This is a genomic window from Ruegeria sp. CDSC085, assembly GCF_059610465.1.
In genome coordinates, this window is the sequence record NZ_JBXWNR010000001.1 from 337,169 (window position 1) to 449,343 (window position 112,175).

At 56.6% G+C, this 112,175-nt stretch carries 114 protein-coding genes, 1 tRNA gene and 3 pseudogenes (1 of these 118 cut by a window edge); 40 read left to right on the forward strand and 78 right to left on the reverse strand.

The window, feature by feature from the left end:
• Positions 1–205: 205 nt before the first annotated feature.
• The 4 genes from AC2FJB_RS01705 to AC2FJB_RS01720 all read left to right on the forward strand — a co-directional run bounded on the left by AC2FJB_RS01705 (position 206) and on the right by AC2FJB_RS01720 (position 2,711).
• Positions 206–508, forward strand: a complete 303-nt coding sequence (locus AC2FJB_RS01705; protein WP_117868525.1) for a BufA1 family periplasmic bufferin-type metallophore — start codon at positions 206–208, stop codon at positions 506–508.
• Positions 509–580: 72 nt separating this feature from the next.
• Positions 581–1,438 (forward strand): MNIO family bufferin maturase, encoded by an 858-nt coding sequence (bufB, locus tag AC2FJB_RS01710; protein ID WP_496718648.1) that lies wholly within the window; start codon positions 581–583, stop codon positions 1,436–1,438.
• On the forward strand, positions 1,435–2,196 hold the full coding sequence (locus AC2FJB_RS01715) for an HvfC/BufC N-terminal domain-containing protein (protein ID WP_117868523.1): 762 nt from the start codon (positions 1,435–1,437) through the stop codon (positions 2,194–2,196). The genes bufB and AC2FJB_RS01715 overlap by 4 nt, the downstream gene beginning before the upstream one ends.
• Positions 2,193–2,711, forward strand: coding sequence for a DoxX family protein (locus AC2FJB_RS01720; RefSeq protein ID WP_299636866.1), 519 nt, complete (start codon positions 2,193–2,195; stop codon positions 2,709–2,711). The genes AC2FJB_RS01715 and AC2FJB_RS01720 overlap by 4 nt, the downstream gene beginning before the upstream one ends.
• Position 2,712: 1 nt before the next feature.
• Here AC2FJB_RS01720 and AC2FJB_RS01725 read toward each other — a convergent pair whose 3' ends face one another.
• Both AC2FJB_RS01725 and AC2FJB_RS01730 read right to left on the reverse strand, forming a co-directional pair.
• Positions 2,713–3,081, reverse strand: a complete 369-nt coding sequence (locus tag AC2FJB_RS01725) for a hypothetical protein (RefSeq protein ID WP_117868521.1) — start codon at positions 3,079–3,081, stop codon at positions 2,713–2,715.
• Positions 3,082–3,121: 40 nt separating this feature from the next.
• Positions 3,122–3,439 (reverse strand): ArsC/Spx/MgsR family protein, encoded by a 318-nt coding sequence (locus AC2FJB_RS01730; RefSeq protein ID WP_496718650.1) that lies wholly within the window; start codon positions 3,437–3,439, stop codon positions 3,122–3,124.
• Positions 3,440–3,654: 215 nt separating this feature from the next.
• Between AC2FJB_RS01730 and AC2FJB_RS01735 the strand changes: the two genes are divergently transcribed.
• Complete coding sequence (locus AC2FJB_RS01735) at positions 3,655–3,861, forward strand: cold-shock protein (protein ID WP_010439113.1); 207 nt, start codon at positions 3,655–3,657, stop codon at positions 3,859–3,861.
• Positions 3,862–4,315: 454 nt separating this feature from the next.
• Here AC2FJB_RS01735 and thyX read toward each other — a convergent pair whose 3' ends face one another.
• Positions 4,316–5,224 (reverse strand): FAD-dependent thymidylate synthase, encoded by a 909-nt coding sequence (gene thyX / locus AC2FJB_RS01740; protein ID WP_299636863.1) that lies wholly within the window; start codon positions 5,222–5,224, stop codon positions 4,316–4,318.
• Between the two features lie 174 nt (positions 5,225–5,398).
• On the opposite strand from thyX, the gene AC2FJB_RS01745 reads away from it, so the two are divergent.
• Entirely contained in the window at positions 5,399–5,827 is a 429-nt protein-coding gene (locus tag AC2FJB_RS01745; RefSeq protein WP_496718652.1) for a VOC family protein, read from the forward strand.
• Positions 5,824–6,525 carry a DUF1194 domain-containing protein gene (locus AC2FJB_RS01750; RefSeq protein WP_299894399.1) on the forward strand — a complete coding sequence of 234 codons (702 nt, stop codon included), beginning with the start codon at positions 5,824–5,826 and terminating at the stop codon, positions 6,523–6,525. The genes AC2FJB_RS01745 and AC2FJB_RS01750 overlap by 4 nt, the downstream gene beginning before the upstream one ends.
• A 117-nt stretch (positions 6,526–6,642) precedes the next feature.
• Here AC2FJB_RS01750 and AC2FJB_RS01755 read toward each other — a convergent pair whose 3' ends face one another.
• The 3 genes from AC2FJB_RS01755 to AC2FJB_RS01765 form a co-directional block, all read right to left on the reverse strand.
• Positions 6,643–7,140, reverse strand: a complete 498-nt coding sequence (locus tag AC2FJB_RS01755) for a MarR family winged helix-turn-helix transcriptional regulator (RefSeq protein WP_496718654.1) — start codon at positions 7,138–7,140, stop codon at positions 6,643–6,645.
• 77 nt (positions 7,141–7,217) lie between these two features.
• Positions 7,218–7,475, reverse strand: coding sequence for a succinate dehydrogenase assembly factor 2 (locus AC2FJB_RS01760; protein ID WP_496718656.1), 258 nt, complete (start codon positions 7,473–7,475; stop codon positions 7,218–7,220).
• Positions 7,472–7,864 carry a helix-turn-helix domain-containing protein gene (locus AC2FJB_RS01765; protein ID WP_117872654.1) on the reverse strand — a complete coding sequence of 131 codons (393 nt, stop codon included), beginning with the start codon at positions 7,862–7,864 and terminating at the stop codon, positions 7,472–7,474. The genes AC2FJB_RS01760 and AC2FJB_RS01765 overlap by 4 nt, the downstream gene beginning before the upstream one ends.
• Positions 7,865–7,956: 92 nt before the next feature.
• Here AC2FJB_RS01765 and AC2FJB_RS01770 point away from each other — a divergent pair, with 92 nt between their 5' ends.
• Both AC2FJB_RS01770 and AC2FJB_RS01775 read left to right on the forward strand, forming a co-directional pair.
• Complete coding sequence (locus tag AC2FJB_RS01770; protein WP_496718658.1) at positions 7,957–9,159, forward strand: pyridoxal phosphate-dependent aminotransferase; 1,203 nt, start codon at positions 7,957–7,959, stop codon at positions 9,157–9,159.
• Between the two features lie 2 nt (positions 9,160–9,161).
• Positions 9,162–9,563 (forward strand): hypothetical protein, encoded by a 402-nt coding sequence (locus AC2FJB_RS01775; protein ID WP_117868515.1) that lies wholly within the window; start codon positions 9,162–9,164, stop codon positions 9,561–9,563.
• Here AC2FJB_RS01775 and AC2FJB_RS01780 read toward each other — a convergent pair.
• The 5 genes from AC2FJB_RS01780 to AC2FJB_RS01800 form a co-directional block, all read right to left on the reverse strand.
• Positions 9,560–10,930 (reverse strand): MATE family efflux transporter, encoded by a 1,371-nt coding sequence (locus AC2FJB_RS01780; protein WP_496671654.1) that lies wholly within the window; start codon positions 10,928–10,930, stop codon positions 9,560–9,562. The two genes, AC2FJB_RS01775 and AC2FJB_RS01780, sit on opposite strands and share 4 nt — an antisense overlap.
• 107 nt (positions 10,931–11,037) lie before the next feature.
• Entirely contained in the window at positions 11,038–11,961 is a 924-nt protein-coding gene (ppk2, locus tag AC2FJB_RS01785) for a polyphosphate kinase 2 (protein WP_117868514.1), read from the reverse strand.
• Between the two features lie 356 nt (positions 11,962–12,317).
• On the reverse strand, positions 12,318–12,926 hold the full coding sequence (locus AC2FJB_RS01790) for a carboxymuconolactone decarboxylase family protein (RefSeq protein WP_496718660.1): 609 nt from the start codon (positions 12,924–12,926) through the stop codon (positions 12,318–12,320).
• 547 nt (positions 12,927–13,473) lie between these two features.
• Positions 13,474–14,445, reverse strand: a complete 972-nt coding sequence (locus AC2FJB_RS01795; RefSeq protein ID WP_299636856.1) for a LysR family transcriptional regulator — start codon at positions 14,443–14,445, stop codon at positions 13,474–13,476.
• A 90-nt stretch (positions 14,446–14,535) separates the two neighbouring features.
• On the reverse strand, positions 14,536–16,971 hold the full coding sequence (locus AC2FJB_RS01800) for a GcvT family protein (RefSeq protein ID WP_496718662.1): 2,436 nt from the start codon (positions 16,969–16,971) through the stop codon (positions 14,536–14,538).
• 181 nt (positions 16,972–17,152) lie between these two features.
• On the opposite strand from AC2FJB_RS01800, the gene AC2FJB_RS01805 reads away from it, so the two are divergent.
• Both AC2FJB_RS01805 and AC2FJB_RS01810 read left to right on the forward strand, forming a co-directional pair.
• On the forward strand, positions 17,153–18,673 hold the full coding sequence (locus AC2FJB_RS01805; protein ID WP_496718664.1) for a trimethylamine methyltransferase family protein: 1,521 nt from the start codon (positions 17,153–17,155) through the stop codon (positions 18,671–18,673).
• Positions 18,674–18,746: 73 nt separating this feature from the next.
• Positions 18,747–19,715, forward strand: a complete 969-nt coding sequence (locus AC2FJB_RS01810; RefSeq protein WP_496718665.1) for an agmatinase — start codon at positions 18,747–18,749, stop codon at positions 19,713–19,715.
• Here the strand turns inward: AC2FJB_RS01810 and AC2FJB_RS01815 are convergent.
• The 4 genes from AC2FJB_RS01815 to AC2FJB_RS01830 all read right to left on the reverse strand — a co-directional run bounded on the left by AC2FJB_RS01815 (position 19,712) and on the right by AC2FJB_RS01830 (position 24,395).
• On the reverse strand, positions 19,712–20,692 hold the full coding sequence (locus AC2FJB_RS01815; RefSeq protein WP_299894427.1) for an arginase family protein: 981 nt from the start codon (positions 20,690–20,692) through the stop codon (positions 19,712–19,714). The two genes, AC2FJB_RS01810 and AC2FJB_RS01815, sit on opposite strands and share 4 nt — an antisense overlap.
• Positions 20,693–20,746: 54 nt before the next feature.
• Positions 20,747–22,336 (reverse strand): ABC transporter permease, encoded by a 1,590-nt coding sequence (locus AC2FJB_RS01820; protein WP_117868508.1) that lies wholly within the window; start codon positions 22,334–22,336, stop codon positions 20,747–20,749.
• On the reverse strand, positions 22,329–23,366 hold the full coding sequence (locus AC2FJB_RS01825; protein ID WP_171362600.1) for a quaternary amine ABC transporter ATP-binding protein: 1,038 nt from the start codon (positions 23,364–23,366) through the stop codon (positions 22,329–22,331). The genes AC2FJB_RS01820 and AC2FJB_RS01825 overlap by 8 nt, the downstream gene beginning before the upstream one ends.
• Before the next feature lie 78 nt (positions 23,367–23,444).
• The gene (locus AC2FJB_RS01830; RefSeq protein ID WP_299636850.1) at positions 23,445–24,395 is read right to left on the reverse strand and encodes an ABC transporter substrate-binding protein; all 951 of its coding nucleotides are present in this window, start codon (positions 24,393–24,395) and stop codon (positions 23,445–23,447) included.
• Between the two features lie 601 nt (positions 24,396–24,996).
• On the opposite strand from AC2FJB_RS01830, the gene AC2FJB_RS01835 reads away from it, so the two are divergent.
• From AC2FJB_RS01835 to AC2FJB_RS01845, 3 genes are all read left to right on the forward strand, one after another.
• Positions 24,997–25,665 (forward strand): cupin domain-containing protein, encoded by a 669-nt coding sequence (locus AC2FJB_RS01835; protein WP_299636849.1) that lies wholly within the window; start codon positions 24,997–24,999, stop codon positions 25,663–25,665.
• A 93-nt stretch (positions 25,666–25,758) separates the two neighbouring features.
• The gene (locus tag AC2FJB_RS01840) at positions 25,759–26,835 is read left to right on the forward strand and encodes a flavin monoamine oxidase family protein (protein ID WP_496718666.1); all 1,077 of its coding nucleotides are present in this window, start codon (positions 25,759–25,761) and stop codon (positions 26,833–26,835) included.
• Entirely contained in the window at positions 26,826–27,392 is a 567-nt protein-coding gene (locus tag AC2FJB_RS01845; protein WP_496718667.1) for a TetR/AcrR family transcriptional regulator, read from the forward strand. Before AC2FJB_RS01840 ends, AC2FJB_RS01845 begins: the two co-directional genes overlap by 10 nt.
• Positions 27,393–27,514: 122 nt before the next feature.
• Here the strand turns inward: AC2FJB_RS01845 and AC2FJB_RS01850 are convergent, their stop codons facing one another.
• The 10 genes from AC2FJB_RS01850 to AC2FJB_RS01895 form a co-directional block, all read right to left on the reverse strand.
• A complete protein-coding gene (locus AC2FJB_RS01850; RefSeq protein WP_496718668.1) occupies positions 27,515–28,669 on the reverse strand; it encodes a Gfo/Idh/MocA family protein in 1,155 nt (384 codons plus the stop codon).
• Positions 28,669–29,724 carry a sugar phosphate isomerase/epimerase family protein gene (locus AC2FJB_RS01855; protein ID WP_496718669.1) on the reverse strand — a complete coding sequence of 352 codons (1,056 nt, stop codon included), beginning with the start codon at positions 29,722–29,724 and terminating at the stop codon, positions 28,669–28,671. Before AC2FJB_RS01855 ends, AC2FJB_RS01850 begins: the two co-directional genes overlap by 1 nt.
• Positions 29,725–29,752: 28 nt before the next feature.
• Positions 29,753–30,781: a LacI family DNA-binding transcriptional regulator gene (locus tag AC2FJB_RS01860; protein ID WP_496718670.1), complete on the reverse strand. Its 1,029-nt coding sequence runs from the start codon at positions 30,779–30,781 to the stop codon at positions 29,753–29,755.
• Positions 30,782–30,818: 37 nt separating this feature from the next.
• The gene (locus AC2FJB_RS01865) at positions 30,819–32,441 is read right to left on the reverse strand and encodes a dihydroxyacetone kinase subunit DhaK (RefSeq protein ID WP_496718671.1); all 1,623 of its coding nucleotides are present in this window, start codon (positions 32,439–32,441) and stop codon (positions 30,819–30,821) included.
• An 11-nt stretch (positions 32,442–32,452) separates the two neighbouring features.
• Complete coding sequence (locus AC2FJB_RS01870) at positions 32,453–33,445, reverse strand: ABC transporter ATP-binding protein (RefSeq protein WP_299636842.1); 993 nt, start codon at positions 33,443–33,445, stop codon at positions 32,453–32,455.
• Positions 33,438–34,535: an ABC transporter ATP-binding protein gene (locus AC2FJB_RS01875; RefSeq protein ID WP_117868498.1), complete on the reverse strand. Its 1,098-nt coding sequence runs from the start codon at positions 34,533–34,535 to the stop codon at positions 33,438–33,440. Before AC2FJB_RS01875 ends, AC2FJB_RS01870 begins: the two co-directional genes overlap by 8 nt.
• A 2-nt stretch (positions 34,536–34,537) precedes the next feature.
• Positions 34,538–34,726 (reverse strand): hypothetical protein, encoded by a 189-nt coding sequence (locus AC2FJB_RS01880; RefSeq protein WP_299636841.1) that lies wholly within the window; start codon positions 34,724–34,726, stop codon positions 34,538–34,540.
• A complete protein-coding gene (locus AC2FJB_RS01885) occupies positions 34,723–35,661 on the reverse strand; it encodes a carbohydrate ABC transporter permease (RefSeq protein ID WP_299636840.1) in 939 nt (312 codons plus the stop codon). Before AC2FJB_RS01885 ends, AC2FJB_RS01880 begins: the two co-directional genes overlap by 4 nt.
• A complete protein-coding gene (locus AC2FJB_RS01890) occupies positions 35,658–36,605 on the reverse strand; it encodes a carbohydrate ABC transporter permease (protein WP_117868495.1) in 948 nt (315 codons plus the stop codon). Before AC2FJB_RS01890 ends, AC2FJB_RS01885 begins: the two co-directional genes overlap by 4 nt.
• A gap of 80 nt (positions 36,606–36,685) precedes the next feature.
• A complete protein-coding gene (locus AC2FJB_RS01895; RefSeq protein ID WP_496817699.1) occupies positions 36,686–38,005 on the reverse strand; it encodes an ABC transporter substrate-binding protein in 1,320 nt (439 codons plus the stop codon).
• A gap of 399 nt (positions 38,006–38,404) precedes the next feature.
• Here AC2FJB_RS01895 and AC2FJB_RS01900 point away from each other — a divergent pair, with 399 nt between their 5' ends.
• Positions 38,405–39,187, forward strand: coding sequence for an MOSC domain-containing protein (locus AC2FJB_RS01900; RefSeq protein WP_496681203.1), 783 nt, complete (start codon positions 38,405–38,407; stop codon positions 39,185–39,187).
• A 216-nt stretch (positions 39,188–39,403) separates the two neighbouring features.
• On the opposite strand, the pseudogene AC2FJB_RS01905 reads toward AC2FJB_RS01900, so the two are convergent.
• Positions 39,404–40,111 (reverse strand): annotated as a pseudogene (locus AC2FJB_RS01905) (IS6 family transposase).
• Positions 40,112–40,628: 517 nt separating this feature from the next.
• On the opposite strand from AC2FJB_RS01905, the gene AC2FJB_RS01910 reads away from it, so the two are divergent.
• Both AC2FJB_RS01910 and AC2FJB_RS01915 read left to right on the forward strand, forming a co-directional pair.
• Positions 40,629–41,687, forward strand: a complete 1,059-nt coding sequence (locus AC2FJB_RS01910; protein ID WP_496817701.1) for a metallophosphoesterase family protein — start codon at positions 40,629–40,631, stop codon at positions 41,685–41,687.
• 78 nt (positions 41,688–41,765) lie between these two features.
• Positions 41,766–41,879: pseudogene (locus AC2FJB_RS01915) on the forward strand (IS5/IS1182 family transposase); the annotation flags it as partial.
• 85 nt (positions 41,880–41,964) lie between these two features.
• On the opposite strand, the pseudogene AC2FJB_RS01920 reads toward AC2FJB_RS01915, so the two are convergent.
• The 3 genes and pseudogenes from AC2FJB_RS01920 to AC2FJB_RS01930 all read right to left on the reverse strand — a co-directional run bounded on the left by AC2FJB_RS01920 (position 41,965) and on the right by AC2FJB_RS01930 (position 43,657).
• Positions 41,965–42,670 (reverse strand): annotated as a pseudogene (locus AC2FJB_RS01920) (IS6 family transposase).
• A gap of 72 nt (positions 42,671–42,742) precedes the next feature.
• A complete protein-coding gene (locus AC2FJB_RS01925; RefSeq protein ID WP_496719173.1) occupies positions 42,743–43,150 on the reverse strand; it encodes a universal stress protein in 408 nt (135 codons plus the stop codon).
• A gap of 57 nt (positions 43,151–43,207) precedes the next feature.
• Positions 43,208–43,657, reverse strand: a complete 450-nt coding sequence (locus AC2FJB_RS01930; protein ID WP_496719174.1) for a phasin family protein — start codon at positions 43,655–43,657, stop codon at positions 43,208–43,210.
• A gap of 197 nt (positions 43,658–43,854) precedes the next feature.
• On the opposite strand from AC2FJB_RS01930, the gene AC2FJB_RS01935 reads away from it, so the two are divergent.
• On the forward strand, positions 43,855–45,012 hold the full coding sequence (locus AC2FJB_RS01935) for a cation:proton antiporter (RefSeq protein ID WP_496719175.1): 1,158 nt from the start codon (positions 43,855–43,857) through the stop codon (positions 45,010–45,012).
• 15 nt (positions 45,013–45,027) lie between these two features.
• On the opposite strand, the gene AC2FJB_RS01940 is transcribed toward AC2FJB_RS01935, so the two are convergent.
• Positions 45,028–45,435: a c-type cytochrome gene (locus AC2FJB_RS01940; protein WP_299894463.1), complete on the reverse strand. Its 408-nt coding sequence runs from the start codon at positions 45,433–45,435 to the stop codon at positions 45,028–45,030.
• A 758-nt stretch (positions 45,436–46,193) separates the two neighbouring features.
• On the opposite strand from AC2FJB_RS01940, the gene AC2FJB_RS01945 reads away from it, so the two are divergent.
• Positions 46,194–47,414, forward strand: coding sequence for an APC family permease (locus AC2FJB_RS01945; RefSeq protein ID WP_496719176.1), 1,221 nt, complete (start codon positions 46,194–46,196; stop codon positions 47,412–47,414).
• Positions 47,415–47,457: 43 nt separating this feature from the next.
• The gene (locus AC2FJB_RS01950) at positions 47,458–49,074 is read left to right on the forward strand and encodes an MFS transporter (RefSeq protein ID WP_496719177.1); all 1,617 of its coding nucleotides are present in this window, start codon (positions 47,458–47,460) and stop codon (positions 49,072–49,074) included.
• On the opposite strand, the gene AC2FJB_RS01955 is transcribed toward AC2FJB_RS01950, so the two are convergent.
• The 4 genes from AC2FJB_RS01955 to AC2FJB_RS01970 form a co-directional block, all read right to left on the reverse strand.
• On the reverse strand, positions 49,075–50,667 hold the full coding sequence (locus AC2FJB_RS01955; protein WP_496719178.1) for a trypsin-like peptidase domain-containing protein: 1,593 nt from the start codon (positions 50,665–50,667) through the stop codon (positions 49,075–49,077). It abuts the gene before it with no gap.
• A 290-nt stretch (positions 50,668–50,957) separates the two neighbouring features.
• The gene (locus AC2FJB_RS01960; RefSeq protein WP_496719179.1) at positions 50,958–51,803 is read right to left on the reverse strand and encodes a universal stress protein; all 846 of its coding nucleotides are present in this window, start codon (positions 51,801–51,803) and stop codon (positions 50,958–50,960) included.
• Positions 51,804–51,891: 88 nt separating this feature from the next.
• On the reverse strand, positions 51,892–52,269 hold the full coding sequence (locus AC2FJB_RS01965) for a SnoaL-like domain-containing protein (protein ID WP_496681225.1): 378 nt from the start codon (positions 52,267–52,269) through the stop codon (positions 51,892–51,894).
• 400 nt (positions 52,270–52,669) lie between these two features.
• On the reverse strand, positions 52,670–53,995 hold the full coding sequence (locus AC2FJB_RS01970) for a tetratricopeptide repeat protein (protein WP_496682332.1): 1,326 nt from the start codon (positions 53,993–53,995) through the stop codon (positions 52,670–52,672).
• A gap of 337 nt (positions 53,996–54,332) precedes the next feature.
• On the opposite strand from AC2FJB_RS01970, the gene gntH reads away from it, so the two are divergent.
• From gntH to AC2FJB_RS02010, 8 genes are all read left to right on the forward strand, one after another.
• Positions 54,333–55,907, forward strand: coding sequence for a guanitoxin biosynthesis MBL fold metallo-hydrolase GntH (gene gntH, locus AC2FJB_RS01975; RefSeq protein WP_496719180.1), 1,575 nt, complete (start codon positions 54,333–54,335; stop codon positions 55,905–55,907).
• A 121-nt stretch (positions 55,908–56,028) separates the two neighbouring features.
• Entirely contained in the window at positions 56,029–57,099 is a 1,071-nt protein-coding gene (locus AC2FJB_RS01980; RefSeq protein ID WP_496719181.1) for an HlyD family secretion protein, read from the forward strand.
• A 29-nt stretch (positions 57,100–57,128) separates the two neighbouring features.
• Positions 57,129–57,815, forward strand: a complete 687-nt coding sequence (locus AC2FJB_RS01985) for an ABC transporter ATP-binding protein (RefSeq protein WP_496817707.1) — start codon at positions 57,129–57,131, stop codon at positions 57,813–57,815.
• Positions 57,815–59,305 (forward strand): ABC transporter permease, encoded by a 1,491-nt coding sequence (locus tag AC2FJB_RS01990; protein ID WP_496817709.1) that lies wholly within the window; start codon positions 57,815–57,817, stop codon positions 59,303–59,305. Before AC2FJB_RS01985 ends, AC2FJB_RS01990 begins: the two co-directional genes overlap by 1 nt.
• An 18-nt stretch (positions 59,306–59,323) precedes the next feature.
• Positions 59,324–59,977, forward strand: a complete 654-nt coding sequence (locus tag AC2FJB_RS01995; protein WP_496719183.1) for a DUF3299 domain-containing protein — start codon at positions 59,324–59,326, stop codon at positions 59,975–59,977.
• 342 nt (positions 59,978–60,319) lie between these two features.
• Positions 60,320–60,478 carry a DUF3489 domain-containing protein gene (locus tag AC2FJB_RS02000; RefSeq protein WP_496719184.1) on the forward strand — a complete coding sequence of 53 codons (159 nt, stop codon included), beginning with the start codon at positions 60,320–60,322 and terminating at the stop codon, positions 60,476–60,478.
• Positions 60,475–60,891, forward strand: a complete 417-nt coding sequence (locus AC2FJB_RS02005) for a DUF2924 domain-containing protein (RefSeq protein WP_496719185.1) — start codon at positions 60,475–60,477, stop codon at positions 60,889–60,891. The genes AC2FJB_RS02000 and AC2FJB_RS02005 overlap by 4 nt, the downstream gene beginning before the upstream one ends.
• Positions 60,888–62,567 carry a recombinase family protein gene (locus AC2FJB_RS02010; RefSeq protein ID WP_496719186.1) on the forward strand — a complete coding sequence of 560 codons (1,680 nt, stop codon included), beginning with the start codon at positions 60,888–60,890 and terminating at the stop codon, positions 62,565–62,567. The genes AC2FJB_RS02005 and AC2FJB_RS02010 overlap by 4 nt, the downstream gene beginning before the upstream one ends.
• Positions 62,568–62,942: 375 nt before the next feature.
• On the opposite strand, the gene AC2FJB_RS02015 is transcribed toward AC2FJB_RS02010, so the two are convergent.
• Positions 62,943–63,032, reverse strand: a tRNA-Ser gene (locus AC2FJB_RS02015).
• A gap of 202 nt (positions 63,033–63,234) precedes the next feature.
• Here AC2FJB_RS02015 and AC2FJB_RS02020 point away from each other — a divergent pair.
• The 8 genes from AC2FJB_RS02020 to AC2FJB_RS02055 all read left to right on the forward strand — a co-directional run bounded on the left by AC2FJB_RS02020 (position 63,235) and on the right by AC2FJB_RS02055 (position 70,799).
• Positions 63,235–64,524 carry an SPOR domain-containing protein gene (locus AC2FJB_RS02020; RefSeq protein ID WP_496719187.1) on the forward strand — a complete coding sequence of 430 codons (1,290 nt, stop codon included), beginning with the start codon at positions 63,235–63,237 and terminating at the stop codon, positions 64,522–64,524.
• 16 nt (positions 64,525–64,540) lie between these two features.
• Positions 64,541–65,707 carry a D-alanyl-D-alanine carboxypeptidase family protein gene (locus AC2FJB_RS02025; RefSeq protein ID WP_496719188.1) on the forward strand — a complete coding sequence of 389 codons (1,167 nt, stop codon included), beginning with the start codon at positions 64,541–64,543 and terminating at the stop codon, positions 65,705–65,707.
• A complete protein-coding gene (tmk, locus tag AC2FJB_RS02030) occupies positions 65,704–66,330 on the forward strand; it encodes a dTMP kinase (protein WP_496719189.1) in 627 nt (208 codons plus the stop codon). The genes AC2FJB_RS02025 and tmk overlap by 4 nt, the downstream gene beginning before the upstream one ends.
• A 3-nt stretch (positions 66,331–66,333) precedes the next feature.
• Positions 66,334–67,455 (forward strand): DNA polymerase III subunit delta', encoded by a 1,122-nt coding sequence (locus AC2FJB_RS02035; RefSeq protein ID WP_496719190.1) that lies wholly within the window; start codon positions 66,334–66,336, stop codon positions 67,453–67,455.
• A complete protein-coding gene (locus tag AC2FJB_RS02040; RefSeq protein ID WP_496719191.1) occupies positions 67,452–68,258 on the forward strand; it encodes a TatD family hydrolase in 807 nt (268 codons plus the stop codon). Before AC2FJB_RS02035 ends, AC2FJB_RS02040 begins: the two co-directional genes overlap by 4 nt.
• A complete protein-coding gene (locus AC2FJB_RS02045) occupies positions 68,255–69,052 on the forward strand; it encodes an MBL fold metallo-hydrolase (RefSeq protein WP_496719192.1) in 798 nt (265 codons plus the stop codon). Before AC2FJB_RS02040 ends, AC2FJB_RS02045 begins: the two co-directional genes overlap by 4 nt.
• A 54-nt stretch (positions 69,053–69,106) precedes the next feature.
• The gene (locus tag AC2FJB_RS02050) at positions 69,107–70,039 is read left to right on the forward strand and encodes an AEC family transporter (protein ID WP_117868427.1); all 933 of its coding nucleotides are present in this window, start codon (positions 69,107–69,109) and stop codon (positions 70,037–70,039) included.
• Between the two features lie 61 nt (positions 70,040–70,100).
• A complete protein-coding gene (locus AC2FJB_RS02055) occupies positions 70,101–70,799 on the forward strand; it encodes a CbiX/SirB N-terminal domain-containing protein (RefSeq protein WP_496719193.1) in 699 nt (232 codons plus the stop codon).
• Positions 70,800–70,837: 38 nt separating this feature from the next.
• Here the strand turns inward: AC2FJB_RS02055 and AC2FJB_RS02060 are convergent, their stop codons facing one another.
• The 5 genes from AC2FJB_RS02060 to AC2FJB_RS02080 form a co-directional block, all read right to left on the reverse strand.
• The gene (locus tag AC2FJB_RS02060) at positions 70,838–71,830 is read right to left on the reverse strand and encodes a GGDEF domain-containing protein (protein ID WP_496719194.1); all 993 of its coding nucleotides are present in this window, start codon (positions 71,828–71,830) and stop codon (positions 70,838–70,840) included.
• Positions 71,827–72,414, reverse strand: a complete 588-nt coding sequence (locus AC2FJB_RS02065) for a heme NO-binding domain-containing protein (RefSeq protein WP_299894522.1) — start codon at positions 72,412–72,414, stop codon at positions 71,827–71,829. The genes AC2FJB_RS02060 and AC2FJB_RS02065 overlap by 4 nt, the downstream gene beginning before the upstream one ends.
• A gap of 118 nt (positions 72,415–72,532) precedes the next feature.
• Positions 72,533–74,092 (reverse strand): trimethylamine methyltransferase family protein, encoded by a 1,560-nt coding sequence (locus AC2FJB_RS02070; RefSeq protein WP_496719195.1) that lies wholly within the window; start codon positions 74,090–74,092, stop codon positions 72,533–72,535.
• 118 nt (positions 74,093–74,210) lie between these two features.
• Entirely contained in the window at positions 74,211–74,903 is a 693-nt protein-coding gene (locus AC2FJB_RS02075; RefSeq protein ID WP_496681255.1) for an HAD family hydrolase, read from the reverse strand.
• A gap of 25 nt (positions 74,904–74,928) precedes the next feature.
• A complete protein-coding gene (locus tag AC2FJB_RS02080; protein ID WP_117868421.1) occupies positions 74,929–75,213 on the reverse strand; it encodes a DUF3572 domain-containing protein in 285 nt (94 codons plus the stop codon).
• An 88-nt stretch (positions 75,214–75,301) separates the two neighbouring features.
• Between AC2FJB_RS02080 and AC2FJB_RS02085 the strand changes: the two genes are divergently transcribed.
• Positions 75,302–76,702: a diguanylate cyclase gene (locus tag AC2FJB_RS02085; RefSeq protein WP_496719196.1), complete on the forward strand. Its 1,401-nt coding sequence runs from the start codon at positions 75,302–75,304 to the stop codon at positions 76,700–76,702.
• A gap of 5 nt (positions 76,703–76,707) precedes the next feature.
• Here the strand turns inward: AC2FJB_RS02085 and AC2FJB_RS02090 are convergent, their stop codons facing one another.
• The 4 genes from AC2FJB_RS02090 to AC2FJB_RS02105 are packed head-to-tail and all read right to left on the reverse strand — an operon-like array spanning position 76,708 to position 78,615.
• Positions 76,708–77,181, reverse strand: a complete 474-nt coding sequence (locus AC2FJB_RS02090) for a periplasmic heavy metal sensor (RefSeq protein ID WP_117868419.1) — start codon at positions 77,179–77,181, stop codon at positions 76,708–76,710.
• Entirely contained in the window at positions 77,178–77,531 is a 354-nt protein-coding gene (locus AC2FJB_RS02095; RefSeq protein WP_496681262.1) for a hypothetical protein, read from the reverse strand. The genes AC2FJB_RS02090 and AC2FJB_RS02095 overlap by 4 nt, the downstream gene beginning before the upstream one ends.
• Positions 77,521–78,138 carry an RNA polymerase sigma factor gene (locus AC2FJB_RS02100; RefSeq protein WP_117868418.1) on the reverse strand — a complete coding sequence of 206 codons (618 nt, stop codon included), beginning with the start codon at positions 78,136–78,138 and terminating at the stop codon, positions 77,521–77,523. Before AC2FJB_RS02100 ends, AC2FJB_RS02095 begins: the two co-directional genes overlap by 11 nt.
• Positions 78,139–78,144: 6 nt before the next feature.
• Positions 78,145–78,615 (reverse strand): EF-hand domain-containing protein, encoded by a 471-nt coding sequence (locus tag AC2FJB_RS02105; protein ID WP_496719197.1) that lies wholly within the window; start codon positions 78,613–78,615, stop codon positions 78,145–78,147.
• 220 nt (positions 78,616–78,835) lie between these two features.
• Between AC2FJB_RS02105 and AC2FJB_RS02110 the strand changes: the two genes are divergently transcribed.
• Complete coding sequence (locus tag AC2FJB_RS02110) at positions 78,836–79,234, forward strand: DUF983 domain-containing protein (RefSeq protein WP_299894547.1); 399 nt, start codon at positions 78,836–78,838, stop codon at positions 79,232–79,234.
• A 25-nt stretch (positions 79,235–79,259) separates the two neighbouring features.
• Positions 79,260–79,961 carry an NUDIX hydrolase gene (locus AC2FJB_RS02115; protein ID WP_496719198.1) on the forward strand — a complete coding sequence of 234 codons (702 nt, stop codon included), beginning with the start codon at positions 79,260–79,262 and terminating at the stop codon, positions 79,959–79,961.
• 10 nt (positions 79,962–79,971) lie between these two features.
• Here AC2FJB_RS02115 and AC2FJB_RS02120 read toward each other — a convergent pair whose 3' ends face one another.
• The 31 genes from AC2FJB_RS02120 to AC2FJB_RS02270 form a co-directional block, all read right to left on the reverse strand.
• Positions 79,972–81,639 (reverse strand): ribonuclease J, encoded by a 1,668-nt coding sequence (locus tag AC2FJB_RS02120; protein ID WP_496719199.1) that lies wholly within the window; start codon positions 81,637–81,639, stop codon positions 79,972–79,974.
• A complete protein-coding gene (locus AC2FJB_RS02125; protein WP_117868414.1) occupies positions 81,636–82,415 on the reverse strand; it encodes a type III pantothenate kinase in 780 nt (259 codons plus the stop codon). The genes AC2FJB_RS02120 and AC2FJB_RS02125 overlap by 4 nt, the downstream gene beginning before the upstream one ends.
• A gap of 11 nt (positions 82,416–82,426) precedes the next feature.
• Entirely contained in the window at positions 82,427–83,176 is a 750-nt protein-coding gene (locus tag AC2FJB_RS02130) for a biotin--[acetyl-CoA-carboxylase] ligase (RefSeq protein ID WP_496719200.1), read from the reverse strand.
• 54 nt (positions 83,177–83,230) lie between these two features.
• On the reverse strand, positions 83,231–84,673 hold the full coding sequence (gene nuoN / locus AC2FJB_RS02135; RefSeq protein ID WP_117868412.1) for an NADH-quinone oxidoreductase subunit NuoN: 1,443 nt from the start codon (positions 84,671–84,673) through the stop codon (positions 83,231–83,233).
• A 15-nt stretch (positions 84,674–84,688) separates the two neighbouring features.
• Positions 84,689–86,233: an NADH-quinone oxidoreductase subunit M gene (locus AC2FJB_RS02140; protein WP_117868411.1), complete on the reverse strand. Its 1,545-nt coding sequence runs from the start codon at positions 86,231–86,233 to the stop codon at positions 84,689–84,691.
• Complete coding sequence (gene nuoL / locus AC2FJB_RS02145) at positions 86,233–88,386, reverse strand: NADH-quinone oxidoreductase subunit L (protein ID WP_496719201.1); 2,154 nt, start codon at positions 88,384–88,386, stop codon at positions 86,233–86,235. Before nuoL ends, AC2FJB_RS02140 begins: the two co-directional genes overlap by 1 nt.
• A gap of 7 nt (positions 88,387–88,393) precedes the next feature.
• Positions 88,394–88,699, reverse strand: coding sequence for an NADH-quinone oxidoreductase subunit NuoK (nuoK, locus tag AC2FJB_RS02150; protein ID WP_005984024.1), 306 nt, complete (start codon positions 88,697–88,699; stop codon positions 88,394–88,396).
• A 4-nt stretch (positions 88,700–88,703) separates the two neighbouring features.
• Positions 88,704–89,306, reverse strand: a complete 603-nt coding sequence (locus AC2FJB_RS02155) for an NADH-quinone oxidoreductase subunit J (RefSeq protein ID WP_085821135.1) — start codon at positions 89,304–89,306, stop codon at positions 88,704–88,706.
• Positions 89,303–89,713, reverse strand: a complete 411-nt coding sequence (locus AC2FJB_RS02160; protein ID WP_496719202.1) for a carboxymuconolactone decarboxylase family protein — start codon at positions 89,711–89,713, stop codon at positions 89,303–89,305. Before AC2FJB_RS02160 ends, AC2FJB_RS02155 begins: the two co-directional genes overlap by 4 nt.
• Complete coding sequence (gene nuoI / locus AC2FJB_RS02165) at positions 89,710–90,204, reverse strand: NADH-quinone oxidoreductase subunit NuoI (RefSeq protein ID WP_170558477.1); 495 nt, start codon at positions 90,202–90,204, stop codon at positions 89,710–89,712. The genes AC2FJB_RS02160 and nuoI overlap by 4 nt, the downstream gene beginning before the upstream one ends.
• A 1-nt stretch (position 90,205) precedes the next feature.
• Positions 90,206–91,243, reverse strand: a complete 1,038-nt coding sequence (gene nuoH, locus AC2FJB_RS02170) for an NADH-quinone oxidoreductase subunit NuoH (RefSeq protein ID WP_152458581.1) — start codon at positions 91,241–91,243, stop codon at positions 90,206–90,208.
• A 204-nt stretch (positions 91,244–91,447) separates the two neighbouring features.
• Positions 91,448–93,469, reverse strand: a complete 2,022-nt coding sequence (gene nuoG, locus AC2FJB_RS02175; protein ID WP_496719203.1) for an NADH-quinone oxidoreductase subunit NuoG — start codon at positions 93,467–93,469, stop codon at positions 91,448–91,450.
• A 5-nt stretch (positions 93,470–93,474) separates the two neighbouring features.
• Positions 93,475–93,879 (reverse strand): DUF5333 domain-containing protein, encoded by a 405-nt coding sequence (locus AC2FJB_RS02180; protein ID WP_496719204.1) that lies wholly within the window; start codon positions 93,877–93,879, stop codon positions 93,475–93,477.
• 98 nt (positions 93,880–93,977) lie between these two features.
• The gene (locus tag AC2FJB_RS02185) at positions 93,978–94,328 is read right to left on the reverse strand and encodes a hypothetical protein (RefSeq protein ID WP_117868403.1); all 351 of its coding nucleotides are present in this window, start codon (positions 94,326–94,328) and stop codon (positions 93,978–93,980) included.
• A 37-nt stretch (positions 94,329–94,365) separates the two neighbouring features.
• The gene (locus AC2FJB_RS02190) at positions 94,366–94,782 is read right to left on the reverse strand and encodes an MAPEG family protein (protein WP_117868402.1); all 417 of its coding nucleotides are present in this window, start codon (positions 94,780–94,782) and stop codon (positions 94,366–94,368) included.
• A gap of 5 nt (positions 94,783–94,787) precedes the next feature.
• Positions 94,788–96,086: an NADH-quinone oxidoreductase subunit NuoF gene (gene nuoF, locus AC2FJB_RS02195; RefSeq protein ID WP_299894579.1), complete on the reverse strand. Its 1,299-nt coding sequence runs from the start codon at positions 96,084–96,086 to the stop codon at positions 94,788–94,790.
• Between the two features lie 12 nt (positions 96,087–96,098).
• On the reverse strand, positions 96,099–96,320 hold the full coding sequence (locus tag AC2FJB_RS02200; protein WP_117868400.1) for a DUF5337 domain-containing protein: 222 nt from the start codon (positions 96,318–96,320) through the stop codon (positions 96,099–96,101).
• Between the two features lie 30 nt (positions 96,321–96,350).
• Positions 96,351–97,490: an NADH-quinone oxidoreductase subunit E gene (locus AC2FJB_RS02205; RefSeq protein WP_299894583.1), complete on the reverse strand. Its 1,140-nt coding sequence runs from the start codon at positions 97,488–97,490 to the stop codon at positions 96,351–96,353.
• The gene (locus tag AC2FJB_RS02210; protein ID WP_496719205.1) at positions 97,490–98,713 is read right to left on the reverse strand and encodes an NADH-quinone oxidoreductase subunit D; all 1,224 of its coding nucleotides are present in this window, start codon (positions 98,711–98,713) and stop codon (positions 97,490–97,492) included. The genes AC2FJB_RS02205 and AC2FJB_RS02210 overlap by 1 nt, the downstream gene beginning before the upstream one ends.
• Complete coding sequence (locus AC2FJB_RS02215) at positions 98,713–98,835, reverse strand: hypothetical protein (protein ID WP_256367742.1); 123 nt, start codon at positions 98,833–98,835, stop codon at positions 98,713–98,715. Before AC2FJB_RS02215 ends, AC2FJB_RS02210 begins: the two co-directional genes overlap by 1 nt.
• A 1-nt stretch (position 98,836) precedes the next feature.
• Positions 98,837–99,010: a hypothetical protein gene (locus AC2FJB_RS02220; protein ID WP_010442775.1), complete on the reverse strand. Its 174-nt coding sequence runs from the start codon at positions 99,008–99,010 to the stop codon at positions 98,837–98,839.
• Positions 99,010–99,615, reverse strand: a complete 606-nt coding sequence (locus tag AC2FJB_RS02225) for an NADH-quinone oxidoreductase subunit C (protein WP_496719206.1) — start codon at positions 99,613–99,615, stop codon at positions 99,010–99,012. The genes AC2FJB_RS02220 and AC2FJB_RS02225 overlap by 1 nt, the downstream gene beginning before the upstream one ends.
• A gap of 11 nt (positions 99,616–99,626) precedes the next feature.
• On the reverse strand, positions 99,627–100,160 hold the full coding sequence (locus AC2FJB_RS02230) for a NuoB/complex I 20 kDa subunit family protein (protein ID WP_010442777.1): 534 nt from the start codon (positions 100,158–100,160) through the stop codon (positions 99,627–99,629).
• Positions 100,151–100,516: an NADH-quinone oxidoreductase subunit A gene (locus AC2FJB_RS02235; RefSeq protein WP_050602775.1), complete on the reverse strand. Its 366-nt coding sequence runs from the start codon at positions 100,514–100,516 to the stop codon at positions 100,151–100,153. Before AC2FJB_RS02235 ends, AC2FJB_RS02230 begins: the two co-directional genes overlap by 10 nt.
• A gap of 194 nt (positions 100,517–100,710) precedes the next feature.
• Positions 100,711–101,493, reverse strand: coding sequence for a crotonase/enoyl-CoA hydratase family protein (locus tag AC2FJB_RS02240; RefSeq protein ID WP_496719207.1), 783 nt, complete (start codon positions 101,491–101,493; stop codon positions 100,711–100,713).
• A gap of 1 nt (position 101,494) precedes the next feature.
• Positions 101,495–102,346: a hydroxymethylglutaryl-CoA lyase gene (locus tag AC2FJB_RS02245; RefSeq protein ID WP_496719208.1), complete on the reverse strand. Its 852-nt coding sequence runs from the start codon at positions 102,344–102,346 to the stop codon at positions 101,495–101,497.
• Positions 102,347–102,424: 78 nt separating this feature from the next.
• Complete coding sequence (locus AC2FJB_RS02250; RefSeq protein ID WP_496719209.1) at positions 102,425–104,359, reverse strand: acetyl/propionyl/methylcrotonyl-CoA carboxylase subunit alpha; 1,935 nt, start codon at positions 104,357–104,359, stop codon at positions 102,425–102,427.
• A gap of 5 nt (positions 104,360–104,364) precedes the next feature.
• Positions 104,365–104,790 carry an ASCH domain-containing protein gene (locus AC2FJB_RS02255; RefSeq protein WP_496719210.1) on the reverse strand — a complete coding sequence of 142 codons (426 nt, stop codon included), beginning with the start codon at positions 104,788–104,790 and terminating at the stop codon, positions 104,365–104,367.
• A 1-nt stretch (position 104,791) separates the two neighbouring features.
• Complete coding sequence (locus AC2FJB_RS02260; RefSeq protein ID WP_496719211.1) at positions 104,792–106,396, reverse strand: carboxyl transferase domain-containing protein; 1,605 nt, start codon at positions 106,394–106,396, stop codon at positions 104,792–104,794.
• Complete coding sequence (locus AC2FJB_RS02265) at positions 106,393–106,869, reverse strand: hypothetical protein (protein WP_496719212.1); 477 nt, start codon at positions 106,867–106,869, stop codon at positions 106,393–106,395. The genes AC2FJB_RS02260 and AC2FJB_RS02265 overlap by 4 nt, the downstream gene beginning before the upstream one ends.
• The gene (locus AC2FJB_RS02270; protein ID WP_496719213.1) at positions 106,866–108,392 is read right to left on the reverse strand and encodes an AMP-binding protein; all 1,527 of its coding nucleotides are present in this window, start codon (positions 108,390–108,392) and stop codon (positions 106,866–106,868) included. The genes AC2FJB_RS02265 and AC2FJB_RS02270 overlap by 4 nt, the downstream gene beginning before the upstream one ends.
• 136 nt (positions 108,393–108,528) lie before the next feature.
• Between AC2FJB_RS02270 and AC2FJB_RS02275 the strand changes: the two genes are divergently transcribed.
• A complete protein-coding gene (locus AC2FJB_RS02275) occupies positions 108,529–109,131 on the forward strand; it encodes an OmpW/AlkL family protein (protein WP_496719214.1) in 603 nt (200 codons plus the stop codon).
• A gap of 53 nt (positions 109,132–109,184) precedes the next feature.
• Here AC2FJB_RS02275 and AC2FJB_RS02280 read toward each other — a convergent pair whose 3' ends face one another.
• The 3 genes from AC2FJB_RS02280 to AC2FJB_RS02290 form a co-directional block, all read right to left on the reverse strand.
• Entirely contained in the window at positions 109,185–110,348 is a 1,164-nt protein-coding gene (locus AC2FJB_RS02280; RefSeq protein ID WP_496719215.1) for an isovaleryl-CoA dehydrogenase, read from the reverse strand.
• 163 nt (positions 110,349–110,511) lie between these two features.
• Entirely contained in the window at positions 110,512–111,702 is a 1,191-nt protein-coding gene (locus tag AC2FJB_RS02285; protein WP_496719216.1) for a DegT/DnrJ/EryC1/StrS family aminotransferase, read from the reverse strand.
• 39 nt (positions 111,703–111,741) lie between these two features.
• Positions 111,742–112,175, reverse strand: the 3' portion of a protein-coding gene (locus tag AC2FJB_RS02290; protein ID WP_496719217.1) for an HAD-IA family hydrolase. Its footprint extends 238 nt past the window's final position; only the last 434 of its 672 coding nucleotides appear in the window; its start codon lies off the right edge, out of view; it ends in the stop codon at positions 111,742–111,744.

Here is a 112,175-nt window from a genome sequence, read left to right on the forward strand (position 1 = left end):
GCAAGAAATCTGGCCCCCGATTTGGGGCCGGATTGAAACATTTCCCCCTTTATTCATCAAAAACAATGCATTACGCTGCAAGAGGGCACGCCGCCCCTTGACGTGCTTGTGAGACACGGGCTCGTGAATTCAACTCTGTCTACCAAGCTACTACCTTTGTCATTGTCACAAGCAGACATACCCAGTCATCAAGAGGATTACCGAGATGTCGAACACAGCTAAGTCCCTGGTTATCGCAACCGCAGTCGCAGCCGCCGTATCGGGCGCCGCAACCACTGCATCCGCTCAGGCAAAAGAAAAATGCTATGGCGTATCACTGGCCGGTCAGAACGACTGCGCCGCTGGCCCCGGCACCACTTGCGCGGGCACCTCGACCGTTGATTATCAGGGCAACGCATGGACCCTGGTCGATGCAGGCACCTGCGCGGATATCGAACTGCCCGCACAGGCCGACGGCGCACCGCGCAAAGGCTCGCTGGAAGCTCAGGATCGCGACCTGCCGGCATAAGAAGCGCCTGACGAATTCAGGGGGCGGGCACCATCGCCCGCCCCTTCCCTTTCGTGATCAAGGAACTGGCCCATGTTGGATGATGCCCACAGGTCGAACCGCCTGCCCGCAGCTCCGGGCGTAGGTTACAAGCCGCAACACTTCGCTCAGATACTTGAACACGCGCAGCCCGTCGCATGGCTGGAAATTCATGCGGAGAACTATATGGGCGATGGCGGGCGACCTCTGGCGCAGCTGCGCCATCTTTCCGAACAATTCCCGATCTCGGTCCATGGTGTTGGCCTGTCCATTGGCGGCGAAGGCGCACTGGACCCTGATCATCTGGCCCGGCTGAAACAACTGGTGGGTTGGCTGAACCCTGCCAGCTTTTCCGAACACCTGGCCTGGTCCACCCATGACACCCATTTCTACAACGACCTGCTGCCCTTGCCCTATACCGACGCAACTCTGACACGTGTTTGCGATCATATCGATCAGGTGCAGGATACTGTCGGGCGGCAGATGCTGTTGGAAAACCCCTCAAGCTATTTGGCTTTTGAAGAAAGCGCCTGGTCAGAGCCCGACTTTCTGCGCGAAATTGCACGTCGTACCGGATGTGGCTTGTTGCTGGATGTCAATAACGTCTTTGTCTCTGCCACCAATCTGGATTTCTCTCCTCAGGGTTACATCGATGCCTATCCACTGGAAAAAGTGGGGGAAATTCACCTTGGCGGTCATGACGAGGATGAAGACGATCACGGCCACCCGCTGCTGATCGACAGCCACGGGCGTGAAGTCGTCGATCCGGTCTGGGCGTTGTTGGATTATGTGCTGGAACGGACGGGGCCGAAGCCCGTCCTGGTCGAGTGGGACACCGACGTACCGGACTGGCCCGTTTTGCGAGAAGAGGCCGTTCGCGCGCAGACCGCCCTGGAACGGATCCCGGCATGAGCGTTTCGCAATCCGAATTTCGCGCAGCCATGATGGATGCGTCAGCCCCTGTCCCCGAAGGTTTGCTGGACGCCCAGGCGCAGCCAGCCGGTCGTCGGTTCAGCGTCTATCGCAACAATATCGCCGTGTCCTTGACCGAGGCGATGCATCAGGCGTTTCCAGTCATCACCAAGTTGCTGGGCTCTGGGAATATGGATGGGCTGGCCGGGATATTTCTGCGCCAGCACCCGCCATCTTCACCGCTGATGATGTTCTACGGTGAAGCCTTTCCCGAATTTCTCGCTGGAATGCAGCAGCTATCGCATCTTGGTTACTTGCCGGATGTGGCGCGGATGGAACTTGCCTTGCGCAAGTCGTACCACGCCGCCGACAGCCAACCTGCCCCGGCAGAAGCTCTGGCCGTAGACCCCGAACAGGTCATGCGGGCCCGGTTGCGATTTGCCCCTGCCATGCGGGTGATACGTTCAGACTGGCCTATTCACGCGATCTGGCGCTTCAACACCGACGCCGACGCACCGAAACCGGTTGCACGAGCGGAGGATGTGTTGATCACCCGCCCGGAATTCGACCCGGTTGCCCAGCTGCTGCCCGCTGGCGGAGCAGACTGGATAACCCACATACAAGGTGGCGACATGATCGGCGAAGCGTTTGAGAAAACCGCGGCGACGCAACCTGAATTTGACCTTGGAACCACTCTGGCACTGCTTCTACAGGGCGGTGCACTAACTTCTGTGACTATCGAAAGGCTGGAGACATGACTGCCCTGATCTCACTTCACAACAACGTTCTGGGAAAGGTGGACCTTGCGTCCAACTGGCTTACACCAACGCTGGCGCGGCTGGTCTTTGTCGCTGTCCTTCTGGTCTATTACTGGAACTCGGCAATGCTGAAGATCGACGGTTCGATCTTTTCACCTTCGGCAGGTGCCTTCGGTCAGATTTTCCCCAAAGCAGCCGAAGCCGTCCTTTATGACGTATCCCAAATGACATTCTTCCAACGTATCGTCATTTTCTTTGGCACGGTTGCAGAATTCGTCCTTCCTGCGCTGCTGCTTGTCGGTCTGTTCACCCGCCTGGCCGCCTTGGGTATGATCGGTTTCATCTGGGTGCAGACTCTGGTCGACGTTACAGGCCATGGCGTGAAACTGGGCAGCCTGTTCGACGCAGCGCCATCCATTATGGATCAGCGCACGATGTGGACGTTCCTGATGCTGGTGATCGTGATCAACGGTGCGGGCCCCATTTCACTTGATCGGATCCTGCGTCTGAAATGACCTAGAAATGCGCTTTGGGCTGGTCCGGTTTACCCGCTGCCAGCCCAAGCACCCCGGCAACCCCGGCAAATGCAATCGGGAACATGGTGAAGACACCAAATCCGAATGCATAATACATCGCTCCCGCTGAAATGAGCAGCAAGATTCCGGCAAAAAGAGCACGCGCAGGCGCCATCGCCCCCCCGACAATGGCCAACAAAGGCGCAATGATCGACACGGCCTGAATCAGATCAGGGTTGTCTGCCTGCCTCAGAACTCCTTCTATCTCGCCGACGTGATCGATCACGACCACCTTCGCATATCCGAAAAACCCGACGATCATACCGATCAATCCGGCGATAACGCCCAAAATCATGGCGGCATTACGCATTGAACATCCTCACTTTTACATGCAGGCACATAAGCATTCCTTAAGAAATACCAAGCTGCGTTCGTGTTTCGGCTGTCCAGCCCAGAAACAGATCTCCATCTTTCTCGATCAACGGTCGCTTCATCAGGGTGGGATGCTCTTTCAACAGTTCCAAAGGTGTTTTCGCGCGTTGGCTGTCATCCAAACCACGCCATGTTGTGGACCTTGTGTTGAGCAAAGCGTCGCCGAAGGCGGCAAGCGCTTGCGACAACACAGAGTCCGGCACGCCATCGCCGCGGACATCTACAAACTCTGCATTTGGAAACGTTTTCAATGCCTTGCGACAGCTGTCACAAGTCTTCAGTCCATAAAGGCGCATGTATTTTACTGTTCCTGCATTTGATTGCATTTTGGGCAAACTAGCCAGTTTCAGGCAGTTATTCTTGATTTTTTACATCACCGTGCAATGTTGAAAAAGGCGAAACATGTGAATTGGACTGTTCAGAAATAGCGATCCAGTCGGGTTTACGATGTCGCTCACCACAGCCCCCACCAATTTGTGGGACAATGCGTAAGTAGAAGGAGACACGGGACATGCCTACCGGCACCGTGAAATGGTTCAATACCACCAAAGGATATGGTTTTATTGCCCCTGATGAAGGGGGCAAAGATGTGTTTGTACATATCTCGGCCGTAGAACGGTCCGGCCTTACCGGACTCGCTGACAATCAGAAAGTCTCTTACGAGTTGGAGGACGGACGCGACGGTCGGCAAATGGCTTCTGATTTGAAGCCGTTGTAACGACATCCTTGCTGATTGCAGGGTGAATCAATTAAGGATGGCGGCCAATTTTCCGGCCGTCAGCCACCCCTCACCGGTCTCGTTCCATTGTTCTCACGCTGACTTCGCATCGGCGTGGCAGTATTGGTCTGTGTCCTTTTTCGCGGTGCTGGAAACCCCGTTCGCGTATGTCACGACCGCGGTCGAGCCCCCAAGCCGGATAGTCCAGACTTACGCAAACTGCCTGGGCCCTCGCACGTACGTTGCCACGCCTTCCGCTCAGAATTGCCGTTCTAGTTTCTGGAGCAAACGTGCGACAGTCCTCACCAAATCCAAGCAATGAGCCGTCAGCCTGCACATGCAATGCAAGCCCGGACACACGTGAAATATTCGCAAGCTTGAGTAAAAGAGCCATGGAACCAGCGTTCCGATCCCATGACAATCCGGATAAACTACCGCTGTGCGAATTCAAGTTCTATTTGCGAATGATCTCTTCGAACTCGCGCCATTCTCGAGCCGTCATACCCGAGCTTTCCTGTGTGACGTCCTCGCCCGCCAGCATGCGCCGCAGGCTTTCGACCATCTGAGCGGACAGGTTGACGGCACCAAGGCGGTAGTCTTCGAAGGCCTTGTAGGCAAATGGTACCCAGTCGGCGACGATCTTGCACATCGCATCAGCGTAGACGCGGATTTCGTACTGAGCATGAGGGTCAGCGCGCAATCGCAGGAAGTGGAACAGGTTGTGAAGGTCGACCTTCCAGTACCACTGCGTATAGATGTTTGCGGGTAGGTTCATCCGCGCCAGTTCACGTGCCAGACCCTGCTGCCCGTCCTGACTGATCATCGCCTCGTAATTGTCGTAACACCGGGCACTGTCTGCCTTCAGGATGTCCAGGACACGTGCAGCCTCTTCCCCTTCCAGAGCCGAGCCACGGCCCTGATTGTTCACTTCTGATTGGGCGGCGACATGTTCGGGTGCGGGAATATAGAACTCACGATCCAGAATCGAATACCGCGCCGAATACTCATTTACATTGGCCGTGCGGTGCCGAATCCACTGCCGCGCCACGAAGACCGGCAGCTTCACATGCAGTTTGACCTCGCACATTTCGAATGGGGTCGAATGCCAGTGCCGCATCAGATACCGGATCAGACCTTCGTCATTCTGAACTGATTTGGTTCCTTTGCCGTAAGACACACGTGCAGCCTGACAGATAGCGGCGTCATCGCCCATGTAGTCAATGACGCGAACAAAACCGTGATCCAGAACCTGATGCGCGGTATACAGGTGATCTTCCATTCCCGCTGAAACGACGCGACGAGTGGGATGCGATTGCGCACGTTGCGCTTCGATCTCGGCCTGTTGGTCAGCGGACAGCGGCATCAAATTTTCCTTTCTGGCAATGAGTCGCCCCCTACTATATCTCGTCAATCGCAACACCGGAACCGCGATATATGCCGCAACCCGCGCAATTTTCAATTCACCATACCCAGCGCTCTCGACACACTAGGTTGGCGCGCTAAGCTGTTTGCAAACTGAGTCGAAAAGGATGGCCAAATGGCGCTGACATATCTTCACACCATGGTCCGCGTGAAGGATCTGGAAAAATCCATGGCGTTTTATGAACTTCTGGGCCTGAAGGAGACACGCCGCTATGACAGTGAAGCCGGGCGCTTTTCACTGGTTTTCATGGCCCCTCCGGGACAAGAAGACGCTCCGATTGAACTGACCTACAATTGGGACGGTGATGACGACCTGCCCAGCGACAGCCGCCACTTCGGCCACCTCGCTTACGGCGTCGACAACGTCTACGAGGTTTGCCGGCACCTTCAGGACAATGGTGTTACGATCAATCGACCTCCGCGTGACGGTCGTATGGCCTTTGTACGATCGCCCGACAATATCTCGATCGAGCTTCTGCAAAACGGCGATGCTCTGGAGCCCAAGGAACCTTGGACTAGCATGGAAAGCATCGGCCACTGGTGATCCGGTGGGTCATAACACTTGGGTTGGCCGTCCTGGCCAGCCCGATCAAGGCTGAACAATGTCGTCTGGCCCTTGCACTGGCGATGGACATTTCGGTTTCGGTCGATGAGGCCGAGGACATGCTGCAACGGCAGGGACTGGCCGCCGCGCTGATCGCACCCGACGTGCAAGAGGCCTTTTTCTCTTCTCCCATGCCGGTTGCCTTAGCTGTTTACGAATGGAGCGGACGTTCCACGCAGCATGTCATTTTGAATTGGTTGCTGATCGAAGATATTTCTGACCTGCTTTTCGCATCCGGTCAGATAAGTGATTCAGTACGATCGGATACCGGATCCGCGACCGCCATGGGCTATGCCCTTGCCTTCGGGTCCACCTTGATGAATCAAGCACCCGAGTGCTTGTTTCAAACAATTGATCTGTCCGGGGATGGCTCCAACAACGATGGCTACGGGCCGCAGATAGCCTATCGGCACTTCCCCTTTCAGGACGTTGTGGTGAATGGCCTCGTGATCAACGCGGCTGATTTTGAAGGCGAACTCTATCTGATTCCCTTCTTTGAAAACAATGTCTTGCATGGTCCTGGCGCCTTTTTGGAAGTCGCTCAGGGGTTCGAGGATTTTGAACGGGCCATGCGAAAGAAGCTGAAACGGGAGTTGAGCGGTTTGCAGATTGGTGCGCTCGATGAAGACTCACAATAACTCCGCGTCTGTTTGCCGCTGTCACGGGTCCGTTCCCTGGACCGGCATTTGAGCAAGGCCGCCAAGCCTGTGCATCAGTGCAGGACGGTTTTGATTCCGTCCGATGCACAGCCCCGGTCAGTAGATGTATCTGATCTGGTCCGTCCAATACCGCTCCACGCGGCGCAGCGACGTGGTGATGTCTTCGATACCTTCCAACTCCAACACTCCTCTGCTTTGCAATCCTTCGGCGTGACGCGCAAACAGGTCGGATACTATGTTGCGGATTTCCCTGCCTGTTGGCGTCAGACGAACGCGAACAGAGCGGCGATCTATCTCGCATCTCTGGTGGTGCATATACCCCATCTCAACCAGTTTCTTGAGGTTGTAGCTGACATTGCTGCCCTGATAGTAGCCGCAGCTCTTCAGCTCACCCGCCGTCACTTCATGATCACCAATATTGAACAGCAGCAACGCCTGAACCGCGTTGATTTCCAGCACGCCAACGCGCTCGAATTCATCCTTGATGACGTCCAGCAGCAACCGGTGCAGCCGTTCCACCAGGGCCAGCGCCTCAAGATAGCTGGTCATGAACCCCTTGGCTCCCAGCCCAGAGACCTGCATTTCCATACTCATCCGACCCTCCGATTCAGTCGTGCTGTTTGAGGCACGATGACCTGAAAGTCCGAAAAATCGGTTAAGCTGGTATTTTCTTATTTCTGAAAGGTCTGCGCGATGCTTGAAACCAAACTGGCAAACTGCGCCGGTGGCCGCACCTGACCAGTGACCCATTGGTAGAGGTCCTGATCGTTTTCGTGCAGCAGCGCATCAAAAACATCCAGCCCGGCCGCATCCATATCAGCCAGATTGCGATCTGCATAAGCGGACAGGATAATGTCCATTTCTTTAATCCCGCGCCGCATGGATCGCATTTTCATTCGCTTGATGCGTACGTCCCGGGTTTCACTCAATTCTTCTGCTCCAGCATCAGGCGCATTTTCTTTTCCAGCCGCGCCGCACGTTCGGCACAAACCCGCATCTCGCCCCGAATGGCGCGCAGTTCAGCCACGGCGGTTGACAGTTCCATACCGCCTTCGCCCTCTCCCACCGGGGCATCCATGCCTTCCCCCTCGCCGGTCAGCAGCCACATGATCGAGACGTTGACCAGACCCGCCATCATCGACAATCGGTTCGCGCGTGGCTCGGACAGATCGTTTTCCCAATCGGCAATCGTCGTCTTCTTGACACCAAGTCGACGCGCCAACTCGGCCTGGGTCATTCCGGCCGCTTCGCGAGCGCCAGCCAAACGGTCCCCGAATGTCGCAGAGTCCGGTCCATACCAGTCTTTTTCTTCATTCACTCGGGTCTCCAATTCACATTATCCATACGGCTTGATCGTCATTCCGACGCACCCTATGACAGTCGGGTTAAACATACAAACCGAGGCCATCCATGAGTTTCCTGTCTGCGACACTGTCACGCGTCAAACCCTCGCCCACAATCGCTATGACGGCCAAGGCCGCCGAGTTGAAAGCCGCCGGGCGCGACGTTATTGGCCTGAGCGCGGGTGAGCCGGATTTCGACACACCTCAGAACATCAAAGACGCTGCTGTTGCAGCGATTGCAGCGGGAAAAACCAAATATACTGCTCCAGACGGCATTCCTGAACTGAAGCAGGCGGTTTGCGCCAAGATGAAGCGCGATCACGGGCTTGAGTACACGCCCGCGCAGATCTCGGTTGGAACGGGCGGCAAGCAAACGCTGTACAACGCCTTGATGGCAACAATGAATGACGGTGACAGGGTTATTATCCCCGCGCCTTATTGGGTAAGCTACCCCGACATGGTTTTGCTGGCAGGTGGAACGCCGGTTGTTGTTGAAACGACGCTGGCCAACAACTTCAAACTGACGGCAGAACAACTGGAAGCCGCAATCACCCCCAGGACGAAATGGTTCATCTTCAACTCGCCTTCCAACCCGACAGGCGCAGGGTACAGCCGGGACGAGCTCAAGGCCCTCACCGATGTTCTGATGCGCCATCCGCATATCTGGATCATGTCGGACGACATGTACGAACACCTGGCCTATGACGGCTTTGAATTCTGCACGCCTGCCGAGGTCGAGCCCGGCCTGTATGACAGGACGCTCACCTGCAACGGTGTTTCGAAAGCCTATGCCATGACAGGCTGGCGCATCGGTTATGCGGCCGGTCCGGTCGAACTCATCTCTGCGATGCGCAAGATCCAGTCGCAATCCACCTCGAACCCCTGCTCGATCAGCCAGTGGGCGGCGGTGGAAGCGCTGAACGGAACACAGGATTTTCTGGCCCCGAACAATGAAACGTTCAAACGCCGCCGTGATCTGGTGGTGCGCATGTTGGACGAGATTGACGGAATAACCTGCCCGAAACCCGAGGGTGCGTTTTATGTCTACCCCTCAATCACTGGGCTGATTGGCAAAACAACACCCGCGGGAACCGTCATCGAAAACGATGAAGCCTTTGCCACTGCCCTGTTGGAAGAGGCGGATGTCGCCGTCGTGTTTGGCGCGGCCTTTGGCCTGTCACCCAACTTCCGGGTCAGCTATGCTACGTCCGATGCAGCCCTGACCGAAGCCTGCGGTCGTATACAGCGCTTTTGTGCATCTCTGAGGTGAACATGTCTGCAGACCTTCCCGAATACTACTTTCGCATCCGTGAGAACGGGGCCGTCGTGTTTCGGATCGATACAGAAAACCGCCAACGCCGGATTGAGATGGATCAGATAGCCGTCGTCAACATCCGCAACGGCGAGGTCAAGCCGCACGGGCAACGGGCTTTGTCCGAACGGGATCAGGCAGAGATCGCCCAATGGATGGAAGAGCGCCGGGTTGTACTGGCCCAGCGCGACATTGACGATATTCACCGCGCTGTCGACTATCTGAATCTGACCACGCAATGGGCGCAGTCCAAGGCAAGCGATGAACAGCTTGAGGATGTGACCGACAGGTTGCTGATGGCGATGCACGATCTGCGCACGGTTCTGGTTCGGAAAAAGGCCGACCGCTTGAGCAAAGATTAAGCAGGCTCTGCCGGCGCCTGCATCTGCCGCACCGAATGCAACCAGAACCGGGCCATCAGCAGTACCGCCGCGAAGGCCAGACCAAGCACCAATCCCAGCCAGACACCGATGCCGTCCATCTGACGGACGAAGCCGAAATAATATGACGCCGGAATTCCCACTACCCAATAGCTGAGCGCCGCCATAACCATGGGAATCTTGGCATCCTGCAACCCGCGCAGCAGACCCAGCGCAATTACCTGAGCCCCGTCGACCAGTTGAAACAGTGCAGCCATGGCCAGTAATCCGGTCCCGATAGCCAGAATTTGTCCGCGCTGCGGATCATCGGCCTCCATGAACAGAGAAATCAGCGGCTCGGCGTATGTCAGGAACAGGATGACGGTCACAACGGACATGACCAGCGACATGCCCGTCACAGCAATTGCACCTTTTTCCAGATGCGCCTTGTCCCGGCGGCCCAACGCGTTGCCGGCCCGGATGGTGGCCGCATTGGACAGCCCCAGATGTACCATGAAGGTGGCCGACGCCAGATTCAGGGCAATCCCGTGCGCGGCCAGAGGGACCTGACCCAGCCAGCCCATCATTACGGCTGATGTTGCAAACAGCGACACCTCGGCCAGGGTGGTCAGACCAATGGGCACGCCCAGTTTCCATACGCTGATGAACATTTCCCAATCCGGCCGCCAGAAGCGTTGGAACAGGCTGTGTTCCGGCAGGGTCCGGACCACATAGAAAACAACCGCGACCAGTGAAACGACCTGCGTCGCGATCGACGCGATCGCTGCGCCCATCACGCCCAGTTCCGGGGCGCCCCAGTTGCCAAAGATCAGCGCATAGTTGGTAAACCCGTTCACAACCGCCGCCGCAACCGTGATCCACAGAACAATCTGCGTTCGCTCCAGAGCCGCAAGGTAGGATTTCAGCACCATCACGATAAGCGCCGGAAACAACCCCCAACCGGCAATGCGCAGATATTCTGACGCGGTTTCAGCAATATGCGGCTCTTGCTTCATGGCGATCAGGATCGGATAGGACCACCACAACAAAGGCATTACCACCGCAGCGTACAGCAGCGACAACCACAGCCCCATACGGGTCGAGCGGCGAATGCTGGTTTCGTCCCCTTCTGCCGCCGCGGTGGCGACCATTGGCATAACAGCCCAACCGAACCCCGCGCCAAACAAAAACAAAACGAAATAATAGCTGCTGGCCAAGGTAACGGCTGCCAGCGCCTCGACCCCGTACCAGCCCAGCATAATAGTGTCGGTCAGGCCGATGGCAAACTGCGCCAGATGGCCACCGACCAACGGCAGGCCAAGCACGGCAATCGCCCGAAAGTGGGCCGGATAGGTCATCACTTTTGTCATTGCACCAGCCATATGCGCGGGCTTGGCGCGGGACAAGAGAAGATCACCAAAATTTCAATATGAGACTCCGGTGCCTACTCACACGGCAAGAGCAGGCACCGTGGCGGTTAACGGGCGTCCGGGTGCAATGCTGTACCCAAAATATGCTCGGACCGGTGGATGACGTGATGCGCCTGCCCCACGATCAACGGATCGGGTTCACCCACAGTGTCGTGATCCTTACCCGGGTAGTCCAGCGTCGACAGGAAATGCCGCATACAATTCAGGCGCGCGCGCTTCTTGTCATTCGACTTGATGATCGTCCACGGCGCATCAGCCGTATCGGTGTAAAAGAACATTGCCTCTTTCGCCTCGGTATAGTCATCCCACTTGCTGAGGCTCGCCTTGTCAATCGGCGACAGCTTCCACTGTTTCAGGGGATCAATCTCTCGACTTTTGAAGCGGCGCTGCTGTTCTTCCTGAGTGACCGAGAACCAGTATTTGTAGAGCTGGATTCCCGACCGCACCAGCATCCGTTCCAACTCCGGCGTCTGCCGCATGAACTCCAGATATTCGTTGGGAGAGCAAAAACCCATCACCCGCTCGACACCCGCGCGGTTGTACCAGGACCGGTCATAGAACACCATTTCACCAACTGTTGGCAGTTCCTGAACATAGCGCTGATAATACCATTGCCCCTTTTCTTCCCAAGTGGGTTTATTCAAGGCAACGACCCGAGCCTGACGCGGATTTAGATGCTCCATGAACCGTTTTATCGTACCGCCCTTGCCAGCAGCATCGCGCCCTTCGAACAGCAGAACGAAGCGCTGCCCGGTTTCCTGAGCCCACAGCTGAACCTTCAGCAACTCTGCCTGCAATTTGGCCTTCTGTTCTTCGTACACCGACCGCGCCATCTTGCGACCATAGGGGTACTTGCCGCTTTCAAACGCCTGCCGGATCTTTTCCGGGCTGGGTTCTGCGACCTCTGCAACCGGGGTCGGCCCAGTCTTGGTCTGAGTTGAATCTACTTTGACCCGAGCAATGGCATCCATGAAATCTTTCCTTTTCTGTTGTCCCGAAAGGGAGCTAGCAGAAAGGCCAAGGATGCGCTTTGATTGGGGTCAAATTGATGCCTCAAAAACCCATGAATTCGACACCGGATCAGAGGTTCCGATACGAACACCGTATTTCAAGCTGCGACGCCAGTCGATTTGTTTCCGAACCGGCGCAAGCCTGATGCGCCAAAGCAGTTGACGTTGCAAGAATTCGCCGAGTTTAGAGGTGCACGAGCGCACCTTGCCTGAATCCTCAATAACATATTTTTAAGCCGGCCTCGGCCGACGTGGCCATGGCCAAAGCTGGCGCCCGTAAAGCGCACCGGATCTGCCGATACCCCTTGCTTCAGGCTTTATCGGTGCCCCCAATCGTCAGGGTTGTCCGAGTTATTGGGCGACAAACCCAGCATGTCCCCCTCCGTTGAACATCCCAGCCCCAGAACTGTCCGGTTCGCATAGGAAAAGTAGGAACAGACCTGATTGATCTCAAGGATTTCACCATCGTCCCACCCCGCGTCACGCAGAGCGGTCACATCCGCTTCGACCAGATCGCCCGGAGCCTCAGTCAACTTGCGTGCATAGGTCATCGCCGCCACTTGCGCTGCGTCCAACGGGGCGGCTGCCGGATCGCGCGCCTCAATCGCCGCCCGGATCGCATTTCCTCGCTCTTCATCGCCCAGCAAACGCTGCAAACCCGCGAAATGGTGTTCGACGCAATATCCACATCGGTTCAGAGAACTGACCCACACGCCCAGCATCTCGAGGAACCACTTCGGTATCTTGTTGCCCGAGTGATGCAGCACTGCCTTGTAGATCGCCATGTGGCCTTCCATCGAATGCGGCCGCAACGAATGCGCCATCATAATATTGTCCACATTGTTGTCCGGACCCATGACGCGGTCGTAGAGTTTCTTCAGCCTGCCTGTGGCCTGCTCGAATGGGATTGTTCTGATCCAGCTCATTTGGCTTCCTGTTGACGTGATTGCCTGTTGTTCAGAGACTAGAAGCGCTTTGAGCCGGAGGCGAGACGAATTCGACAGTCTTTCGAAAAGAGCCCACCAACGGAGACTGCATTTCGAACGTCTGTCCGGTTTGCGAACCACCAACACTGCATACCCAATCAAAGCCGAGCAAGCATCAACACCGTTGAGACCATCGAGACATTGCTGAATAGTATCAATGCCAGAAGGTGCAAAACGCCTGCCACAGCGAATGCGGTCCGGTATTTCCCGGATGCTTTCACGCAATAGATCAGGTTCAAGGCGGCCAACACTGCTGCCCCCGCAACCGCCATGATCAAACGGGCTGCGCAAGGCCATCAAACCAAACCCAAGGATACTCCGTGAGTGTGGTAGAACCTTGGGATTCAGGTCAACTCTCGTCCTGGCGATGCTTAAAGCAGGCAGAAGAAACCGGTGGAAGGATTACAAATCCCGCAGGCGGATATCGCAAGCGACTGTTTTCAAGTGTCCTCAGCCGCCATCTGTTTGGCGGCCAGGTCAAATCGGGTTACACACCCTCAATCTCCATGGTACGGAATTCATTTTTCAGCCAATTGTGCCGGGCACACATCGGTCTTGTGAAATGCTGACGTATCAATTTGCTCATGGCCTTCTGGATCAGCACCGATGTCGTTGCCGGGTATACTTCAGTTGTAAACAGCGACACTGTGCGAACGAAGTTGCTACCGGGAAATGGCATAGCCTTTACGCTGTTGTGAAACCTCTGCGTTCGGTGAAAACACGCGGCGGTCGTGATTGCCCACCCGCTGCCCTGCGCAACCAAGCCGATGATGGATTGATTACACTCCAGCTCAAACCGGTTGGGCAGGCTGTATTTGCTCCGGGCCAACTGCGTTTCGATCTGCTTGCCGATCACATAGTCACGCGAATACCTCAACAAAGGCAGGTTGGCATCTGGATTAAACAGCTCTTCAGGAGACCCTTCAAACTTGTTGGGAACCACGACGATGAAGGGGTCTCTCATCAAAGGGTATTCGATCAGCCCCTCAGTACGACCCAGTGGTCGAGTGGCGACGCCTACGTCAAGCTTGTGTTCCTGAAGTTTGGCAAGAATTTCGTGGCTGGGGCGTGTGAAATGGCGGAAATTGCAACGCGGCAGAGCCTGCGCCAGAAAACGAACAAGATCGGGCGCGATCTGATTGTCAAAATCATCGATCAAAGCCAGTCGCAGGTCCGTCGCGTGCTGCCAGTTTCCCGTTCGAATTTCGGCCTCACCGCGCTTCAGCACAGTCAGACCCTCCCGCACATAGCGAGCGAATACCTCGCCTGCCGGTGTCAGGCCCATGGGGCGGCGTCCGTGGTCAACCAATTCAATGCCCAACGCGCTTTCAAGGCTGCGCAGGTGGTTCGAAACTGTGCTGATCGACAAATCTGTTTCTGATGCGACTTGCTGAATCGATCCGGATTTGGCGATCAGCTGAAAAACTTCCAGCCATCGAAGACTCAGAGATTTGGACACGGCAACCGACCATTGTTTCGATTTGTTCGAAACTAGCGAAGCAAAGAATTGCCCCTTCGGCAATGGTGAAGTTGATCGAAAGGCTCGTTTCTAGGCTTTCATACGTGCAAAATCCGGATCGTATGGGCTTGGATTGATAACCGTCGCACCTATTCGTTTCCCGCAACTATCCAATTCCATTTCGCGGCCAACCTCCGCCAGAGACGGATGAACGAAGGCATGCGCCAGGTTCATTTCCGTGCGATGCCCCCATTCGCCCGACGTGACAGTACCAACGACAATATCATCCTGCATCAGAGAAGCCCCAGGATGCGCCGGACCGAGAGTTGACTCAATACGTAGAGGGACCAGCTTGCGCCGTGGTCCTTCTGACTTTCGTTTCAACAAGGCATCACGCCCCACGAAAGCGCCCTTGTCCAACCGGACGAACCGATCCAGACCGGTTTCAAAGGGATCAAATTCCGTGATCAGATCGGCTTTCCAATGCAAAAAACTCTTCTCCATGCGCATGGACTCGACAGCCCTGGCACCAAACAGTTTCAGCCCGTGCGTTTCGCCCGCCTCGCGCAAGGCAAGATAGGCCGCATAGAGCGAGGCGTTGGGAACATGGATTTCATAGGCCAGCTCGCCCGAGAAACTGAGGTTCATAACCGTTGCAGAAGCAATACCAACAAAGCACTCGCGCACACTGAGCCAAGGGAACGCATCTGCCGACCAATCTCCTCTGGCGCAGGCTGACAAGACAGAACGCGACTTCGGGCCGGCCAGAACCAGAATGGTCTGATCCTTCGTCAGGCTGCGCAACTGAACGTCTTCATTGCTGCGCAGATGCTGCCGCAACCAATCCATGTCGTGAAATTCGCTCGCTGCGGCAGAGCCATACCAAACGCGGGCCGGTCCCCGGTCGCTGGCGGGCAGATTGGCAATCGTCGCTTCTGCCTTGATCATACCGTGGTCGTTCAACAGGTATCCCAACCCGACACGCCCGTCACGCCGAGAGACAAATCCACAAAACAACCGGTCCAGGAATGCGTGCCTGTCGGATCCTGTGATCTCGATGCGGTTGAACCCGTTGACCTCTGCAAGCCCGACGCCGGTTCGAATGCTTTCGACTTCGGCAGCTACCAAGTCGAAGGTTTCGTCAAAATCGAAACCAAGCTTCGGCGAAAATCCGGGATCGGGTTTGATAAAATCCACCCTCTCCCACCCGTTGACCACAGTGAACTCGGCTCCTTCGGATGCCAGAACAGGCGTCAGAGGGGTCGTCTTGGCGGGTCGGCCCGCAGGGCGATGTTCATGCGGAAAGTGGAACCTGAATTCGTTCTGATAATCTTCAATCGCCTTTAGTGCCGTGAGTTCCACATTTGCATGTCCGGCGAACCTTCGGGGATCGAGGCACCACGTGTCATAACATGCCTCGCCATGCACGATCTGCTGTGCCAGCAACCATCCGTGACCGCCACCTTCACCCAGCCCGGCCCGCAGGCCAATGATACAAAACGCGTTGCGTTTTCCCGGGATCGGACCGACCAGAGGCGCCCCGTCAATTGTGTAGGTGATTGGCCCGTTGACCACGGTGTGAATACCAACCTCCATCAAGGCAGGCATGCGCGCGAAGGCCCCTTCCAGCACATCGGTCACACGGTCCAGATCATCCGGGCACAAAGCGTTCACGAAGTTCGGGTCAATACCGTCCATACCCCAGGTCTTGCATCCCTGCTCGTAGAACCCGAGTAGCAGCCCGTTCTTTTCCTGTCGGCAATAATAGTCGCTGATCGGGCAGCGCAGCAGCGGCATCCGATGACCGGCATCCCGGATAGCCTCGATTTCTTCGGTCAGGAAATACTGATGTTCCATGGACGACACAGGATGATGTACACCCATCATGGCGCCGACTTCGTTGACCCTGTAGCCGCAGGCGTTGACGACGACATCACAGTCGATATCCCCGTGCTCGGTATGCACGGTCCAGGTGTCATCGCTGTGCTGTGTCAGCGCGGTCACCGGCGTATTTCGATACACCTCGGCACCCGCCTTGCGTGCCCGGCGCGCAAGGGCCTGGCACAATTGCGCTGGATCGATGTCGCCGTCCAGCGGATCCCAAAGCCCGCCGATGAGATTATCGGTCGAAATCAACGGGTGTCGCCGGGCACATTCATCCGCGTCGATCACTTCGAAATGCACGTCCATCCCCCGCGCCATCGACGCGAAGTGACGATAGCCTTGCATCTGTCCTTCAGTATTCGCCAGACGTATCCCACCGTCGGCGTGGTGATAGTTGATAGGGTAATCCGGATCGTCGGCCAGTTCCTTGTACAGATGAATCGAATGAGATTTCAGACCGACCATCGTCTGGTTCATGCCAAAATTTGTTACCTGCGCGGCCGAATGCCATGTCGTGCCCGAGGTCAGTTCATTCCGTTCGACCAAAACCACATCTGTCCACCCTTCCTGGGTCAGGTGGTAGAGCGTCGAACACCCGGCGATCCCGCCCCCTATCACAACGGCTCTGGTACGCGACTTCATGGCACTGCTCCTTCATTTTCGGCACCAGTCTTGCTGAATAACGGGATGGGCAGACAACAGGGCAATTGCGGGTGCCGGAAAATCGAAACCGCGATTTCGGATTCTGAAAACGGCACTTCTTCTTTGATACCGGGACAAGTTGGGTCCTACGGTGCAGGAAAACGCAAGGTAACGTAAACGAATGCCATCGGAGAGCGTCAAAAGAAGCGGTCGAAAGGCACGGCACGCACAGCGTGCGGCCAAGCCCGTTTTTGATCCTTGCCCGCCCGGTCAGAAAGGCGGGACATTCAGGCCCTTAAGCATTTCGGAAATTGAGAAAATTTACGACACCGCGCTGCGTCTGCTGGAAGAGTTGGGGATGGGAGATGTTCCGGAAAGGCTGGCCATCGACCTCAGGGAAGCGGGGGCTCAGGACCGGGAACAGAACCGGCTGGTTTTTCCCCGTTCCATGGTCAAACAGGCCATCACCTCGGCCGCGAAGACGTTCACCTTCCACGGCCGGAATGAAAACCGGTCCATCGAGGTGGGTGGCGACCGCGTGTATTTTGGCACCGGCGGTGCTGCGGTTCAGACACTTGATATCAACAGTGGGCTTTATCGCCCGTCCACCCTGGCCGATCTGCATGATTTCACCCGGCTACAGGACACGCTGGCCAATGTCAGTTGGTTTACCCGGTGCTGCGTGGCAACCGACGTCCCCGATGTGTTCGATCTGGACGTCAACACCGTTTACGCTTTGGTACGCAACACAACCAAGCCAATAGCAACGTCTTTCACGTTGGCGGAACATGTCGGCCCGATCGTCGAGATGCTGGACATCGTCGCCGGGGGGACGGGGGAATTCGCCAAACGCCCCTTCCTGAAAGCTCATATAAGCCCGATCATTTCGCCAATGCGATATGGCCAGGATGCCGTGGATGTTGTCTATGAATGCGTCACCCATAACATACCGATGTCATGCATCACGGCCGCGCAGGCGGGCGCAACCGCCCCGGCAACTCTAGCCGGATTTCTGGCGCAATCACTGGCCGAAACGCTGGCCAGTCTCGTGATGGTCAACACGATCAAACCCGGCTTTCCAATGATCTTTTCCAACTGGCCCTTTGTCGTGGATCTCAGGACCGGCTCTTTCGCAGGGGGCAGCGGAGAGACTGCGATCCTGAATGCGGCGTCAGCGCAAATCACGAACTGGCTGGGCTTGCCATCAGGTGTGGCCGCTTCGATGGCCGATGCCAAGGCCATCGACGCCCAACATGGCGCTGAAAAAGGCATCACATCGCTGGCGGCAGCGCTGGCAGGAGGCAATCTGATTTATGAAAGCTCGGGGATGACGGCATCTCTGCTCGGGGTCAGCTTCGAGGCCTTTGTTCTGGACAACGAAATGCACTCGCACACATATCGCGTCTTGCGCGGGATCGAGGTCACTGAAGCGAACCTTGGCTTTGACGCCATATGCCATTCGGTTCTGGGCGAGGGGCACTTTCTGGGCAGCGAGCAAACCTATGAAGCCATGGAACGAGATTACTTCTATCCGAAGCTCGCCGATCGTCAGGAGCCCCGCACGTGGCAAACAGACGGTGCACTGGATGCGTGGTCATCCGCGCGGCAAGTCGCTCAAGAGGTGTTAAGCACGCATTACCCTGAGTATCTCACCTCAGAGCAAGACGCCGAAATACGCCGACGTTTTCGTATCCTGCCCTGAATGATGGCGGGCATTCCCAGCACGATGCCGAACCGTTAGGGTCACTGAAGAAACTTACAGAGGATGGGGAATCATGGCCGATTCATTTTTTCAACCGGTATCAGCCATGGAACTCGCCCGATTTGCCGGCATCCCCGCGTTCATGCGCCTGCCTATTCTGCACATGGAACACGATCGGATCACGGACGTCGAACTGGGCATAGTAGGTATTCCCTGGGACGGCGGAACCACAAATCGGCCCGGCGCACGACATGGCCCACGGCAACTGAGGGACTATTCCACGATGATCAGGGCGATGAACCCGGTTACGGGTGTAGCACCATTTTCAATGGTGAACTGCGCGGATCTTGGAGACGTTGCCCCCAATCCTGTCGACATAGAAGACACGCTGGATCGGGTTACGCGTTTCTACACTGATCTTCGAACCCGCAACATCACACCATTGACGGCCGGAGGGGATCACCTGACCACCCTGCCTGTCCTGCGGGCTCTGGCCGCTTCTGGTCCGGTTGGCCTGATCCAGTTCGACAGTCACACGGACTTGTTCGACACCTATTTCGGAGGTCACAAGTTCACCCACGGCACCCCGTTCCGCCGCGCTGTCGAGGAAGGGTTGGTGGACCCCAAGCGTTTTGTACAAATCGGAATCCGTGGCACGGCCTACAACACTGAAGATATCGAATGGGGAGAGGCACAGGGCATACGCATCATCCGTATCGAAGAACTGTTCGACCGGGGCATAGACGACGTCATGAACGAAGTGCGCGAGATCGTTGGCATGCAGCCGACCTACTGCACCTATGACATCGACTTTGTTGATCCAACTTACGCCCCCGGTACAGGAACACCTGAAATCGGCGGGCCCAACAGCTTTCAGGCCCAGCAGGTCATTCGCAAGATGTCCGGTCTGAACCTTGTCGGCGCCGATCTTGTCGAAGTGTCACCGCCATTCGACCCCGACGGTGGAACGGCGTGGCTTGGCATCTCGCTGATGTTCGAGTTGCTTTGCGTTCTGGCACAGGCGATCGACGCGCGGCGCTAGACCCGCGCGACATTCTCGGCGATCATCGAAATCATCTCGAACATCACCGCTGCGGCTGTCAGCGCGGTGATGTTGTTGGGGCTGTCCTTGGTCGGCATCATGCAGACCACGTCGCCGCCGACGATGTTCAAACCGCGCGCCGCGCGCAGGATGCCGACCGCCTCATCGATGTCAAAGCCCTTCTCACCAGGTTCCAGATTAGACACGGCCGGCGCGACGGTTGGGTCAAGACAGTCCAGATCGAAGGTGATGTAAACCGGGCGGTCGCCCAAAACCTCTTTGGTCTGCGCTACGACGTCCTGTAATCCGCGCTGTCGGAACTCGCGCATGGTGACGATGTTGTAGCCGTAATCGTACGACGGCTGCAGCCAGTCCAGACTGCGTGGATGGCCGCGCAACCCTATCTGCATAGAACGGGTTGGATCCACCTGCCCCTGATCGGCCAGATAGGCCCCCCAGTGGGCCGCAGATTTCTTTGCCCCCAGAAAGTGATCAACCTTGGTGAAGACATCCGTATGCGCGTCCAGATGAAGAAAGCTGACCGGCTGTCCGCCAGCAAGTTTGCCGCCACCCAGGGCCTGCACAATTCCACCGGTGATGGAATGGTCGCCTCCGATGGAAACGGGGCGCGCTCCGGCGGTGTCTATGTTCTTGTAGAATTCAGTGATGCGTTCGATGCAATCTTCATTGTCGTTGGCCTTTGGAAACGGCACATCACCAACATCGGCGATCCGCGCGCTCTGCCAGGGATCAATTTCAAAAACCGAATGCACCCTGCGTTGCACGGCCGAGACATGCCGCAACGCACGAGGCCCCAAGTGCTGGTCCCTTTCGGTCGTGCCGTTGCCAGTTGAGTGCGGCACACCTGCCAGCGCGATATCCTGCCCTTCTGGCCCGACATTGGGACAACGGAACAATGTAGGCACGCCCCACCAATACAGGTTGTCCATCATCGACTGTTCATACGGATCTGTCATGGTTTCCCCGGATCAAAGAAAAGCGCCCCCGATCGGAACCGGGGGCGTCTGCGTTCAGAGTTTTTCGTCTTCTCGCCGGAACGCGCCCTGCACGATCCGGTCCATGACCATGGCAAGGAACAGGATCGCAAAGCCACCCAGCAGGCCCGGCCCCTTGGCGGCGTATTGCAGCGCCTCAAGGATTTCCTTGCCCAGGCCGCCCCCGCCGATCAGCGAGATGATCACGACCATGGACAGGCACATCAGGATTGTCTGGTTTACACCCGTCATGATCGATGGCAGCGCCAGAGGGATTTCAACATCCTTCAACAGTTGCCATTTCGACGCGCCAAAGGCGACGGCAGCCTCTTTGATGCTTTCCGGAACCCCTTGCATGCCCAGTGCCGTCAGTCGGATGACCGGCGGCATACCGAAGATGATGGTGGCCAGAATTCCCGGCGGATTGCCGGTGCCAAAGAAGGCGATGATCGGGATAAGGTAAACAAAGGCGGGAAGCGTCTGCATCAAATCCAGAACCGGTTCCGCCGCGCGATATGCGCGCTGCGACTTGCCGAACCAGATACCCAGCGGAATGCCGAAAACCACGCAAAGTAGCACCGCCGCACCGACCAGAGCAACCGTTTCCATCGCCACGTCCCAATACCCCAGCAACGCGATATAGGCCAAGGAAGATGCGGTGAAGATGGCAACCCTTGGTCCCGCCGCACGCCAGGCTGTCACACAGATGACCAACATGACCACCGGCCAGGGTGACCCGATCAGTGCAATTGTCAGCGCATCAAGCACCGACCGGACACCCGCCACGATCCCGTCGAATACGTCGCCACCCGCTGCTGCTGCTGCATCAATCCTGGCCTCCATCCAGCTCGCCAGGGTCGAGAACAGTGTGCCGTTCCCTTCACCCAGTATGATCGCGGACACTTGCTGTTCGGGGAATGCGTCCAACAATGGAAGGGATGCGTTCACGGTGAACTTGTAAACAATCAAAGGTCCGATTGCAGCGACCAGGATCGCACCCATGACGATGTTACGGGTCGAACGCCCGCTTTCCGTGCTGTCCGGATCGATGCGCCAGTTAGAATACTGTTTTTCGTAAACGCGGTCGGCGTAGAACCCTTGAACCACCTTGAAGACAAGCAACATCAACAACCCGGTAATCAGGATGCCTGCTGCCTCGGACTGGGCGGCGGTAGCCCTCTCCAGACTTGTGGCCGCTGCTTTTTGTATGTTCTCGGCCAGCTTGGTGAAACGGTCGATATCGGCCTGTTCCGTGGCATCCGCTGCGCGCGCCAACAGCTCGGCCGCGCGTTCCTGCTGACGCGCGGCGCGCTCGGCGAAATCCGCGCCGGGATTGCCCCACGCGCCCCTGCCGATTTGGACCCACGCGATGATCTCAAGGATCAGAAAGGTCCAGAACATGCCCCAAACGGCGCGTGAAGCTGACCAGAATGGCCCCAGAACGGCGGCCCACTTATTGAACGTGTTGGGAATTGCGCTGGTCGCATCATGAATTTTGTGGAACACGTTGACGTAGTAGTCTCCGTTCGGACCAGCGAACTCCTTGATGGAAAGATCCAGGGCCTCGCGATCGACCTCGATATCAGAGGCGGCCGTTACTTTCATCTCTGTTGCAGCATCAGTCATTTTTGCCCCCCTGGATACCACGCAACAAGCGTGGCTTGGTCACGACGCCCACATCAACGCCCGCATCCGTGATGACGACCGGCAAATCAGAATTCACGGCCAGGTCGATCAGTTGATCCAGATCCGCGCCCTCGTCCGCTCGGGGCGCACCGTCGAGTGGCCCTGAATAACTGTCCAACGGCTCCATGATGGAATGCGCTTTGACCAATTTAAGTTTTGAGATGCCCTGAACGAATTCCCGCACGTAATCGTCGGACGGGTTCATGACGATGTCTTCGGGTGTTCCGATCTGCACGATAACGCCGTCCTTCATGATCGCAATCCGGTGGCCAATTCGAATGGCTTCATCCAGATCGTGGGTGATGAACAATGTGGTCTTCTTCAACTGTGCCACAAGTGCTTTGAACTGGTCCTGCAATTGCAGGCGGATCAGCGGATCAAGGGCAGAGAAAGGTTCATCCATCAAAAGGATTTCCGGGTCCGAAGCCAGCGCCCGCGCGATCCCCACGCGTTGCTGCATCCCGCCCGAAAGCTCCTTGGGTAGTCGATCCTCATAACCTGTCAGATTTACCAGGCTCAATGCGTGATCCGAGACAGCCCAGCGTTTGGACTTGGAAACCTTTCGGATTTCCAAAGGATAGGCCACGTTATCACGCACTGAACGATGCGGCATCAGCGCCATGTGCTGAAAGACCATACCAATTTGCTGGGCGCGAATGCGGCGCAACTCGGATTCCGACAGCTTCGATACATCGTGACCCAGAATTTCGATCCGACCTGCCGTAGGTTCGATCAACCGGTTCACGTGTCGCACCAATGTGGACTTGCCCGAGCCGGACAGCCCCATGATACAGAAAATCTCACCCCTCGGCACTTCGAACGTGGCGCCCTGAACGCCGACAACACAGTTGAACCGCTCCAGAACTTCCGGCTTGCCTATGCCTTCGTTTCTGACCGCTTCCATTGCCTCTTCAGCACGCGAGCCAAAGATCTTCCAAACGTTTTCTAATTTTACGACAGGTTCGTCCATTTTTCCCCCACAGGGCGATGCCCTGCCCGACAGAAAAAGGCCGCCACGGTTTTGCGCGACGGCCCAATGAGTGGTGATTTAGTTGGTCAGCCAGCCGATGACGGTGTCCTCATTCGCAGCCACCCATTCCTTGGCGAACTCAGCGGCTTCGACGTTATCGACCGCCAGCGCCTTACCCATCGCGCTCAGATCGTCTCCTGTCATCTGGTAGTTGCTGAACAGGGCAGCCACTTCGGGATAGGTTTCTTCCAGTTCCTTGGCGTAGTGCAAGTGAAGCGTTGCCCCGTTCCAAGCCGAGGACGCCTCGGACTTGGACAGCCAATCCGGATCATCCGTGGGCTGAACGATTGTCCAAGTGGCCGGATCGTGGGGCGGTTCTTCCAGAACCGTCAGGTCCTGTGTCACGAAGATATAGTGGGGGCTGTAACAAAACCCGATCCACGGGTCGCCCGCCTTTGTCGCGTTCGCCAAATTGGCATAGGCAATGGTTTCCTCGTATTCCGTCAGATCGAAGATCTGGTCATAGCCATAGGACTTGGCCCGGATCTTCTCGACAACGGTCGAAGCCCAACCCGGCGCACCGATCCAAACCTCAGGTGTTCCGTTACCATCAGTATCAAAGATCGCAACCTTGTCGGGGTCGCTCAGATCATCGATCGATTTGATGTCATATTGTTCCGCGATGTAGGTCGGCACGCACATACCCTGCTCGGCCTGAACCGGGTTTTGGTTCATGACAACGGTGCCGTTTTCCTTGACATAGGTATCATGCAGGTTCTGCTGGTTGGGCATCCACACTTCCGGGTGGACTTGCATTGAACCGCTGTCCATTGCTTCAAATACAATCGGGTTGGTGCCGTTTTGCAATTCCACATCCAGGCCGAGGTTTTCTTCGATCACGACTTCAAGAATATGTGCCGTCGCGTTCACCGAGGCCCAGTTGGGCACACCGATTACAATATCCGCGGCCATGACCGGCCCGGCAATCGCAAAGGACGCGCCTCCTAGTAGCGTTGCTGTTTTTTTCATCTGATATCTCCGTGTTGAATAGTTTCCGCGCTTGTTTTTCTCGCCCATACGGGCAGTAATGCGCTCTGGTTCAGGTCTGGAAAGGCCGTGCCTTTCGGGTTTTTGGGGCCAGCAAAATCACAGGCTTACATGGCTCCAAAAGTGAAGCATGTGGATGCGTTGCCCTTCAAGAGATACGTTTTTTTACCTTTTGAATGCGGAATTATCGCAAGTTAGTTTCGACTTAATGCGATTCAGTGAGGTGCGTCCGACATCTCCGAAACCGGAAGTGCCCACAGGTATAATGAGCGCTAAAATCGCTCGGGCAGACAGCGCAACCAGTCTCAACACGGGCGGGCAGCTTGCCCTTTTGGTACGCAAAGCCCCCTTTCGGCAAACACTGATTGCGTCTGGCTCTTTGAGTTGCGCGCGCTCTTTCCGTAAAGGCGGCGTGGAACCTCCTCGCATTTTTTGTCCACCCACCCACTTCAACGAAGTCCTTCTGACCAGACTCAGTTCAACTCTCTGTGAAAAGTGGTGCCTAACCAAACTTTGAAGCTGGCTTTCATCTACCTACTAGTAGATAGTTTTCATGTCGTAACCATCAAAGAGAACTGACCCAATGGAAATCAATTCGGACTTCTCTGACCGCGTCGTCGTTCACTCAGACCAGCTTGCGTGGCAGGCCTCTCCCATGAAGGGGGTGGATCGCAGGATGCTGGATCGGATCGGAGGCGAGGTCGCCCGGGCCACCACTATCGTGCGTTATGCGCCAGGCAGTCATTTCTCTGCACACACCCATACTGGCGGTGAGGAATTCATTGTCCTTGACGGTGTATTTCAGGATGAACATGGCGATTATCCTGCGGGGACTTATGTCCGCAATCCGCCCACCACGCAACACACTCCGGGTTCGGAACCGGGCTGCACGATCTTCGTCAAGCTCTGGCAGTTCGACATGGACGATCGCAACCAGTTTCGCAAAAGCATGGTGGATGAGCTGGGCGCGCCCATAGACGGTGTCGCCACCGCAGTTTTGCATATGGATGAGCGCGAGGTCGTGAGCTACAGCCATCTTGACGCGGGTGCGTTCCTGAGATCGGACGCATCTGGCGGGATCGAGCTGCTGATCATCGACGGGTCAATCACCGAAGGCGGGGATGAACTGGTCAAAAACGATTGGCTGCGCCTGCCTGACGGTAAAAGCCTGACGGCAGTTGCGGGGCCGGACGGGGCCAGGATCTGGATGAAGACAGGCCACCTGCCTTTTGCGCGACCGCCGGCGGCGTAACCGATGGTTGAACTAACATCCCTGGCGCAACAACCCCGGTCGGGCCGACCCCAAAAGCTGGACCTGCGCCCTTCAAGTGAGGGGTTCTGAACCATGCGCACGGATACGCTCATCATCGGCGGGGGTCTTTCAGGGCTCAGCCTTGCGACACAGCTTGTGGATCAAGGTCAGGAGGTGCTGGTCGTTGAGGCGCGCAACCGTCTGGGCGGGCGCATTCTGACTGAGGCTCGGGGCGACGGCCGTTTCGACATGGGTCCGGCCTGGTTCTGGCCCGGCCAGCCACGGATTGCCGCGCTGATCGAACGACTGGGCCTGCACAGGTTTGACCAATTCAGTTCCGGCACGCTGAGTTTCGAAGATGAACAGGGCCGTGTTAAGCGCGGCCGCGGCTTTTCATCTATGGAAGGGTCCTATCGTCTGATGGGGGGGCTCGCTGCCTTGACAGACGCGCTTTCGGCACGGTTACCGGATGGGGTAATCCAACTGTCCACGCAGATCACCGCATTAGTGCAATCTGAAGGTGAGGTTCGGGTCACCACTCAATCGGGTCGGCATATTTCGGCGAGGCATGTTGTGCTTGCCATACCCCCACGTATCGCGGCTGAGTTGATCTTTGAGCCCGCCTTGCCCGATGGCACGTTATCTGCAATGCGGGAAATCGCGACTTGGATGGCAGGTCAGGCCAAGGCGCTTGCGGTCTATGACACTCCGTTCTGGCGTGACGACGGACTGTCTGGCGATGCCATGAGCCGAAGCGGTCCCATGGTGGAAATCCACGACGCGTCACCTGCCAGCGGTGGTCCCTTCGCGCTGTTCGGTTTCATCGGCATTCCCCCACATACTCGCCGGGATGAAGGGGTGTTGCGGCAGCAGGTTCTGGCGCAGTTGGGGCGATTGTTCGGGCACAAGGCGACCAGACCCAGCACGCTTTTCCTGAAAGACTGGGCGTTCGACCGCTTCACAGCGACCGATCTGGACCTTCAGCCGCTATATACCCATCCGCAATACGGCTTGTCGAAGGCCATGACACGAATCTGGGAAGACAGGATCATTTTCAGTGGCACTGAAACAGCCGCGCAATTTGGGGGATACCTTGAAGGTGCATTGGAAGCAGCAGAGACGACCGCGGCATTGTTGAGCGCAAAAAGGATGAACGCGGCATGGAAATAGACACAAAGACCGCTCTGCTGAATTCTGCCGAGTTTGCCGTGCGCAGCAGAGGCTTCGACGGGTTCAGCTATGCCGACCTCGCCGAAGAGGTGGGCATCCGCAAGGCATCGATCCACTATCACTTCCCAACCAAAGCCGCGCTGTCAGCAGCTTTGATGGACCGTTACCATACCGAGCTTACCGGGCGCTGCGCCGAGATTGAGGAAACTCATGACACGGCGGGCAAGCGAATGCGTGCGCTGATCGCGCTGTATCGCGCGGCTATGAACGACGGACAAACTCTGTGCTTGTGTGTCTCGCTGATCATCAGCCGGGAAAGCTTGTCTAAAGAAGCCACCGACAAGATTCGCGCGTTCCGGCGTATGATGACCCGGTGGATCGAGGAAGTGTTTACACTTGGTAAAGCAGATCTTTCGATCGTGGGCGTTGGGGATCCGAAAGCAGAAGCACGCGCCACATTGGCCTTGCTGGAGGGTGCTCATCTGACTGCACGGGCCGAGAGTAGTGTACAAACCTTTGATGAAGCGGCGGAAATATTGAAGGCGCGGTGCTTGTGACACGGACCTTGTCTTGCTCGTGCGGTTCGCCGGCACCAGTTGTTGAGGTGCCCGCCCGCTCGCCCGCCTCACCTCGGGTTTTTCATACGGAACCGGCAACTCAACCCTAATTGCCGAATGCCTCACTCCAGCTTAACCCAAGCCGAATTTCTTGAAGAGCTTTGCACACATGCGGTCACGAATTTGACGCCTTCAAGCCCATCGTGAACCGTCGGATAAACGACGGATGCGTCAGGCGAATTCTGGTTTCTGAACGCCAGAATGGCTTCCGCTGCTTCACCATAGATATTCGCGAACCCTTCCAGGTAGCCCTCGGGGTGTCCCGGCGGCACCCTGCTGAGCCGATTGGCCGCGTCCCCTGCCCCGGCCCCATTTCGGGTGATCAGGCGCTTGGGCTCTCCGTAAGGAGTAAACCAAAGATAGTTCGGGTCTTCCTGAGCCCACTCGATGCCTCCCTTTTCACCGTACACACGCAATCGCAGCGCGTTTTCATTGCCGGGCGCAACCTGCGATGACCACAGCATGCCACGGGCTCCACCTTCGAACCTCAGCATTACATGCGCGTTGTCATCGACCTGACGACCCGGCACAAAAGCCTGCAAATCCGCCGCGAGGCTTTCTGCCTTAAGCCCGGTTACAAAGCAGACAATGTTATACGCATGAGTTCCAATATCACCGGTTGATCCTCCGGCACCTGAGCGTTCCGGATCAGTCCTCCACTCAGCTTGCTTGAAATCCTGTGGCTCAGTCAGCCAGTCTTGCGGATATTCGACCTGAACCACGCGGATCTTGCCGATATCCCCGTTGGCAACCATCTCACGAGCTTGCCGAACCATGGGATAGCCCGTGTAGTTATGGGTAAGGATGAACAGCGCGTTTGAATTTCCGGCTGCTTTGACCAGCTTCTTTGCATCGCTCAGGGTTGATGTAAGCGGCTTATCGCAAATCACGTGGATACCGCGTTTTAGGAACTCACGTGCGGCGGCATAGTGAACGTGATTGGGCGTCACGATTGAAACCGCTTCGATCCCGGATTTCAAACGCGCTTCCCGCATCGCCATCTGCTTGAAGTCATCATAAACCCGTTCAAGGCCCAGCGCCTCGCCGCTTTCCCGGGATTTTTCCGGCGTCGAGGACAACGCGCCTGCAACCAGATCGAACTTGTCATCCAGCCGCGCGGCTATGCGGTGGACACCGCCGATGAAAGCTTCGTTTCCACCGCCGACCATACCAAGGCGAATGCGCCCCGCTCTTTCCTCACTGCGTCCTGTTACCATCAGCCTATCCCCAGCATTTTTCGATTGGCCGCTTCGTCGGTGCCGCCGCCGGCAAAGTCGTCAAAGGCCTTCTCGGTCACGCGAATAATGTGATCGGAAACGAACTGAGCACCTTCACGTGCGCCATCCTCGGGGTGTTTCAGGCAGCATTCCCATTCGACCACGGCCCAGCCGTCAAAATCATTTGCCGCCATTTTAGAAAAAACAGCGCTGAAATCCACCTGCCCGTCGCCAAGTGACCTGAACCGCCCGGCTCGGTCGACCCAGCCTTGATAGCCGGAATAGACACCCTGCCTGCCGGTCGGATTGAACTCGGCATCCTTTACGTGGAACATCCGAATGCGGTCTTTGTAAATGTCGATATTGTCCAGATAATCGAGGCATTGCAGAACGTAATGTGACGGGTCGTACAGCATGCAAGCCCGCGCATGATTGCCTGTGCGTTCAAGGAACATTTCGTATGTCACCCCGTCATGAAGATCCTCGCCGGGGTGGATTTCATAGCAGACATCAACGCCACAGTCTTCTGCATGGTCCAAGATCGGCACCCACCGGCGGGCAAGCTCATCAAATGCCGTTTCGATCAGCCCGGCGGGACGTTGGGGCCACGGATACACGTAAGGCCAGGCCAGCGCGCCAGAGAATGTTGCATGAGCAGAGATACCCAAATTCCGTGAAGCTGAAAGCGCCTTCTTGACCTGATCAACCGCCCATTCCTGTCGGGCTTTGGGATCTCCCCTGACGTTTTCGGCTGCGAAACCATCAAAGGCTGTATCATAGGCCGGGTGAACGGCGACAAGCTGGCCTTGCAGATGCGTTGACAATTCAGTGACTTCAACGCCGTTCTCTTGGGCCTTGCCTTTGAATTCATCGCAATAGCCTGTGCTTGTCGCGGCCGTTTCAAGGTCGAACAACCGCCCGTCCCAACTGGGCACCTGCACACCCTTGTATCCGCAATCCGCCGCCCATTTGGTAATGGCGTCCCATGAATTGAACGGCGCTTCGTCTCCGGCAAATTGTGCAAGAAACAAAGCTGGCCCTTTGATCGTCTTCATTTAGCTTCCTCCCCAAAAAACTGTGCCTCTATGGCGGCAAATTTTCCTTCAGATAGATGTCGATACGGATTCGTTCCTGAGATTTGTTGAAAGGAACTTTGTCCGAGGTCGCACGCAAAAGGCGAACAGCGGACCGGACAAGGTGCCCAGAGTCTTGCGAGATCAGCGCGTCAAATGTGCCACGGTTCAGCGCGTCTCGACTGAGTGGCGTGAGTTCGTGCGCGATAATGACCAGATCCTTGCTGATCCTGCTCTCTGACAGAAATTGAACCAGGCCCGCGTTGCCCGCAGCGGAAGAGTATATGCCGACAAGATCCGGGTAGGTTTCAAAAATCCCCGGCATCATCTTGTAGATCAGCTCTGGGTCATCCCGGCCTTCGACGGACGCCACGACTTCGATATGAGGAAACTCGTCCGCGACAACAAGATCGAAACCCTGACGCCGCTCCAGATGATCACGTGCCAAACGTGAGCCTGTCAGGACCAGAACCTTACCCGGACGATGCACAAAGCGCCCCATCAGCTGAGCTGCCGTTCGCCCTGCTGAAACGTTATCGATTCCGACAAAATGATCTCTGTCTGAACTTGGCAAGTCCGACACCAACGCAACCACCGGAACGCCTTTGTCCCTGACCCTCTTCACAGCGTCGCGGACCGAAGGCGTTTCCGGCCCGAAAACGGCCACACCGTCGACGTCCAGGCTGTCGACGCCATCCAGAATATTGACGATGTCCTGAGGCTCGAACGGAGCGACCTTATTTATCGTGACCCGTGTTCGCTCGATGAACTGATCGCGCGATTGTTCAGCGATCTGATCGCATATCGCCTCGACAAATTCATTGCCGGCATCCGGCAGAATAAAAAGGAAATTGTAGACACGGTTTCGCGCGAGGTTGGCAGCAGCGGTATCGCGCACATAGCCCAGCTCATCGATTGCCTTTTGAACCTTCTGAACGGTCACGGCCCGCACGCCGGGGCGCCTGTTCAAGACCCGGTCAACAGTCGCCAAGCTGACACCTGCGACGCGCGCGATGTCATTAACGGTTGGTTTTTTCACCAATTCTAATTTTTGTTTTTGGTCTTCCACGTTTCTTTCAGCCCTCAATCTCCCGTGCCAAGCCCTCGAACAACAACGCAACAGCTTCTGCACCCGGGTCGTTATGTCCGATCAGGTTTTCTTCGGGAACATAGGCTGCGCGGCCTGCCTTGGCACGGTGAATATTTGCGGTTTTATCAGCACCCTCGCGTGCGGCCTTTGCAGCTTGAACCAGCCCGGAAGGCAGCGCCGCAAGCGCAGGTGCCAGAGCATCAATCATTGTCCGGTCACCAACTTTGGCACCACCCACCTGGCTGACCCGGTTCAGACCTTCAACCAAAGACTTTGCTATGGACGCGCCACTGGCACAGGCGTCGCCTGCCGCATTGAAGAAGATTGCAAGGATCACACCGGACGAGCCCCCCATGGTCTGGCTCAGTTCATTGCCCAGCGCGGGAAACAACTGCGTCAGGTCCGCAAGCGGCATCCGATCCAGGCTGCCTTGCAGAGATCTGGCCGCTGTCGCCAATGTACTGCCCGTATCTCCATCACCGGACTTGGCGTCCAACTCGTTCAGGTCTTTCTCGGCGCGGATCAGCAGTTCTGCCAAACGCGTGATCGTTTCCTTGGTCGCCGGATTGTTCGAAGGAATCGGATCAATCGGCGTCAATCCATCAGGCAAAGGCGCAACTTGGACGGGCTTTATTGCTTTGACCCCAGGCCAAGCCACCAGTTCGACCGGCTCTTCCAGCACTGACAAATCACCCGGATCAACCGGCAGGATCGACACAGAAAATCCGTGCATATCCAGCGAAGTCATCATCGGTGCCGGACCGACAATATGTCCCGCGATACCGGTTTCGGACAAGGCGTGCGTCAGAACAGACATCTCAAGAGGCGTCGTAGACCCCAAGTTGTTCACCAGCGCCACGCGGTCACCCGCCCCCACTCGCTGTTGCAGTTTTTCCACGACGGTGGACATTGCGGTCATGGCATTTGCGAACTCCACCTGCTCAACACCCGGCTCGCCATGAATACCCAACCCAAGCTCTGCTTTGCCGGGCGCAATCCTGTCTTCTTTCGGAGAGCCTGGAACGGTACATGTGTCCAGACTCATGCCGATACTGACCACTTTCTCGACAACGCTTTTTGCGGCCCTGGTTACAGAATCCAGATCAGCCCCGCGTTCTGCCAATGCGCCGGCAATTTTGTGCACGAAAAGGGTTCCCGCCACGCCGCGCGGTTGCGGTAGGTCAGGAAGGGCGATGTCATCATCGACCACCACCATTTCCACTTTGCGCCCTAATGCGCGGGCGCGCTCGGCCGCCAGACCAAAATTCAGCCGGTCGCCAGTATAATTCTTGACAATCAGCAAACACCCCGCTTCACCGGTCACTGCCAGAATGCCCGCCAGAACAGCTTCGACCGAGGGGGACGCGAAAACCTCTCCGCATACGGCCGCAGTCAACATACCTGCGCCCACAAACCCTGCATGGGCAGGTTCGTGGCCAGACCCTCCGCCCGAAACAAGGGCGACTTTCGATTTGTCCCAATCCGATCTGTAGACAACCTTGATATGGGGGTAGCCATCCAACCTGGTCAGTGCCCCGCCGGATGATGCAAGAAGACCATCTATAGCCTCGGTTACGAGGGTTTCTTTTTTGTTGAGGAACTGGGCCATGCTTTTGCTCCTTAATTCACACGCGTTCCGGACGCGTCAAAATACAACGGGTTTTGAGGACGGATTTTGATAGTCTTACCTGCAGGGTAATCCTGATGGACATCGATCAACGTCACGACCGGATGGCCATTCAAGTCCAGATGCAACCGGGTCTGGTCGCCCAAGTGTTCCGCACGTATCACACGCGCCTCACTGCCTTCGCCTTCTACGATGTTTTCCGGGCGAAGACCGATCTGCGGGCCTTTGTGATCCCCACCGAACAACTCTGACGGCAGGATATTTATCCGTGGCAAACCCAACCGACTGGCAACATAAACACTGCACGGGTTTTCATAGATGTCCCTGGGCGTGCCGTACTGAACCAATTTGCCCTCTTCCAGCACTCCGATATGTGTGGCCATCGTCATGGCCTCAATCTGATCATGGGTCACATACAAAAGCGTGGACCCAAGGTCCGCCTGAATTCTCTTGAGTTCGACGCGTAAATCCGCCCGCAACTTTGCATCCAGGGAACTGAGGGGCTCGTCCATCAGGAAAATCTGGGGATCACGCACCAATGCTCGTCCAATCGAAACACGCTGCATCTCTCCGCCGGACAATTCAGTGGCTTTGTTGTCCAGCTTGTGCGGGATTTGCAGTATTTCCGCGACTTCGTTCACTTTCTGCGTGATCTCATCCTCAGGCGTCTTGAGGATCGGCGACCGAAGTGGGAACGACAGATTCTCGCGCACCGTCATATGCGGGTACAGCGAATATTGCTGGAAAACCATCGCCACATCGCGTTGGGCAGGCGTTTCCAGTCCAACGTCTCGCCCGGCAATGCGTACTGATCCCGTATCCATCTTCTCAAGGCCGGAAATCAGCCGAAGCGTCGTTGTTTTCCCCGCACCTGTCGGACCCAGGAGCACGACAAAAGCGCCATCGGGGATGGTCATCGAGATATCGTCGACAGCCTGAACAGTTCCGAATGCCTTCGAGATGTTCTCCAAAACAACTTCAGCCATCGGTCAGCACCTCATCGTTCAAGGCAGATCTCAGCGCCCGGCCCGTGGACCGCTCAAAAAGGGTCACAGTTGTCGAACGGAACTCTAATCCTACGGTTTCACCCGGCGCGACTGTTTCACCTGCGCCAATGCGGGCCTTCAATTCGCCGTTCGGGCTTTGCAATGTCACGATCTGGGTTGTTCCCAAGTATTCTGCCGCCAGGACCTTGGCCCGATAATCGCTGTCGTCGGACAACAAAACATGTTCCGGGCGGACTCCAAAGACCAGCTCCCCTTCCGCGCCCTCCATCAGTTTCGGGACCGCCTCGTCATGACCGTTCAGCCTGACCATTTCCGAACCGGGTGCCACTTTTCCCTGAAACGGCAGGAAGTTCATCGACGGGGATCCTATGAAATCCGCCACAAACATGGTCGCAGGTTTGTCGTAGATTTCTTGCGGCGTTCCGAATTGTTCAATCACCGCGTTGTTCATGACGACGATCTTGTCACCCATCTGCATGGCTTCAAGCTGATCGTGCGTAACGTAAACCGTTGTCGCTCCCATGCGATCGTGCAGCGCGCGCAATTCTTCAGCCATATGTTCACGAAACTCGGCGTCCAAAGCACCAAGAGGTTCGTCCATCATGAACGCCTTGGGCTCTCGTACGATCGCACGCCCAAGTGCCACGCGCTGCCTGTCGCCACCTGAAAGCCCACCCACCGGGTTATCGAGAATGTCAGTTATCCCCAGAATTCCGGCGACTTCTTCGACTTTGGCAGTAACGGCGGCACGTGACATGCCTTGTGATATCAGTGGATAGCTGATGTTCTTGCGAACGTTCATGTGCGGATACAGCGCGAACATCTGGAAAACGAATGCAATGTCACGCTGTGAGGGCGGCTTTTGGCTGATTTCCTCGCCATCGAGGTAGATTTCGCCGGATGTAGGAAGTTCCAGGCCCGCAATCATCCTGAGCGTTGTCGTCTTTCCACACCCCGACGGTCCAAGCAGCATGAAGAACTCACCGTCCTCAATCGTGAAAGAGCTTTCACGGACAGCCGTGAACTCGCCAAACATCTTCTTTACGTTTTTGACAATAATCTGGGCCATTTCTACTCCGGAAAATGGCTGACGATGATGAACATGACGGTTCCGATCAGCGTGACGATGAAGGAATAGGTGAACGCCCACAGGACAAAGGGCTGCATGAGCATGAAGACACCAACTGCAATCAGGATGGTCGCGACCATCTCCCACGGACCTCGGCGAAGTCGCATCAGTCCTGTCAGAAACTCGCTCATTTGCGTACAGCTCCGAATGTAATCCCGCGCAGCAGGTGTTTGCGCATCAGGATGGTGAAAATCATGACGGGTAACAGGAAGATCGTGGCACCAGCCGCGACCGCGGGCCAATCCAGGCCGCCAATACCGATGATGGTCGGGATGAAGGGGGGCGCTGTCTGCGCATTGGCCGATGTAAGCAGAACGGCGAACGCATATTCATTCCATGCGAAAATCAGGCAGAAGATTGCTGTCGACGCGATACCCGTCGCGGCCTGCGGCAGCACCACTTTGTAGAACGCTTGAAAGCGTGTGTAGCCGTCGATCAGCGCTGCTTCTTCGTACTCTCTGGGGATTTCATCTATGAATCCCTTCAGCAACCACACCGCCAGTGAGATATTCACACCTGTATAAAGCAGGATCATCCCCAGATGCGTGTCACTAAGTCCAAGATTCCGGAACATCAGGAAGATCGGAATAGCCACAGCAACTGGCGGCATCATCCGCGTACTGAGAATAAAGAACAGAAGATCATCCTTGAGCGGCACCTTGAACCGACTGAACGCATAGGCGGCCAAGGTGCCAAGAAAGATGCTCAGAAACGTGGACCCAAACCCGATTATCACCGAGTTCATGAAGCGTTCGCCAAACTTGGAAGGCCCGACGATCACCATGTCATACTGGCGCACGATATCGTCCGCCCAGTTCTGCGGCGGGTTTGCCTCCAGAAAGTCCTGAGTTTGCCGCGTCCGCGTTGTGAACAGGTTGACGTATCCTTCCAGCGTCGGGTCGAATACGACCTTGGGCGGGTAGCTGATGGCATCTGCGGGCGACTTGAAACCGGTCAGCAAAATCCACACCAGCGGGATCATGGTAATCAGTGCATAAGTGATGACGAGAAAACCGGCGATCCACTTGGACCGGTTGGAAGGTTCAGTGACGGAAAAACTGCTCATCTCTGTTTCACCTTGTTCAGGGCCTTGACGTAGATCGACGCAAGGCCAAACACGGTGACGAAAAGGATGATCGCATATGCCGAGGCATAACCTGTTCGCCACTTCTCAAACGCTTCCCGTTTGAGATTGATCGAAGTGAGTTCCGTAACAGACCCCGGCCCACCGCCGGTCAGTTGAACCACCAGGTCAAACATTTTGAAGTTCTCGATTCCCCGAAACAGCACCGCCAGCATCAGGAACGGCAGCACCATCGGGATCGTAATCGTAAAGAACTGCCGCAGCTTGCTGGCCCGGTCGATCTCGGCAGCCTCGTAAATATAGTCGGGAATACTGCGCAGCCCGGCCAGGCAAATCAGCATCACAAACGGCGTCCACATCCATGTGTCGACGATCACGATGGCCCAGGGTGCCAACGTCACCGAACCCAGCATCTCAAAGCTCGACGGTTCCTTGCCGGTGAACCAGGACACGATGTAGTTGAACAGGCCGATTTGCGGCTGATACAGGAATTTCCAAAAGTTGCCGACTACAGCCGGGGACAGCATCATCGGCAACACGATGATCGTGGTCCACAGGTCGTTTCCCTTGAACTTCTTGTTGATCAACCATGCCAAGGTGAACCCGATCAGAACCTGGAAAAAGATCGTCCAGAACAGAAAATGCGCAGTTGCCTGCATATTCAGCCAGGTATCGGAATCCGTCAGGATACGCTCGTAGTTCCTGAACCCGACATCCTTGACCTCGCGCCCGATCCGGTTCGCCTTGTAGTTCGTAAAGCTAAGCTGGATCGTCCAGATCAACGGAAAGATGTTGATTGCAAGCAGCAGGAAGATCGTTGGTGAAATGAATATCCAGGCGATCGCTCGATCGGATAGCCCCCTGATTTTGCGCGCAACTCGCGTGGGCGTTGCCTGCGCAACGCGATCTATGGTCCTGTCAGACATTTCTTTGCCAGTTCTTGTCGGTTTCGGACGCACGGGTCATGGTGGAACGGGCCGAAACCCGCTCCTGCCCTGTTTCCGGATTAAAGCTTGCCTTCGTCTTCGAAGACTTCGGTCCAATCCTCGATCAAAAGATCAAGCGCTTCCTGCGCGGTGCCCTGGTCGGCGACCACGTAGTCATGGATGCGTTTCTGCATTGCCAACAGCAGTTCCGCATAGGCAGGCTCCTGCCAGAAGTCCTGCACGCCTGCCATGGCTTCCAGGAAGTCACCGGCGAAGGGCTGGCTGTCCACGAAACCGGGGTCTTCCAGAACCGAATTATGCGCTGAATAGCCGCCCAGCTCCCACCACTTGGCCTGAACTTCAGGTTGCGCGAACCACTTGATGTATTCAAGCGCGGCATCCTGTTTGTCAGAGTAACTGACAACAGAGATCCCCTGCCCGCCCAGCGTCGAACCCGCCTGATTTTGCGGCGGGTTCACAAAGAAGTCGATCTTGTCGCCACCGGTGTTCGGATCGGCATAAAGACCCGGGAAGAACGCAAACCAGTTCATGGCCATGGCGACCTGACCTGACTTAAAGGCGTCCAGGCTTTCACCCATGTAAGAGTTGGTATAACCCGGAGGTGTCGCCGTCTTGTAGAACTCTTTGTAGAATTCCAGAGCTTCGACAGCTTTAGGAGAGTTTACCGCACCTTCCATGTCATAGGAGCCTGGCGTGTTTTCATACTTGAATCCCCACGGGTAAAGAGCGCTCGTCACGCCCATCGTTATCCCTTCCGAGCCGCGCTCGGTAAAGATCGCAGCGCCGTACACGGTTTTTCCGTCGATCTCGCGCCCCTGGAAAAACTGCGCAATCTGCAACAGCTCGTTCTGGGATTCCGGTTCGCGCAAATCTTGACCGGTTGCCTCTTTGTAAGCGGCTTGGATATTGGGGTCTTCGAACCAGTCCTTGCGATAGAACCAACCGTTTGCATCACCCATGGCAGGCAGCGCATAGTAATTTGGCGTGCCCTTTGGCCACGTCGAATAAGCGTACACAGTTGCCGGCGCGAAATCATCCATACTGATACCTTCGGCATCGAAGAAGTCATTCAGCTTTACATAGTGACCGTTCTCAGCTCCGCCGCCGATCCATTGGCTGTCGCCGATCAGCAGGTCGCAAAGCTTCCCGCCGGAGTTCAGCTCATTCAGCATCCGGTCCGCAAAGTTCGGCCAGGGTACGAACTCGAAATTCATTGCATGGCCAGACTCGGCCTCGAATTCCTTGGAAAGCTCAACCAGCGCGTTGGCCGGGTCCCACGCCGCCCAACACAGTGTCAGGTCTTCAGCATTTGCCTTGGTAGAAAGAGTAGTAGCGGCAAGGACTATTGCGCTGGCAGACGCCAGTTTTGAGTAAGTCATCCATTCCTCCCTTTTTAACGCCGTCAATCGAGGATGTGCGAATCGCGGCATACTCCAAAGGCTATTTGAGGTACGCACCTCAAGTCTAGATAATTTTGAGGTTCGTACCTCAAACCACCCTAAATCACTTTAATTAATCCTATTATTTATTTGTTTTTAATCACTTTATAAATAAACATCTCCCTTTGCACACTTTCCGACAATCCACGGAAAAAACCGGTAGTCTAAAAGCAATTCTTTGAAACTGACCTGCTGGAAGCTTTGGGTCGCCAGATCTCACAGGCCCCGCATTGCATAATATCCGGCTTGCCGCTTCCGCCCGGGCGCCTGAAAATCGAGGGTCCAAAAGATGCAAGACAAGCCATATTCGGCTGTTCACGACGGACCGGAAACCAACGCATGAACGGACTCACCATTGTCAGAATAAGTCGTTACCCCATCAAGGGTCTGAGTCCGGAACCGCTGAACACAGTACTTTTGAGCGCTGGCGAGGGTATTCCTGGTGACCGCCTCTTCGGCTTTGCTCGCTACAATTCCGGCTTTGATCCAACTGCCCCCAAGCCACTTCCCAAAGACCGCTTTGTTGTGTTGCTGAAAGAAGCCGGACTAGCCGGCCTCAAGTCACGTTTCGACGCCGCAACTCGGCAGTTGGAAATTGATGTGGACGGCAGCACCCACTACTTCAACATGAGTGAACCCCAGGGGGAAACAGACGCCGCCAGACTCCTTTACGATACGCTGGGCCTACAGGATCCTGAACCGCCAAGATTCGTGTCTTCGCACCCACATCGTTTCACTGATGTTTCAGTCGTTTCACCGAAGATGATGAATGCGATATCGGTTCTCAATTTAAGCTCTGTTGATGCGTTAAGCAGAAAGCTGGGCACAGACATCCACCCGGCCAGATTTCGGGCGAATATTGAAATTGATGGATTACCTCCGTTTTCTGAGCTGGACGCTGTCGGTTCCACCTTTGTTTTCGGCAATGTCAGGCTGCGAATACTTTCGCGGACGAAGAGATGCGCCGCTACCGAAGTGAATCCTGAGACGGCCCAACGAGACTTGAAAATCCCGTTCATACTTCGAAAGCACCTGGGCCATATGGATATGGGTGTTTACGTTGAGGTGCTGGATGGCGGCACCCTTTCTGTGGGCCAAAATGGGAAACGCTTGCAGGAATGAGCGGCCCAATTGATCAGACACTCACAAGGGACCAGGGCTTTAACAGTATTCACTGAGCGCGATCAGAATAATCTCTGCACGAGAATAGGCCGCGTAACCGGCTGGAATTACGTCATGAATCCGGATCAGGAAACGGAAGAAACGTGAGATGGGTATGAGTGACGGTGCTGTCAGACGAATTCGAACCAGTCTCTATTAGGCCAGTGACGCTGTCCTTTATCCAGCGCCAAGTTCGCGCCACTCGGCAAGAGCGGCGCTGCGTTTCAACTTGAAGGTGTCTCGGCTGATCAGCGATCTTTCCTGGTTGAAGTGGTTGTAGACGGAGGAGTGGACGGAGGCGAATTTCTGTAGACTTCGCATACGCCTAAATCATTGCATCGCGCGTTCGCGTCGTCGAAACGGCAGGTGCGAGTTCTCGACGCGGTTGTTGAGTCACCTTCCCGTCTTTTGTGTTTCGAGCGCGCCCAGCTCTCTGAGCGCGGCTCTGTATGAGGCGAAGCGATCCGTGACGACGTTTTCCGCTTTACTATGTCCTTTCATCAATTTCCTGAGGAATTTCAACGCGACCTGCTTTTTTCGGCCTTTGGTGACGACTGCTTCCAGTACTTCGCCCTCATGATCTACAGCCCGCCAGAGGTAGTGCCTCTTGCCATTCACCTTCACGAAAACCTCGTCCACGTGCCACTTCCATTTGGAGAACGCGCGCAGCCGCTGAACACGCTTCCGTCTGATCTCAGCAGCAAACATCGGGCCAAACCTGTTCCACCAATATCGGACAGTTTCGTGGCTCACGTCGATGCCTCACTCGTGCAGCAGATCTTCGACATTCCGAAGCGAGAGCGGGAAACGGATGTTCAGCATCACCGCAAGCCGGATGATCTCGGGGCTGGTTTTGAAGTATTTGAAAGAGGCAGGTCTGGTCATGGGCAAAAGCTACGCAACCACCCTGACCCACTCAAGCAAAGTTCTTCTGACAAGACCATAGCGGGAACCGGACATACATCATAACTGCCAGGCGGATGATCTCAGAGCTGGTCTTAAAGTAGCGAAATGGATTGGGTTTTGTCATCCCACGAAACTACTGAACCATCCTACCCGCCTCAAGCCGGTTTCCTCTGACACTGCCGCTGAAGCTAATACGCGCCGCTGCCGATATTCTGAACTGAGTTCCTCTTGCGTCAGCAGGATTTGATATTCACTGGACTTACGGCGCCTCACCCCTAAGCTTGTAGCATTTTCCGAAAGAGGGGCCGGCATGTTGAGCAGAACCGCTTCACACGTTTTCGTGGCATGGGTTTGGCTGTGTTTCACAGTTTTGTCTTCCAAAGCTGACGTGTTGCATCATTGGGTCCAACTCGGACCCGACGACGAAATCATTGTAAGAGCAATCTCTGCCTCGCCTGACTGCCCCCTGTTGCAAATCGATGGTCAGGCTGTTGCGATGAAAAAGCGAGCGATGCCACAGGACCAGTTTCCTCATCTGGTTTGCGAATACCGCGCGCCAAAACTGGCTCAGAAGATAATGCTTGAAGGAAATCCGCTGCCAACGCTCAATCCAAGCGTGCAACGGATTGCCGTGATCGGGGATACCGGGTGCCGAATTCGCGGCACCAGAGTACAGAACTGCAATGATCCAACCGCTTGGCCGTTGCATTCCATCTTGGAGGAAATCGCATCCAGATCGCCGGATCTGGTTATCCATGTTGGTGACTACGTGTATCGGGCATCGGAATGCCCGGACGCAGAAAAATGCGGCGGATCTCCTTTTGGTGACACCTTCAACTCCTGGTCCGCAGATTGGCTGGACCCGACGGACAGTCTGTTCAGGCGCGTCCCTTTTGTCTTCCTGAGGGGCAATCACGAAAACTGTGGACGCGGCGACAAAGGGTGGTTCCGATATTTCGAAGCCGGGCCTTTTCCCAGGAGTTGTCCCGCTGTAACCCTGCCGTGGATTGCTTCCGTGGATGGCCTTGATCTGATTTCGTTTGATTCCTCAGCTGGCCCGGCACCGCAAAGCAGCCCCGACCTGTCAAATGTCTACGCACGAATGGCCAGAGACGTATTTGCAAAAACCAGCGGCGAAGCTTGGTTTCTCACGCACCGTCCACTTTGGGTGAACATGCACGCATTCGGAGAACTGATTGATGGTGACGACACACAGCGGACGGCGTTCAGCAGGTTCATTCCAGAAACAGTCAACCTTGTTTTGTCAGGTCATATCCACGCCTTTCAGGCGATCGATTTACTGGACGGGCCAGTGCAGGGGATAAGCGGCAATGGAGGAACGCAGCTTGATCCTATGCCTACCGATATTGCTTCCACCCTTGAAGTTGCTGGCAGCCTAGCAAGTATCATAGTCAGCAATAGCGATTTCGGCTTCTTGATGTTGACCTTGGAAACAGATGGTGGCTGGTCGATGGACGCAATAGATGCAGAAGGAAAATCCCGGAATCGATGCCGTCTTATCGGCCGTACGCTTTCTTGCGAGTACGCAGAGTGACCTAGGTTCTGGACCTATTAATTTGGTTGTCGTCATCCCGCCTGCGTGATTCATGCCCGTGAGTTACAGGGGTATCACATGAGCAATCTATTCTGGTTGACTGACGAGCAGATGGCGCGGCTTCAGCCTTACTTTCCGAAGAGCCATGGCAAGCCCAGAGTTGATAGCCGGCGCGTGCTGAGCGGGATTATCTGTCCGTCGTCAGAGTTTTTGGAACCAAGAGCGGTGCTGTCAGACTAATTCGAACTAGTCTCAGATTGCCTCGGAAACCGCGAACCTATCCGGAACAAAGTTGACGCCACTCGCTAAGAGCGCGGCGCGGGGCAGCTTGAAGGTTTCTCTGGTTGCGAGCGATCTTTCCTGGTTGAAGTGGTTGTTGACGGAGGAGTGGACGGAAGCGAATTTCTGTTAACTTCGCATGCGCTTGAACCGTTGCATCGCGCGTTCGCGTCGTCGAAACGGCAGGTGCGAGTTCTCGACGCGGTTGTTGAGCCACCTTCCCGTCTGTTGTGTTTCGAGCGCGCCCAGCTCTCTGAGCGCGGCTCTGTATGAGGCGAAGCGATCCGTGACGGCGTTTTCCGATTTACCATGTCGTTTCATCAATTTTCTGAGGAATTTCAACGCGGTCTGATTGTTTCGGCGTTTGGTGACTACGGCTTCCAGCACCTCACCTTCGTGATCAACAGCCCGCCAAAGATAATGCCGCTTACCATTCACCTTCACGAAAACCTCGTCCACGTGCCACTGCCATTTGGAGAACGCGCGCAGCTGCTGAACACGCTTCCGTCTGATCTCAGCAGAAACATCGGGCCAAACCTGTTTCACCAATATCGTACAGTTTCGTGGCTCACGTCGATGCCTCGCTCGTGCAACAGATCTTCGACATTCCGAAGCGAGAGCGGGAAACGGATGTACAGCATCACCGCAAGGCGGATGACCTCGGGACTGGTTTTGAAGTATTTGAAAGAGGCGGGTTTGGTCATCCCTAAACGCTACGCAACCGCCCTGCCCCGCTCAAGCAAAGTTCTTCTGACAAGACCATCGCCATCTCTGGATCACCGAATTACGTGAACCGAACACCTGGCATGATGCACGACTCTGTTCGCAGTGGAACCAAGAAATATATCCTCGAATCCCGGCTTGTGCGAAGCCAAGACGATGCAATCAACGTCGATCTGATTTGCGAAGTCGACAATAGCCCTACCCGCATGCCCGGAGATGAGCTGTACCTTCGCGCCGGAAATTTCAGAGGCAGTCTGATGCAGGTTTTCCAATATCTCATGCCGCGTATGTGCAAGCACTTCGCTTGGAATCTGAGACCCTACATATGCCGGAATGGGCTCTTGGACGTGTACAACGGTGAAAACAGCGTCAGTATCAGCCAATTGGCGCGCGGCCTCAAACGACGCTTGTGTGTCGTGTTCTTGGTCCAGAGCAACCGGGATCAGGATATTCTTGTACATTTGACTTCCTATCTACTGCTCCGATGATTTAATTTTGGTTTTTCGGCAGCAGGAACCCTACACAGGCTCAGACTTTGAATATTTCCCCGCGCTCTTTGTAGAGGCTGCAACATCACCAACTGTTTTCTCAACAGCTTCAGCTTTGGTTTCAGCGACATAAGATGCACAACGGGACACGGTTTCGAACCATTCCTGCGCGTCAGCAACCAACCGCTCAGCCGAATGGCGCTGCCATTCCGCCATGCTCTGAAGGGCTTTCAATGGATCGGACGGGTTCGCGGAAGACATATTGCGTGCAGCTTGTAGAGCCGTCCGGACTGCCTCATGACGCCGTTCGAACCAATGCTGCGCAAAGGCCTCTGTTTCTTCGAGCAGTTTTTCTTGTGCGTCCCAAAATTGTTCGATCTGGGCACCGAAGGCCGGATTGCCGGACATGGGCGGCTGCATTTGCTTAAAAACATCCAACAGTGAGGTCGGGCTGATTGTGTTAGATTTCATTGTCGGCATCGAAAGCTCTTCCTCATTTCCGAATGAGTTATTGTGCCAAGTGCGGCGCGCTTTCGCCTTAATACAGATCAATATCACTTTTTAGGTATCTTTGGCCTAAGCTGCGACGGGACACTCGCATTCTCTCCGTCATCGGTTCCTAGCAGGCAGGGTTGGGGTTAGAGTAGTCTAGACAAGAACTTAACGCTTGGTTTTCTATGCACATTGCCGGCTTTCTGATTACCCTTGGTGTCCTCTTCCTTGCCGGATTGGCGGCCGACCAACTTGGCCGGGCCACGCATCTTCCTCGTGTTACAACCTTACTCTTCCTCGGTCTGATCGCAGGGAACGCTGGAATGGGGTTAATCCCGATCGACTTTGCAATGTGGTTCGACGAGATATCCATTGTGGCCTTGACGATGGTCGCGTTCCTTCTTGGAGGATCTTTGACCCGCGAGAACCTGGTTCGGCATGGTCGAGCCATTCTGACGATTTCGATTTCAATTGTGGTTGCAACCCTTGTTATTGTGTCTGCTGGACTGGCCGCGATTGGCGTACCGTTCGGGTTGGCGTTGGTGCTGGCGGCAATTGCCACGGCTACAGCTCCGGCCGCTATGACAGACGTGATCAAACAATCCGGGGTGTCCAGCAGCTTCACTGAGACATTAAAAGGCGTAGTCGCAATAGATGACGCTTGGGGTCTGATCGTTTTCAGCATCGCCTTGGTTCTGGCCGGTCATTCGGACGGTTGGGCCACCGTCACGACCACAGCGATGTGGGACTTCGGAGGGGCGATACTGTTGGGTTTCGCTCTAGGCACGCCATCCGCTTACCTGACCGGCCGCTTAAACCCGGGAGAGCCAATGCAGGCAGAAGCAGTGGGCATAGTCTTTCTTACAGCGGGCCTCGCGCTTTGGCTGGAGGTTTCATTCTTGGTAGCAGGCATGGTTGCGGGCGCAGTTATCGGGAATCTTGCCCGCCATCACAACCGTGCTTTTCATGAGATCGAGCACATTCAGTGGCCATTCATGATCCTGTTCTTCCTGTTGGCTGGCGCCACATTGGATATCGAAGCCTTCGGCTTGATGGGCTGGGCTGGTGCTCTTTTCCTGATCTTGCGCGCCGTTGCCCGCCTTGTCGGGGGTTATTGCGGAGCGAGACTGGGCGGCCTGCCTCGCCGTCAGACCCACTGGTACGGTCCCGCTTTGTTGCCACAAGCTGGTGTCGCGGTAGGAATGGCACTCGTTGCCGGAGAGCAATTTCCGAATTGGGCCGCGTCCATCATGGCCTTTACTCTAGCCAGCACTGTGGCCTTCGAAGTGTTGGGGCCGCCAATGACTCTCATGTCAATCAGACGCACGGCTGATACGGATTAGTAAATCGGCCTGTGACTAGTCAGTCTGGATCGATTCCAAAAAGGCGAGCAAATTCGCCAACGGCAGGCCTACCATTATCCGTTGCCCATTGGGCAAAGCCACCGCGATTTGTTGGTCTGTCTCAAACACCGCGCCAAAGATTGGCATTTCGCCACCATGGGCGAGCAATTGTGAACGACCATCAATCTGTTCAGCTATGCGATCTATTGGATACACACCGTCGTTTTGGCCCGCCAACTTGGTGAGGTCGGACGTTCGAATAGCCAGCATTTCCGCCATTGGCCCGTCTCCGGTCGCTTCGAAACCGTGACATTGCCAGCAATACGTCCGGTACAAATCACGTCCGTCATCGACGCTGACGTCCTGCGCCAGAACGGGTCCCGTGACGAACAGTGCAAGTAAAATCCCGCTAACAATCTGCATATGCTCCTCCAATTTACTGCCCCGGATGCAGATCATTTAAACCGCATCCTTAAGAAACTTCTTTGACCTTGCTCATGTTGCACGCTTCAGCACGAAGATTGGTTTTTCGGTCGAATGGCGCTTGAGCGCGCGCCAAGTCCAATCTAGGAGGCCTCCAACTACGCCACGTCGTCATTGACCTCACCCCCCTTGCGCCCTGGCGGCAGTCCTTCCAGCGCGTTCAAATGCCAACGAATTCGCCAGAGGTGATGCGACACGCGATGCTACCATCTGAGAGCATCCAGTCGAGCCCAAGGTTGGTAACAGGTTCCAGAGCATTCAGAATAGCATTCTACCCTAAATCTCAAACCGCCTCACATGTTTGCTTTGCCTTTAAGTCCGAAGGCAAACGACAGTTGGTTGGGATTCAGCCTCGCAGACCGGCGGCCGCGAGTTGATTGACATAGATCAAAGCACCAATAGGAATCACATAGTGAAATACGAATGTTTTAGCGTGTTCTACGTTCACCGGTCTGTCCCCAAGCAAACACAAAGGTGAACGGAATTCTTAAGGAGTGGAAGTTCCACCCACCGGGGGCTCGGCAGAAGTGGTGGCGAGCCCCCAGTTAGTTTATTGGCGCACAATGCGCCCAAACGTTGAGACACAAGGCGTTCGGTGGAGCTTTGACCATCGGATTGAGCCGCTCCGCCAATCGCGGACAAAACCGAGAAGGACGCCACCGACGACGTTCTGAATGGGCAGTTGGTGGAAATCGCTTATGAACTCTGTTGATCCAAACGAACAGAAACTCAGACGAGCCCTTACTACCCCGTTGCTCACGCTTTATGGCCTTGGGGTAACGGTCGGAGCGGGCATTTACGTTTTAGTCGGCGCAACAGCAGACATTGCCGGACCGTTTGCGGCGTTTTCGTTCGTTGTAGCCGCGCTTGTCGTATCACTCACCGCGCTTTCGTATGCAGAACTCGCAACACAATTTCCTGTCAGCGCAGGTGAAGCCGCCTATGTTGAGGCGGGATTTCAGAAGAGATGGATGGCGGTTTTCGTCGGGCTCGCGGTCGCAGCTTCGGGGATTATCTCGGCCTCTGCTGTTGCAATTGGCGCAGCGTCATACCTGCACGCTTTAACCGGATTTGCGATCCCTTTTTTGACCATCAGCGTCGTTTTGATCATGGGTCTAATCGCGCTTTGGGGGATCACTGAGTCGGTCTTCGTTGCGGCTGTCATTACAATCATCGAGATCGCAGGCCTACTCTTTGTGATTGGCTGGGGTATGTCGATTCAAGATCCGCAGGGATACGGGATCAGTTCAATGCTTCCCCCGCTTGAACTCGACGCGTGGAGAGGCATTTTCGCGGCATCACTCCTCGCCTTCTTTGCATTTGTTGGCTTCGAGGACATGGCCAATGTCGCGGAAGAGGTTAAAGACCCCGTGCGCACCATCCCAAAAGCGATTATGCTAACACTCGTTCTGGCAACCGTGTTGTATCTTGGAACCTCAATGACGGTTCTACTTGTTGTTCCGATCGATGTTCTTTCGACGTCCGCAGCACCCCTCGCGCTTGTGTTTTCAAACGCCCCCGAGGTGATTAAACAGGGCTTTTCCGCAGTCGCGATTTTGGCGACAGTCAATGGAGTACTTATCCAGATGATCATGGCCTCGCGGGTGATCTACGGACTAGCAGACCGTGACCATTTGCCGAAGGTTCTGGCGATAGTGCCTAAAGCAACGCAGACACCCGTTGTTGCTACTTTGCTGGTCGTGGTAATCATCGTTCTGCTGACCCAAGCTGTGCCGATTGGGACTCTGGCAGAACGCACATCCCAGATCGTTCTGGGCGTCTTTGTGCTCGTCAACATTTCGCTGATCCAGCTGAAGCTGCAGCCGGACGAGGCCGCCAAGCATTTCCGCGTTCCTATTGTGGTACCGATCCTTGGGGTGATCACCAGTGCATTGCTTTTCGGATCTGGATTTCTCTAACTAGACAAAACAACCCAAAGGCCTCAACGAGCTGCCATGGCATATGACGACTGACCAAACTTCCATAGGATCAAAACTTTCGGCCTGGTGGCATAGAACGTTTGTGGATCTGGTTCTGCAGCTGCAATGGTCCTATCTGCCGCCATTGATGGTCTATTTTGCGGCCGGCGTGTCCGGGCTGACCTCAGTCGTTGGCGCTTTTTTCCTAAAAGACTATCTGGATTTATCCGCCTCTTTCGTTGCAGGACTCGCATTTTGGGCCGGTATCCCTTGGATACTCAAAATGCCGCTTGGCCATGTCGTGGACCTGTTCTGGCGCTGGAAGTCCCTGCTGATCGTGTTCGGCGCATCCCTGATCACGTTGTCTCTGCTCTTAATGTATGGGCTTGTGACCGCGCCTACGCAAATGGCATCCATTATGCCACTGGAAGAGTGGTATGTCGTCGCGTTGCTGTTGGCGCCTTCGGGCTATGCCATTCAGGACGTAGTTGCTGACGCCATGACCGTTGAGGCGGTCCCAAAGGTTGACCAGCACGGCCTACCCTTTACGCCTGAAGAAGCCCGTGCACAGCACACAACAATGCAAACCTTGGGCAGAGTCTCGATCATTTCCGGGTTTGCGGCGGTTGCGGCTGTAAACATCTGGATATTCTCTGGAACCGAAGAACTGCAAAAACCCGAACGCCTTGCGCTTTATGGCCAAGTGTATCTGATAGCACTGGCCATACCCTTGTTGTCGGTCAGCGGAGTCGTTCTTCACAGCTTGATCCAGCGTCAACTTGCCAAGCGAGGTCACCCGCCCCACACACCGGATGAAGTCACCGAAGTCAAATGGTCCATATTGCTCGGCGGTCTCGCATTCGTTGTGCTTAGCATCGTGCTGGGGACCGCAGATTTCGAATTTGCGCAAGAGACTGTTTTTGCGGTTTCCCTGACTGTGATCCTGTACCTAATGTCGCGTCTACTGAAAGAGCTGGAACCAGCCCAAGCCAAAGCCTTGATCGGGACAGCGACAACCATTTTTGTATTCCGTGCCGTTCCTCTGCCGGGACCAGGCCTGACTTGGTTTGAAATCGATGAACTGGGGTTCGATGAACAGTTCCTGGCAATCCTGGCTTTGTTGACTTCGCTACTGGCGTTGCTGGGGTTGATTGTTCTCCGACCGTTTATGGCCAATCGTTCGATTGCGCATGTGGTCGTATTGCTGACAATCGCTGCGGGCGTTCTAGCCCTGCCCAACCTTGCCCTCTACTACGGCGTGCATGAATGGACAGCCGCGCGTACCGGCGGAGTTGTCGACGCAAGGTTCATTGCCATTCTTGATACAGCCGTTGAATCGCCGCTTGGGCAGATTGCCATGGTCCCGATGTTGGCTTGGATCGCCCGCAATGCACCCGTTCAGTTGAAAGCGACCTTTTTTGCGGTAATGGCATCGTTCACAAACATGGCATTGTCGGCCAGCAGCCTCAGCACCAAGTACCTCAACCAGACGTACGTAATCACGCGCGCTGTCACCAACCCTGAGACCGGTGAGGTCACGTCGACTGCAGACTACAGTCAGCTTGGGTACTTGCTGATCTCCGTGGCCCTAATCTCAGTGATCGTTCCACTGGCCACAGTGTTCTTTGTTCAAAACTCACGCTTCCGAACGAGCGAATGATCACTGGCTTTCTACCTCTCCTAGCAGAGCTCTGAGATGTGAGACCGGGACGCCGATGTTTGAGCCTCCGAACTCGGGCAGGATCGCAGCATTGATGGCAACGACTTCACCCCGCCGATTCAATGCAGGCCCCCCGCTCCCACCGGTCGTGGTCTCGGCATCATAAACGATGGCGCTCCCACTTATCCGCGCAACGATCCCTTTGCTTGCCAACGGGTGTATCTTGCTTTGTGTAGAAAGCCGGGACGCTATCGACCAGAAGTTCAATGTTCCTTCTGCTTCCAATTCCTCTAAAAAGCCTGGCCCAGCCTGCGCGATCAAAGCTTTCAAACCCGTTGGATATCCCAACAGGTAAAGCTCTTCGCCGACGCGCGATGCGGCATCCGCCAACGGAATTCCGAGGCCCTGAACGCGGCTTGGCTCAACTGCCAAAATCGCCAAGTCTGCCACGTCACTGAACCTGACCAAACGCGCCTCTATTGGTTCGGTCTGATCAGGCAAATAGGCCAGCAGCCTCAACATTTCAGGCTCGAGACCAGCGTCGTTCAACGCCTTCTCTCGATCCCCTGAGGTCCAAGGCAACGCAACATGACGGTTGGTGACCATCAATGAGCCCCCTTCAATCAGAAACCCGGTTCCGGTGAACTGAAATTCCGCAGGTTCGCCGGTCCCGTCCGGTTCGATCCAAGGCTGGCCAAACGGGGTTTTCAGGTTTTCTTCCTTCGGCCCCAGCACGTGCCGCAAAATCTTCCCGCTTTCCACGTGGCGCAGCCCATAAGCCCCCTGAAGGAAAGCGACGGATCGAGTGGAGGCAGCGATCACCCGCGTGGGTGCCCCTGCCCGTTGCTCCAAGGTTCCAAGACGCTGCTCGGTCGACAAAACCTGGTTCTCAAAAGCGTCACGCAACGAAGCCAAGTCATCAGGCGTAAGTGCATCTTCTCTCGTCTGGGCGAGCATAAACGCGACCGCTTCGATCTTGCGGGACTCTTGTTCGATACTATCCGCCAAGCGCTGGTCGTTTTGATAAAGCAGGTACCCAAACCCCGCGATCACAAAAAGTGTGGCAAGAACTGTGATCCTGAACAGTACCGTGGTTTGAGACGCAAGACGCCGCCCGCTATCGCGCAGAGCACCAGACATCTTTTTAGCGAAAGGTCGACGGCTCGTTCGGGTGTAAGCATATGCGTCACTGAGGATATCTTCGACTGTGTGATGTGCGGGAAATGAGTGGTCGCACAATCTGTATCGAGACATTGGGCCCTTTTCGCCGAACTCGATCATGTCGCCATGCCTCAGAGACGCCGATGAGGCATTTTGCCCGTTTACCCATACATTGCGCCCTGCTGACGCGGTTATCGTGTAACCTTCGTCAGCCCAATGTAGGGTGGCAATATCGTTATCATGGGGAGGCAGGTCATCCCTAGGTCGAAGGCTTAGCACCCTTCCACCGTCAACTGAAACAGTTAGGGTTTTATCGAAAAGCCAGTTCACGTTTCCGCGCGATGGACCTGTCAGGCTCTCCAGAAAGGCCCGTACCTCACCTTCACCACCATTCCCTGAGGGTGTCATGCCGCTCTCTTCTGGTTTTCGCATTGTGGTCCCCTATCCAAACGCGTGAGAGCATTCTACCACGCTGCTTCACCAAACCCATGGTCTGGCGCGAGCGTTAAAAAACCTATATATACAATAACTTAAAAATTGATCCAGGATTTTACCAAAGAAAACTATCAGTCCGCAGCTCGAAGAAGGCCGATCCATGATCGGCCCTTTGCTTTGGCATTTTCAAGCACCGTCTCGCGCCAACAGACCGTCTTTTTCGACGATACCTTGATCTTTCGGCTTGGATCGTGTGGCTCAGTCTTCGGCGTCGCCCGTTCACTTCATCAGTGTCCGAAAAGCACTGGCAACCTTGTCTGCTCCAACATTGCTTGCGTCGTTCCCCCAAATACCGACTGACGCAAATGGGAATGCCCGTAAGCGCCCATAATAACGAGGTCGGCCCCCAATTCTCGTGCGCGTTCCTGAATGCAATGTTCTATTGAATTCCCGCCGCGCGGGAACTGCGAGACGGTCACGGTGCAACCGTGATGGCTGAGCCATCCAGCTAGGTCAGTTCCGGGCACTTGACCTTCTACGTCATCAGGCGTCGGCAAATCAAAACACCCAATCACAACTTCGTTGGCCGCCAGAAGAATGGGTAAAGCTAAATGCGCAGCCCTAGACGCAGGCAGGCTATCATTCCATGCTAAAAAAATGCAGTCGCGTTGGGCAAACGGATCTCCATTGACCATCAGGGCGACCGGTGAATGAAACAATACTCCGTACGCGATCTTATGGAATAGATCGGGGTCCTTTCGCAATTCAGCGTCTAGAAAGGCGATATCTGAACTATTGGCTTCGCCTGCCACAAGATGCTGTAACTCTGTTCCAGATCCCATAAAGGCATTTACATTTGCAGATACGCCCTGCCCGACCAAAAGCGCTTCAACTTCTGTGGCGCGGGACTTCAAGGCGGCATTTTTTCCGTAAAGAATATCCAACCAGTTTGAAGGAAGACCCGCCTCAACGAACCTGTTTGATCCATACTTTAGGTAAGGCAGGTTGGGCAAGTCCGCGATCAACACGCAATTCAAGTGACTGTTCTGGTTACGGGCATTTTCAGCGCATTCCAAAATCGACGCGTCGTCAGTATCAACTCCTACATAATAGGCCACTGTTCTGTGTTGCATTCCTGACCTCCTTCCGGGATTTCAATTCGCCCAAGAGTCGCGCGCACGGGTTTAACCAACGAAGAGACAATGTTGTTGCTCGCTCTTCTTATTTCGGCAGCATGAAGAACTCTTCCAGCACAATCTTGCCTTCCGCCACCGAATACACTGCGATCTCGCGCAGGGTCATACGCTCACCCGTAGCCTTCTGAATCACTTCAGCTCTGAAGCGGACTCCAAAGCGGTTGGGTGGGTGGACGTAGGGGCCATCCACTTCTAGTTCTTGGATTTCATGCGACGCCAACCAATCCTCTCTTTTTCCCTTGATGGCTTCTCGCCCCTTTGAAACGCGGAATTGTCGAACTGGAGGCACGACAGCCTCTATCGACTGTGCGTTTTCGGCATACATTTCATCAACACTTCCAAGGCCCCTGCGCTCACGCATGGCCTGAACGAAGGACCTACCGATTTCAATCAACTCTTCCATGAATCCCCCCATATTTACCATTGACTGTACCACTTCTTGCCCGCTCAAATCTTGACAAGGATCAATAAGCATATTGATGGATTCTCGCTGGACTCTCAGCAACCGTTCGTTTCACGTGCATCAGAGACCGGTCGCCAGCCCGAACCGGACATTCAAACTCATTCTTCGCGAGGTGCTTAAGCGCGCGTGACCTCCCACTGGCCGCTTTTGCTGGAACCGGACGTTAGTTTTATCAGGACCGACGTCCGGGTTGCGGACAAAGCTGCCGTTAGCTACAACAAATTCCGATGACCGCTTTCGGCGTACCTTAACACTACCAGGATATGTTCTCCTGTGTTGGCGGTAAAACACACTTTACGCACATGTGCCTGTCTCCAACCATGGCTCGAAAAGGAATATCTTAAAACCGCCATCCCGCATCTGTTAGGGCTGAAATCACTTCGTCCGATAGGTTTGGACTGGAATAAAATGCTGCTAGAACAAGATCTGGCCTGAACTCTGGCCACGACTGTTTCAATTGATTCAAGGTTGCATGTGCCTCTTTGGATTTGCCCAACCTTTGATAGGAAGCCGCCAAAAATACCAAAGACAGTGCACTGACGGGGTCACCATTGTCACTCGCAAATTTCAAAGACGCGATTGCTTCCCTAAAATCACCGATGTGAAAACTGGCAACCGCGTGAATGTTCCTGTGGGCAAACCGATGACTTCCTATCTCTCTGCGGTGGCTTGGGTCGCTGACGTCATACGCTTCTTCAAAGCGACCCATAACCAGTAGTATCACGCCGCGAAAGTCCAGAACGTTTCCGTCATTGGGTCGAAGCGACTGCGCGAGTGCTGAATACTCCAATGCTCTGTCATAGTCGCGGGAAACGTAAGATACCCATGCCATTGCCGATTGGCTCCAGCCGTTTGAGGGCGCAATGTCCACAGCTTTCTGAGCCATTTGTCCTGAATTCAGTATCAGCGCGTCACGCTCTTCCTCGTCTCGCGTTAGTAGAGCCTGGGTTCCCAGACTGTGGGCCAATCCGGCATATCCACAGTAAAAATCGGGAGCCTCATTTATTGCTATTCTAAATATGTCGCTGGCCAGGATCTGGTTGTCGATAGTTGCGATTGGAAAGAGCAGGCCCCGAGCTTGATCGCAGTAGTTTGACGCCTGTACTGCAGCGGGTGATTTAGCGGATAGAGCCTGTCGCTCAAGTGAGCGCGCGGATGTCTTTGGGTTGAGATCAACAACCTGTTCCATGCGCCCGCCCAAGAAGTAAGCAAGGGCAATGATCGCTATGGTGACAGCAGGGATGCCAATCAGCCAGGGTAATCCTGGCCTGAATGGCGTATGATCGACATTGCTCCGAATTGTACCAGAGCGGTCCTCGAACCAAGGCGCGTAGCCGCCGCTATCAATGTGAATGCGCAGATTGTCTCCAGCACCTGCCGTTTCATAGTACTGTTGGAGCTTCCGCCGTAACCGCCCTGCATCCACACGGACAACATTGATGTGGCCGTCATCACTGGCAAAACTCTTGAAGTAGACATCCTGAGCGATCGTTTTGCCAAGAATAGCCTCGGACCTGCCTTCAATGGCCTCTTCAACTACGTAGTTCAAGAAGTTCCGCAGGCGTTCCGCCTTGGCGAACGTGTCACTGGTCAACACGCGTTCCAAGGCTTCCCTTACGCGGGTTGGATGCCGTTCCGGATCAAGTGTCAGATCTTGCTCAGCCATCTCGCAAATCAAGTTTTGCTGTATTTTCAAAACAATACTGCCGCCTGACCAACTGGATGTCACCCTAATTTCACGGTGTTACCCTACCGCGATACGCCTTGTGCCCTCAAGCTCGTGCTCAGAGAGGAACCAAGTGGCCGGATGATGACAGACGTCAGTTTACTAGAACTCACTTTCCCTGACCAAATCAACCGCATCCGCCACATGCGAAAGACTCATCATGGATTTGAGACGCTTTGCCAGGATTTCGAGCTGCTCTCGGCCGAGTTGGAGAGACCGGAGAAGGTCAATAAAACAACTCCAGCATGTCTGATCGATCCCGTCACGGAAAGCCTTGATGGCCTGGCTGAAGAAATCGCCGAACATCTTTCTTGGGTCATCCAATCAGAAATCGTCCCGAAATCAATTTCAGAAGTGGCTCCCATATTCACAAAGGCTCGAACAAAGGACTGAAAATATGCTGCAAGACAGATGCAATAAATCGATTAATTCACTCGGCGCACTCGCCGCCGCAGCGACATTGTTCGCCACTAGTGCGCTCGGTCAGGCTCCTCCAGTAAAGGAGCCCTCATCCCAAGAAGATATTGAGGCTGCACTGACCGGCGGCGTCCCCATGGGGCGTTGGAAAGAAGGTCTGACCTTTGAGGGCATCTCTCCACAACCGTGGTTGAAAAGCGCGGCAAACTGGTTCCCACGCACAGAAGATGTACAGCCCAATGAGATGAGAATTATCTTCATGGGATCTGCCCCGTTCATTCGCCCTGGGCAAATGAACACGGCGATTCTTGTTGAGCTGGGCAACGGTAAGATTTTCATGTTCGACATTGGTGAAGGCTCACCTGCAAACATCATTGCCAGCGGATATGCACTGAATGAAATCACTGATGTTTTTATCACGCACCTGCACGTAGACCACTTTGGTGGGTTGCCGTACCTGTGGATGTTCGGAACTTGGGCAGGTGGATGGCACGAGCAGTTGACGGTCCATGGCCCATCCGGCCGCACCAAAGAGTACGGCACTGCAACGATGGTAGAAGGCATGAAAATGATGACCGGATGGCACCGGGACGCGTTCAGTGTCTTTCCCGTTGGCAAAGGTTGGGACATCGAAGTCAACGAATTTGATTTCCGTGACAATGGTGGCGTGATCTATGACGAAGACGGGGTCAAAGTCACACATTGGCAAAGAAGCCATGCCAAAGACGGTGCGTCGGGATACCGGATGGACTGGAATGGCATGTGCTTTATCTGGACAGGTGACGGTCGACCCAACATGATCGACATTCCTTTTGCCAAAGGCTGTGATGTCTTCGTCACGGAACAGCAGCAGGAAATCATCGAAATCTCCTCTGGAGTTCAAGGCGTGCCGCCCTTCCTCGGGCGTTATACCGTCGATACCCATCATACGCCCAGCTACGCTGCCGGCTACATTGCCAATCTGGTACAACCCAGGCTTCTGATGAACACTCACATGAGCTATGACCCATATCAGATCGAGGAAACCGTGGCGGAAATCCGAGAGCACTGGAAAGGCCCCTATCACTTTGGAGCGCCTGACGGGATCGTTGTCAACGTCACCAAAGATCAGATATGGGTTCGCGAAGGCATATTGCCCGAGTTTCCGAACTCAAGAGCGCCGCAGTTTGACTTTAGCAATGGTCAGTTGATCGTGCCCAAGCCGCCGCATCAGCGTGAAGACATTCAAGAACCCTACGTGCGCGATATGGAGATCGATCCTAAGCTGTACTATCCCGAAGGATATCATCCTGAATTGCTGACCGAGTGGCCAGTTGATGACGATCTTGTTGTTCCTCTGGATGCGCTTCCCGAAAATCTGAAGGAAAGTATGGGCGCGGCGTGGCGCCATCGTGAAGCCAACCGCAAAGTGTTGGAAGAGCAAAACGGCAATTAAGTCATCATGACAAACAGGGCGATCACTCGTAAGCTCGGGTGGTCGTTCAAACTTTCCGGAAACATCACGAAGGAATGAAGTCTTGTTAATAGTACTCGGCCTCTACTTTGGAATAGTCTGGTTGGTCTTTTCCAAGTTTCACCTTCTCCCCTGGAATGGGTTCTGGAAAACTCTGGTTTACGGTGTAGCTGCTGTTATCGCTCTGGTGGTCATCGGTGCGCTGAACCACACAACTCCGACTGGCCCGGTATCCATTCAGGGTGTTTCAACGAATATTGCTCCGAATGTGGCCGGCACGGTTACAGAAGTCATTGTCGAGCCAAACCAGGAAGTCGCAAAAGGCGAGCCTCTGTTTCGAATAGACAATGAGGTGTATAAAGCCGAGGTCTCTCGGCTCGAAGCCGTCTTGGAAACTGCAAAGTCATCTGCCGATCAACTGGTATCAGATTTATCAGCTGCCGAGGCCGAGATTGAATCCTTGACTGCTCAGCTGACTTTCGGAATTCAACGTCGTGATGACATCATCCGTTTGGAAGAACGCGGGGCATCAACCACGTTCCAACTGCAAGAGGCTGTCTCAACCATCGACCAGTTGACCGCGAATATCCGCGCAGCCGAAGCCCGGAAGACAAGCCTTGAGCGGCGTATCGCCGCGAAGATCGACGGGCGTGACGCAGGTGTTGTGGAGGCTGAACAGACGCTTGCGCAAGCTATTTGGGATTTAGAGCAAACAGTTGTGAAAGCTCCGGGAAACGGCGTTGTTACGGCTGTTTCACTCCGACCAGGTAACCGCGCCACTCCGCTACAAGGGGCAATTACTTTTGTCGAACCTGGAGACTATGCAATAATTGCTACTCTTCCCCAATCCAGTCGAGCCAATGTTTCGGTCGGTGACGAAATCCGGCTTGCATTTAGAACGGAACCCGGTGGAGAAATTACCGGCCGTATTTCAGATTTTCCGGTCGGAACTGTCGAAGGTACTGTTGATCTAAGATCAGGTCTTCCCTCGTTGCGGGAACTAGCTGGGATATCCAGCTACATCGTTTTGGTTGAACTACCTGCAGATGCAGACAGTAATTCATTGCAATTTGGAACGTCAGGAACAGCTTTGGTCAAGACAGACAAAGCCGGAGCCATTGGTGTTTTGGCAGAGATCCTTTTCTGGATCACCAAAAAGCTCAATTATCTTTGAAAAACCTGACCAAAGCATCGGTGTCATCAATGAAAACTGTCGAACTCAAATCCTTGGTATTTCGGTGGCCCGGTCAACACGATCCGGTGCTCTCAGTCGATAACTTCGATCTTGAGGCCGGGGAAAGCGTGTTTATGAGAGGCCCCAGTGGCAGCGGAAAGACCACGTTGCTTTCGGCGATTGCCGGCGTGATCGATGTACCGCAAAGCGCGGTTCGCGTTGCAGGCACGGATGTCGGGGCTTTGACCGGAGGTGATCGTGACCGTTTTCGCGTGGATCATCTGGGGATTGTTTTCCAAGTCTTTAATCTTTTGCCTTGGCTCAGTGCGCTTGAAAACACGTTGTTGCCCTGCCGATTTTCAGCGCACCGTCGCAATCGATCGGGGCCAGCCCCCAAGGCTACCGCAACACGGTTGCTAAGTGAGCTGGGTCTTGAGGATACTGAGCTCATCAATCGACCTGCCAGCGCACTGAGTGTTGGGCAGCAACAACGCGTTGCGGCGGCGCGTGCTCTGATAGGGGCGCCTGAAGTAGTTTTGGCGGATGAACCCACCTCGGCTTTGGATGAGGACGCAAAAGGCTCGTTTGTCCAGTTGTTGTTGAAGGAATGCAAAGCATCAGGGGCGAGTTTGTTATTTGTCAGCCATGATCGCAGCCTAGAAAAACACTTCGATCGGAGCGTTGACTTGCCGATGCTGAACGCGGGCAAAACGTGATGTTCAATCTTTGTTTTAAAAGCCTTCTCAATCGCCGCTTTATCGCTACGTTGACTGTACTTAGCATTGCCTTGAGCGTGGCTTTGATTGTTGGCGTTGAACGACTGCGAACAGAGGCACGAGCGGGTTTTGCCAACTCTGCATCAGGTATCGACCTGATCATTGCGGCACGCGGAAACGATGTGCAGATCCTGATGGCAACGGTTTTTGGTGTAGGCACAACAGGCGCTGGTATCAGCTGGGACAGCTACGAGATGATCGAAGATCTGCCCCAGATAAGCTGGACAGTGCCGATCATGATGGGTGACAACCATCGTGGATATCCCGTGATCGGAACGTCCGAGCAATATTTTGACCACTTTCGTCATAGTGCCGGCCAGCAACTGATATTTGCTGAAGGTGTTCCATTTAAATCTCCAGATGGCGCAGTAATTGGAGCAAAAGTTGCTCAGGCTTTCGGGTACACGTCAGGCACTGAAATCGTGAATGCCCATGGCTCAGGGGAAGTCGCCTTTGATGTGCACGACGAAGCGCCATTCACAGTGACCGGAGTGCTGGGGCATACCGGGACGGCCGTCGACAGAATGGTTTTTGTCTCACTCGAGGGTTTTGACGCCTTACACGAAGAACCTACATCAGAGGGTGCGGACCCGTTTGTTTTGGTCGATGCACCTGAAGTCGCCGAAGAACACGAAGACCATGACACCGAGCATTCCCATAATGAAGACCACGCAGCCAGCGAATTTGCGAACAGGCATGCGGATCACGGCGAAGAACACGAAGACCATAGCCATGTGGAGTTAGACGAGCCTGACGAGCACGAAGAAGGGCATCAGGAACATGACGACAGTCATGCCCACGAAAGCGACCATGAAGACGAGGCGGAAGCTGTCAGGACTTCTGGCGAGCACGATCACGGTGGCCATGATCATGAACCGGGGGCCATCAACGCGATTTTTGCCGGGCTTGAGGAGAAGACAGCGGTGCTTTCAGTTCAACGGCAACTGGCAGACCATCGCGACGAGGCACTGACTGCTGTTCTTCCTAATGTTGCGCTGTTGCAGCTTTGGTCGATTACGAGTACGGCCGAGACTGCGCTGCGTCTGATGGCAGGCGCTGTGGCAGTGGCTGGAATGATCGGCATGGTGGTCATGTTGTCTGCTTCGCTCGACAACCGGCGGCGTGAATTTGCGATCCTTCGATCCGTGGGCGCAACACCAGCCGGCGTCTTTTCCCTGATCTTGCTTGAAGCCGTTTTATTGTTGTCGGCCGGCATCGTGCTTGGAGTAATCGCGCTCAGCGCTCTCACGCTCGTGATAGATCCGATTCTTGCCGCAAATTTTGGGCTCCGCATCGGTGTTGACCTGCCGAGTTTTCGCGAGGTTCTTCTCATAGCCCTCGTTTTCTGCTCTGGTCTTCTTGCCAGTATTATACCTGCGTTAAGGGTGTACCGTATGACGCTATCAGACGGACTGTCGGTGCGGCTTTGAATAAGAGGATCCGCTGAAATGAAGACCATTGCGCATTTTCTGAATATCTTATTCGCCCTTGCGATTGCGGGGCCTCTTCTTGCAGCGGATCCGCGCAACATAAGTTGGCAGGATCTCCTTCCTGAAGAGCGGCCCTACCACGATCCTTTTGCCACCCTAGAATATTCTCAGGTCAATGCGTTGGCCATGCTTTATCGGATTGAGGTTCTGCATGCGGACACTGCGGATGACAAGAAGCGCGCCGAAGCGGTTCAGATCCGCGAAGACCTCGTATCTCAAGGTCTTGATCCAGATTGGTTGTTTGAACAACGCGAAATTGTGATGAACCAACGGTTGATTGCCGCGCGCGAACCGAACCTTGACCTTTTGGGGGAGAACGTGCGCCTTCCCGGCTATCTCCTTCCCCTGGATATTGTTGACCAAAAGGCGGTCGAATTCCTTCTGGTTCCGACAGTTGGAGCCTGCATTCACACACCACCACCTCCAGCCAATCAGATGGTCTATGTGCGATACGAACAAGGCTTCGAAATCGACGAGTTGTATAAGCCAGTCTGGATAAGCGGGGAAATGCGGGCACTGAGCAGGTCCCAGCCACTCAATTACGTGGACGGCCAGGCCAACATCGAAACCTCATATGCGATGGATGCGCTGTCGGTAGAAATCTATGACTGATCAGTCAGACTAGAGGTCCGTTCTATGGCTTCACCGGGATACATCTTTGCACCACACCCCTGTATCAGGATCTTTGGTTCGTGTAGATGTGACGCTGCAAATCTCCCTGAAGCTCCTTGATGATCAATACGGCGATTTTTTTGTCACAAACCGCCATTTTGTGACCACACCAATCCGCGCGCATGGGTTTCACAAGTACACCCGGCAACCCTCGCTGGTTAATCTGCTTATCATAAGTAGCGAGAACTCTTTTTCATTGCTCTTGATCGATCATGTTGTCTCTTTGACTTATTGATCAGAGTTCTTAATCGAATCGCATACCGCGCTTGTAAGCCGCCTTTCGTGCGTGTCTGCAAAGCAACGGGGTGGCAGCCTCATTCGGTCCGAGCGGCTCTAAGCGGTCTGCGGAAAAAAGGCGTCACAATTGAAAGGCGGGCATCCGACAAACCAGACGGTTCTTCCACCTATCACCTGACGGTGGGAACAGGAGGAGAGTCATGACGAAGACTGGCGAAACTGCCGATCTGGCCGCCATGGGGCGATCGGATCTGGTCACGCTTTGGCAGCAACTGTTTGATCAACCAGCCCCCGCCATGCTCAGCCAACCCTTCCTGCGCCGCTTTATCGCCTTTGAGATGCAGTCCCGCCGTCATGGCGGGCTACCCCGGCAAGTCAAAGCCACGCTGGAAAAGGGCTCTGGGAAGAAACCCCGGCCTACATGCCCTGCCCTAAAACCCGGTGGGCGCCTGCTGCGTGATTGGAATGGCGTGACACATGTAGTCGACGCTACAGAGGACGGTTTCACTTGGAACGGTCGGTCCTATCGCTCGCTCTCGGCCATCGCCCGAGAGATTACCGGCGCGCATTGGTCAGGGCCGCGTTTTTTGGGGCTCACCGGCAAGGCGGCCAAATGAGCCCGCGCCGTAAAATCCGATGCGCCATTTACACCCGCAAGTCCTCAGAAGATGGTCTGGATCAGGACTTCAATTCGCTGGATGCGCAATATGAGGCCTGCGCGGCCTATGTCGCCAGCCAGCGGCAGGAAGGCTGGAGCCTTTTGCCAGTCCGCTACGATGACGGTGGCCTGTCGGGCGGCACCTTAGAGCGCCCCGCCCTTCAGCGCCTTCTTGAAGAGATCGATGCAGGGCGTATCGACATGGTCGTGGTCTACAAAATCGATCGGTTGACCCGATCGCTTGCCGACTTCTCCAAGCTGGTCGACCGGCTGGAACAGGCGAACTGTTCTTTTGTGTCCGTCACACAAGCATTCAACACCTCCTCATCCATGGGTCGGTTGACCCTGAATGTGCTGTTGTCCTTTGCTCAGTTTGAACGGGAAGTCACCGCCGAACGTATTCGCGACAAGATTGCAGCGTCGAAGAAGAAGGGGCTTTGGATGGGTGGCAACCTGCCTCTGGGCTATGATCGCCACCCCGATCCGAAGGCAAGAACGCTGGTGGTGAATGAGGAGGAGGCCAGAACGGTCCGGCATCTCTTTGGGCTCTATGACGAGCTGGGTTGCCTGCGCAAAGTAGAAGATCAGGCAGCGGCAGAACGGCTGCGGTCAAAACGGGTTGTTCGGGCGGATGGAAGCGTGAAGGGGAATTTTCTGCTGTCACGCGGCCAAATCTATTACCTGCTGCGCAACCCGGTTTATCTCGGAAAAATCCGCCACAAGGATAAGATTTGGGACGGACAACACCCGGCGATCATCGACCGAGGCGTTTGGGATCGCGTACAGGAGAAAATGCGACAGGCATCGAACCGCTCCCGGGCACGCGGCGGCTCCGATACGCGCCAACGCTCCAATGACCCCGGCGCCTGGCTCACCGGTTTGATGCAGGACGAAACAAGTGACCGGTTGACGCCAACCCACACCACACGTAAAGACCGATGGTTGCGTTACTATGTTTCCAACAGACTGATCTCGGGCGGCAAGGATATTTCCGGCTGGCGACTGCCCGGCCCCGCGCTGGAAAACGCCGTCATTGATGTCATCGTAAGACATCTGCAAGACGCCGCCGCCGCGCACCCGGTACTGGCGCAGCCGGAGGCCGGATCAGCCGAGGCAGTGCAGACTTCAGTTGCGGATTTTGTGGCCCGGCTTCAAGGCCAAGGCGGTCAGGTCGGCGCTGGTATTCTGGCCAACGGCAGAATTGCACGGGGCCAGATCGACCTCGAATTGAACCGCAAAACCCTAGCAAGCGCACTTGGAATCGCCGTGGACCATCTGAACCCGGATCTTAAACACATCACAGCATCCTTCGATCTGCGCCACCACGGTGTCGAGGCCAAGGTCATCGCGGGAGACATGGCGCCACAATCCGATCCTTACCTTCGGTCCATGTTGATCCGCGCCCATGGCTGGGCCCGTGATCTGAAAGCCGGGGTTCAATTGATGGAGATTGCACGCCGTGAAAGCGTTCCCGGCGCTTTCATCCGTACCCGCGCCCAGCTCGCCTTTCTCTCACCGAAGATTCAGGCCGCGATTCTCGATGGCACACAGCCGCCCGAACTCACACTCAAGCGTCTGGTCAGCGTGCCCCACCCACTTGACTGGTCCGAACAGGAACACCTGTTCGACTTCTGACACTTCCAGATTCCGCCTCCCTGATACAGGATTCCCCCTCCCTGATCCGCCGGCACAATTCCCTGTTCGTGCGAGAGAATTCCCTGTTCCACCTTTTAGGGAATTTGCAACATAAGCCTCTGAAAAACATACAGTTCTGAAGTGAGGAATGGCGAAACTCAGACCCGTTTCACGAAAATTCCCTGTAAATTGCTAGGTATCAGGGAAATTCAGCCCAAAGCGACCCCGCCAAAATGCGGCACTGAGACTGCGGCCGGGATTGCGCTCTGAGTGTACGATCTGCCCCGTCTCTGATTGAAAGCGCACGCGCCAACGCGCGGGAATTGCGGCACAATTCCGGGCCAGAAAACACAACTGAATTGAGACGGGTATGAGTGGCGGGGAGACAGGGATTCGAACCCTGGGAACGCTCTCACGTTCAACGGTTTTCAAGACCGCCGCATTCGACCACTCTGCCACCTCCCCGTCGACAGCAGGGTCTAAGGCGAAGTTCGACCAGAGGCAAGCCGAAATCGGGAAATCTTGCCGAAGCCTGTGCAGCGGTCTTTCCATGACACTTCAGCCACGTTATGATCCGTTCGAAAGACCGTAACAGGCTGGCATACAGAACCGGCAGACCGGCAGCGGGGTTCGGAAAACGAAACCCCTTCAGGCAAGGGATAAGCAGATGAAGCGAGCGATCGAGACACGCCCGGGGCCGAAACGGCTGGCGTATCTGGCGTTGACTTTGACGATACTGGCCGGATGCGAAGAGGCTTTTTCAACTTCTGAATCGGCTGAGAAACCGGAAGAAAATTCGGGGAAAACAGAACTCCTGCCCGACGTGACCACCGGCTCTAAGCGTGATGTCGAAGCCCCTGAGGTTTTTCAGACAACCGAAGCAGGGCTTTGGGATGGCCGCCCGTCCCTTGGCGGGGTTTGGGTTGCTCACCCGGACGTTTCACAACCTGAGCGTGTCGTGATCAGAAACACCTCTAGCAACAAATCCGTGACTGGCGCCCTGTTCCGGCGCGAGCGCGATCTGCCCGGACCCGCGCTTCAGGTCTCGTCCGCTGCTGCGAAAGAGCTCGGAATGCTTGCGGGCGCGCCGACAAAAGTCAGCGTCGTCGCACTGCGCCGGGAAAAGCTGGAAGAACCATCGCCGGAGGATGCGCCGGAGGCAGAAGAATCGGCAGCGGAAACCACCGCCACGGCTGCTGATGGAGCTTCCGACACTCAAGCTTCTACAGACCCGGAAAAACCGGCCAAACGAAAATGGTGGCAAAAGAAGGAACCTGCCGTTGCTGCGGCTGGTACGGCTGCGGTTGCAGCGGGGACTGACAGTGCATCGGATGAAACGGCTGAAAACGCCGAGACCGCAAGCGAAGACGCCGAGACGCCCACTTCTACGGACGATCAGGTCGACACACCTGCCGAAAAACCAGCCAAGCGGAAATGGTGGCAGAAGAAAGCCCCCGCAGCTGCTGCCGCGGGAACTGCCGTGGCCGCGGCAGATACGGCGACTGACAGCGCAGACGTAGCCGCCGAAGCCGTGGTGTCACCCTCTTTGTCGGATGCACCGGTCACGCCCCCAGCTGAGCAACCTGCCAAACGGAAATGGTGGCAAAAGAAAGACCCCGCCGAGATCACCGAAACGCCACTGGATCCGGTAGAGGGGGCCGCAGCCGCAATTGATGCGTCAGAAGCCACTCCTGTCGCAGCTGCCACAACGTCGGCGACACCTCTGAGCAAACCGTTTGTTCAGATCGGAACCTTCAGCGTCGAGGCTAACGCCAAGTCAGCCGCCCAAAAAGTGCGTCGGAACGGCATGCCCACAGTTGTACGGGAATTGAAAACAGCAAATAGTACTGTTTGGCGAGTGTTGGTTGGCCCCGCCGCAACCCGGGCCGAGCGAAAAGCCTTTCAAAAGGACGTGAAAGACCTTGGCTTCAAAGACGCGTTCACGGTAACCGACTAATTCAGGGAGGCGTAACATGCTATCCTCAATGCGAACATCCGTTCTGGCTTTCGGGTTAGCCGTTCTGGCGATACCTGCCCAGGCTTTTGATACATCTGCCCGTGCGGCATATGTGATCGACCAAACCACCGGTACCGTACTGCTGTCGAAAGAGGCCGACCAGCCGTTGCCGCCCGCGTCGATGTCCAAGCTCATGACGCTTTACGTTGCGTTCGAAGCGTTGCGGGACGGACGCTTGACGCTGGACGAAACTCTGCCCGTTTCAGAACACGCGATGAGCTATGGCGGATCGACCATGTTCCTGAACACGCAAGATCGCGTTCGTGTCGAGGATCTACTGCGCGGCATTATTGTTTTGTCGGGCAATGATGCCTGCGTCGTCATCGCCGAAGCGCTCAGTCCGGATGGCACCGAGGCGGGGTTTGCGCGATACATGACCCAGCGAGCCAAGCAAATGGGCATGAACAATTCGAACTTCGCAAATTCAAATGGTTGGCCCGCCGCCGGGCATATGATGTCGGTTCATGATCTGGCCGTTCTTGCGGATCGTCTGATCTCCGACTTCCCAGAATACTACCCTCTATTCGCCGAAGAGGTTTTCGAGTTCGATGGCCGCGCACCGTCCAATGCCCGTAACCGCAACCCATTGCTGCGACTTGATATCGGTGCGGATGGTCTGAAAACCGGCCACACGCAAGAAGCGGGCTATGGCCTTGTCGGGTCCGCCAAACAAGGTGACAGGCGGGTGATCTTTGTGCTGACGGGTCTCGACAGCACCGGCCAGCGGGCAGAGGAGGCTGAAGCCGTGGTTAACTGGTCGTTTCGAAATTTTGTCGAGAGGACAGTTGCCAACGCGGAAACGCCGATAGCCGAAGCCAAACTGTGGATGGGCGAGAAAAAGACCGTGGGGCTTGTCCCCGATGGTGATCTGAACGTGCTGTTCCCGGTTCTGGGCACACAGAATGTCGAGGCCGAAGTGGTCTATGAGGGCCCGATCAATGCGCCCGTCAAGAAAGGCCAGCAACTCGCCGAACTGGTGATCAAACCCGAAGGGCTGCCGGAAATCCGGCGACCGCTGGTGGCAGCTGAAGATATTGCGATCGGCGGTTTTTTGGTACGTATGCTGACTGTTGGCAGTATCGTATTGAAAGACGTGATCAACAACCCGCTGGAGTCGATGTGACGAAAGCGGGGTTATTTCTGACCTTCGAAGGCATTGACGGTTCAGGCAAGTCAACCCAGGCGCGGATGCTGGCGGAACATCTGCGTGCGCAGGGTCACGAGGTGGTACTGACGCGCGAACCCGGCGGCTCTGCGGGGGCCGAGGAAATTCGCAGCCTGGTTTTGGAGGGCGACCCGGATCGCTGGTCGGCCGAAACCGAGATTCTGCTGTTCACCGCGGCCCGTCGCGACCATCTGGAGCGTACCATCGAACCCGCGCTGGCAGCAGGGAAGGTCGTGATCTGCGACCGCTTTGCAGACAGCACACGTATGTACCAGGGCTTGTCCCGGGGCGACCTGCGAAATCTCGTGGATCAATTGCACAGCCTGATGATCGGGCGCGAACCGGATATGACGCTGCTGATCGACATGGACCCTGAAACGGGCCTGGCACGGGCCAAGGGGCGACAAGGCACCGAAGAACGTTTCGAGGACTTTGGCCCGGAATTGCAAAAGAAGATGCGCGCCGGCTTTCTGGCGCTGGCCAATGAATTCCCGGACAGGTTTCACATCGTGGATGGCAACAGGGACATGGACAGCGTGGCGCAGGATGTGACAGAAATCGTCCAGGCAGTACTGCGGTAGACGATGAGCGACGATATCCCTTCTCCGGATCAGGTGCCGGGCGCACCACATCCGCGCGAAACCGTTCGGCTTTTTGGCCAGGACGCGGCTGAACAGGCATTTCTGACCGCCTACACTTCGGACCGTCTGCATCACGGTTGGCTGCTGACAGGGCCACGCGGTGTCGGCAAGGCGACACTGGCTTGGCGAATTGCGCGGTTCCTGCTTGCTACACCTCCTGCAGAGGATGACGGGTTGTTCGGCGCGCCGCCTCCGCCCGAGACGCTCGACATCGATCCCGACCACCCGGTTGCCCATCGCATTCAAGCCGGGGTAGAACCGGGTTTAGCGGCGATAGCCAGATCGCTGAACGATCAGGGACGGCTGCGCAGTGAGATCGTCGTGGATGACATCCGCAAGCTCGGGAAGTTTTTTGGCCTGTCCTCTGCTGACGGCGGCCGCCGCGTCGTGATCGTGGATTCAGCGGACGAAATGAACGTCAGCGCCGCCAACGCATTGCTGAAAATGCTGGAAGAGCCGCCTGCACGCACCACCCTTTTGTTGGTGTCACACCAACCCTCACGCCTGTTGCCAACGATCCGTTCGCGCTGTCGCACGCTGCGCCTCGGCCCGCTGAACGCGCAAGACATGCAAGCCGCCCTTTCACAAACGGAAACCGAAATTCCCGCTCAGACTGAACACCTTGCTGCGCTTGCGGCGGGTTCAGTCGGAGACGCCGTGCGTTTGATCAATCTGGGTGGTCTGGACATCTATGCCGAACTGATCGCCATACTGGGCACCCTGCCCCGCATGGACCGCCAGCGCGCGCTGGCTTTGGCCGAAGCGGCGGCGCAGCGCGGCGCGGCAGACCGGTTTGAACTTTTGCTGACATTGATCGACGTTGCTCTGTCACGGCTGGCCCTGACCGGGGCAACAGGCACACCACCGGTTCCTGAGGCCGCCCCCAACGAGGGTGAAACACTGGCGCGTCTGTCAGCATCGCCGGATCAAGCCCGTTGCTGGGCCGAGGTCGCCGCGACGATCACAGCCCGGGCGCGACATGGTCAGGCTGTCAACCTTGACCCTGCCGCTCTGGTCCTAGATACGGTGTTCAAGATACAGGAAACCGCCGGTCAGAACAGATGAGCGACACCCCCCAGATTACTGACAGCCATTGCCATCTGGACTTCCCGGATTTCGACGTCCAGTTGGACGACATCATCACGCGTGCCGCCCAGGCTGGCGTGACCCGCATGGTGACGATTTGCACCAAGCTGCGCAACGAACCCGCTGTCCGTGCGATTGCCGAAACCCACGCGCCGGTCTTCTATGCCGCCGGCACACACCCGATGAGCGCCGCGGACGAGCCATTGGTCTCGGTCGAAGATCTGGTCGCCCTGGCACAGCATCCGAAATTGGTCGGTATCGGTGAAACTGGCTTGGACTATCACTATACCGCCGATAGCGCGGAAGTTCAGAAACAGTCCTTGCGCATCCATATCGAAGCAGTCCAGCGCACCGGTTTACCTCTGATCATTCACGCCCGCGCAGCTGATGAAGATATGGCCAGCATTCTGGCCGAAGAATATCGTAACGCGCCGTATTCCTGCGTGATGCACTGCTTCTCATCCTCAGCTGAACTGGCCAAGGCCGCCTTGGATTTAGGTTTTTACCTGTCCATGTCCGGCATAGCCGCCTTCCCCAAGAGCCAGGAATTACGGGACATTTTCGCAAGCGCCCCGGTGGATCGCGTTTTGGTGGAAACCGACGCCCCCTATCTGGCTCCACCGCCGCACCGTGGCAAGCGCAACGAACCGGCCTATACCGCGCACACAGCGCGTAAGGGGGCCGAAGTCTTTGGCATGGACTATGCCGCTTTTGCTGACCAGACGCAGGCAAACTTCGACCGGCTGTTCACCAAAGCAGCATTGTACAAGGCCGCTGAATGACCGGATTGCGATTTACAATTTTGGGTTGCGGATCCTCTGGCGGCGTGCCGCGATTGGGCGGTCAGTGGGGTGATTGTGACCCTGCGAACCCCAAGAATGTCCGGCGCCGCTGTTCGATGCTGGTCGAACGCGACGGGCCAGATGGCACGACTTCGGTTCTGATCGACACCACGCCTGATATGCGCAGCCAGTTGCTTGAAACAGGTACAGGGCGATTGGACGGGGTCGTCTATACGCATTCCCACGCAGACCATGTGCATGGAATCGATGATTTGCGGATGATCGTGTTCAACATGAAAACCCGTGTTCCTGTGTGGGCGGATGGCGACACCCAGAACGCTTTGTTGGGGCGGTTTGGATATGCGTTCATTCAGCCGGAAGACTCCCCCTATCCTCCGATCCTCAAGCTTAAGTCTATCGACGGTCCATTTGAAATCGACGGTCCCGGTGGCCCGATTCCGTTTCGTCCTTTCAAGGTGAATCACGGTTCGATCGATTCCCTTGGATTCCGCATTGGGCAACTCGCCTATCTGCCGGATGTTGCCGAGATTTACGACGACGCCTGGCCCGAAATGAAAGGGCTGGACTGCCTTGTCATTGACGCCCTGCGCCGCTCACCTCATCCGACGCATGCGCATCTGGAAAAGACGCTCGGGTGGATCGAAAAGTTGCAACCGAAGCACGCGGTATTGACCAACATGCATATCGATCTCGACTATGCGACCGTCGACGCCGAAACCCCCGATCACATCACCCCCGCCTTCGATGGGATGGTGATCCATCAGTCGCAGTAGGCCGCTGCCCGCCCCCCGCATGATATCGCTGCAGGCCCGTCGCACGGGGGTCATATGCTGCAAAGCCTGATCGATGTCATTCTTCCGGTTTTCCTTGTAATCGGAGCCGGGTATACTGCAACCCGCACAGGATACTTCAAAGAAACGCATGTCGATGGGCTGATGAAGTTCACCCAAGGCTTTGCGATTCCATGCCTTTTGTTCCTGGCCATCGCGCATCTGGACCTCAGCGCCAGTTTCGATCCCCGGCTTTTAGCCAGCTTCTATTCCGCCGCTGCTTTATGTTTCACCGCAGGTCTGTTCGGCGCGCGCATAATTTTCGGTCGCGATTGGGAAGATTGCGTCGCCATAGGGTTTTGTTGCCTGTTCTCGAACTCTGTCCTCTTGGGCTTGCCGATTACCGAACGCGCATATGGGCCCGAGAACCTGACCGGCAACTATGCGATCATCGCCTTCCATTCTCCGTTTTGTTACGGCGTTGGGATCACGGTGATGGAGGTCGTGCGAAATCGCGGTCATGGAGGCATGCGTATGGCACGGTCTGTATTGTCTGCAATGTTCAAGAACGCACTGATCCTTGGTATCGCCCTTGGGTTTCTTGTCAACCTGTCTGGCCTGGCGATCCCTGCCGTGGTCGACGAAGCACTGGGGTTGATCACACGCGCAGCCCTGCCCGGGGCGTTGTTTGCCTTGGGCGGTGTGCTGGTCAAATACAAGCCCGAAGGCGACCTGCGCACCATCGCATTTGTTTGCTGTATCTCGTTGATGCTGCACCCCAGTCTGGTGTGGATGTTCGGCAAATCCGTGGGCCTGCCGCAGGACCTGTTTCGGTCGGGCGTTTTGAATGCCGCCATGGCTCCGGGTTTCAACGCCTATATTTTCGCCAATATGTATGGTCGCGCAAAACGGGTAGCAGCGTCCGCCGTACTTATTGGTACAGCCTCGTCTATTCTGACTGTCTGGCTATGGCTGACACTTCTGGGCTAACTGTGGTGTTGACTTCAGGTCGACGTGAAACACCTATCGCAAAACGCAGCAGGAGATCCGAATGTCACATGCTATTATCGTCGCTCATGGCCAACCATCAGACCCGGAACCGGCCGAAGCTGCACTTGCGACATTCGCCGCAAAGGTCAACGCGCTGACAGAGAATGTGGTTGTCCATTCGGCCACTCTGGCTGCACCGGGCGCGTTGGAGGCGAAGCTGGACCGCGTGCCAGAGAACCCGGTCATCTACCCACTTTTCATGGCAAAAGGGTGGTTTGTCACCAGCGCTTTACCCAAACGGCTTGGGGATCATCCGACGCAGGTTTTAGACCCGCTGGGAATCGACCCAGAACTGCCGGCCCTGACCGCAGAGGCCCTGCGAACGGAATTGTCTGACAAACACTGGGCCGCTCAGTCCACAGATCTGGTCATTGCGGCGCATGGTTCCGGTCGCAGTCGGAACCCATCGACCGTAGCGTTGCAGTTCGCAGAACAGCTTAGAGGTTTGGTTGCTTTCAAATCTGTTTGCGTCGGTTTCGTCGAAGAGCCACCATCCATTTCTGACGCGGCAAACGGTACCGGAGATCAGGCGCTGTGCCTTCCGTTCTTTGCCTGTACCGGAGGACATGTTCAGGAAGATGTACCGCAAGAGCTGGATCGTGCAGGGTTCTCTGGCGTCCTACTGCCTGTGGTGGGAGAGTTGCCTCCGATCCGGGCCCGGATCGCAAAAAAGCTGACAGAGGCATTCGAATCTGCCTGAAGCCCCGATACGATCCCCATCCTGTTCTCTGGGCGAATTCAGGTTTGCGCCTTGCTCAACGTTGAATACAGGCGATGGCAAGACCGGCCATCGCGTTTGGCCTGATAAAGGGCCAAGTCCGCTGCGTGAAGAATGTCGGCGGCGTTGGGGCTTTTGAATTGCGTGGACAAGGCAGTGCCAATACTGACCGAGATGGTACAGAGCTGATTCTGGAACAACATCGGTTCGTTCAACCTTGAAATCAGACGCCCTGCGATGGAGAACAGGGTATCTTCGCGTGTCAGGTCTTTAAAAACAATTACAAACTCATCCCCGCCAACCCGGGCAACAGTATCATTGTTTCGTGTCTCCTCCTGCATGATGCGGGCGGCCTCCTTTAAGACGAAGTCACCAGCCGCATGACCCAGCTTGTCATTCACGGCTTTGAAAAAGTCCAAATCCAGATGCATTAACGCGAAGGTGGAATTTCCCGAAACCAAATGCTCGAGCAAGTGGTCCATTGCTCTGCGGTTCTTCAATCCGGTCAAAGTGTCGGTATAGGCCTGCTCTTCGGCTGCCAGCATCGCCCCCTGTAGCCGAAGGTTGAGAGAACGGGATGCCTCCATCGCGGCGGATTTGGCTTCGACCAGATACAACAGCTCAATCGCGAGATCCGTGCCCGAGAAATCTGCACTTGTCAGCGCATAGTCCCGCACCGCATCCAATATTGAAATACCAAATGACAGATTGATGACCGCGCCGCCGGAATGCGGCAAAGGAGCGACCAACCCTTTGAGGGTTGTGCGGGGTTCATCATGAAACCTCAGGTGCAACTTCGCCCCCGCCATTGACATCAAGGCGGGGGCGGTTGTGATCGTTCTGGGACGGATCAGTTCAAACACATCCAGAAAACCCTGCCCCACCAGCGGCAATTCAGGTCGCAACTTTTGCAAGGTCGGACCCGCTTGCTGAATATGCCCGTTTTGGTCCACCAACAGGAACATCGGGCAAAGCGTTTCCAGAAGACCAGCCAGTTCTTGGGTATCTGTCATCCGTTCCGAGCCCCCAGATCAAAATGCCGCCCCTCAGCAAAAGCGCTTTCAACCAACATGATGGAAATGACGTCACTACCTTGCTGCTGCCCCTCGTGTGACAGCATCACCAGCGCACCATAGTCATCCGCCATTGCGCGCAGGACCCCAACCATGACATTGGAATACCCCGGCAGGCCCCGGAAGCAACTCAGCTGATATTCCGTGGCTGACAGCTCTCTCAATTCCACGGCTGGCAGGGTCAAATCAGACACGGCCAGCCGCACACGATCCGCCAGGTCGTCGAGCGAATGAAGAAATTCCACGTAGCTGACGCCGCCAAACCTGAGAAGACGGCGCAATCCTTCCATATTCGGGTGCGACACGAGATACGTCCCCAGGTCCTCAAAAACTTCGGCTTGCGGCCGATCAAGGTCGGCACTCAGCGCCTCCATTACCTGGGACGTCATGTCATCGTCATAGACGAGCATGGCTTCAAACTCGACAAACCCCAGCCTTGCAGATTCGGTCACGCGCAACCAGCAGGATCGCCCGTAGGTCGCACAGACAAAGGACTGTATCGCCCGATTGATCAGACCATGCATGAGATGCCCCAGATTGGTGTTCTTTGCACTGTGGCCCGAAAAACCTTAACAAATAGCCAAAATCCACCCTGAGTTATGGCGAATGCAACCGAGTATCAGTTCGATATCACCTGTCCGGTCAGAAATCAGTGGGCGCGCCGCCTTCCGCTTTGCGACGTTCGACAAATGCGGCCAGTTCCTCGCGAATACCTTCATCCATCGGAGGGGGCTCAAAGCTTGAGATGATCTCCTTGAACATGTGATGCGCGCGTTCTGCCGTCCAGATACCGCCAGCGGCCTCCCATCCTTCATAGTTTTTCCAGTCACTCAGGAAGGGTTGATAGAACGCCGTGGTATAGCGATCCTGGGTATGCTGAATACCAAAGAAATGACCGTCATTACCGACCGACCTGATCGCATCCAATGCAATCTCGTCCGGCCCTGTGGCGGTCAACTCGGGGTTCATATAGCGTTGAATTTGCTGTAGGATTTCGCAGTCCATGATGAACTTTTCCGGGCTGGCGATCAGACCGCCCTCAAGCCAACCGGCTGCGTGGTAAACCATATTGGTGCCCGATTGCACGGCTGCCCAAAGAGAATTCGAAGTCTCCCACACCGACTGCCCGTCCGGCACATTTGCCGCGCAAACACCCGAAGACCGCATGGGCAAACCATAGAACCGCGCCATCTGGCCGGTCATCTGGGTCGAACGCATGTATTCCGGCGTTCCAAAGGCGGGCGCACCGGATTTCATATCCACGTTCGACGTGAAGGTACCGATCACACAAGGGATACCTGGACGCACATATTGGAACAGCGCAATAGCACATAGCGCCTCGGCCAGGGACTGCGCCACTGCGCCTGCCATAGTTACAGGTGCCATGGCCCCGGCCAGCGTAAAGGGTGTGACTACAATCGCTTGTCCCCGCCGCGCCAGGCGCAAGCATCCGTCTATCATCGGGTGATCGTGTTTCAGCGGCGAGGTTGAGTTGATATTGGTGTACATGCGCGGCGCGGCTTCGAACTCTTCGTGGCTCAAACCGCCTGCAATGCGCACCATTTCCATGACATCTTCGACACGTTCCTTGCCCAGCGAATAGGCGTGCATCGCCTTGTCAGTCAGGGTCAGCTTGTCGTACAGCACGTCCAGATGGCGGACGCTGGCGTGGATATCGACCGGCTCGACCGGGTATCCGCCGGCGAAATGGATACAGTTGAAGTACTGTGTCAGCTTCAGAAGATTCCGGCACATCTCGCGATTGCCCGGCACTTTTTTCCCGATCTCCATGTCCCAGTAGTTCGGCGGGGAAGAGACGTTGCCGAACAGGATGTTCTTCCCGCCAATTTCGATCTTGCGATCCAGATTGCGAGGGGTGATTGAAAACTGGCTGGGAGCCTTGGCAAGCATCTCCATGACAAAGTCGCGGCCCATACGGACATTGTCGCCGTCGATGGTGCAACCGGCTTCGCGCAGGATGCCTATTGCCTCTTCGTTGTAAAACTCGATCCCGATCTCTTCGAGGATGCGCATCGCCCCTTCATGGATCGCTTCGATTCCGGCCTGATCCAAAGGTTCTGTGGGTCGATCGATACTGACCGGCGGGTCCCAGGGCATCTGGTCAATCGCTGCACTGCCCCTGCGCGCAGCCGCCCCTGCACGCCCTCCTCCGCGGCGTTTGCGTGTCTTGGTGTCGGCCATCGGTGCCTCCTGTTCTTGCTTTCGTCAAGCAAGACCCGAAGAGACGCCTATGGCCGCTCCGTCTGCGACAGAATATGTCGGTTTTTCATTCCGTTTTGCCGAATCCCGGATTTGAAAATTAAATTTTGGCCAACCATTCGGGAATATGTCCGATATCCGGCAAAATCACATCCGCCATCGGTGCCAATGCATCGGCCTCGGCCAAACCAGTCAAAACACCGATCGTGGTCATCCCCGCCGCACGCCCGGCCTGCAAGTCATGAAGGCTGTCGCCGACCATCGCGATACGAGATGGCTCGACCCCGATATGCGCGGCAAACGCCAGCAACTGGCCCGGTCCCGGCTTGAACCCGTGACCACTGTCATACCCGGCGACGAAATCGAAATGCCCTCTTATCCCGACAGATTCGAGATGCTGCAAAGCGGGATGTTCACTGTCATTCGTCGCAACGCCCAGCTTTATTCCGGCATTATGCAGACCTTCCAGGAAAGGAACCAATGGAACGGCGGGCACCTGCGGGGCCGAGGCGGCCTCGGAGTTCATCAAATCGATGATCTCCTGCAAGGTCACGCCATCGACATGGGCAACCAGAACCCCTGCGATTTCTTCGACCGTAGCAGCGATGACAATGCTGTCTTCGGTATACTTCTCTTGAGCGAAATCATATCCTATGACACGGCCAAGATCGGTCGCGCGATCTTCGTCCCCGTTGGACAGGCGCAACAGCATGGAGCGTCCGAACCCTCCCCAAGTATTTGCAAAATCAAACAGCGTGCCATCTTTGTCAAAGATGATCGCATCTATCGGCATCCGGTGCTCCTGCGGAAAAATATGGTTATGTCCAGTGTACCTCAGCGCCGCCGGACAATACCGCCCTTGCCTGGGCGGGAAGATCATAGGCGAGTGAATTGGCGTCACAAAACGCCATGACCCACGAATCGTCAAGCACCAGAAAATCAAGAACCGACGCCAGAAACTCGGGATCGCTTGCCCGATCGCGTGCATCCTCGATCGATGCACCTGTGGAGCCCAGAAAAACAGGCAAAAGCTCGTCATTGCTGACCAGCCAGGCCAGGGCAGTCAACGCAAGAGTTTCGGCGGAATCGGAGGATATCGGCATAAACTTGGGTCAGATTCGGTCTTGGAAAGGGTTTGTTAACCAGACTCATAAACACTTTGTTCACGCATGCAATCAACGGTGAACAACTATGTCTGTGCAGGGAACCATCCTTGTCCTCGACGGGGTATCAACCAATCGCATTATGCTGAAGGTACAGCTGACAGCGGCCTGGTATCACGTAGTGCAGGGTGAAAAGCTTGAAGGGTTGCCCGCACTCGTGCGCCGTACGCAACCTGATCTGGTTCTGACGGCCCAGACGTTGCCGGACGGAACGGCTGCGGATGTGAAGAGGGCGATTGTGAAGGAGCCCGGCCTTGATGACGTCCCGGTCGTGGCGCTTGCCGCGCAAAATGACCGGGACGCCCGTTTGCGGGCACTGAAGGATGGGCTGGACGATGTGTTGACACACCCGTTCAAAGACACCTTGCTGTTGGCGCGCATTCGCAGCCTATTGCGTGCGCGTGCAGTCACCCAGGACCTGCAGGCCAGCAACGGATCGCAACCAATTGGCTTCGCAGAACCAGCCCCAACGATCATCAGACCGTCCAAAGCGGCGCGGGTTGATATTCTGACCCATACGGCCCGAACCGGCGCGCTTTGGCAAAAGGCCCTGGATGATCAACGTCAATTTGATTTGAACTGGCATCTTCAGTCAAACCTGCGGGGTGTATTGTCCGGGTCTGTTCCTGATGCGATCGTGGTTGAGCTGGGGTCGAACCCGTCCGACCTGAATATCCTTGCCGACCTGAGATCACGTGCTGTTACTCGGCATACAGTGTTGATCGGGGTGCTGAAAGACGAAAACGCCGGACAGGCTTCGGAAGCTCTGGACCGAGGGGCCGATGCCGTCTGTCTCGGCGGGTTCTGCGCGCAGGAGATTCTGCTGCGGCTGGAAAACCAGATTGCCCGCAAAGCGCGGCTGGATCAAATGCGGGTCTCTCTCAAAAGAGGCATCGCGGAATCCTGGATCGACCCGTTGACCGGGTTGCACAATCGCCGCTACGCCATGCGAGCACTGGATCAGATCGCGCGCCAATCCGCCAGAACGGGGCGCAGCTTTGCGATCATGCTGGCCGATCTGGATCACTTCAAGGCAATCAATGATGTACATGGCCATGCAAGCGGCGATTACGTTTTGACACAAGCGGCGGAACGTATGCAAAATACCTTGGGATCCCGCGGATTTGTCGCTCGCATCGGGGGTGAAGAGTTCATGATCGGTGTGCCGGATGTGTCGCTCAAACAGGCATTGAACCTGGCCGAAACCGTTTGTGACAGCATCTGCCAGGCCCCGTTCCTGTTGCCCGATCAGGGGGCACAAGTTGAAGTAACGGTCAGTATCGGGTTGAAGTTGTCTCAGCCCGGTTTCACCCGGCAAGACTGTGCAGCCGAGAACGTGGAAAACCTGATAAAGTCCGCAGACAAAGCACTTTATGCCGCGAAGAAAGCAGGACGTAATCAGGTGAGTATCAGGCAAAGCGCCGCCTGATCTGTTCAATCTCTTTTCTTGTGCCCGTGCGGCCCCCGTCGGACAACCTCCTGCAATCGGTCTGCATAGGCCTGCCGTTCATCGTCACTCATGGCCGTCACGCGCGCCAGCCATTGCGCTTGCAGGGCTTGTTGCAAATTGGCGGTGGCCTGCGCTTGCTGTTTCAACAGAACCTGGACTGCGACCGGGTCAAAGGGCTTTGCGCGCAACGCCTGACTCAGCACTTCAAAATCCTGAGTGCGACCCTTGGACCCTGTTTTGTACAAGCCCGACAATTCGGCTCGCATCGCCTTTCGATCGTCCTTGGGCAGGGCGCGGTACAAAGCCGGACCAAAGCCAGGCGGCGCTTTGGCATGGTCCCCACCCTTGAGGCGCAGCACTGTTCCAACAGCGACACCCGCAATCAGCAGGTTCAGCGCCAGTGACACGACCAGGAAGACAGGCATCCACCTGCGTTTGGGCTTGGGATCAGCATTCATTCCGTGCTCTCCAGAAAACTCGAGTCAAATCCAAGGTCCGCCACCAGGAAGGGTGTCTCTTCCGACGTCAGCAGATTGGCCGGATCAGGCAGAAAGGTTGGCGCGGAAAACCCGATCCAGACACCCGCAGCACTTGCGGCGACAAGCCCGCCAAGGCCCTGCCATCCTCCTACATTGCTTATCAACCTGTTCCATATCGAAGGTTTCGGGCGCGGCGCAGGCGCAAGGCGACTGAGGCGAACAGTTTCAGCATCTGTCTGGATTCGCACAGCAAGATCGTCCGGAAGTGCCGGTCGCTGCCGCTGTGCCTGTGCAAACAAATGATCCAGTTGCAGGTCTTCATCCGCCATTTTCATACCCCAGTTCTTCTCGTCGTCCGGCCAAAATCGCGGTCAGGCTTCGCTTGCCTCTTGCGGTCAGGCTTTCAACTGCTTCTACCGAAATGCCCATGATCCCGGCAATTTCGGGGTTGGGCAGCTCTTCAATATGGCGCAGCACGACCGCTTGTCGCTGCCGTTCGGGCAACTCGGCCAAAGCCGACTGCAAGGCATCCTTGCGCGCCTCATCCTGCATACGTTCAACCACGCTGGCTTTGCCGTCTTCAGGTTCGGGAACGTCCGACAACCTGTCGGGTGTCTTCTTGCGCCTTATGTCCACACACAGGTTCAAAGTCACCCGATACAGCCAGGTCGAAACCTTGGCCTGACCCGACACCCAATCCGGCGCCATCTGCCATAATCGCATCATCGCATCCTGCGTCACGTCTTCCGCCTCGGCCCGATTACCCAACATGCGCAATGCAACCGAGTAACAGCGTGGCCCCAAACGATCGGTCAGGATCCGCGCAGCCCCCGCCTCGCCGTCGGCAAATTGCCTCAGCAACGCATCGTCGCTGAGTGTGCTCGCGGCGCAATCCGCACCGCGAGCGTCTTGTTGGTGGGAGGTCAGGTCCTCCATCCTGCATCAGTTATCGCTTGCGTTCGACTTGTGATGCTTTTTCTTTTGGTGCCGTCCCATCCGGTCTTTGGCATCGGCAAATTCCTGTTCCGAGATTCCGCCACTGTTGTCCGCATCCATCCGATCAAACATCTTGTCAGCCCGGCGCGGTTTCGGCAACTCATCCTGACTCAGGAAGCCATCTTTGTTCGCGTCTTTGTTTTCGAACATCCTGGCAACCCGATCGTTTGCTTTCTTTTGGGCAGCGGCCTGCATTTCTTCCTGGCTCAGCTGTCCATCACCATTGGTGTCTGCCTCTGTGAAACGCGCAGCGCGATGCGCCTCCATCTCCTGTTGCGTCACCTGGCCATCGCCATTGGCGTCCAGTTCCTGAAAGGATACCGGCTCACGGCCACCCGGGCCAGCGGCCAGAACAGAAGTACCGGTAATCGCAACCGCTGACATAACAATGGCCGAGATGAATGTAACGTTTTTCATTTCCGTTTCCTTTTGTTGACGCGGCCCGAGTGCCGCCGCTCATACCCATTCAAACGGGCTGTGCCGGGATTTCCGTCGCTGAACCCGGTATGTTTTTTTGAAGGGTCCGGAATCACCCCGAGCCGACGTGCCGGGCAGGCGTTGCAAAGCGACGCACCCCCCTTTTAAATCCGCACGATCAGGCCCATTATCCGGCAAAGATTAATGCGCGAGTTATATTATGACGGATCAGACGATCGAGACGACCACCGAAGATGAGCGTGAAACATGGCCCGCCCTGATCAAAGGGTTTCGCTGCAAATGCCCCAACTGTGGGGAAGGAAAGCTGCTGCACAGCTATCTCAAGGTCAATGATTCCTGCTCGAACTGCGGGCAGGAACTGTTTCATCATCGCGCTGATGACGGGCCTGCCTACCTGACAATCCTGCTGGTGGGCCATTTGCTGGCGCCGGCTCTGCACGTGTCCTATGTTCATTGGCGGCCCGATCCGTGGACAATGGCCATTGGCTTCTCCATCGCTTGCGTTGCCCTGTCCCTGTTCCTGTTGCCGCGCCTGAAAGGTGCCGTGGTGGCGTATCAGTGGGCGCGTCGCATGCATGGCTTTGAAAAATCCGCGTGAACCTAACCAGTTGATTAGTTTGGACATGACACCTGACAAATCCGCCATCCGGGACGCAGCGACTGTTATCGTACTGCGGGACAGATGGGAAAACCCAACGATCCTTATGGGTCAGCGTGGGTCCAAGGCGGCCTTCATGCCGAATAAGTTCGTATTTCCCGGTGGCGCGGTTGATCCGGCTGACGCGGATGTTCCCTTGGCAACGGACTTGCCGGATTTGTGTTTTGAACGTTTGGGCGAACAGGCTAAGCCACAGGTTCAACACGCCCTCGCCGCTGCCGCCATACGCGAGCTTTGGGAAGAAACTGGCCTTGTTCTCGGCCAGCCGGGTGCCTGGCCCGGGCATGTTACTGCCGATTGGCAGAGCTTTGCCGCATTGGGTTACCTGCCAACTGCGGCGGCACTTCAGTTCGTCTTTCGCGCGGTAACTCCACCGGGTCGTCCCCGCCGGTTCGATGCGCGGTTCTTTCTGGTCGACGCCGAAGCTCTGCAAGGTGATATGGATGATTTCAGTCACGCCTCGGATGAACTGTCGCACCTGCAATGGGTGCCACTGGATCGGGCACGGGATCTGGATCTGCCGTTTATCACCGAGGTCGTTCTGGCGGAAATCGCGGCCCGGGTTACGTCCCCCGAGCCGCCATCGTCGGTTCCATTCTACAAAAACAACGAAGAAGCCAACCTGTTCCTGCGTCTCAGGGGCTATCCGATGCCAACCCACGACTGACGGATCGGTTTCACCGCATCCGGCTGACCACCACCGTCACTTCGGGCTTTTTGCCAATCTCGGCTTTGGCTGTCTGCCGCACGATGCGGCGCATTTCGTCTTCCAGCTTGTCGTCGTCGCGCAGGGTCTTGGCAGCGGCCCGCATCAGGAACTGGTTCAGGTCTTCTTCCAACACTTCGATCAAAGCAGCGCGCGAGGTTCCGGTTTCGGGCAGGCCCATGGTATCGCACCATGGCTCACCCAGCGGTTCGTCTTCTTCGTCCAGAACAACCGTCACCGTAACATGGCCGTTCAGAGCCATACGGATGCGATCCCGCACCACACCATCAAGGGCACCGATTTTCACTGTACCGTCCAGATAGGTACGACCGGTTTCGACATAGTCGACGACCACCGGTTCATTGCCGCTGAGGTCCAGCATGGTGCCATTCACTGCCAGCACTCCGGTTCTACCGCCCTGCTCTGCCAGCTTGACGTGCTCGCGCAAATGGCGGTGCTCACCATGCATCGGGATAACAATTTGCGGGTCGGTCAGTGCGTGCACTTTCTCAAGATCTGGCCGGTTGGCATGGCCTGAGACATGATAGAGGCCTGAACTGTCGTCGACGACATCCACGCCCTTCTCGCTGAGCTGGTTCATGATGAAGATCACGCCCCGCTCGTTCCCGGGAATGGTCTTCGAGGAAAACAGGAACATATCGCCCTCGGCCAGTTCCAGACCACGGTACTTGCCACGGGCCAGTTGGGCGCTTGCGGCCCGTCGTTCCCCCTGGCTGCCGGTCACGATCAGCATCAGGTTCTGACGCGGAAGATCCAGAGCTTCCTCGGCGCTGATCACCTTTGGGAAATCCGCAAGAATACCCGTTTCGGTCGCGGCTTCGATCATCCGGCGCATTGCGCGACCCAACAGAACGACTGAACGCCCGGCCTGTGCACCCGCTTCGGCCAGCGTTTTGACCCGCGCGACGTTTGAGGCAAAGGTGGTTGCCACGACCATGCCTTCCGCGCCTTCGACCAGCTTGACGATCCCGGGGCCAACTTCGGATTCTGAACGTCCCGGATGGGTCGAAAACACATTCGTACTGTCACAGACCAGCGCCTTGACGCCGGGCTTGGCGACCTCGGCCCACAGGTCAGGATCAAAAGCCTCGCCCACGACTGGGGCCGCATCGAGCTTGAAGTCGCCCGAATGCACAACACGCCCCGCGGGTGTATCGATGACCAGTGAGGCACTTTCGGGAATCGAGTGCGAAACCGGAAGGAAGCCAACCGTGAACGGCCCGACGGAAACCTGTTCAGGCCAGGCGGGAACGGTCGTCACCGCCTCGGTCGGGTGCGCGTTTTCTTCCATCTTGCGTCGCGCAATATTGGCCGTGAAGGCCCGCGCATAGACCGGTGCACCCAAGGCTTCATAACAATGGGCCACGGCGCCGACATGGTCTTCATGGGCGTGCGTGATGAAAACACCGTCCAACCGGTCGGCACGCTTTTTCAGCCATGAGATATCGGCATAAATAAGGTCAACGCCCGGCGTTGTATCCATATCAGGAAAAGTCACCCCCAGATCCACAAGGATCAGGCGCTCCTTCCCCGGTTCACCGTAGCCATAAACATAGGCGTTCATGCCAATTTCGCCTGCGCCACCCAGCGGCAGGTAGATCAATCTTTCACTGCTCATATGGAGCCATTATCCTTGTTGTAGCGATGGATCACGGTCAGCCCGTGCATCGTCAGATCATCTTCGATTGCGTCGAACCCCACGTCGGCCTGATCGAACAAGGGGGCCAGCCCTCCGGTTCCAACGACTTTCATCGGCATTCCGTACTCATCCTTAATCCGGGCGATCAGCCCCTCGATCAGACCAGAATATCCCCAATACACGCCCGACTGGATACAACCAACCGTATTCGTTCCGATCACCTTGTCCGGTCGGGTGATATCGATATGCGGCAGTGCTGCCGCGCCCTGGTGCAAGGCCTCAAGGCTCAGGTTTACACCTGGGGCGATTATACCACCCACATAGGCACCATCGGCAGCGACAACGTCGAAATTCGTTGCAGTACCGAAATCCACGACAACTACATTGCCGCCATGACGATCAAAAGCGCCAACAGCATTGGCCAGTCGATCTGGACCGGGCACTGTCCCTTCATCCACACGAGGCGGAACTGGCAACAGGCAATCGGGTTTACCCACGACCAATGGTCGGCAGCCAAAAAAACGATCGGCGAAGATGCGCAGGTTGAACACCACACGCGGCACGGTCGAGGCGATGATCACGTCGGTGATGTCCGCTTCGATCCCGTAATGCTTCACCAGCGTCGAGTACCAGGTGAAATACGCGTCTGCAGTGCGCGCATGGTGGGTCGAGGTGCGCAGGGTGCACAGGAATTCCTCACCGTCCCAGATCGAGAAAACGGTATTGGTATTGCCGCAATCGATGGCCAGAAGCATCTGCGCCCCTCTCAGAAAAAGACATCCGCCGCAGGAATGCTCACGCGGCCCTTGGCGGTGTTTAAGACAAGGTTACCGCTTGCGTCCACCGTTTCGAAGGTCCCAACCGTTTCTGACGTTCCGGTACGAGCGGTGATAACCTCGCCCAAACGGGCCGCCCGGGACAGCCAGGCAGTGCGGATCGGCTCGAACCCGTAGGTAACGAATTGGGTTTCGTAGTTGGCGTAGGCCGCGGCCAGTTCAGTCAAAAAGTCCTCGGGCGAGACATGCGCACCGGTTTCCGACAACAGTGAAACGGGGCGGAGCGCGCCGGGTTCCACAGCGTCGGGGTCGGGGGCAGTTGCCAGATTCACGCCGATGCCGATGGACAAATGCGCTACACCACGCCCCTGCCCCGTGCTCTCCAGCAGAATACCGGCGAGCTTGCCACCATTGAGCAGGACATCATTGGGCCATTTCAGAGACAGACCTGCTGCCCGCCCTGTAACAGCCACGCAAGCGTCAAACAGGGCTAGCGCAGCCACGAAACTGCGCAAGGCCGCCTGATCCGGCGCGCCTTGAGGGCGCATCAGCAAGGTCGCTGCCAGATTGCCCATCGGGTTGGCCCAGCTTCGTCCGCGCCGCCCACGCGCTGCCGTCTGATGATGCGCCATGATCCAGACGGGGCCACGGGCATTCGGAGCAATCCGCGCCGCTTCATTCAGCGTACTGTCGACTTCCTGCACTTCGTGCAGGCCATAACCTTGGGGCCACTTGGTCATATCAAAAAGGCTCGGTCGCGCGACCGAGCCCCTCTTTCCGGTTGTGCAAAACGTTCAGTTGACAAGCGTGGCCGCCGCGGCTGCTGCCGCGCCCTCGACGCCGAACTGATAGAAGATACCGATCAGCATCAGGGCTGCAGACCCCATCAATGCCACCCACAGAACAGGGGTCGACCGGGTTTCGATCGGCTCTTCGTTCTCGGCCCCGAAATACATGTAGAACACGATCCGCAGGTAATAGAAGGCACCGATAACCGAAGCGATGGCTGAGACGATCACAAGCCCGGTTAAACCAGCACTGACACCGGCCTGCCAGACACCGAACTTCGCGAAGAAACCAAGCATCGGAGGCACACCTGCGAGGCTGAACATCAGGATCAGAACAGCCAGTGCCTTGCCCGGATCACGCTTTGAATACTGGCGCAGCGCGTCGATATCGGTGATGGGTTTGCCGTCACGTTCCATCATCAGAATGAAGGCGAAGGTGCCGATATTCATGGTCACGTAGATGGCAAGATACATCAGCATCGCCTTGATACCCAGCTCGGTACCGGCGGCCAGACCAATCAGCGCATAGCCCATATGGGCGATGGACGAAAACGCCATCAGACGCTTGATATCGCGCTGTCCAATAGCTGCCACGGCACCCAGCAACATCGACAGGACAGATAGCAGGACAATCACTTGCTGCCAGTCTTTGACAATGCCGCCGAACGCGTCATGCAACAGGCGCGCGAACAACGCCATCGCCGCAACCTTGGGCGCCGTGGCAAAGAAGGCCGTGATCGGCGTAGGCGAACCTTCATAAACGTCCGGTGTCCACATATGAAACGGAACGGCCGAGACCTTGAAGGCCAGACCCGAGATCAGGAAGATCAGGCCAAACAGCAGACCAAGCGAAACATCGCCATGGTGAACTGTCTGGATGATGCCCGAGAACAACGTAGTACCGGTGAAGCCATAGACCAGCGACGCACCATAGAGCAGCAGACCCGAGCTCAGCGCCCCCAGCACGAAATACTTCAGACCTGCCTCGGTCGATTTCGCACTGTCACGACGCAGTGCCGCCACGACATAGAGAGACAGCGATTGCAGCTCGAGGCCCATATACAAGGACATCAGATCGCCTGCGCTGACCATCATCATCATACCCACGGCGGCCAGTGCCACCAGCAACGGGTATTCAAATCGCAGCAGATCACGGCGTGCCATGTATTCCTGGCTCATGACCAGAACGGCTCCCGCCGACAGCAGGATGGCCACCTTGGCAAAACGGGCAAAGCCGTCATCGACGAACATGCCGTTGAAGGCGACGTTTGTACCCTCACCCTGAGTTGCAATCCAGATTGCCAGAAGGGCCATAAGACCTGCCGTGGTCCAGACAAGCAGAGGCGCCAACCCGTCCTTTGTCGTGTAGACAGCCCCCAGCAGCGCCGCCATCGCATAAAGCGCCAGAACGATTTCCGGCAGGATAATTGTCAGATCAGCCTGGATCATTTCTCCAAAGCTCCCTTAATGCGAAGCGGCTGTCTGGGTCGCAGCCTCGGCCGCGGCCAGAGCCGTGTCATAGTTCGAAATCAGCGCCGCTGTGGAGTGCCCGATCACATCGGTCACCAGCGACGGGTAGACACCCAGCAGGATGGTCATCACGATCAGCGGGGCGAAGATCAGCCGCTCTCGGGCGCTCATGTCAGTCATCGCCTTCAGGCTTTCCTTGATCAGATCGCCAAAGACCACGCGACGGTACAGCCACAGTGCATACCCAGCCGAGAAGATCACACCGGTCGCGGCCACTGCCGCTACCCAGGTGTTGACCTGGAATGCGCCCATCAGGGTCAGGAACTCGCCGATGAACCCGGATGTACCCGGCAGTCCCACATTGGCCATGGTGAACAGCATGAAGACCAGCGCGTATGCGGGCATCCGGATGACCAGACCGCCATAAGCCTCGATGTCGCGGGTGTGCATCCGGTCATAGATCACGCCGACACACAGGAAGAGCGCGGCCGAAATGAACCCGTGACTGAGCATCTGAAAGATCGCGCCATCGATGCCCTGCTGGTTCGCCGCGAAAATACCCATGGTCACAAAGCCCATATGCGCGACCGAGGAATACGCGATCAGCTTTTTCATATCCTCCTGCACCAGCGCCACAAGCGAGGTATAGACCACGGCAATCGCTGACATCCACAGCACCAGATCGGTCATCACTGCCGAACCCACCGGGAACATCGGCAGGCTGAACCGCAGGAAACCATAGCCGCCCATTTTCAAAAGGATCGCGGCCAGTACGACCGATCCCGCCGTGGGCGCCTGAACGTGGGCATCCGGTAGCCAGGTGTGCACCGGCCACATCGGCATTTTCACCGCGAACGAGGCAAAGAATGCCAGGAACATCAGGGTCTGCATGCCGCCGACAACATAGATACCCAGCACACTGAAGCCCTCGGACGAGAACTGGTGCGTCATCAGCGCGGCAATGTCCGTAGTGCCCGCATCGGCATACATCGCGACCATGGCCACCAGCATCAGAACCGAGCCAAGGAAGGTGTAAAGGAAGAACTTGAAGCTGGCGTAGATCCGGTCCTTGCCACCCCAGATACCGATGATCAGGAACATCGGGATCAGGCCCGCTTCGAAGAACAGATAGAACAGCACCAGATCAAGCGCCATGAAGACGCCCAGCATCAGGGTCTCCAGCAGCAGGAAGGCAACCATATATTCCTTGACGCGATCCGTGACATTCCAGCTGGCCAGAATGGTCAGCGGCATGATGAAGGTCGTCAGCAGAACGAACAGGACACTGATGCCATCAACACCCATCTTGTATTTGAGGCCCATCAGCCACTCACCCTCTTCCACCATCTGGAAGCCGGGATTCGACGAGTCAAAGCCGGTATAGATGCCGATGGAAACCAGGAAGGTCACCGTGGTCGCCAGCAAAGCAATCCACTTGGCGTTCCGCTGTGCGGCCGCATCGTCACCCTGCAGGAACAAGGCCAGAATGCCTGCTGCAATGGCGGGGATAAACGTGACGATCGAAAGGATATAGTCCATTACTGGGCCCCTCCACCGATCGTCATCCAGGTCACAAGGGCCGCTATGCCCAACACCATCCAGAAGGCATAGGTAAAGATGTACCCGGTCTGCGCCTTGCCGGCGAGGCGGGTGAAGAAGGGAACAACGCCCATAGCTACTCCGTTCAGGAAGCCATCGATTGTGTTGCCGTCACCGCGTTTCCACAGGAAGCGGCCAAGCGCCAAAGTGGGTTTGACGAAGACAGCGTCATAGATTTCGTCGAAATACCACTTGTTCAGCAGGAACAGGTAAAGCGGACGTTGATTTGCAGCCAGACGCGCCGGCAGCGATGTGTTCACGATGTAGAACCAGTAGGCCACGACAAAGCCCAGCAACATGGCGACAAACGGTGATACCTTGACCCATTTCGGAGCTGCGTGCGCTTCGTCCAGAACATGGTTGTCCGGCGCCATATAAAGCGCACCCTCACCCGGTTTGCCCGCGAATACATAGTGGTGGTCACCGCCATGCGCGTCTTTCTCGCCATGTTCTGCATTGTCGGTATGGCCGTCGTCTGCGTGGCTTTCATCGGCATGGCTGTCTTCATCGTGTGAAGCATCCGCCGCAGCATGATCATCGGCCTCAGCATGTTCTGACGCTTCTGCCACCGGAATACCGTAGAATTTGCCGACCTTGTCCGCATGGCCGAAGAAATTGCCGTACCAGATCATCCCGGCAAACACCGCACCCAGTGACAACACGCCCAAAGGCACCAGCATGGTCATCGGGCTTTCATGTGCGTGGTCGTGGGTGTGCTTGTCCCCACGCGGTTTGCCGTAGAAGGTCAGGAAGATCAGACGCCAGCTGTAGAACGAGGTGAACATCGCCGCGATCACCAGCATCCAGAAGGCATAGCCAGTGCCGCCAGCATACGCGCTTTCGATAATCGCGTCCTTCGACAGGAACCCGGCAAAACCGATCGTGGTAAGCGGAATGCCGACACCCGTGATGGCCAACGTACCGATCATCATCGCCCAGAAGGTATAGGGGATCTTCTTACGCAGACCGCCGTACTCCGTCATCTCCTGCTCATGATGCATCGCGTGGATCACGGAACCCGCGCCAAGGAACAGCAGCGCTTTGAAGAACGCGTGCGTGAACAGGTGGAACATCGCCGCCGAATACATCCCGACGCCGGCCGCCACGAACATGTAACCCAGCTGGGAACAGGTCGAATAGGCGATGACACGTTTGATGTCGGTCTGGACCAGTCCCACCGTTGCCGCAAAGAACGCGGTCGAGGCCCCGAGGAAGGTGATGAACCCGGTCGCACCGGGGGCGAATTCCATCAGCGGCGACATGCGGCAGACAAGGAACACACCCGCCGTCACCATGGTCGCGGCGTGGATCAGGGCCGACACGGGCGTCGGGCCTTCCATCGCGTCTGGCAACCATGTGTGCAGGATCAGTTGTGCAGATTTACCCATCGCACCGATGAACAGCAGAACGCAGATGACTTCGATGGCGGTCCATTCGCCCCACAGGAAGTGCAGTTTTTCCTCTGCCAGCGCGGGGGCTGACGCAAAGATATCCGAGAAATTGATGCTGTCGGTCAAGAAGAACAGCGCAAAAATGCCCAGAGCGAAGCCAAAGTCACCCACTCGGTTCACGATGAACGCTTTCATCGCCGCCGCATTGGCCGACGGTTTGCGGTAATAGAAGCCGATCAACAAGTAGGACGCGACGCCCACGCCTTCCCAGCCAAAGAACATCTGAACAAGGTTGTCCGCTGTCACCAGCATCAGCATCGCAAAGGTAAAGAAGGACAGATAAGCAAAAAAGCGCGGCTTATAGCTTTCGCCTTCGCGCCACTGCGGGTCGTGATCCATGTAGCCAAAGGAATACAGGTGCACGAGCGCCGAGACGGTCGTCACCACGATCAACATGATCGCAGTCAGGCGGTCCAGACGGATGGCCCAGCTTGTCGAAAGCGAGCCGCTTTCGATCCAGCGCATGATCTCGATCTGCTGGGTGTGGCCGTCGAAGGTGAAGAACACGATCCACGACAGCAGACAGGCCAGAAACAGCAGGCCCGTTGCCGTCCACATGGCAGCTTTCTCGCCAATGAACTTCCAGCCGAACCCGCAGAGCAGCGCGCCCACCAGCGGGGCAAAGAGGATGGTGGTTTCCATAGTTCTCTTAGCCCTTCATCATATTGACGTCTTCAACCGCGATGGTGCCGCGGTTGCGGAAGAAGCAGACCAGAATGGCCAGACCAATCGCTGCCTCGGCCGCCGCAACGGTCAGCACGAACAGGGTGAATACCTGCCCGACCAGATCACCGAGGAAGCTGGAAAACGCCACGAGGTTGATATTCACCGCCAGCAGCATCAGCTCGATGCTCATCAGCAGGATGATGACGTTCTTGCGGTTCAGGAAGAGACCGAAGATGCCGATGACGAACAGCGTCGCCGCGACCGTAAGATAGTGTTCAAGTCCGATCATGGTCTCAAAGTCCCTGCCCCGGTTTCACGTCTTTCAGCTCCATCGCCTTGGCCGGGTCGCGCATCATCTGGCCGATGATGTCTTGACGCTTGATGTCCTTGCGGTGGCGCAGTGTCAAAACAATCGCGCCGATCATGGCCACCAGAAGGATCAGGCCCGCAAGCTGGAACAGAAGGAAGTATTGATCATAAAGGATGACGCCAAGCGCCTCGGTATTGTGGCGATCCACTGGCACCGGCTGGGCCAGATTGGCCGCCGCGCCCTGCGCGCTGTCCCATGCCCCAAAGGCCATGACGAACTGCATCAGGATAACCAGACCAATCAGCAAGGCCAGCGGCATATAGCGCGCCATCTCGGCCTTCAGCTCGGCAAAGTCCACGTCCAGCATCATCACCACGAAGAGGAACAGAACCGCGACCGCGCCGACATAGACGATGATCAGCAGCATCGCCACGAACTCGGCCCCCAGCAGCACGAACAACCCTGCCGAAGACAGGAAGGACAGGATCAGCCACAGCACCGAGTGCACCGGCTGGCGGCTGATCACCGTGAACAGCCCGCCGGTGATGGCGCTGATGGCAAACAGATAGAAGGCAAAGACGGTCATTGATCCTCATCCTCGTTGTCACCCATGACCTCTTGCGCCAGATCCAGCGCGCGAGTCATGGCCGGGATGCCGGCAAAGACCGACATCTGACCGATCGTTTCCACGATCTCTTGTTTCTTGGCACCTGCCTCAAGCGCGTGGCGCACGGTTTGACGTACCGCCGAGTCCGCCTGAGCGCCCTGACAGGTCAGCCCGGCCAGAGTCAGCAGCAGGCGCGTTTTGGCGTCCAGCCCGTCAGTGTTGACGGTGTTGCCGAACATCATCTCCATGACCTCTTTGGGCATGGTCGGCCACAGCGCCTCGAAACCCTTGGGCGAGAAGTTTTCCATCGCCGGGTTCATCGCCTTGGCCATGTCCTGAGCCTGCTTCATCATCAGCTCGAACGGGTTTGTCGGGCTGTCAGTCATCTGTACGGCGCGTCCATTTCCAGATTGCGGGCGATTTCGGCTTCCCAGCGTTCGCCGTTGTCGAGCAGTTTTTCCTTGTCGTAGAACAGCTCTTCACGGGTTTCGGTGGCGAATTCGAAATTCGGGCCTTCGACGATGGCATCGACCGGGCAGGCCTCTTGGCAAAAACCGCAATAGATGCACTTGGTCATGTCGATGTCATAACGCGTGGTGCGGCGGCTGCCGTCTTCGCGCGGTTCAGCGTCGATAGTGATTGCTTGCGCAGGGCAGACCGCCTCGCAGAGTTTACACGCGATGCAGCGTTCTTCGCCATTCGGATAACGGCGCAGGGCATGCTCACCGCGAAAACGTGGGCTAAGCGGGCCCTTTTCGTGCGGGTAGTTGATGGTGGCCTTGGGGGCGAAGAAATACTTTAGTCCCAGTTTCATGCCGACCCAGAAGTCCTGCAGAAGGAAATACTTGGCAGCGCGGGTATAGTCGATTTGGGTCATATCAGCCTCCTACGCTCCAACGCGCAAACGCGCCCCAGAACCAGTCGAATTTCGCCGCAAAGGCCACGAAAACCACCCAAGCCAGCGAGAACGGCAGGAAGACCTTCCAGCCCAGCCGCATCAGCTGGTCATAGCGATAGCGGGGCGTGATCGCCTTGACCATTGCGAAGATGAAGAAAAAGAACGCCATCTTGGCAACCATCCACAGCACGCCATCAGGCAAGCCCGGGATCGGCGACAGCCAGCCGCCGAAGAACAGCAGCGAGGTCAGCGCGCACATCAGGAAGATGGCGATGTATTCGCCTGCCATGAACAGCAGGAAGGGCGTGGCCGAGTATTCGACCTGGTAACCGGCGACCAGTTCCGATTCCGCCTCGGGCAGGTCAAACGGGGGTCGGTTGGTTTCGGCCAGGGCCGAGATGAAGAACAGGAACACCATCGGGAAATGCGGCAGCCAATACCAGCTGAAGAACCCGAACGACCCATCCTGAGCGCGCACGATGTCACCGAAATTCATCGACCCGGTCGAGATGATCACGCCGATGATGATCAGGCCGATCGAAACCTCGTAGGAGATCATCTGCGCGGCCGAGCGCAGCGAGCCCAGGAACGGGTACTTTGAGTTCGACGCCCAACCGCCCATGATCACGCCATAAACCTCAAGAGAGGACACCGCGAATACATAGAGGATCGCGACGTTGATATCCGACAGAACCCAGCCATCGTTGAACGGGATAACCGCCCAGGCGATCATTGCCAGAACGAAGGATGTCAGCGGCGCGAGGATAAAGACCGTCCGGTCGGCGCCCGCGGGGATGACGACCTCTTTCACCACATATTTCAGGGCATCCGCCACCGATTGCAGCAAGCCGTAGACGCCAACCACGTTGGGGCCGCGGCGCATCTGGACAGCGGCCCAGATCTTGCGGTCTCCGTAAACAAGGAACAACAGTGAAATCATCACAAAGGCCACAACGGCAAGCACTTGCGCCAGAATGATGATGGCTATTCCGCCTGGGGTGTTAAAGAATTCAGCCATTGGTCCTCACACCGTGGGTATTCCGTTTTCCGCGTGTGATGCAAAGGCCAGATGCCTGCGCATTTTGCGGCTGGGTCGGCGCGTTGGTGTAAACAGCATCTGCCGTCTTTGCGCCACCCTTAATCTTCAAATTCACACGCAATTCGGGCGCGGCCATCTGCCACCCGGCTGCCACATCTGGTTGCGATATGAAACAGGAGTGGTTCATTCAGCCGCAATCTTCTCTGACTTACGGGCCTGTGCCTGCGCCGAAAGTTCGGCCATCAACTGCGAAGCACGCGCGATTGGGTTGGTCAGATAGAAATCCCTGACCGTATTGCGGAAACTTGCCTTACCCAGAGGTCCGGCGTCCAGTGCCTGAACCTCATTCTGCGCCACTTCATCAATCCGGGCGAGATGCGGAACCGCCTCGATCAGCGCAGTGCGCAGTTGCGCCAGCGAATCGAAGGGCAGTGTTGCACCCAATTCGGCAGACAGGGCACGCAGGATGGCCCAGTTCTCCTTGGCGTCACCCGGCGCGAACCCCGCGCGCATTGCCAGCTGCGGGCGACCCTCGGTATTCACGAACAGACCGTTTTCCTCGGTATAGGCTGCGCCCGGCAGGATCACATCGGCGCGGTGTGCGCCCCGATCTCCATGACTGCCCTGATAGATAACAAAGGCACCTTCGCCAATTTCGACTTCGTCTGCACCAAGGTTGTAGATCACATCAGCGGCGCTGACGGCGTCCATGCCACCCTCGTTGGTGGCATCCACATCCATCCCCCCCACGCGCGACGCAGCAGTGTGCAGAACGATCAAACCACTTTCAGTATTGGTAGCAATGGTTTGCGCGGCAGCCAGAACAGCAGCGCCGTCAGCCTCTTGCAAGGCGCCCTGCCCGACGATGATCAAAGATGCCTTGTCCTTGATCACGTCATCACCGCCCATGTCGACGACCTTTTGCAGCGCGGCACGGTCATCACCCATATGATGATAGTCGTAGGTCAAATCTGCCGCCGGACCGACCAGAGCAACCTCGGCACCATGTGCCCAGGCCTTGCGAATGCGGGCGTTGAGAACCGGTGCTTCGTCGCGCGGGTTGGTCCCGATCAGCAGGATGCGCTCGGCGATGTCGATATCTTCGATCGCTGCGGTCCCGGCATAAGCACCACGATTCCCCGCAGGCAGCTTGGCGCCATCGGTACGGCACTCAACAACACCGCCCTGCCCTTCGATCAGCTGTTTTAGCGAAAATACCGCCTCGACGGGAGCCAGATCGCCCACGATCCCAGCCGGTTTCTCAGCCCCTTTCAGAGCCTCCGCAGCTTTGGTCAGTGCCTCGGGCCAGGTTGACCGGCGCAGTTTGCCGTTTTCACGCACATAAGGTCTATCCAGACGCTGGCGGCGCAACCCATCCCAGACAAAACGAGTTTTATCGCTGATCCATTCCTCGTTCACCCCATCATGGTTACGCGGCAGGAACCGCATCACTTCGCGCCCCTTCGTATCCACGCGGATGTTCGAACCAAGCGCATCCATCACATCAATGCTTTCGGTCTTGGTCAGTTCCCACGGACGCGCGGTAAAGGCATAGGGCTTGGAAGTCAGCGCCCCAACCGGGCACAGATCGATGATGTTGCCCTGCAAATTCGAATCCAGCGTCTGGTTCAGATACGAGGTGATCTCGGCATCCTCGCCGCGCCCGGTCTGACCCATCTGAGTTATCCCGGCAACTTCGGTGGTGAAGCGCACGCAGCGGGTGCAGCTGATGCAGCGGGTCATTGCGGTGCCCACAAGCGGCCCTAGATCCAGATCATCGACCGCCCGCTTTGCTTCCTTGAAACGGGATCCGGACACGCCATACGCCATCGCCTGATCCTGAAGGTCGCATTCACCACCCTGATCGCAGATCGGGCAATCCAGCGGATGGTTGATCAGCAGGAACTCCATCACGCCTTCGCGGGCCTTTTTGACCATGGGTGAGTTCGTCTTGACCACCGGGGGCTGGCCCTCAGGCCCGGGACGCAGGTCACGCACCTGCATTGCGCAGGAGGCCGCAGGTTTCGGCGGGCCACCCACAACCTCGACTAGGCACATCCGGCAATTGCCGGCAATCGACAAGCGCTCGTGGTAACAGAAGCGCGGCACTTCGACCCCGGCTTGTTCACAAGCCTGGATCAGGGTCATCGCGCCATCGACTTCGATTTCCTGTCCGTCGATATTGATCTTGCGGAGGTCAGACATGGCTCTCAATTCGCCCTCAAATAAACGCCAATAGCGCTGTTTCTTTGGATTTCTTTCTGCCCCAGAGTGCAGAACGTGTTGGGGTTGTCATAGGTCACGCCATTCGAAGCCAGATACGCCTCGCCCTTGGCGCGCATCCGGTCTTTCTCTGAATCCGAGTCGACATATGAGCGGATTTCACTGTCCGAGTACCCCAGTTTGTTCGCTTTGGACCGCAGCCCCCACATAACACTGATCGCTTTCATTCGCCGCCCGCTGATCGACGGACAGAATTCGGAGATCTCATTTGCGATGGCGATGTAATAGAGTTCGTCGTCGATCTCTTTGACATCCCTCAAGGGCGGCTTTGCTTCTGCAACAGCCGGAAACGTGATCACGGCGGCCAAGGCGAGTGTTTCTGCAAAAGACATTGTTCTTCCTTTCGTTTTGGATGCTCCAAAACGAAAGGGTCCGGTCTTGCTAGGCAATAACGGCCTGCAATCCACGTCGTGATATGCAAAAACGCGTGTCATGGCCGTTGGCATTTTCCTGCAAACGTCAATTGATCATCACTGATGCGCAGGTTTTGCGGCTCGGTATCCGGCCCCACTTTCCAATCGATCCGGGAAGATCCAAAATTCTGCACACAGAACTTGGTTCCTTCATGGCGCCCGGCTTCACGCGCGCCGTCCAAGGACGCGGACGCGCCCTTCACCACAACAGTAAAGTCCGTGGGCGATGCTTTCTTGTCGACCGGCTTTGCCTTGGCCTTGAACGACTTTCCGTCGAACAGAAGACGATCTTCCGACGGCTTGATGATGCCGCAGGCGGACACGCTTGCCAGTACCAGCAGGACTACAAGGGTTTTTCGGGCCGTCATACTATCCCTCTTAGTGTTCTCATCTGCCGGGTCGCCATCAGAACGCCGCCACCAATGCCATAAGCCCAATCACAAACATGCAGGCCCAGCCCAATACATACAGCACGGACCGCAGGCCACTGTTTGGCTTACCTATGCCTTTGAAGTGCACCACCAGCATCACCAAACGCGCGACCAAAGCGACAGACGCCAGAAGATTGACCCAGAACGGGCTGGCGCCCAGTAAAACCGCCGCGGTCACAACGGCCACAAACGCCGGAAGCGTTTCCGTTCCGTTCAGATAGGCCCGGTTCAGACGATAGGCCTGGTCAGAATAATCCTGCTCTGGAGTCGCCCCCGGCGCGAGGCCCTTGCCCTGCTTGGCCAGCGCTGAAAACGGGGCCAGGAACAGAACCACCAGTGTGAAAAGCACAACCGATGAAATCGCGTGGCTGTATTCTGCAAACATGTCCATCCCGTTCACTCCGCCGCCATCGCACCCATACGGCCCGATTTCTGTGCCTTGATGCGGCCTTCGATTTCTTCCCGGAAATTGCGGATCAGGCCCTGGATCGGCCAGGCTGCCGCATCGCCGAGCGCGCAGATCGTGTGACCCTCGACCTGCTTTGTCACGTCAAACAGCATGTCGATCTCTTCCAGTTCAGCTTCGCCGCGCACCAGACGGTCCATGACCCGCATCATCCAACCGGTGCCTTCGCGACATGGGGTGCACTGACCACAGCTTTCATGCTTATAGAATTTCGACAGGCGCCAGATCGCCTTGATGATGTCGGTGGACTTGTCCATCACGATCACCGCTGCCGTTCCAAGCCCTGAGCCCAGATCGTTGCGCAGATAATCGAAATCCATGATCGCGTCGCGCATGTTCTCACCGCGCACACACGGAACCGAGGATCCACCGGGGATCACGGCCAGCAGATTGTCCCAGCCGCCGCGAATGCCGCCGCAATGGGTCTCGATCAGCTCCTCGAAGGAAATCGACATTGCCTCTTCCACGACGCAGGGGTTGTTCACATGGCCTGAGATCGCAAACAGCTTGGTGCCCGCGTTGTTTTGGCGACCGAAGCCAGCGAACCAGTCGGCCCCCCGGCGCAGGATGGTCGGCACGACCGCAATCGATTCCACATTGTTCACAGTTGTCGGGCAACCATACAGGCCAGCGCCTGCTGGAAACGGAGGCTTCATCCGCGGCATGCCCTTCTTGCCCTCAAGGCTTTCAATAAGGGCGGTTTCCTCGCCGCAGATATAGGCACCAGCGCCGTGATGCAGGAAGATATCAAAATCCCAACCTGAACCGGCGGCGTTCTTGCCCAGCAAGCCGGCATCATAAGCCTCATCAATCGCCGCCTGCAGCGCCTCACGCTCGCGGATATATTCGCCACGCAGGTAGATGTAACAGGTGTGGGCGTTCATCGCGAAAGACGCGATCAGGCAACCTTCGATCAGCGTATGCGGATCGTGGCGCATGATCTCTCGGTCTTTGCAGGTTCCGGGTTCGGATTCGTCCGCGTTGACCACCAGATAGGACGGGCGCCCGTCACTTTCCTTTGGCATGAATGACCATTTCAGACCGGTTGGAAAGCCCGCGCCGCCGCGACCACGCAGGCCCGAGTCTTTCATCGTCTGGATGATCCAGTCGCGCCCCTTATCAATCAGGCCAGCAGTGCCGTCCCAATGCCCGCGGGCCTGCGCACCTTTCAGCGTGCGCTCATGCATCCCGTAGATGTTGGTAAAGATCCGGTCCTGATCCTTCAGCATCGCGTGTTACCTTCAGCTGTCCTGACGCATGCGCCAGAGTTGAAAAATGTTGATCCCCGCATAGATGAACCCCGCCAGAGCAGCGAGATCAAACAGCAGAGCGTGCCGGGTCGTCAAACCCAGCTCGGGGCCAATGAACAGGTTCATTGCAAGCCAGATCAGCATGGTCACAGCGATGACCATCCCGATATGTCGGCCCTTGCGGGCTATGGCCTTTTCCTTGTCCTTGTCCATTTTCCCCTGATACCCCGGACGGGCATCCGTCTAGTCTTTGTACGTGCCCTCAGATTTGGCACGTTTGGCAAATTCGGTCTCTTCACCCGCTGCAAGCTTGGCCGCCTGTTCAATCCAATCATCGCGCTCGATCCGGCCCTTGAATTTCAAACGCGCATCGACCCAGGCCACCTGTTCCGGCGTCCAGGCAGCGATCTGGTCGTAGTGATAGAAACCCAGCTCGTTCAGTGTCTGCTCCAGCTTGGGACCGACGCCTTTCAACAGCTTCAGGTCATCTGCCTTGCCGTCGCGTGCAGCGGTCAGGGTCTCTGGTTGATCCTCTTTGACGTCCGCGGGTTTGGCTTCGACGTCCTTCGCAACAGGTTTGGCTTTCGCCTCTGCCGCTTGTTTCACAGCCGGTTTCGGAGCCTCGGGCGCCTTCGGAGGTTTCGCAGCAGCCGTCGCACCCACCTGCTTGCCATCCTTACCAAGCCACGGTGTCAGAATCGGAACTTCGGTCCCGTCGATACGCTTGACCGTGTCCCCCAGCCCTGTCGCCAGTTCAACGCTTGCGTTGTATTTCGGCTTGCCGGCTTCATATTCGGACAGGCTGGAAAGCCCTTTCAACGGCTCGGCCGCGTAACGCCCATTCTGAGGACCGGGTGTCGGCACCTTGCCCGCCACCAGATCGTCGATGATCCTGCCAAAGCTCTCGGCGGTCATGTCTTCGTAGTAATCCTTGCCGATCTGCGCCATCGGTGCGTTGGTGCACGAGCCGAGGCATTCCACCTCTTCCCAGCTCAGCTTGCCATCGGCAGACAGTTCATGCGGTTTCGACGCGATCTTTTCCTTGCAGACCGCGATCAGATCTTCGGCCCCACAAATCATGCAGGAGGTCGTGCCGCAGACCTGAATATGCGCGACTGAGCCAACCGGTTGCAGCTGGAACATAAAATAGAAGGACGCGACCTCAAGCACACGGATATAGGCCATGCCCAGCATGTCGGCGACGGATTCGATCGCCGGACGAGACAGCCAGCCCTCCTGCTCCTGCGCGCGCCACAGCAGCGGGATGACCGCGCTGGCCTGACGACCTTCGGGGTATTTGGTGATCTGCGCTTCGGCCCATTGCTGGTTGGCAGCGGTGAAGGCAAAGCTTTCGGGTTGTTCGGGATGAAGACGGCGGAGCATTAGCGGTCAATCTCTCCAAATACGACATCCATGGTGCCGATGATGGCGGCGACGTCGGCCAGCTGGTGGCCCTTGGCGACGTAATCCATGGCTTGCAGGTGCAGGAAACCCGGTGCGCGCAGCTTGGCGCGGTAGGGTTTGTTGGTGCCGTCGGCGACCAGATAGACGCCGAACTCGCCCTTGGGGGCTTCGACAGCGGCGTAAACTTCACCTGCGGGGACGTGGAAGCCTTCGGTGTACAGCTTGAAGTGATGGATCAGGCTTTCCATCGAGGTCTTCATGTCCGACCGTTTCGGCGGGGTGATCTTGCCTCGGGCCAGAACGTCACCGGGGCAGTCGCGGATTTTGACGATGGCCTGCTGGATGATCAGCAGCGATTGGCGCATCTCTTCCATGCGCACCAAATAGCGATCATAGCAGTCGCCGTTCTTGCCGACGGGAATCTGGAACTCGAACTCGTCATAGCATTCATAGGGCTGCGCGCGGCGCAAATCCCATGCCAGACCGGATCCGCGCACCATCACGCCCGAGAAGCCGTATTTCTGGATGTCATCTTCGGTCACGACGCCAATATCGGCGTTGCGCTGTTTGAAGATGCGGTTTTCGGTCAGCAGACCGTCAATGTCGTCCAGAACGGTGGGGAATTCGTGGCTCCATGCCTCGATATCGTCCAGCAGTTCCGGCGGCAGATCCTGATGAACACCACCGGGGCGGAAATAGGCCGCGTGCAGGCGGGCGCCACAGGCACGCTCATAGAACACCATCAGCTTTTCACGCTCTTCAAAACCCCAGAGCGGCGGGGTCAATGCGCCCACGTCCATAGCCTGCGTGGTCACGTTCAGCAGGTGGTTCAGGATGCGTCCGATTTCGGAATACAGAACCCGGATCAGCGAGCCCCGGCGCGGCACCTCGACCCCGGTCAGCTTTTCGATGGCCAGGCACCAGGCATGTTCCTGGTTCATCGGCGCCACATAATCCAACCGGTCGAAATACGGCAGGTTCTGAAGATAGGTCCGGCTTTCCATCAGCTTTTCGGTGCCACGGTGCAGCAGGCCGATATGCGGATCGCAGCGTTCGACGATCTCACCGTCCAGTTCCAGCACAAGGCGCAGAACCCCGTGCGCCGCAGGGTGTTGCGGGCCGAAGTTAATGTTGAAATTGCGGATCTTCTGTTCTCCGCTCAGCGCGTCCGTGCTGCCGTCATCGTATCTTGAGCCGTCCATCAACGCCCTCGTTTCTTTTTCGCATCGGCCCGAACCCGAACCTTTTCCGCTTCGGCGGCCTTGGCTGCGGCCCCCGCCAGCAGAACCCCCAACGCGCCCAGAATGATCAACTCACCCATCATCTCAGCGGCGCTCCAACTCTTGCAGTTTCAGCCCGACCCACCACAGCAAGGCTATCGTGCCAAAGGGAACCAGACACAGCAGGCACCAGTATTTGTTGATCCCGAAGAACGGCAAAATCTTCACCATCGGAATGATGGTCAGCGCAGACAGGATCAGCCACCAGATGCCACCCATTATTCGGTCTCCTGTTTCTCATCCCCCGGCAGAATGTAGTTCGCACCCTCCCACGGGGACATGAAATCAAACTGTCGGTATTCCTGCACCAGGCTGACCGGCTCGTAGACCACACGCTTTTGCGCCTCATCATAGCGCACTTCGGTATAACCGGTGGTCGGGAAATCCTTGCGCAGTGGGTAACCACGGAACCCATAGTCGGTCAGGATGCGCCGCAGGTCCGGATGGCCCGAGAACAAGATGCCGAACATGTCGAACACCTCACGCTCGAACCAATTGGCCGAGGGGTGCACGTCAACGATCGACGGCACCATGTCGTCTTCACGGATCGAGACCCGCAGCCGGATGCGCTGGTTCTGGTACATCGACAGGAAGTGATACACCACGTCGAACCGCTTGGCGCGCTCGGGGTAATCCACGCCGGTGATATCCACCAGCGTAGAGAATTTGCAGTTCTGGTCGGATTTCAGGAATTCGACGAATTCCACGAGATTCGACGGTGCCACGTCCACGTTCAGTTCGCCGTGGGTTACGCCCCATGACAGAACACAATCAGACCGTTTCAGCTCCAACTGTGTGCCGAGTTCCTTGAGTGCTTCGCTCATCAGCTCTCTCCTCAGCGGACAATTGTGCCGGTACGGCGGATTTTACGCTGCAGCTGCATCAGGCCATACAACAAGGCCTCAGCCGTCGGAGGGCAGCCGGGCACGTAGATGTCCACAGGAACAACCCGGTCACATCCACGCACGACGGAATAAGAATAGTGGTAATACCCACCGCCATTCGCGCAGGAGCCCATTGAGATCACATAGCGTGGCTCAGGCATCTGGTCATAGACCTTGCGCAAAGCCGGGGCCATCTTGTTGGTCAGTGTTCCTGCCACGATCATCACATCCGACTGGCGCGGGGACGCCCGAGGCGCGATACCAAACCGTTCTGCATCATAACGTGGCATAGAGGTATGCATCATCTCAACCGCGCAGCAGGCCAGACCAAAGGTCATCCAATGCAGCGAGCCAGTGCGCGCCCAGTTGATGATGTCTTCGGTCGAGGTCAGCAGAAAACCTTTGTCCTGCAACTCGGCGTTCAGGGCCTGGGTGGCGACTTCCTTGTCGACACCGGCAGTGTTGGCACCTGTCATCACTCCCATTCCAGCGCCCCCTTCTTCCATTCATAGGCAAAGCCGATGGTCAGAACGCCCAGGAACACCATCATGGACCAGAACCCGACATCGCTGATGTCCTTGAAGCCCACGGCCCAGGGAAACAGGAAAGCAATTTCCAGATCGAAGATGATGAACAGAATCGAGACCAGATAGAATCGGACGTCGAATTTCATCCGCGCGTCGTCGAAGGCATTGAAACCACATTCATATGCGCTGACCTTTTCGGGGTCGGGATTGCGGACGGCCAGTACGACGGCGGCCAGGATCAAGACGATCCCAAGGCCCACGGCAACGGCCAGAAACACCAGAATCGGGAGGTACTCCCGCAGCAGGTCTTCCACGAATAGCTCCTTTCCTGCGCACGCATCTTGTCGGGTGCGCCGTCAATTGGCATGTTGACTGGACATTCTCTATCCCTGCGGGGTCAGAGGGTCAACCGAACACAGCCCCCTTCGCAATCAAACCTGCGCTTGACAGCGCGGCATAGAATCGCAGTACCAGCGTTTGGCTTTAGCTTGGCGGAACCTGGTAGAACCTACTTATTCCATGCAGGTTTTCGTTTTTCAAAAAACGCCGCGATCCCTTCGCGTGCCTCTTGTGTTTCCCACCGTTCGACCAGCTCGCCTATGGTCTGATCGATCACGGCATCGTCGATGCGCGGACCCAGAGAGCGTACCAGCGCCTTGGCAGAGGCAACCGCCCCGGGCGCGCAAGACAAATAGGGGCGTATTTCGTCTTCAACCGCGTCCGAAAGCCGATCTGCCGAAACGGTTTTCGCCAGCAGGCCCAGATCAACGGCCTCGGAAGCATCGAACAAACGGGCTGACATGAACACCCGGCGCGCGCGGGCTTCGCCCATGCGGGCGATGACATAGGGGCCAATTGTTGCGGGGATCAGCCCCAGGCGCGTTTCGGTCAACCCCATCTTCAGACTGTCGACCCCAATCGCGACATCGCACACGGCTGCCATTCCCACACCGCCACCGAAGGCATTGCCCTGCAACGCCCCGATCAAAGGCTTTGGCATTGTGTTCAGAGCCTGCAACATCTCGGCCAGCTTGCGCGCCTCGACAAAACGCGTCTTTTTGTCGGCCGCCATCTGGTCCTGCATCCATCCCAGATCACCGCCGGCGCAGAACGTCTTTCCCGCCGCTGCCAAAACGACCACTCGGACAGCGTCATCCTGACCCAGTTGTGATGCAGCCTCGGTCAATTCAGTGATCATTTGCCCCGACATGGCGTTGTGTTTTTCCGGCCGGTTCAGAGTGAGTGTGGCGACACCACGCACATCTGTCGTGATCGTGATCGTTTCAAACATGTCAGCGTCTCAAAGCCCTGGCCATCTGCGCCGCCTCTTCAATCACGTCGATATCCAGACCGGTTTCGTATCCCAGGCGATGCAAGTGCGCCACAACAGCCTCGGTGGCTACGTTTCCTGCGGCACCCGGGGCGTAGGGGCAACCGCCCAACCCGCCCACGGCTGCGTCAAACACCCGCACACCAAGCGCCAATGCAGCGTCGATATTATCGATCGCACGCCCATTGGTGTCATGAAAATGCCCCGCCAATCGCGTCACCGGAACCCTCTCGCGAACCGCCAGAAGCATGTGCGCGACCTTATCCGGCGTCCCCTGTCCAATCGTGTCGCCCAGTGAAACCTCATAACAGCCCAGCGCAAAAAGCCGATCAGCGACCTCGGCCACTTTTTCGGGCGGAGTCGGACCGTCGTATGGGCAATCCGTCGCGCATGAGACATAACCGCGAACAGGCAGGTCGACATGGCGCGCCGCCTCCAGAATCGGCGTAAACCGCTCAATCGACTCGGCGATAGAGGCATTGATATTGGCCTTTGAGAATCCTTCGGAGGCCGAGGCAAACACGGCGATCTCGTCCGCCTTGGCCGCCAGCGCATCGCCATATCCATGCATGTTCGGCGTCAGCGCGGCATAGCGCACCCCATCCACTCGGGTGATTCCGCCCAGAACCTGAGCCGATCCCGCCATCTGCGGCACCCATTTCGGAGAGACAAAGCTTGCGACCTCGATCCTGCGGAAACCCGCACGGCTGAGGCAGTCGACCAAGGCGATCTTGTCTGACACCGGTATCTCGCGCTTTTCGTTCTGCAGCCCGTCGCGCGGCCCGACCTCGTAGATTTCGACCAGGTCACCCATGTCGCCCCTCCTTCTGGATTGTTGTCGCTTCAAACAAAGATCGTCTGACCTTTGCACGCAGCGTTGCGCGGGTACAGGTCAAGCTTCTTCCTCCAACCTCACCAAGGCAGCCCCGGCTTCGACCTGCGAACCGTCCTTGACCAGCACCTCGGCAACAACCCCGTCCCGCGCCGCAAGCAGAGAATGCTCCATCTTCATCGCTTCCAAAATGGCCAGACGATCACCTTCCTGTACGGTTTGTCCCGCTGTGGCAAAGACGGCTTTGACCAGACCGGGCATAGGAGCCTCGATCACATTGGTGTCGCCTGTGGTGCTGGCATCCCGGTCCAGCGAATCGATGATGTCGAAGCTCTGACCGTAGTTGGTGAAAACCGTCAGTGTCCCATTGCTTGCAGCAACGCGAGGCATTTGCCTACCGTTCAACGCCCATCGCCCGGCGGCACGTTCCGCAACAACGCGATCCTCGCCAATCTGCCAAATCTGGCGATCCGGCCCGTCGACCTGCACGTCCAACTTCAGCACTTCATCGTTACTGGACAGTTGCACAGCGCGATGCAGCGGCGCCCAGAGAGAAAACCCGGTTTCCGGGTCGACATCCACAAGATCCAGTGCAGTCATCGCAGCTGCGACTGCCGTTGCAACCGATGGCTCAGGTTCCTGTACCAACGCTTCGATATCTCGACCGATAAGCCCCGTATCGACATCGCCCGAGGCAAATCCTTCGTGACGCGTCAACGCGCCCAGAAAAGCCAGATTTGTGACAGTACCTGCAACTTCAGTCTGTTGCAGCACCCGATTCAACGTCTCAAGCGCGACGGCGCGTGTCGATCCATGCACCACTACTTTGGCGATCATCGGGTCATACCACGGGCTGATCGTGTCCCCCGCGCGAACGCCGCTATCGGCGCGACAATTGGCAGGGAAAACCAGATGAGTCAGCGTTCCCGTCGCTGGCAGGAACCCTTTCGGAACGTCCTCGGCATAAAGCCGGGCCTCAAATGCATGGCCGGAGATCGCCAGATCATCCTGTTTTTTGGGAAGGTTTTCGCCTGAGGCTACGCGCAACTGCCATTCGACCAGATCAATGCCTGTGATGGCCTCTGTTACCGGGTGTTCCACCTGCAGGCGCGTGTTCATCTCCATGAACCAGAACCTGTCTGGGCGCAGCCCGTCAGAGGCATCAACGATGAACTCGACCGTGCCTGCGCCTTTATAGCCGATCGCCTCGGCGGCGCGAACGCCCGCCTGCCCCATAGCCTCACGCATTTCGAATGTCATACCCGGGGCCGGGGCTTCTTCGATCACCTTCTGGTGGCGGCGTTGCAACGAGCAGTCGCGTTCAAACAGATGCACTGCATGCGTACCATCGCCAAAGACCTGAACCTCGATATGACGGGGCTTGGCCACGAATTTCTCGACCAGCACGGCATCATTTCCGAAGGCGGTCCGGGCCTCACCCCGCGCGCTGTCCAGCGCGGCCGCGAAGTCCTCCGGTTTCTCGACCAGCCGCATCCCCTTGCCGCCGCCGCCTGCGACGGCCTTGATCAGAACCGGATAGCCTATCGTGTCCGCCGCACCTGCCAGATGTTCGGGGTCTTGATTGTCCCCGTGATAACCTGGCACGACTGGCACGCCGGCCTGCTCCATCAACACCTTGGCCGCGTCCTTGAGGCCCATCTTGCGGATCGCATCCGCCGAGGGGCCGATAAAGGTCAGACCCGCAGCCTGAACCGCATCCACGAAACCGGGGTTTTCTGAAAGAAACCCATAGCCCGGATGGATCGCCTGTGCGCCGGTATCCAGCGCCGCCTGTATGATCACATCGCCCTTCAAATAGCTATCTGCCGGGGCGGGACCGCCAATATGAACCGCCTCGTCCGCCATCTGAACATGTTTAGCCGTCGCGTCCGCATCGGAATAGACAGCAACGCAGGACACGCCCAACTTCTGAGCCGTCTCCATCACCCGGCAGGCGATCTCACCCCGGTTGGCAATCAGGATTTTACTGAACATGTCTTTCACCCTTCCACTGCCAGATCTTCGACGAGACGGAACCGTTCGCACACGAGTTTCATCTCGGGATCAAAGCCGCCGTTTCGTTGGAAATAACGGCGATGATCTTCCCGCCATCCTTCAAGCGTTTCATTCTCACCTTCAGCCAAAGCGAATTCCTCGGTCACATCACAATAACGCTGGATCGAGACATCGACGGTTTCAATGACCAAAGCCGGTGTGTCATCCCAGTTCAGCGCAATATCGCGTCGACCGGGCTTCGGCATTTCAGGACTGCCGTCTGGACAGTTGCAGAGCGCATCGCAGGTCGCTGTTTTACGGCCAGAACGGACCAAAGCCAGAAGCTCTGCACTCAGCAAGAGGTTGTCGCCGAATTTGAAGGTTTGCGCACCGGGATAGCGGGCCATGATGTCTTTCAAACTCTCGCTCATCCTACATCCTGAACACGCCGAAACGTGTCTCCTCGATCGGGGCATTCAGAGCGGCGCTCAGCGACAGCGCCAGCACATCGCGGCTTTTACGCGGGTCGATGATGCCGTCATCCCACAGACGGGCCGAGGCATAAAGCGGGTGCGACTGTTCCTCGAACATATCCAGCGTCGGGCGCTTGAATTCGGCTTCTTCTTCAGCAGACCATGTACCGCCCTGCCGCTCGATCCCGTCGCGTTTGACGGTGGCCAGCACCCCTGCTGCCTGCTCTCCGCCCATCACCGAGATACGCGAATTCGGCCATGTCCACAGGAAGCGCGGCTGATACGCCCTGCCCGCCATGCCATAGTTCCCGGCCCCGAACGAGCCGCCGACCAGCATGGTGATCTTGGGCACCGAGGTTGTCGCCACCGCCGTCACCATCTTGGCCCCGTGCCGGGCGATACCTTCGTTTTCGTATTTGCGACCAACCATGAAACCGGTGATATTCTGCAGGAAGACCAACGGAATATTTCGCTGCGAGCACAGCTCGACGAAATGCGCGCCCTTCTGCGCGGCCTCAGAGAACAGCACGCCGTTATTGGCGATGATGCCAACCGGACAGCCTTTGACATGGGCGAACCCGGTCACCAGCGTCTCGCCAAACCGGGGTTTGAACTCATCGAACCGAGAGCCATCGACCAGACGCGCGATCACCTCGCGGATGTCATAAGGGGTCCGCAGGTCGGCGGGAACAACACCCAGAATCTCGTCGGGATCAAAGGCCGGGCCCTCGGGGCTGGCCCAATCCACCGTCTGCGGTTTGCGCAGGTTCAGCGACCCGACCGCGCGCCGTGCCAAGGCCAGCGCATGCGCGTCATCCTCAGCCAGATAGTCGGCCACGCCAGACAAGCGTGTGTGTACGTCGCCGCCACCCAGATCTTCGGAACTGACGACCTCTCCCGTCGCCGCTTTTACCAAAGGCGGCCCGGCCAGAAAGATCGTGCCCTGTTCCTTGACGATGATCGTCACATCCGACATCGCAGGCACATAAGCCCCGCCCGCCGTGCAAGACCCCATCACCACGGCGATCTGAGGGATCCCCTTCGCGCTCATCCGCGCTTGGTTATAGAAGATGCGGCCAAAGTGATCCCGGTCCGGGAAGACCTCATCCTGATTGGGCAGGTTCGCACCACCGCTGTCCACCAGATAGATGCAAGGCAGATGGTTTTCCTCGGCGATCTCCTGCGCGCGGAGGTGTTTCTTGACGGTCATCGGATAATAGGTTCCGCCCTTTACGGTGGCATCGTTGCACACCACCATGACCTCGCGCCCCTGCACCCGGCCAATTCCCGCGATCACCCCGGCACAGGGCGCGGCATCGCCATACATCCCATGCGCCGCCGTCGCGCCGATTTCGAGGAACGGAGAGCCCGGGTCCAACAGGTTCGCCACCCGGCGTCTGGGAAGCATCTTGCCCCGAGAGACGTGCCGCGCGCGAGATTTCTCACCACCGCCCATGCGAGCCGCTTCAGCAGCTTCGGAGATTTGCGCCAGCGCGTCGAGATGGGCGGTGCGGTTTGCTTTGAAGCCCTCGGAGGTGGGCATGGCTTTGGATGTGAGTTTCATTTTGCTTTTAAACCTCCTGGCGCATCTGACAATCGTTCAAGGTCTCTGGCTGCGCTCCATCGCACTACGATATTAAAAGTCTCACACATAAACTCTGTCATCTGAGAGCAGTCCGGATCAAATTCATCGTTTCTGAATTCCTCCAAACGACGCGGGTAAGACCATTTCTTAAAGCCGCTCAAACCTGCCACTTGATCAGGCAAGCCCTCTGCGATTTCTTTGGTTTTTGCCAGAAGATGAGCGTTCAATTTCTCAATACAAACGCGCCTTTCCACGGGCGGATGTCCAAGTTCACAGTAGTCATATGCCGAAGACATACATCGAGTATCCATTTCGTTAGCTATGAGGGTGCCGGACAGCGCTGTGCAACCGTCAAACCAAGTAGGGACATCCAGCGTTTCTATCGTTTCCTCAGCAGCTAGCGGAGCGGTAGCACCAAAGGTCAATACACACAGTGTCAGCAGTCGCTTCATTCATGTACTTCCTCAGCCGCCCGCGCCTTCAACTCATTGCGGATCACCTTCCCCGTCACCGTCATCGGCAGTTCCTCCAGAAACGCCACCTCGCGTGGATAGGAATACTGCGCCAGACGGTCCTTGACCCACTTCTGCAACTCGGCACCCGTGGCCTCAGCACCCGGTTTCAACACCACATAAGCCTTCACGATCTCGGTCCGCAGCGGGTCAGGCTTGCCGACTACGCCGACCGTTGCGACCGCCGGGTGGGTCAGCAGGCAATCCTCAATCTCTGCGGGGCCAATGCGATAACCGGCTGAGGTGATCACGTCGTCATCGCGACCGACAAAGCGCAGATAGTCCCCCTCCCAAACACCACGATCCCCGGTGATCAACCAATCACCCCGGAACTTCTCAGCCGTCGCCTCGGGTCGGTTCCAGTATTCCAACAGCATCGAGGCCGAGCCGCGCCGGATGGCGACATCGCCTTCCTCGCTGGTCGGGTTGCCGTCATCGTCGATCACCGCGACCTCATGCCCGGGCACCGGCTTGCCGATGCAGCCGGGTTGAACGGGGAAATCCTTGGCGCAGGAGGATACGACCATATTGCATTCGGTCTGGCCGTAGAACTCGTTGATCGTCAGTCCAAACGCACCTTGGCCCCAGGCTAGCATCTCGGCCCCCAGCGGCTCACCCCCGGACGCGACCGAGCGCAAACCGGGGATCGCCTGATCCGCGGCCTTGAGCATCCGCAGCGCAGTCGGGGGAAAGAAAGCATTCCGCACCCCGCCCCGCGCAATGATTTCGGCGCAGGCTTCGGGGGTGAACTTCTCAAGCCGTGCGGCGACAACCGGGATACCCAGCGCAAGGCCAGGCATCAGCACATCGAACAGCCCGCCGATCCACGCCCAATCCGCCGGGGTCCAAAGGCAGTCTCCTTCGCGCAGGTGATTGTGGCTGATCGAGACGCCCGGCAGATGCCCGGTCAGAACCCGGTGCCCATGCAGCGCGCCCTTCGGGCTGCCCGTGGTGCCTGAGGTATAGATCAATACAGCCGGATCTTCAGGCCCGGTCGCTGCAAACGGTACAGCCGGACCCGCCTCACCAATTTCGGATGCAATCAGAGGTTCGGCCAGATCGCCCAGCAGATCCGCCCCTTCGGCATCGGTCAGCACGATCTGAACGCCTGCATCGCCAGCCCGCGACCGCAGCGCATCCTGCTTGAACAACTTGAACAAGGGCACCGAAGTCCCGCCGATCTTCCAGATTGCCAGATGCGCCGCTGTGCACCAGGGAGACTGGCTCAGCAGCACTCCGATCCGATCACCGGGCCGGACGCGGGTCAGCAGGGCGCGGGCAATCCCATCAGTCATTTGCGCCAGTTGCCCATAGGTTGTCAGCCGCCGCCCTGATCCGGTCAGATCGATAAGCGCCACCTGATCGGCCGGATGGTTCAGACATTGCTGCGCCATGTTCAGCCGGTCCGGTATGTCCCAGCCTCCTTCTGAGCGCAAACCCGGTATGCGTTCAGCGTGCAGCAAAGCGAATTCCCCTTGTTTTCCTGATGCTTCGCGACGTGATCTTGGGCGGACGCATCACGCAAACTTGATGCAGATCAGAGTGGCCGGACACCGCCTTTGCGAAACCAAGAGCATCAACATAACCAAAGGCAAGAATATGACAAAGAAACTCGCCGCTTTGACACTGTCTACTGCACTGGTCGCCCTGGCGGCTCCAGCTTTGGCCCAGTCGCAAGGGGACTGGACGCTGGGTATCGGTGTTGGCTATCTGGACCCGAAATCCGACAACGGCACGCTGGCTGGTGCGGCAGCAACGGTCGACGCGGACACCCGCCCGATTTTCACTGCTGAGTACTTTATTCGCGACAACCTGGGTATCGAGCTTTTGGCTGCGACCCCGTTCAAACACACCGTTGCCCTTGGCGGTACGGACGCGGCCACGGTCAAGCAGTTGCCGCCCACATTGTCGCTGAACTATCACTTCGCGACCAACAGCGCCTGGAAACCCTATGTCGGTGCCGGCCTCAACTATACGATCTTCTTCGACGAGCAATCGCCCCTGGGTAACATCAAGGTCGATGACTCCTTCGGCGTCTCGTTGCAGGCCGGTCTGGATTACATGGTCACCGACAACGGGGCGATCCGCCTGAACGTGCGCTGGTTCGACATTGACTCGGACGTCTCGCTCAACGGCGCCCCCATCGGCACCGCGGAAATCGATCCCTGGCTGGTCGGTGTTTCCTACGTCCATCGGTTCTGATCCCGTTTCCAAAACGCCCTGCGGTTTCCTCATCCGCAGGGCGTTTTTTGCTCTCAGAGCATTTCATTCATCATTTCGCGGCCGATCAGCATCCGGCGAATCTCGCTGGTGCCCGCGCCGATTTCCATGAGCTTGGCATCCCGGAAAATCCGGCTGACCGGCGAATCCGACAGGAAACCCGCCCCGCCCAGCGCCTGAACCGCCTGATGGGCCTGAACCATCGCCTGTTCCGACGCGTAAAGGCAGCACGCCGCCGCATCCTGCCGGGTCACATCGCCCCGATCACAGGCTTTGGCCACCTCGTAGACATAGGCCCGCGCCGAATTCATCGCGGTGTACATGTCGGCAATCTTGCCCTGCATCAACTGAAAGCTGCCGATGGGTCTGCCGAACTGCTTGCGCTCAGCCACATAGGGCATCACTTCGTCCAGGCAAGCGGCCATGATGCCGGTCCCGATGCCGGCCAGCACGACCCGTTCATAATCCAGCCCCGACATAAGCACGGCCACACCCTTGCCCTCTTCGCCCAACACGTTCTCGAACGGGACCTCTACGTCTTCAAAGATAAGCTCAGCCGTGTTCGATCCGCGCATACCCAGCTTGTCGAAATGGGGCGAGGTCGAAAAACCCTTCATCTCTTTTTCGATCAGAAATGCCGTGATGCCCTTCGATCCGGCATCGGGATTCGTCTTGGCATAAACCACCAGAGTATCCGCGTCCGGTCCATTGGTGATCCAGTATTTATTGCCATTCAAGCGGTAATGGTCGTTACGCTTTTCAGCGCGCAGCTTCATCGACACCACATCCGACCCGGCCGAGGGCTCTGACATTGCCAGCGCCCCTACATGCTCACCGGAAATCAGGCGTGGCAGGTATTTCTGCTTCTGCTCGTCGGTGCCGTTCAGCTTGATCTGGTTCACGCACAAGTTGGAATGAGCCCCGTATGACAAGGAAACCGAGGCCGATGCACGCGCAACCTCTTCCACGGCGATCGTATGCGCCAGATAAGACATGCCTGCACCGCCATACTCTTCAGGCACGGTGACACCCAACAGACCAAGCTCTCCCATCTCTTTCCACAGCTCGTTCGGAAAGGCATTCGTGGCATCGATCTCAGCCGCCATCGGCTTGACACGCTCCTGCGCCCAGCGATGCACCATCTCGCGCAGGGCATTCACATCCTCACCCAGATCGAACTTCATCGTGGCCATGAACATCTGCGTCTTCCCTCCGCTTTAATGAACAAGTGTTCAATAAATCTCTAGCAGCGAATCTGTTCCCGGTCAATCTTTGTGACAGCTCGTCTGAAATGGAAAACGCCGCCCGAAACAGGCGGCGTTTCAAAAGATCGAGCGTGCGCCGCAGGCGCACTCCGCTTGGTCAAGACTGATAAACCGCACTCACTTCAGCCCGGATGATCCGGGCGATCAATCGACAATCCTCCAGGGAAAACGTCAAAGGCACGCGCATATCCATCGCGCCGGCCAGAACGCGGTCACTTTCAGGCATCCGCTGGCTTTCAAAATATCGCCAACTGTCATAGCGCGACGTGAAACCTGTCGGCTCAGCACCTCCGAACCACTTCAGCTCAACCCCACGAGCCGCGCAACGGCTGATGACTTCAGCTATCCGTTCAGGCGACCAATCCAGCAACAGAAACTGGATCGAAGACCCAACATAGGTTTCCGCCTCGGGCCGCTCGACAATCGTCAGGCCCGGAGTGCCGCGCAACCCGGTTTCGATCTCGCGATAGCGCTCGTTCCACCGGCCCACCTGCCGGTCCAGATCCCGCAATTGCGGGCGCAGGATCGCCGCGCGCAAATTGTCCATCCGGCCCGAGACATTGGGTGTGGTGTACTTGATCCGCTCGAACACTTCTGGCCCCGGGGCGGCCAAGTGGCGTTCATACAGCATGTATGACCCCGACAACATCGTGGCCTTGGCCGCCAGTTCCTCGTCATCGGTGACCAGCAAGCCCCCCTCGCCCGAATTGACATGCTTGTAGGTCTGACAGGAATAACACCCGATTGCACCCTGCCGCCCCGACAACTGACCGCGCCAGGCTGCACCCATCGTGTGTGCGCAATCCTCGATCACGATCACGCCGGCTGCGTCACACATCTGCATTAGCCGGTCCATATCACACAGATGTCCGCGCATATGGCTGAGCATCAGAACACGAGCCTGATCCAGCTTGACCTCAAGATCATCCAGATCAATTGTCAGGCCGTCCGTCACACCGACAAAGATTGCCCGCCCTCCGACTGAGGCAATCGACCCCGGCACCGGCGCCAGTGTAAACGCATTGGTCAGAACCGAATCTCCGGGTTGCACGCCAACCGCGCGCAAGGCTGTGGCCAGAGCGTAACCGCCAGACGAAACCGCCAGGCAGTATTTGGCCCCCATCTGGGCGGCAAATTCCTGCTCCAGCAAGGCCGTTTCCCCCAACTCTCCGGGGGCGACATTGTAACGATGCAGACGCCCATGGCGCAGAACGGCCAGAGCCGCGTCGATTGCATCTTCCGGAAGGGGTTCTTGCTGCGTAAAGCTGCCAGAGAATACGTCGGTCATGGTCTTGTTCTGAGGCTCCGAAAGGGTCCGGTCAAGGTTTCAGGCTGCCGCACCGATCAGATCGGGCACGAGGCCGGGCAAATCATCAAAATGATGCAGCAGTGCTTCGGGTTCCAAAGCCGCCATGTCATCCCCCGATGGGCCGAAAGTAACCAGCACCGAAGGAACGCCTGCCGCTTTGGCGGTATTGCGGTCAGTATCCGAATCTCCGACCAGCACGCACCAGTCCGGATCGCCCCCGGCACGGCGCGCAGCTTCCCGCAGCGGGGCCGGGTCCGGTTTGCGGACCGGCAGCGTATCGGCCCCGACCAAAGAAGCAAAACGGTCCCGCACCCCCATGCGTGTCAGCAACAATTCGGCCAGATGTTCCGGTTTGTTTGTGCAAATGCCAACACCGTAACCTGCGTTGCTCAGCAACTCGACCGCCTGTAGTGCGCCGGGATAGAAACTGGTGTGGGTGTCGATGTCCCGAG

Bases quoted from the DNA above. Each gene is read 5' to 3' on its own strand.
- AC2FJB_RS01705 (WP_117868525.1), top strand. From the start codon at position 206: ATGTCGAACACAGCTAAGTCCCTGGTTATCGCAACCGCAGTCGCAGCC.
- bufB (WP_496718648.1), top strand. From the start codon at position 581: ATGTTGGATGATGCCCACAGGTCGAACCGCCTGCCCGCAGCTCCGGGC.
- AC2FJB_RS01715 (WP_117868523.1), top strand. From the start codon at position 1,435: ATGAGCGTTTCGCAATCCGAATTTCGCGCAGCCATGATGGATGCGTCA.
- AC2FJB_RS01720 (WP_299636866.1), top strand. From the start codon at position 2,193: ATGACTGCCCTGATCTCACTTCACAACAACGTTCTGGGAAAGGTGGAC.
- AC2FJB_RS01725 (WP_117868521.1), bottom strand. From the start codon at position 3,081: ATGCGTAATGCCGCCATGATTTTGGGCGTTATCGCCGGATTGATCGGT.
- AC2FJB_RS01730 (WP_496718650.1), bottom strand. From the start codon at position 3,439: ATGCGCCTTTATGGACTGAAGACTTGTGACAGCTGTCGCAAGGCATTG.
- AC2FJB_RS01735 (WP_010439113.1), top strand. From the start codon at position 3,655: ATGCCTACCGGCACCGTGAAATGGTTCAATACCACCAAAGGATATGGT.
- thyX (WP_299636863.1), bottom strand. From the start codon at position 5,224: ATGCCGCTGTCCGCTGACCAACAGGCCGAGATCGAAGCGCAACGTGCG.
- AC2FJB_RS01745 (WP_496718652.1), top strand. From the start codon at position 5,399: ATGGCGCTGACATATCTTCACACCATGGTCCGCGTGAAGGATCTGGAA.
- AC2FJB_RS01755 (WP_496718654.1), bottom strand. From the start codon at position 7,140: ATGAGTATGGAAATGCAGGTCTCTGGGCTGGGAGCCAAGGGGTTCATG.
- AC2FJB_RS01770 (WP_496718658.1), top strand. From the start codon at position 7,957: ATGAGTTTCCTGTCTGCGACACTGTCACGCGTCAAACCCTCGCCCACA.
- AC2FJB_RS01775 (WP_117868515.1), top strand. From the start codon at position 9,162: ATGTCTGCAGACCTTCCCGAATACTACTTTCGCATCCGTGAGAACGGG.
- AC2FJB_RS01780 (WP_496671654.1), bottom strand. From the start codon at position 10,930: ATGACAAAAGTGATGACCTATCCGGCCCACTTTCGGGCGATTGCCGTG.
- ppk2 (WP_117868514.1), bottom strand. From the start codon at position 11,961: ATGGATGCCATTGCTCGGGTCAAAGTAGATTCAACTCAGACCAAGACT.
- AC2FJB_RS01790 (WP_496718660.1), bottom strand. From the start codon at position 12,926: ATGAGCTGGATCAGAACAATCCCATTCGAGCAGGCCACAGGCAGGCTG.
- AC2FJB_RS01800 (WP_496718662.1), bottom strand. From the start codon at position 16,971: ATGAAGTCGCGTACCAGAGCCGTTGTGATAGGGGGCGGGATCGCCGGG.
- AC2FJB_RS01805 (WP_496718664.1), top strand. From the start codon at position 17,153: ATGCCATCGGAGAGCGTCAAAAGAAGCGGTCGAAAGGCACGGCACGCA.
- AC2FJB_RS01810 (WP_496718665.1), top strand. From the start codon at position 18,747: ATGGCCGATTCATTTTTTCAACCGGTATCAGCCATGGAACTCGCCCGA.
- AC2FJB_RS01815 (WP_299894427.1), bottom strand. From the start codon at position 20,692: ATGACAGATCCGTATGAACAGTCGATGATGGACAACCTGTATTGGTGG.
- AC2FJB_RS01820 (WP_117868508.1), bottom strand. From the start codon at position 22,336: ATGACTGATGCTGCAACAGAGATGAAAGTAACGGCCGCCTCTGATATC.
- AC2FJB_RS01825 (WP_171362600.1), bottom strand. From the start codon at position 23,366: ATGGACGAACCTGTCGTAAAATTAGAAAACGTTTGGAAGATCTTTGGC.
- AC2FJB_RS01830 (WP_299636850.1), bottom strand. From the start codon at position 24,395: ATGAAAAAAACAGCAACGCTACTAGGAGGCGCGTCCTTTGCGATTGCC.
- AC2FJB_RS01835 (WP_299636849.1), top strand. From the start codon at position 24,997: ATGGAAATCAATTCGGACTTCTCTGACCGCGTCGTCGTTCACTCAGAC.
- AC2FJB_RS01840 (WP_496718666.1), top strand. From the start codon at position 25,759: ATGCGCACGGATACGCTCATCATCGGCGGGGGTCTTTCAGGGCTCAGC.
- AC2FJB_RS01845 (WP_496718667.1), top strand. From the start codon at position 26,826: ATGGAAATAGACACAAAGACCGCTCTGCTGAATTCTGCCGAGTTTGCC.
- AC2FJB_RS01850 (WP_496718668.1), bottom strand. From the start codon at position 28,669: ATGGTAACAGGACGCAGTGAGGAAAGAGCGGGGCGCATTCGCCTTGGT.
- AC2FJB_RS01855 (WP_496718669.1), bottom strand. From the start codon at position 29,724: ATGAAGACGATCAAAGGGCCAGCTTTGTTTCTTGCACAATTTGCCGGA.
- AC2FJB_RS01865 (WP_496718671.1), bottom strand. From the start codon at position 32,441: ATGGCCCAGTTCCTCAACAAAAAAGAAACCCTCGTAACCGAGGCTATA.
- AC2FJB_RS01870 (WP_299636842.1), bottom strand. From the start codon at position 33,445: ATGGCTGAAGTTGTTTTGGAGAACATCTCGAAGGCATTCGGAACTGTT.
- AC2FJB_RS01875 (WP_117868498.1), bottom strand. From the start codon at position 34,535: ATGGCCCAGATTATTGTCAAAAACGTAAAGAAGATGTTTGGCGAGTTC.
- AC2FJB_RS01880 (WP_299636841.1), bottom strand. From the start codon at position 34,726: ATGAGCGAGTTTCTGACAGGACTGATGCGACTTCGCCGAGGTCCGTGG.
- AC2FJB_RS01885 (WP_299636840.1), bottom strand. From the start codon at position 35,661: ATGAGCAGTTTTTCCGTCACTGAACCTTCCAACCGGTCCAAGTGGATC.
- AC2FJB_RS01890 (WP_117868495.1), bottom strand. From the start codon at position 36,605: ATGTCTGACAGGACCATAGATCGCGTTGCGCAGGCAACGCCCACGCGA.
- AC2FJB_RS01895 (WP_496817699.1), bottom strand. From the start codon at position 38,005: ATGACTTACTCAAAACTGGCGTCTGCCAGCGCAATAGTCCTTGCCGCT.
- AC2FJB_RS01900 (WP_496681203.1), top strand. From the start codon at position 38,405: ATGAACGGACTCACCATTGTCAGAATAAGTCGTTACCCCATCAAGGGT.
- AC2FJB_RS01910 (WP_496817701.1), top strand. From the start codon at position 40,629: ATGAAAAAGCGAGCGATGCCACAGGACCAGTTTCCTCATCTGGTTTGC.
- AC2FJB_RS01925 (WP_496719173.1), bottom strand. From the start codon at position 43,150: ATGTACAAGAATATCCTGATCCCGGTTGCTCTGGACCAAGAACACGAC.
- AC2FJB_RS01930 (WP_496719174.1), bottom strand. From the start codon at position 43,657: ATGCCGACAATGAAATCTAACACAATCAGCCCGACCTCACTGTTGGAT.
- AC2FJB_RS01935 (WP_496719175.1), top strand. From the start codon at position 43,855: ATGCACATTGCCGGCTTTCTGATTACCCTTGGTGTCCTCTTCCTTGCC.
- AC2FJB_RS01940 (WP_299894463.1), bottom strand. From the start codon at position 45,435: ATGCAGATTGTTAGCGGGATTTTACTTGCACTGTTCGTCACGGGACCC.
- AC2FJB_RS01945 (WP_496719176.1), top strand. From the start codon at position 46,194: ATGAACTCTGTTGATCCAAACGAACAGAAACTCAGACGAGCCCTTACT.
- AC2FJB_RS01950 (WP_496719177.1), top strand. From the start codon at position 47,458: ATGACGACTGACCAAACTTCCATAGGATCAAAACTTTCGGCCTGGTGG.
- AC2FJB_RS01955 (WP_496719178.1), bottom strand. From the start codon at position 50,667: ATGCGAAAACCAGAAGAGAGCGGCATGACACCCTCAGGGAATGGTGGT.
- AC2FJB_RS01960 (WP_496719179.1), bottom strand. From the start codon at position 51,803: ATGCAACACAGAACAGTGGCCTATTATGTAGGAGTTGATACTGACGAC.
- AC2FJB_RS01965 (WP_496681225.1), bottom strand. From the start codon at position 52,269: ATGGAAGAGTTGATTGAAATCGGTAGGTCCTTCGTTCAGGCCATGCGT.
- AC2FJB_RS01970 (WP_496682332.1), bottom strand. From the start codon at position 53,995: ATGGCTGAGCAAGATCTGACACTTGATCCGGAACGGCATCCAACCCGC.
- gntH (WP_496719180.1), top strand. From the start codon at position 54,333: ATGGCCTGGCTGAAGAAATCGCCGAACATCTTTCTTGGGTCATCCAAT.
- AC2FJB_RS01985 (WP_496817707.1), top strand. From the start codon at position 57,129: ATGAAAACTGTCGAACTCAAATCCTTGGTATTTCGGTGGCCCGGTCAA.
- AC2FJB_RS01990 (WP_496817709.1), top strand. From the start codon at position 57,815: ATGTTCAATCTTTGTTTTAAAAGCCTTCTCAATCGCCGCTTTATCGCT.
- AC2FJB_RS01995 (WP_496719183.1), top strand. From the start codon at position 59,324: ATGAAGACCATTGCGCATTTTCTGAATATCTTATTCGCCCTTGCGATT.
- AC2FJB_RS02005 (WP_496719185.1), top strand. From the start codon at position 60,475: ATGACGAAGACTGGCGAAACTGCCGATCTGGCCGCCATGGGGCGATCG.
- AC2FJB_RS02010 (WP_496719186.1), top strand. From the start codon at position 60,888: ATGAGCCCGCGCCGTAAAATCCGATGCGCCATTTACACCCGCAAGTCC.
- AC2FJB_RS02020 (WP_496719187.1), top strand. From the start codon at position 63,235: ATGAAGCGAGCGATCGAGACACGCCCGGGGCCGAAACGGCTGGCGTAT.
- AC2FJB_RS02025 (WP_496719188.1), top strand. From the start codon at position 64,541: ATGCTATCCTCAATGCGAACATCCGTTCTGGCTTTCGGGTTAGCCGTT.
- AC2FJB_RS02035 (WP_496719190.1), top strand. From the start codon at position 66,334: ATGAGCGACGATATCCCTTCTCCGGATCAGGTGCCGGGCGCACCACAT.
- AC2FJB_RS02040 (WP_496719191.1), top strand. From the start codon at position 67,452: ATGAGCGACACCCCCCAGATTACTGACAGCCATTGCCATCTGGACTTC.
- AC2FJB_RS02045 (WP_496719192.1), top strand. From the start codon at position 68,255: ATGACCGGATTGCGATTTACAATTTTGGGTTGCGGATCCTCTGGCGGC.
- AC2FJB_RS02050 (WP_117868427.1), top strand. From the start codon at position 69,107: ATGCTGCAAAGCCTGATCGATGTCATTCTTCCGGTTTTCCTTGTAATC.
- AC2FJB_RS02055 (WP_496719193.1), top strand. From the start codon at position 70,101: ATGTCACATGCTATTATCGTCGCTCATGGCCAACCATCAGACCCGGAA.
- AC2FJB_RS02060 (WP_496719194.1), bottom strand. From the start codon at position 71,830: ATGACAGATACCCAAGAACTGGCTGGTCTTCTGGAAACGCTTTGCCCG.
- AC2FJB_RS02065 (WP_299894522.1), bottom strand. From the start codon at position 72,414: ATGCATGGTCTGATCAATCGGGCGATACAGTCCTTTGTCTGTGCGACC.
- AC2FJB_RS02070 (WP_496719195.1), bottom strand. From the start codon at position 74,092: ATGGCCGACACCAAGACACGCAAACGCCGCGGAGGAGGGCGTGCAGGG.
- AC2FJB_RS02075 (WP_496681255.1), bottom strand. From the start codon at position 74,903: ATGCCGATAGATGCGATCATCTTTGACAAAGATGGCACGCTGTTTGAT.
- AC2FJB_RS02080 (WP_117868421.1), bottom strand. From the start codon at position 75,213: ATGCCGATATCCTCCGATTCCGCCGAAACTCTTGCGTTGACTGCCCTG.
- AC2FJB_RS02085 (WP_496719196.1), top strand. From the start codon at position 75,302: ATGTCTGTGCAGGGAACCATCCTTGTCCTCGACGGGGTATCAACCAAT.
- AC2FJB_RS02090 (WP_117868419.1), bottom strand. From the start codon at position 77,181: ATGAATGCTGATCCCAAGCCCAAACGCAGGTGGATGCCTGTCTTCCTG.
- AC2FJB_RS02095 (WP_496681262.1), bottom strand. From the start codon at position 77,531: ATGGCGGATGAAGACCTGCAACTGGATCATTTGTTTGCACAGGCACAG.
- AC2FJB_RS02100 (WP_117868418.1), bottom strand. From the start codon at position 78,138: ATGGAGGACCTGACCTCCCACCAACAAGACGCTCGCGGTGCGGATTGC.
- AC2FJB_RS02105 (WP_496719197.1), bottom strand. From the start codon at position 78,615: ATGAAAAACGTTACATTCATCTCGGCCATTGTTATGTCAGCGGTTGCG.
- AC2FJB_RS02110 (WP_299894547.1), top strand. From the start codon at position 78,836: ATGACGGATCAGACGATCGAGACGACCACCGAAGATGAGCGTGAAACA.
- AC2FJB_RS02115 (WP_496719198.1), top strand. From the start codon at position 79,260: ATGACACCTGACAAATCCGCCATCCGGGACGCAGCGACTGTTATCGTA.
- AC2FJB_RS02120 (WP_496719199.1), bottom strand. From the start codon at position 81,639: ATGAGCAGTGAAAGATTGATCTACCTGCCGCTGGGTGGCGCAGGCGAA.
- AC2FJB_RS02125 (WP_117868414.1), bottom strand. From the start codon at position 82,415: ATGCTTCTGGCCATCGATTGCGGCAATACCAATACCGTTTTCTCGATC.
- AC2FJB_RS02130 (WP_496719200.1), bottom strand. From the start codon at position 83,176: ATGACCAAGTGGCCCCAAGGTTATGGCCTGCACGAAGTGCAGGAAGTC.
- nuoN (WP_117868412.1), bottom strand. From the start codon at position 84,673: ATGATCCAGGCTGATCTGACAATTATCCTGCCGGAAATCGTTCTGGCG.
- AC2FJB_RS02140 (WP_117868411.1), bottom strand. From the start codon at position 86,233: ATGGACTATATCCTTTCGATCGTCACGTTTATCCCCGCCATTGCAGCA.
- nuoL (WP_496719201.1), bottom strand. From the start codon at position 88,386: ATGGAAACCACCATCCTCTTTGCCCCGCTGGTGGGCGCGCTGCTCTGC.
- nuoK (WP_005984024.1), bottom strand. From the start codon at position 88,699: ATGATCGGACTTGAACACTATCTTACGGTCGCGGCGACGCTGTTCGTC.
- AC2FJB_RS02155 (WP_085821135.1), bottom strand. From the start codon at position 89,306: ATGACCGTCTTTGCCTTCTATCTGTTTGCCATCAGCGCCATCACCGGC.
- AC2FJB_RS02160 (WP_496719202.1), bottom strand. From the start codon at position 89,713: ATGACTGACAGCCCGACAAACCCGTTCGAGCTGATGATGAAGCAGGCT.
- nuoI (WP_170558477.1), bottom strand. From the start codon at position 90,204: ATGACCCAAATCGACTATACCCGCGCTGCCAAGTATTTCCTTCTGCAG.
- nuoH (WP_152458581.1), bottom strand. From the start codon at position 91,243: ATGGCTGAATTCTTTAACACCCCAGGCGGAATAGCCATCATCATTCTG.
- nuoG (WP_496719203.1), bottom strand. From the start codon at position 93,469: ATGTCTGACCTCCGCAAGATCAATATCGACGGACAGGAAATCGAAGTC.
- AC2FJB_RS02180 (WP_496719204.1), bottom strand. From the start codon at position 93,879: ATGTCTTTTGCAGAAACACTCGCCTTGGCCGCCGTGATCACGTTTCCG.
- AC2FJB_RS02185 (WP_117868403.1), bottom strand. From the start codon at position 94,328: ATGACGGCCCGAAAAACCCTTGTAGTCCTGCTGGTACTGGCAAGCGTG.
- AC2FJB_RS02190 (WP_117868402.1), bottom strand. From the start codon at position 94,782: ATGGACATGTTTGCAGAATACAGCCACGCGATTTCATCGGTTGTGCTT.
- nuoF (WP_299894579.1), bottom strand. From the start codon at position 96,086: ATGCTGAAGGATCAGGACCGGATCTTTACCAACATCTACGGGATGCAT.
- AC2FJB_RS02200 (WP_117868400.1), bottom strand. From the start codon at position 96,320: ATGGACAAGGACAAGGAAAAGGCCATAGCCCGCAAGGGCCGACATATC.
- AC2FJB_RS02205 (WP_299894583.1), bottom strand. From the start codon at position 97,490: ATGCTCCGCCGTCTTCATCCCGAACAACCCGAAAGCTTTGCCTTCACC.
- AC2FJB_RS02210 (WP_496719205.1), bottom strand. From the start codon at position 98,713: ATGGACGGCTCAAGATACGATGACGGCAGCACGGACGCGCTGAGCGGA.
- AC2FJB_RS02215 (WP_256367742.1), bottom strand. From the start codon at position 98,835: ATGATGGGTGAGTTGATCATTCTGGGCGCGTTGGGGGTTCTGCTGGCG.
- AC2FJB_RS02220 (WP_010442775.1), bottom strand. From the start codon at position 99,010: ATGGGTGGCATCTGGTGGCTGATCCTGTCTGCGCTGACCATCATTCCG.
- AC2FJB_RS02225 (WP_496719206.1), bottom strand. From the start codon at position 99,615: ATGAGCGAAGCACTCAAGGAACTCGGCACACAGTTGGAGCTGAAACGG.
- AC2FJB_RS02230 (WP_010442777.1), bottom strand. From the start codon at position 100,160: ATGGGAGTGATGACAGGTGCCAACACTGCCGGTGTCGACAAGGAAGTC.
- AC2FJB_RS02240 (WP_496719207.1), bottom strand. From the start codon at position 101,493: ATGTTTGAAACGATCACGATCACGACAGATGTGCGTGGTGTCGCCACA.
- AC2FJB_RS02245 (WP_496719208.1), bottom strand. From the start codon at position 102,346: ATGGGTGACCTGGTCGAAATCTACGAGGTCGGGCCGCGCGACGGGCTG.
- AC2FJB_RS02250 (WP_496719209.1), bottom strand. From the start codon at position 104,359: ATGTTCAGTAAAATCCTGATTGCCAACCGGGGTGAGATCGCCTGCCGG.
- AC2FJB_RS02255 (WP_496719210.1), bottom strand. From the start codon at position 104,790: ATGAGCGAGAGTTTGAAAGACATCATGGCCCGCTATCCCGGTGCGCAA.
- AC2FJB_RS02260 (WP_496719211.1), bottom strand. From the start codon at position 106,396: ATGAAACTCACATCCAAAGCCATGCCCACCTCCGAGGGCTTCAAAGCA.
- AC2FJB_RS02265 (WP_496719212.1), bottom strand. From the start codon at position 106,869: ATGAAGCGACTGCTGACACTGTGTGTATTGACCTTTGGTGCTACCGCT.
- AC2FJB_RS02275 (WP_496719214.1), top strand. From the start codon at position 108,529: ATGACAAAGAAACTCGCCGCTTTGACACTGTCTACTGCACTGGTCGCC.
- AC2FJB_RS02280 (WP_496719215.1), bottom strand. From the start codon at position 110,348: ATGTTCATGGCCACGATGAAGTTCGATCTGGGTGAGGATGTGAATGCC.
- AC2FJB_RS02285 (WP_496719216.1), bottom strand. From the start codon at position 111,702: ATGACCGACGTATTCTCTGGCAGCTTTACGCAGCAAGAACCCCTTCCG.